This window comes from Acidovorax sp. ACV01 (assembly GCF_014851495.1).
Taxonomy (GTDB): domain Bacteria; phylum Pseudomonadota; class Gammaproteobacteria; order Burkholderiales; family Burkholderiaceae_C; genus Acidovorax; species Acidovorax radicis.
The window spans coordinates 115,344-227,187 of record NZ_JACUZT010000004.1; the positions used below are offsets into that span (position 1 = coordinate 115,344).

108 protein-coding genes, 4 tRNA genes and 1 pseudogene (2 of these 113 only partly in view) are annotated in these 111,844 nt (G+C 64.1%); 48 read left to right on the top strand and 65 right to left on the bottom strand.

Annotated elements, in window-relative coordinates:
- Both IB243_RS13075 and IB243_RS13080 read right to left on the bottom strand, forming a co-directional pair.
- Window positions 1-122, bottom strand: partial view of a cyclase family protein gene (locus IB243_RS13075; RefSeq protein ID WP_192427574.1) — the beginning only. The gene continues 703 nt to the left of window position 1, outside the view; the window shows 122 of its 825 coding nt (coding positions 1-122); it begins with the start codon at window positions 120-122; the stop codon falls past the left edge of the window.
- 37 nt (window positions 123-159) lie between these two features.
- On the bottom strand, window positions 160-1,149 hold the full coding sequence (locus tag IB243_RS13080) for a tripartite tricarboxylate transporter substrate-binding protein (protein WP_192427576.1): 990 nt from the start codon (window positions 1,147-1,149) through the stop codon (window positions 160-162).
- 170 nt (window positions 1,150-1,319) lie between these two features.
- Here IB243_RS13080 and IB243_RS13085 point away from each other — a divergent pair, with 170 nt between their 5' ends.
- The 3 genes from IB243_RS13085 (at window position 1,320) to IB243_RS13090 (ending at window position 3,544) form a co-directional block, all read left to right on the top strand.
- On the top strand, window positions 1,320-2,057 hold the full coding sequence (locus IB243_RS13085; RefSeq protein WP_010461769.1) for a TetR/AcrR family transcriptional regulator: 738 nt from the start codon (window positions 1,320-1,322) through the stop codon (window positions 2,055-2,057).
- A 39-nt stretch (window positions 2,058-2,096) separates the two neighbouring features.
- Window positions 2,097-2,222 (top strand): hypothetical protein, encoded by a 126-nt coding sequence (locus IB243_RS27300; protein ID WP_010461771.1) that lies wholly within the window; start codon window positions 2,097-2,099, stop codon window positions 2,220-2,222.
- 134 nt (window positions 2,223-2,356) lie between these two features.
- Entirely contained in the window at window positions 2,357-3,544 is a 1,188-nt protein-coding gene (locus tag IB243_RS13090) for a porin (protein ID WP_192427578.1), read from the top strand.
- 67 nt (window positions 3,545-3,611) lie between these two features.
- On the opposite strand, the gene IB243_RS13095 is transcribed toward IB243_RS13090, so the two are convergent.
- On the bottom strand, window positions 3,612-4,406 hold the full coding sequence (locus IB243_RS13095; protein ID WP_035197082.1) for a metallophosphoesterase: 795 nt from the start codon (window positions 4,404-4,406) through the stop codon (window positions 3,612-3,614).
- Window positions 4,407-4,438: 32 nt separating this feature from the next.
- Window positions 4,439-5,506, bottom strand: coding sequence for a diacylglycerol kinase family protein (locus tag IB243_RS13100; protein ID WP_192427580.1), 1,068 nt, complete (start codon window positions 5,504-5,506; stop codon window positions 4,439-4,441).
- Window positions 5,507-5,822: 316 nt separating this feature from the next.
- On the opposite strand from IB243_RS13100, the gene IB243_RS13105 reads away from it, so the two are divergent.
- Window positions 5,823-6,650, top strand: coding sequence for a phosphatase PAP2 family protein (locus IB243_RS13105; RefSeq protein ID WP_192427582.1), 828 nt, complete (start codon window positions 5,823-5,825; stop codon window positions 6,648-6,650).
- A 134-nt stretch (window positions 6,651-6,784) separates the two neighbouring features.
- Here IB243_RS13105 and IB243_RS13110 read toward each other — a convergent pair whose 3' ends face one another.
- Genes IB243_RS13110 through IB243_RS13120 form a run of 3 tightly spaced genes read right to left on the bottom strand, consistent with a single transcriptional unit; the run spans window position 6,785 to window position 10,712 of the window.
- Window positions 6,785-8,653, bottom strand: coding sequence for a CocE/NonD family hydrolase (locus IB243_RS13110; protein ID WP_192427584.1), 1,869 nt, complete (start codon window positions 8,651-8,653; stop codon window positions 6,785-6,787).
- A gap of 33 nt (window positions 8,654-8,686) precedes the next feature.
- On the bottom strand, window positions 8,687-9,709 hold the full coding sequence (locus IB243_RS13115; protein ID WP_192427586.1) for a tripartite tricarboxylate transporter substrate binding protein: 1,023 nt from the start codon (window positions 9,707-9,709) through the stop codon (window positions 8,687-8,689).
- Window positions 9,699-10,712, bottom strand: coding sequence for a porin (locus IB243_RS13120; RefSeq protein ID WP_192427588.1), 1,014 nt, complete (start codon window positions 10,710-10,712; stop codon window positions 9,699-9,701). The genes IB243_RS13115 and IB243_RS13120 overlap by 11 nt, the downstream gene beginning before the upstream one ends.
- Before the next feature lie 197 nt (window positions 10,713-10,909).
- Here IB243_RS13120 and IB243_RS13125 point away from each other — a divergent pair, with 197 nt between their 5' ends.
- Window positions 10,910-11,830: a LysR family transcriptional regulator gene (locus tag IB243_RS13125; protein ID WP_192427590.1), complete on the top strand. Its 921-nt coding sequence runs from the start codon at window positions 10,910-10,912 to the stop codon at window positions 11,828-11,830.
- 120 nt (window positions 11,831-11,950) lie between these two features.
- On the opposite strand, the gene urtE is transcribed toward IB243_RS13125, so the two are convergent.
- The 5 genes from urtE to urtA form a co-directional block, all read right to left on the bottom strand.
- Window positions 11,951-12,643, bottom strand: coding sequence for an urea ABC transporter ATP-binding subunit UrtE (gene urtE, locus IB243_RS13130; RefSeq protein WP_192427592.1), 693 nt, complete (start codon window positions 12,641-12,643; stop codon window positions 11,951-11,953).
- Window positions 12,644-12,811: 168 nt separating this feature from the next.
- Window positions 12,812-13,687 carry an urea ABC transporter ATP-binding protein UrtD gene (gene urtD, locus IB243_RS13135; RefSeq protein WP_192427594.1) on the bottom strand — a complete coding sequence of 292 codons (876 nt, stop codon included), beginning with the start codon at window positions 13,685-13,687 and terminating at the stop codon, window positions 12,812-12,814.
- On the bottom strand, window positions 13,684-14,823 hold the full coding sequence (gene urtC / locus IB243_RS13140; RefSeq protein WP_192427596.1) for an urea ABC transporter permease subunit UrtC: 1,140 nt from the start codon (window positions 14,821-14,823) through the stop codon (window positions 13,684-13,686). Before urtC ends, urtD begins: the two co-directional genes overlap by 4 nt.
- Window positions 14,824-14,840: 17 nt before the next feature.
- Window positions 14,841-16,421 (bottom strand): urea ABC transporter permease subunit UrtB, encoded by a 1,581-nt coding sequence (gene urtB / locus IB243_RS13145; RefSeq protein WP_192427598.1) that lies wholly within the window; start codon window positions 16,419-16,421, stop codon window positions 14,841-14,843.
- A 145-nt stretch (window positions 16,422-16,566) separates the two neighbouring features.
- A complete protein-coding gene (gene urtA, locus IB243_RS13150; protein ID WP_192427599.1) occupies window positions 16,567-17,838 on the bottom strand; it encodes an urea ABC transporter substrate-binding protein in 1,272 nt (423 codons plus the stop codon).
- Window positions 17,839-18,232: 394 nt separating this feature from the next.
- Between urtA and IB243_RS13155 the strand changes: the two genes are divergently transcribed.
- Both IB243_RS13155 and IB243_RS13160 read left to right on the top strand, forming a co-directional pair.
- Window positions 18,233-20,503 (top strand): xanthine dehydrogenase family protein molybdopterin-binding subunit, encoded by a 2,271-nt coding sequence (locus tag IB243_RS13155; protein WP_192427600.1) that lies wholly within the window; start codon window positions 18,233-18,235, stop codon window positions 20,501-20,503.
- A gap of 8 nt (window positions 20,504-20,511) precedes the next feature.
- Window positions 20,512-20,988, top strand: coding sequence for a (2Fe-2S)-binding protein (locus IB243_RS13160; protein WP_192427601.1), 477 nt, complete (start codon window positions 20,512-20,514; stop codon window positions 20,986-20,988).
- A 185-nt stretch (window positions 20,989-21,173) separates the two neighbouring features.
- Here IB243_RS13160 and IB243_RS13165 read toward each other — a convergent pair whose 3' ends face one another.
- The 3 genes from IB243_RS13165 to IB243_RS13175 form a co-directional block, all read right to left on the bottom strand.
- Entirely contained in the window at window positions 21,174-21,665 is a 492-nt protein-coding gene (locus IB243_RS13165) for a nuclear transport factor 2 family protein (RefSeq protein WP_192427602.1), read from the bottom strand.
- 346 nt (window positions 21,666-22,011) lie between these two features.
- Entirely contained in the window at window positions 22,012-23,070 is a 1,059-nt protein-coding gene (locus tag IB243_RS13170; protein WP_192427603.1) for a sensor domain-containing diguanylate cyclase, read from the bottom strand.
- 21 nt (window positions 23,071-23,091) lie between these two features.
- Window positions 23,092-24,276, bottom strand: a complete 1,185-nt coding sequence (locus IB243_RS13175) for a DUF917 family protein (protein ID WP_192427604.1) — start codon at window positions 24,274-24,276, stop codon at window positions 23,092-23,094.
- A 270-nt stretch (window positions 24,277-24,546) separates the two neighbouring features.
- On the opposite strand from IB243_RS13175, the gene IB243_RS13180 reads away from it, so the two are divergent.
- The 3 genes and pseudogenes from IB243_RS13180 (at window position 24,547) to IB243_RS13190 (ending at window position 26,408) form a co-directional block, all read left to right on the top strand.
- Window positions 24,547-25,233 carry a DUF3334 family protein gene (locus tag IB243_RS13180; protein ID WP_010461806.1) on the top strand — a complete coding sequence of 229 codons (687 nt, stop codon included), beginning with the start codon at window positions 24,547-24,549 and terminating at the stop codon, window positions 25,231-25,233.
- Between the two features lie 146 nt (window positions 25,234-25,379).
- A pseudogene (locus tag IB243_RS13185) lies at window positions 25,380-25,880 on the top strand (DUF4184 family protein); the annotation flags it as partial.
- A 201-nt stretch (window positions 25,881-26,081) separates the two neighbouring features.
- A complete protein-coding gene (locus tag IB243_RS13190; protein WP_192427606.1) occupies window positions 26,082-26,408 on the top strand; it encodes a plasmid stabilization protein in 327 nt (108 codons plus the stop codon).
- A 136-nt stretch (window positions 26,409-26,544) separates the two neighbouring features.
- Here the strand turns inward: IB243_RS13190 and IB243_RS13195 are convergent, their stop codons facing one another.
- Complete coding sequence (locus IB243_RS13195; RefSeq protein WP_192427608.1) at window positions 26,545-27,603, bottom strand: response regulator; 1,059 nt, start codon at window positions 27,601-27,603, stop codon at window positions 26,545-26,547.
- Window positions 27,603-31,244, bottom strand: a complete 3,642-nt coding sequence (locus IB243_RS13200; RefSeq protein ID WP_192427610.1) for an ATP-binding protein — start codon at window positions 31,242-31,244, stop codon at window positions 27,603-27,605. Before IB243_RS13200 ends, IB243_RS13195 begins: the two co-directional genes overlap by 1 nt.
- Before the next feature lie 210 nt (window positions 31,245-31,454).
- Here IB243_RS13200 and IB243_RS13205 point away from each other — a divergent pair, with 210 nt between their 5' ends.
- The 10 genes from IB243_RS13205 (at window position 31,455) to IB243_RS27440 (ending at window position 38,094) form a co-directional block, all read left to right on the top strand.
- Window positions 31,455-31,757, top strand: a complete 303-nt coding sequence (locus tag IB243_RS13205) for an urease subunit gamma (RefSeq protein WP_055399013.1) — start codon at window positions 31,455-31,457, stop codon at window positions 31,755-31,757.
- A gap of 40 nt (window positions 31,758-31,797) precedes the next feature.
- Entirely contained in the window at window positions 31,798-32,412 is a 615-nt protein-coding gene (locus IB243_RS13210; protein ID WP_192427612.1) for a HupE/UreJ family protein, read from the top strand.
- 15 nt (window positions 32,413-32,427) lie between these two features.
- The gene (locus IB243_RS13215) at window positions 32,428-32,733 is read left to right on the top strand and encodes an urease subunit beta (protein WP_192427614.1); all 306 of its coding nucleotides are present in this window, start codon (window positions 32,428-32,430) and stop codon (window positions 32,731-32,733) included.
- A 202-nt stretch (window positions 32,734-32,935) separates the two neighbouring features.
- Entirely contained in the window at window positions 32,936-34,654 is a 1,719-nt protein-coding gene (gene ureC / locus IB243_RS13220) for an urease subunit alpha (RefSeq protein WP_192427616.1), read from the top strand.
- Window positions 34,655-34,734: 80 nt separating this feature from the next.
- Window positions 34,735-35,154, top strand: coding sequence for a GNAT family N-acetyltransferase (locus tag IB243_RS13225; RefSeq protein ID WP_225584962.1), 420 nt, complete (start codon window positions 34,735-34,737; stop codon window positions 35,152-35,154).
- 65 nt (window positions 35,155-35,219) lie between these two features.
- Window positions 35,220-35,963 (top strand): urease accessory protein UreE, encoded by a 744-nt coding sequence (gene ureE / locus IB243_RS13230; protein WP_192427618.1) that lies wholly within the window; start codon window positions 35,220-35,222, stop codon window positions 35,961-35,963.
- Window positions 35,964-36,094: 131 nt separating this feature from the next.
- Window positions 36,095-36,814, top strand: a complete 720-nt coding sequence (locus tag IB243_RS13235; RefSeq protein ID WP_192428033.1) for an urease accessory UreF family protein — start codon at window positions 36,095-36,097, stop codon at window positions 36,812-36,814.
- Window positions 36,811-37,518: an urease accessory protein UreG gene (ureG, locus tag IB243_RS13240; protein ID WP_192427620.1), complete on the top strand. Its 708-nt coding sequence runs from the start codon at window positions 36,811-36,813 to the stop codon at window positions 37,516-37,518. The genes IB243_RS13235 and ureG overlap by 4 nt, the downstream gene beginning before the upstream one ends.
- Before the next feature lie 20 nt (window positions 37,519-37,538).
- Window positions 37,539-37,626, top strand: a tRNA-Ser gene (locus tag IB243_RS13245).
- A 297-nt stretch (window positions 37,627-37,923) separates the two neighbouring features.
- A complete protein-coding gene (locus tag IB243_RS27440; protein ID WP_192427622.1) occupies window positions 37,924-38,094 on the top strand; it encodes an IPTL-CTERM sorting domain-containing protein in 171 nt (56 codons plus the stop codon).
- A 166-nt stretch (window positions 38,095-38,260) separates the two neighbouring features.
- On the opposite strand, the gene IB243_RS13255 is transcribed toward IB243_RS27440, so the two are convergent.
- From IB243_RS13255 to IB243_RS13270, 4 genes are all read right to left on the bottom strand, one after another.
- The gene (locus IB243_RS13255; protein WP_159103189.1) at window positions 38,261-38,950 is read right to left on the bottom strand and encodes an IPTL-CTERM sorting domain-containing protein; all 690 of its coding nucleotides are present in this window, start codon (window positions 38,948-38,950) and stop codon (window positions 38,261-38,263) included.
- Window positions 38,951-38,973: 23 nt separating this feature from the next.
- Complete coding sequence (locus IB243_RS13260) at window positions 38,974-39,156, bottom strand: IPTL-CTERM sorting domain-containing protein (protein ID WP_192428035.1); 183 nt, start codon at window positions 39,154-39,156, stop codon at window positions 38,974-38,976.
- Window positions 39,157-39,293: 137 nt separating this feature from the next.
- Window positions 39,294-39,734, bottom strand: a complete 441-nt coding sequence (locus IB243_RS13265) for a hypothetical protein (RefSeq protein ID WP_225584949.1) — start codon at window positions 39,732-39,734, stop codon at window positions 39,294-39,296.
- Window positions 39,735-40,129: 395 nt separating this feature from the next.
- Window positions 40,130-41,860: a sensor domain-containing diguanylate cyclase gene (locus tag IB243_RS13270; RefSeq protein ID WP_192427625.1), complete on the bottom strand. Its 1,731-nt coding sequence runs from the start codon at window positions 41,858-41,860 to the stop codon at window positions 40,130-40,132.
- A 343-nt stretch (window positions 41,861-42,203) separates the two neighbouring features.
- On the opposite strand from IB243_RS13270, the gene IB243_RS13275 reads away from it, so the two are divergent.
- On the top strand, window positions 42,204-42,533 hold the full coding sequence (locus IB243_RS13275) for an I78 family peptidase inhibitor (RefSeq protein WP_192427627.1): 330 nt from the start codon (window positions 42,204-42,206) through the stop codon (window positions 42,531-42,533).
- 76 nt (window positions 42,534-42,609) lie between these two features.
- Here IB243_RS13275 and hemW read toward each other — a convergent pair whose 3' ends face one another.
- The 5 genes from hemW to IB243_RS13300 all read right to left on the bottom strand — a co-directional run bounded on the left by hemW (window position 42,610) and on the right by IB243_RS13300 (window position 47,562).
- Window positions 42,610-43,866, bottom strand: a complete 1,257-nt coding sequence (gene hemW / locus IB243_RS13280) for a radical SAM family heme chaperone HemW (protein ID WP_192427630.1) — start codon at window positions 43,864-43,866, stop codon at window positions 42,610-42,612.
- A 13-nt stretch (window positions 43,867-43,879) separates the two neighbouring features.
- Window positions 43,880-44,479, bottom strand: a complete 600-nt coding sequence (gene rdgB / locus IB243_RS13285; protein WP_010461841.1) for an RdgB/HAM1 family non-canonical purine NTP pyrophosphatase — start codon at window positions 44,477-44,479, stop codon at window positions 43,880-43,882.
- A 69-nt stretch (window positions 44,480-44,548) separates the two neighbouring features.
- Window positions 44,549-45,283: a ribonuclease PH gene (gene rph, locus IB243_RS13290; protein WP_010461843.1), complete on the bottom strand. Its 735-nt coding sequence runs from the start codon at window positions 45,281-45,283 to the stop codon at window positions 44,549-44,551.
- Window positions 45,284-45,560: 277 nt separating this feature from the next.
- Window positions 45,561-46,463 (bottom strand): PP2C family serine/threonine-protein phosphatase, encoded by a 903-nt coding sequence (locus tag IB243_RS13295; protein WP_010461845.1) that lies wholly within the window; start codon window positions 46,461-46,463, stop codon window positions 45,561-45,563.
- A gap of 82 nt (window positions 46,464-46,545) precedes the next feature.
- The gene (locus IB243_RS13300) at window positions 46,546-47,562 is read right to left on the bottom strand and encodes a serine/threonine-protein kinase (RefSeq protein WP_007855567.1); all 1,017 of its coding nucleotides are present in this window, start codon (window positions 47,560-47,562) and stop codon (window positions 46,546-46,548) included.
- Between the two features lie 90 nt (window positions 47,563-47,652).
- On the opposite strand from IB243_RS13300, the gene IB243_RS13305 reads away from it, so the two are divergent.
- The 4 genes from IB243_RS13305 to IB243_RS13320 all read left to right on the top strand — a co-directional run bounded on the left by IB243_RS13305 (window position 47,653) and on the right by IB243_RS13320 (window position 51,808).
- On the top strand, window positions 47,653-48,555 hold the full coding sequence (locus tag IB243_RS13305) for a YicC/YloC family endoribonuclease (protein ID WP_057272219.1): 903 nt from the start codon (window positions 47,653-47,655) through the stop codon (window positions 48,553-48,555).
- A gap of 36 nt (window positions 48,556-48,591) precedes the next feature.
- Window positions 48,592-49,212 carry a guanylate kinase gene (gene gmk, locus IB243_RS13310; RefSeq protein ID WP_010461851.1) on the top strand — a complete coding sequence of 207 codons (621 nt, stop codon included), beginning with the start codon at window positions 48,592-48,594 and terminating at the stop codon, window positions 49,210-49,212.
- A gap of 16 nt (window positions 49,213-49,228) precedes the next feature.
- A complete protein-coding gene (gene rpoZ / locus IB243_RS13315) occupies window positions 49,229-49,432 on the top strand; it encodes a DNA-directed RNA polymerase subunit omega (RefSeq protein WP_005794722.1) in 204 nt (67 codons plus the stop codon).
- A 96-nt stretch (window positions 49,433-49,528) separates the two neighbouring features.
- A complete protein-coding gene (locus tag IB243_RS13320) occupies window positions 49,529-51,808 on the top strand; it encodes a bifunctional (p)ppGpp synthetase/guanosine-3',5'-bis(diphosphate) 3'-pyrophosphohydrolase (RefSeq protein ID WP_029413878.1) in 2,280 nt (759 codons plus the stop codon).
- 66 nt (window positions 51,809-51,874) lie between these two features.
- On the opposite strand, the gene greB is transcribed toward IB243_RS13320, so the two are convergent.
- From greB to IB243_RS13335, 3 genes are all read right to left on the bottom strand, one after another.
- Window positions 51,875-52,435 (bottom strand): transcription elongation factor GreB, encoded by a 561-nt coding sequence (gene greB, locus IB243_RS13325; RefSeq protein ID WP_192427632.1) that lies wholly within the window; start codon window positions 52,433-52,435, stop codon window positions 51,875-51,877.
- Window positions 52,436-52,888: 453 nt separating this feature from the next.
- Window positions 52,889-53,365, bottom strand: a complete 477-nt coding sequence (locus IB243_RS13330) for a DUF5063 domain-containing protein (protein WP_192427634.1) — start codon at window positions 53,363-53,365, stop codon at window positions 52,889-52,891.
- Between the two features lie 231 nt (window positions 53,366-53,596).
- Window positions 53,597-54,013, bottom strand: a complete 417-nt coding sequence (locus tag IB243_RS13335; RefSeq protein WP_225584950.1) for a hypothetical protein — start codon at window positions 54,011-54,013, stop codon at window positions 53,597-53,599.
- A gap of 86 nt (window positions 54,014-54,099) precedes the next feature.
- Between IB243_RS13335 and IB243_RS13340 the strand changes: the two genes are divergently transcribed.
- Entirely contained in the window at window positions 54,100-55,257 is a 1,158-nt protein-coding gene (locus IB243_RS13340) for an IS30 family transposase (protein ID WP_192427638.1), read from the top strand.
- Between the two features lie 200 nt (window positions 55,258-55,457).
- Here IB243_RS13340 and IB243_RS13345 read toward each other — a convergent pair.
- The 3 genes from IB243_RS13345 to hrcA all read right to left on the bottom strand — a co-directional run bounded on the left by IB243_RS13345 (window position 55,458) and on the right by hrcA (window position 56,875).
- Window positions 55,458-55,534 (bottom strand) — tRNA-Arg (locus IB243_RS13345).
- A gap of 207 nt (window positions 55,535-55,741) precedes the next feature.
- A tRNA-Ile gene (locus IB243_RS13350) sits at window positions 55,742-55,818 on the bottom strand.
- A 52-nt stretch (window positions 55,819-55,870) separates the two neighbouring features.
- Window positions 55,871-56,875, bottom strand: a complete 1,005-nt coding sequence (hrcA, locus tag IB243_RS13355; protein ID WP_010461859.1) for a heat-inducible transcriptional repressor HrcA — start codon at window positions 56,873-56,875, stop codon at window positions 55,871-55,873.
- A 28-nt stretch (window positions 56,876-56,903) separates the two neighbouring features.
- On the opposite strand from hrcA, the gene IB243_RS13360 reads away from it, so the two are divergent.
- Genes IB243_RS13360 through rapZ form a run of 3 tightly spaced genes read left to right on the top strand, consistent with a single transcriptional unit; the run spans window position 56,904 to window position 60,336 of the window.
- Window positions 56,904-57,800 (top strand): NAD kinase, encoded by an 897-nt coding sequence (locus IB243_RS13360; protein WP_010461860.1) that lies wholly within the window; start codon window positions 56,904-56,906, stop codon window positions 57,798-57,800.
- A gap of 2 nt (window positions 57,801-57,802) precedes the next feature.
- On the top strand, window positions 57,803-59,473 hold the full coding sequence (recN, locus tag IB243_RS13365; RefSeq protein ID WP_192427640.1) for a DNA repair protein RecN: 1,671 nt from the start codon (window positions 57,803-57,805) through the stop codon (window positions 59,471-59,473).
- Window positions 59,473-60,336, top strand: a complete 864-nt coding sequence (rapZ, locus tag IB243_RS13370) for an RNase adapter RapZ (RefSeq protein WP_010461862.1) — start codon at window positions 59,473-59,475, stop codon at window positions 60,334-60,336. Before recN ends, rapZ begins: the two co-directional genes overlap by 1 nt.
- A gap of 21 nt (window positions 60,337-60,357) precedes the next feature.
- Here the strand turns inward: rapZ and mutY are convergent, their stop codons facing one another.
- From mutY to mutM, 3 genes are all read right to left on the bottom strand, one after another.
- Window positions 60,358-61,428, bottom strand: coding sequence for an A/G-specific adenine glycosylase (gene mutY, locus IB243_RS13375; RefSeq protein ID WP_192427642.1), 1,071 nt, complete (start codon window positions 61,426-61,428; stop codon window positions 60,358-60,360).
- Window positions 61,425-63,386 (bottom strand): dynamin family protein, encoded by a 1,962-nt coding sequence (locus tag IB243_RS13380; RefSeq protein WP_010461864.1) that lies wholly within the window; start codon window positions 63,384-63,386, stop codon window positions 61,425-61,427. Before IB243_RS13380 ends, mutY begins: the two co-directional genes overlap by 4 nt.
- Window positions 63,387-63,492: 106 nt before the next feature.
- Window positions 63,493-64,308 (bottom strand): bifunctional DNA-formamidopyrimidine glycosylase/DNA-(apurinic or apyrimidinic site) lyase, encoded by an 816-nt coding sequence (gene mutM, locus IB243_RS13385; RefSeq protein ID WP_192427644.1) that lies wholly within the window; start codon window positions 64,306-64,308, stop codon window positions 63,493-63,495.
- A 29-nt stretch (window positions 64,309-64,337) separates the two neighbouring features.
- Here mutM and IB243_RS13390 point away from each other — a divergent pair, with 29 nt between their 5' ends.
- From IB243_RS13390 to pth, 7 genes are all read left to right on the top strand, one after another.
- Entirely contained in the window at window positions 64,338-66,116 is a 1,779-nt protein-coding gene (locus IB243_RS13390; RefSeq protein WP_192427646.1) for a tetratricopeptide repeat protein, read from the top strand.
- A 17-nt stretch (window positions 66,117-66,133) separates the two neighbouring features.
- A complete protein-coding gene (locus IB243_RS13395) occupies window positions 66,134-66,652 on the top strand; it encodes an outer membrane lipoprotein LolB (RefSeq protein ID WP_192427648.1) in 519 nt (172 codons plus the stop codon).
- A 36-nt stretch (window positions 66,653-66,688) separates the two neighbouring features.
- A complete protein-coding gene (ispE, locus tag IB243_RS13400; RefSeq protein WP_192427650.1) occupies window positions 66,689-67,546 on the top strand; it encodes a 4-(cytidine 5'-diphospho)-2-C-methyl-D-erythritol kinase in 858 nt (285 codons plus the stop codon).
- 30 nt (window positions 67,547-67,576) lie between these two features.
- Window positions 67,577-67,653, top strand: a tRNA-Gln gene (locus IB243_RS13405).
- Window positions 67,654-67,709: 56 nt separating this feature from the next.
- Entirely contained in the window at window positions 67,710-68,684 is a 975-nt protein-coding gene (locus IB243_RS13410) for a ribose-phosphate pyrophosphokinase (RefSeq protein ID WP_010461875.1), read from the top strand.
- A gap of 164 nt (window positions 68,685-68,848) precedes the next feature.
- On the top strand, window positions 68,849-69,481 hold the full coding sequence (locus IB243_RS13415; RefSeq protein WP_010461878.1) for a 50S ribosomal protein L25/general stress protein Ctc: 633 nt from the start codon (window positions 68,849-68,851) through the stop codon (window positions 69,479-69,481).
- Between the two features lie 158 nt (window positions 69,482-69,639).
- Entirely contained in the window at window positions 69,640-70,248 is a 609-nt protein-coding gene (pth, locus tag IB243_RS13420; protein WP_057272224.1) for an aminoacyl-tRNA hydrolase, read from the top strand.
- 75 nt (window positions 70,249-70,323) lie between these two features.
- On the opposite strand, the gene IB243_RS13425 is transcribed toward pth, so the two are convergent.
- Entirely contained in the window at window positions 70,324-70,581 is a 258-nt protein-coding gene (locus IB243_RS13425; protein ID WP_057272225.1) for a YfhL family 4Fe-4S dicluster ferredoxin, read from the bottom strand.
- A gap of 208 nt (window positions 70,582-70,789) precedes the next feature.
- Between IB243_RS13425 and IB243_RS13430 the strand changes: the two genes are divergently transcribed.
- The 10 genes from IB243_RS13430 (at window position 70,790) to IB243_RS13475 (ending at window position 80,906) form a co-directional block, all read left to right on the top strand.
- A complete protein-coding gene (locus IB243_RS13430) occupies window positions 70,790-71,752 on the top strand; it encodes an ABC transporter permease (protein ID WP_192427652.1) in 963 nt (320 codons plus the stop codon).
- A 142-nt stretch (window positions 71,753-71,894) separates the two neighbouring features.
- On the top strand, window positions 71,895-72,767 hold the full coding sequence (locus tag IB243_RS13435; RefSeq protein ID WP_192427654.1) for an ABC transporter permease: 873 nt from the start codon (window positions 71,895-71,897) through the stop codon (window positions 72,765-72,767).
- 30 nt (window positions 72,768-72,797) lie between these two features.
- Entirely contained in the window at window positions 72,798-73,835 is a 1,038-nt protein-coding gene (locus tag IB243_RS13440) for an ABC transporter ATP-binding protein (RefSeq protein ID WP_192427656.1), read from the top strand.
- Window positions 73,832-74,713, top strand: coding sequence for an ATP-binding cassette domain-containing protein (locus IB243_RS13445; protein WP_192427659.1), 882 nt, complete (start codon window positions 73,832-73,834; stop codon window positions 74,711-74,713). The genes IB243_RS13440 and IB243_RS13445 overlap by 4 nt, the downstream gene beginning before the upstream one ends.
- 108 nt (window positions 74,714-74,821) lie before the next feature.
- Complete coding sequence (locus IB243_RS13450) at window positions 74,822-76,312, top strand: ABC transporter substrate-binding protein (protein ID WP_192427661.1); 1,491 nt, start codon at window positions 74,822-74,824, stop codon at window positions 76,310-76,312.
- Between the two features lie 258 nt (window positions 76,313-76,570).
- The gene (locus IB243_RS13455; RefSeq protein WP_192427663.1) at window positions 76,571-77,974 is read left to right on the top strand and encodes an amidase; all 1,404 of its coding nucleotides are present in this window, start codon (window positions 76,571-76,573) and stop codon (window positions 77,972-77,974) included.
- 125 nt (window positions 77,975-78,099) lie between these two features.
- The gene (locus IB243_RS13460) at window positions 78,100-78,708 is read left to right on the top strand and encodes a hypothetical protein (RefSeq protein WP_010461896.1); all 609 of its coding nucleotides are present in this window, start codon (window positions 78,100-78,102) and stop codon (window positions 78,706-78,708) included.
- A gap of 23 nt (window positions 78,709-78,731) precedes the next feature.
- On the top strand, window positions 78,732-80,093 hold the full coding sequence (locus IB243_RS13465; protein ID WP_192427665.1) for a tetratricopeptide repeat protein: 1,362 nt from the start codon (window positions 78,732-78,734) through the stop codon (window positions 80,091-80,093).
- Window positions 80,094-80,097: 4 nt separating this feature from the next.
- A complete protein-coding gene (locus tag IB243_RS13470) occupies window positions 80,098-80,619 on the top strand; it encodes a DUF2695 domain-containing protein (protein ID WP_010461899.1) in 522 nt (173 codons plus the stop codon).
- 41 nt (window positions 80,620-80,660) lie between these two features.
- Window positions 80,661-80,906, top strand: a complete 246-nt coding sequence (locus tag IB243_RS13475) for a hypothetical protein (RefSeq protein ID WP_192427667.1) — start codon at window positions 80,661-80,663, stop codon at window positions 80,904-80,906.
- A 169-nt stretch (window positions 80,907-81,075) separates the two neighbouring features.
- Here the strand turns inward: IB243_RS13475 and IB243_RS13480 are convergent, their stop codons facing one another.
- The 11 genes from IB243_RS13480 to IB243_RS13530 form a co-directional block, all read right to left on the bottom strand.
- Window positions 81,076-82,428 carry a nitrate/sulfonate/bicarbonate ABC transporter ATP-binding protein gene (locus tag IB243_RS13480; protein ID WP_192428037.1) on the bottom strand — a complete coding sequence of 451 codons (1,353 nt, stop codon included), beginning with the start codon at window positions 82,426-82,428 and terminating at the stop codon, window positions 81,076-81,078.
- A 5-nt stretch (window positions 82,429-82,433) separates the two neighbouring features.
- Entirely contained in the window at window positions 82,434-84,176 is a 1,743-nt protein-coding gene (locus IB243_RS13485) for an ABC transporter permease subunit (protein WP_192428039.1), read from the bottom strand.
- A gap of 20 nt (window positions 84,177-84,196) precedes the next feature.
- Window positions 84,197-84,970 carry a hypothetical protein gene (locus IB243_RS13490; RefSeq protein WP_192427668.1) on the bottom strand — a complete coding sequence of 258 codons (774 nt, stop codon included), beginning with the start codon at window positions 84,968-84,970 and terminating at the stop codon, window positions 84,197-84,199.
- 500 nt (window positions 84,971-85,470) lie between these two features.
- A complete protein-coding gene (locus IB243_RS13495) occupies window positions 85,471-86,142 on the bottom strand; it encodes a histidine phosphatase family protein (RefSeq protein WP_192427670.1) in 672 nt (223 codons plus the stop codon).
- Between the two features lie 136 nt (window positions 86,143-86,278).
- Window positions 86,279-86,503, bottom strand: a complete 225-nt coding sequence (locus tag IB243_RS13500; RefSeq protein WP_192427672.1) for a hypothetical protein — start codon at window positions 86,501-86,503, stop codon at window positions 86,279-86,281.
- A 36-nt stretch (window positions 86,504-86,539) separates the two neighbouring features.
- Window positions 86,540-87,424 carry a DUF429 domain-containing protein gene (locus IB243_RS13505; RefSeq protein WP_192427674.1) on the bottom strand — a complete coding sequence of 295 codons (885 nt, stop codon included), beginning with the start codon at window positions 87,422-87,424 and terminating at the stop codon, window positions 86,540-86,542.
- The gene (locus tag IB243_RS13510) at window positions 87,421-88,302 is read right to left on the bottom strand and encodes a DMT family transporter (protein WP_057228806.1); all 882 of its coding nucleotides are present in this window, start codon (window positions 88,300-88,302) and stop codon (window positions 87,421-87,423) included. The genes IB243_RS13505 and IB243_RS13510 overlap by 4 nt, the downstream gene beginning before the upstream one ends.
- Window positions 88,303-88,550: 248 nt before the next feature.
- A complete protein-coding gene (locus IB243_RS13515) occupies window positions 88,551-88,973 on the bottom strand; it encodes a BLUF domain-containing protein (protein ID WP_010461918.1) in 423 nt (140 codons plus the stop codon).
- Window positions 88,974-88,976: 3 nt separating this feature from the next.
- Window positions 88,977-89,705 (bottom strand): GTP cyclohydrolase I, encoded by a 729-nt coding sequence (folE, locus tag IB243_RS13520; RefSeq protein WP_057228809.1) that lies wholly within the window; start codon window positions 89,703-89,705, stop codon window positions 88,977-88,979.
- Window positions 89,706-89,943: 238 nt separating this feature from the next.
- The gene (clsB, locus tag IB243_RS13525) at window positions 89,944-91,182 is read right to left on the bottom strand and encodes a cardiolipin synthase ClsB (protein ID WP_192427676.1); all 1,239 of its coding nucleotides are present in this window, start codon (window positions 91,180-91,182) and stop codon (window positions 89,944-89,946) included.
- Between the two features lie 142 nt (window positions 91,183-91,324).
- On the bottom strand, window positions 91,325-92,062 hold the full coding sequence (locus IB243_RS13530) for an endonuclease/exonuclease/phosphatase family protein (RefSeq protein ID WP_010461924.1): 738 nt from the start codon (window positions 92,060-92,062) through the stop codon (window positions 91,325-91,327).
- Between the two features lie 120 nt (window positions 92,063-92,182).
- Between IB243_RS13530 and IB243_RS13535 the strand changes: the two genes are divergently transcribed.
- Window positions 92,183-93,934 (top strand): tetratricopeptide repeat-containing response regulator, encoded by a 1,752-nt coding sequence (locus tag IB243_RS13535; RefSeq protein WP_192427678.1) that lies wholly within the window; start codon window positions 92,183-92,185, stop codon window positions 93,932-93,934.
- Between the two features lie 34 nt (window positions 93,935-93,968).
- On the opposite strand, the gene IB243_RS13540 is transcribed toward IB243_RS13535, so the two are convergent.
- The 6 genes from IB243_RS13540 to IB243_RS13565 are packed head-to-tail and all read right to left on the bottom strand — an operon-like array spanning window position 93,969 to window position 100,012.
- The gene (locus tag IB243_RS13540; RefSeq protein WP_192427680.1) at window positions 93,969-94,817 is read right to left on the bottom strand and encodes an aldolase/citrate lyase family protein; all 849 of its coding nucleotides are present in this window, start codon (window positions 94,815-94,817) and stop codon (window positions 93,969-93,971) included.
- 10 nt (window positions 94,818-94,827) lie between these two features.
- Entirely contained in the window at window positions 94,828-95,643 is an 816-nt protein-coding gene (gene hpaH / locus IB243_RS13545; protein WP_192427681.1) for a 2-oxo-hept-4-ene-1,7-dioate hydratase, read from the bottom strand.
- 10 nt (window positions 95,644-95,653) lie between these two features.
- On the bottom strand, window positions 95,654-96,649 hold the full coding sequence (locus tag IB243_RS13550; RefSeq protein WP_192427683.1) for a Bug family tripartite tricarboxylate transporter substrate binding protein: 996 nt from the start codon (window positions 96,647-96,649) through the stop codon (window positions 95,654-95,656).
- Between the two features lie 27 nt (window positions 96,650-96,676).
- The gene (locus tag IB243_RS13555; protein ID WP_192427685.1) at window positions 96,677-97,621 is read right to left on the bottom strand and encodes a fumarylacetoacetate hydrolase family protein; all 945 of its coding nucleotides are present in this window, start codon (window positions 97,619-97,621) and stop codon (window positions 96,677-96,679) included.
- Entirely contained in the window at window positions 97,618-98,511 is an 894-nt protein-coding gene (locus IB243_RS13560) for an extradiol ring-cleavage dioxygenase (RefSeq protein WP_192427687.1), read from the bottom strand. Before IB243_RS13560 ends, IB243_RS13555 begins: the two co-directional genes overlap by 4 nt.
- A 25-nt stretch (window positions 98,512-98,536) precedes the next feature.
- Complete coding sequence (locus IB243_RS13565) at window positions 98,537-100,012, bottom strand: aldehyde dehydrogenase (protein WP_192427689.1); 1,476 nt, start codon at window positions 100,010-100,012, stop codon at window positions 98,537-98,539.
- A 155-nt stretch (window positions 100,013-100,167) separates the two neighbouring features.
- On the opposite strand from IB243_RS13565, the gene IB243_RS13570 reads away from it, so the two are divergent.
- Window positions 100,168-101,073 (top strand): LysR family transcriptional regulator, encoded by a 906-nt coding sequence (locus tag IB243_RS13570; RefSeq protein ID WP_192427691.1) that lies wholly within the window; start codon window positions 100,168-100,170, stop codon window positions 101,071-101,073.
- A 30-nt stretch (window positions 101,074-101,103) separates the two neighbouring features.
- On the opposite strand, the gene nudB is transcribed toward IB243_RS13570, so the two are convergent.
- The 12 genes from nudB to IB243_RS13630 form a co-directional block, all read right to left on the bottom strand.
- Window positions 101,104-101,583, bottom strand: a complete 480-nt coding sequence (nudB, locus tag IB243_RS13575; protein ID WP_192427693.1) for a dihydroneopterin triphosphate diphosphatase — start codon at window positions 101,581-101,583, stop codon at window positions 101,104-101,106.
- A gap of 7 nt (window positions 101,584-101,590) precedes the next feature.
- Complete coding sequence (locus tag IB243_RS13580) at window positions 101,591-102,406, bottom strand: CsgG/HfaB family protein (RefSeq protein WP_192428042.1); 816 nt, start codon at window positions 102,404-102,406, stop codon at window positions 101,591-101,593.
- A gap of 146 nt (window positions 102,407-102,552) precedes the next feature.
- On the bottom strand, window positions 102,553-104,355 hold the full coding sequence (gene aspS / locus IB243_RS13585) for an aspartate--tRNA ligase (RefSeq protein ID WP_192427695.1): 1,803 nt from the start codon (window positions 104,353-104,355) through the stop codon (window positions 102,553-102,555).
- A gap of 41 nt (window positions 104,356-104,396) precedes the next feature.
- Window positions 104,397-105,023 carry a DUF502 domain-containing protein gene (locus IB243_RS13590; RefSeq protein ID WP_192427698.1) on the bottom strand — a complete coding sequence of 209 codons (627 nt, stop codon included), beginning with the start codon at window positions 105,021-105,023 and terminating at the stop codon, window positions 104,397-104,399.
- 9 nt (window positions 105,024-105,032) lie between these two features.
- Entirely contained in the window at window positions 105,033-105,377 is a 345-nt protein-coding gene (locus IB243_RS13595) for an FmdB family zinc ribbon protein (RefSeq protein ID WP_010461946.1), read from the bottom strand.
- Window positions 105,378-105,440: 63 nt separating this feature from the next.
- Window positions 105,441-106,886: a sodium:solute symporter family protein gene (locus IB243_RS13600; RefSeq protein WP_010461947.1), complete on the bottom strand. Its 1,446-nt coding sequence runs from the start codon at window positions 106,884-106,886 to the stop codon at window positions 105,441-105,443.
- A 97-nt stretch (window positions 106,887-106,983) separates the two neighbouring features.
- Complete coding sequence (gene ubiB / locus IB243_RS13605) at window positions 106,984-108,549, bottom strand: ubiquinone biosynthesis regulatory protein kinase UbiB (protein ID WP_192427699.1); 1,566 nt, start codon at window positions 108,547-108,549, stop codon at window positions 106,984-106,986.
- The gene (locus tag IB243_RS13610) at window positions 108,546-109,157 is read right to left on the bottom strand and encodes a hypothetical protein (RefSeq protein WP_192427701.1); all 612 of its coding nucleotides are present in this window, start codon (window positions 109,155-109,157) and stop codon (window positions 108,546-108,548) included. The genes ubiB and IB243_RS13610 overlap by 4 nt, the downstream gene beginning before the upstream one ends.
- A 54-nt stretch (window positions 109,158-109,211) precedes the next feature.
- Window positions 109,212-110,237 carry a Tim44 domain-containing protein gene (locus IB243_RS13615; protein ID WP_192427703.1) on the bottom strand — a complete coding sequence of 342 codons (1,026 nt, stop codon included), beginning with the start codon at window positions 110,235-110,237 and terminating at the stop codon, window positions 109,212-109,214.
- Window positions 110,238-110,273: 36 nt separating this feature from the next.
- Complete coding sequence (ubiE, locus tag IB243_RS13620; protein ID WP_192427705.1) at window positions 110,274-111,005, bottom strand: bifunctional demethylmenaquinone methyltransferase/2-methoxy-6-polyprenyl-1,4-benzoquinol methylase UbiE; 732 nt, start codon at window positions 111,003-111,005, stop codon at window positions 110,274-110,276.
- Window positions 111,006-111,219: 214 nt separating this feature from the next.
- Window positions 111,220-111,642: a gamma-butyrobetaine hydroxylase-like domain-containing protein gene (locus IB243_RS13625; protein WP_192427707.1), complete on the bottom strand. Its 423-nt coding sequence runs from the start codon at window positions 111,640-111,642 to the stop codon at window positions 111,220-111,222.
- 114 nt (window positions 111,643-111,756) lie between these two features.
- Window positions 111,757-111,844, bottom strand: partial view of an HIT family protein gene (locus IB243_RS13630; protein WP_192427709.1) — the 3' end only. It continues 344 nt past the right edge of the window; the window shows 88 of its 432 coding nt (coding positions 345-432); the start codon falls outside the window, past its right edge; it ends in the stop codon at window positions 111,757-111,759.

The window sequence follows — 111,844 nt, forward strand, 5'->3', positions numbered from 1 at the left end:
TCAAAACTCATCTGGTGGTCGATGTAGCGAATGCGCGGACCCAGTCCCGGCGGGTCGGAAACGACATCGTTCTCCAGGTGCATGGAGATATCGACGATGCGGCGGGGGGAGGAAGAAGTCATGGTGTGCAACCGTGCAAGGGAGAAATGGGTCTACGCATCACGACTCGGCCGTGAAGCCCGTTTGCTTGATCAGGCCGCGCCACTGGTTGGCATCGGCCTTGAGCATGCTGGCCAACTCGGCGGCGGTGGACGACTTGACCTCCAGCCCGTATTGCTTGCCGTGCTCGATCACCTCGGGATGTGCCAGCGCCACCCTGAGCGCATCGGACGCACGCAGCACGGTCTCGGGCGTCGCCTTGCCAGGCAGGAAGAATCCATACCACTCGCTGACCTTGAGGGGGTAACCCAGCTCCTGCAGCGTGGGCACCTGGGGCAGGAAGGGCGACCGCCTGGCCCCGGCGATGGCCAGCACACGCAGCTTGCCGCCCTTGGAGTGCTGCAGGTAGTCGCCAATCGGCCCCCAGAACGCGGGGATCTGCCCGCCCAGCAGATCCTGCATGCCGGGCACGGTGCCCCGGTAAGCGATGTGCAGCATGTCTTGCTTGGCGAACTGGCTCAGCAGCACACCCACCATGTGGGGCATGGACCCCGCGCCGGGGCTGCCGTAGCTGGCGCTGTTCGGGTTGGCTTTGATCCACGCCAGGTAGTCCGCCAGCGTGCGCACGCTCTCGGGGGTGCCTGGGCCCACCGCCAGGCCGTGGTCCATCGTCGCGCCCAGCGACACGGGCGCCACGTCCTCCATCGTGTAGCGCAGCTTGGGGTAGGTATACGGGTAGATGGACAACATGGACGACGGCGTGACGAGCAGGCTGGAGCCATCGGCCGGGCTGTCGCGCAGCGTGAGGATGCCGATCTGGCCACCCGCGCCGGGTTTGTTGTCCACCAGCACCGCTGCGGCGTATTTGTCGCGCATGCGGTCGGCCACGCGGCGGGCCAAGGCATCCAGGGTGCCACCGGCCGGAAAACCGGTGATGATTTTTGCCACATCGGGCAGCGGGGCCTTGGGCGCTTGCGCCCAGGTGTTGCCGGCCCAGGCGGCGGACAACAGGGTGGCAGAAAACTGGGTGAACTGGCGGCGGGTGATCATGGTGTTGTCTCCTGATTGGCAAGATGGGCAAACTGCCCGGTGTCCGCGCCGGCCTTGTGCAGCAAGGCTTTCAACGCGTCCATGCAAAAAATTATACGAACGTACAAATCACCATCAACTGGGGTTTGTACGAGTGTTCAATAAATTTATACAAACGTATAAACAAGCCTATGCCACGACCAAAATCTGCCCCAAAAACCTCCGTCACGCCGTCCCCCGCCGACGCAGCCCCAGCCCGCAAGCGGGCCGCCAGCCGCAGCGCCGCCAGTGACGAGACGCTGGCGCCCAATCGCCAGGCCAACATCCTGCAGGCCGCCGAGCGGCTGTTTGCCACGCGCGGCTTCCACGGGGTGTCCATCCGCGACATTGCCGACGAAGCCGGTGTGCCGCTGGCCCTGGTGGGCTACTACTACGGGCCCAAGCTCTCGCTGTACCACGCCATCTTCCGCGCCCACGCCGGCTACATCGACGTGCGGCTGCAGTCACTGGCCCAAGCCCAGCAGGCGGCCCCACCCGGTCAGCTGCTGGAGGAAATCGTCAAGGCCTTCGTGCTGCCCGTGCTGGAGGTGGCCCGCCAGCCTGCGGGCCACCACTTTCTGCGCCTGCTGTCGCGTGGCATGAACGACCACCTGGAAGAAGACGAGCCCATCATCCGCGAGCTGTTCGACCCGCTGGCCCACGCCTTCATCGACGCCATTGCCGCCGCCCTCCCCCAGGCCACCCGCAGCCAGGCCGCCTGGTGCTACCAGTTCGCACTGGGGGCCTTGCTGCACCACGTGAACGACCAGCGCATCGAACGCCTGTCCTACGGCCAGAACCAGCCCGGCGACGAGGCCGCAGCCGGCCCGCTGCTGGTGCGCTTTGTGGCGCAGGGCATGCGTGGTGCCTGTGGCGGTGCGGTGCACTGACTCGGCTCCACGGCCGCCCGCCCCTCCCGCATTCGCCCCATGCGCCAGCCCCGCATGACCCACATCGCCCGTATCCACGCCCCAGCCACCCGCCCCCGGGTGCGCAAAGGCCAGCGCACCACCGCCACCCCAGCGGAATCGGCACGCCAGACCGGCGCACCCTAGCCGCCCCCTTGCAGCGTTCACAAGACGCTGAATAGCCCCGCCCTGCCGAACCCGCCCGTTTCGGAACAGCCGCCTGCGGCTGCGCCGTGGGCCCGTTCGCGCCCGCTTTCCCGACCTACGAACCGAAAGACACCATGACACCCCGCCATTTCTCCCTTCTTTCCCGACCTGTAGCCTGCCACCGCCTGTGGGCGCGCACCCTGGGCACTGCCACACTGTCCACCGCAGCCCTGGCCGCACACGCCCAGCCCGCCCCGCCCGCCCAGGGGCCCGGCCTGCAGCTCTATGGCCTGGTGGACGCTGCGGTGGGCCGCTTCGCCAGCCCCGCAGGCGGCGTGAATGCACAGGACCGCGCCGTGACCAAGCTGGACGGCGGCGGCATGTCCACCAGCCACTGGGGCGTGCGTGGCAATGAAGACCTGGGGGACGGACTGTCGGCCCAGTTCGAACTCTCCTCCTTTGTGCGCAATGACTCCGGCGCCACCGGGCGCAGTGATGCCCTGCCAGCGCCCGTGAGCGTGGCCGCAGACCCGGTGTTCTCCCGCGCCGCCTGGGTGGGTCTGGCCCACCCCCGCTGGGGACGCGTGCGCGCAGGCAACGTCACGTCGCTGCTGTTCCTCAACGCCATCACGTCCAACGCGTTTGGCGACTCCACCGTGTTCGGGCCGCTCAACCTCACCACGTTCATCGGTGGCCCTTTGACCGGTGGCACCGCCTGGGCCAACTCCCTGGTGTACGACAGCCCCCACTTCGCGGGCTTCAACGGGTCGGTGGCGCATTCCATCTCGGAAGGCCAGGGCGGCGGCAACAGCGCTGCGCGTCTGGCCTACGCCCAAGGGCCCATGGCAGCGTCACTGGCATGGCAGAGCGTTCAGAAAAATCCCACCACTTTTGCGGACGGCACCTCGGCCAACAACACGCGCGCGTGGCAACTGGCGGCGTCGTACGACTTCGAGGTGGTCAAGCTGTTCGCCCACGTGGGCCGCATCGAGAACCGGGGCACGGCCACCACGCCGCTCAACGTGTCGTACCGCGTGTGGGACGTCAGCGCCTCTATGCCCGTGGGCGCTGGCCGCGTGCTGGCGGGCTACGCCGCCCGCCGCACGGGAGACACCGTGGGCCCCGTACCCGCCACGCTGGCAGGTGGCAATGTGGAGCGCAGGGTGTTCACCGTGGGGTACGACTATTTCCTGTCCAAACGCACCGACCTGTATGCCATGGTGACGCGCGACAACACCCAAACCCGCACGCTGCCCGCGCCGCCCTCGGTGGTGAGCGCGCAGGGCACCAGCTTTGCCGTGGGGGTGCGCCACCGCTTCTGAGCTGTTTTTCGGAAATATCTGCTGAGAGTCCCAAGGTTGGGGCGCCTTCGGGCGCCCCTTTTTTGAGTCACAGTGCCCCCACCGCCTGCCGCAACACACACACAAACTCTCCCGCCGCTTGGTCGTAGTCCCAGCGCGCGGCATAGCGGGCCCAGCCTCCCACCGCAGTGCCCGATGCCTCCACGGTCAACACCACCAGGCTGTTGGGGCTGCCGTGGCGCAGTCGGTGCGATACCGCCGTGCCGGCGCGGCAGGCCCACAGGCCCGGCAACGGCTGCAGCACGCCCGGCTCATGCACGTGGCCCGACAGCAGCATCTGGGCGCCCGCCGTGCGCCAGCGCTGCACCGCTTCATCCGCCCGGTGGGGCCGGTGTGCGCGGTCGGTGGGGTCACGGGACACCAGGGGGTGGTGGCTGGCCACAATGCGCCAGGCGTCCGGCGGCGCACGCGCCAGCAGCATGGCCACATGATCGATCTGTGCCGACGAAAGGCTACCCCGCTCGTGCCGCCAGGCGCGGGTGGTGTTGACGCCCACCACATAAAAGGCACCCATTTGCCGCACGGGCTCCTGGTCGATGCCGAACTGCTGCGCATACCGCTCATAGGCCCTGCCCCAGCGCATCCACCAGGCAAACAAAGGCAGGTCGTGATTGCCCGCCAGCACCAGATTGGAGCGGGCATGCAGGCCCTGCACAAACCGCGCGGCCTGCTCAAATTGCAGGGCCGTGGCGCGCTGGGTAAGGTCCCCCGACACCACCACCATCGCCACCCCCAGCCGCTGCGCAAGCCGCTGTGCGGCCGCACACACCGCTGGATCGTGTGCACCGAAGTGCAGATCCGACAGGTGCATCAAAACGGTCATCGGTACTTTCTGCGAGGGTTGACAATGCTGCGTCAAGCGGGCAGCAGGCCTTCTGCCGGAGCGGGCACAAACGCATGGTCTCGTGCCCCATCGGACTGCGCCTGGGGCGCATCATCACGCATCAGCAACGTGGGTGCCACCAGCCACAGCGGCCGCTCGCTCAGGCGGAAATGCAGGGGTGGGGCCATCCATTCACGCTCCCCGTCAAACGCCAGCTTGACCTGGGGCGGGCGCCAGCTGGCTGGGGTCACGGTCAGCTCGGTACAGGCCATGCTGACCACGGCATTGTCTTTGTGCAGCTGCCCCGTGGCCGCATTCCACACCGTGCGCGCAATGGCCCATCGGCCTTGCGGCTTGAGCATCACCACAGCGAGCTTTCCACCGTCGGCCACCATTTGTGCCTGTGGCAAACCCATGCGGTCGAGCTGCAACGGGTTGTTGCCCACAAACAGTGTCGTGACCAAATGCTCTTCCTGCTGGGCCTGGGCACCACGGTGTGTCTTCATCACCACCCGCCAGCGGCGGCCTGCCGAGGGGCGGAACATGCTCCACACCGCAGCCGCCACGGCCACCCAGCGCGAACGACCAAAACGGCGCGACGCCATTTCGCGGTCGGCCAGCAGCTTGGGGTACAGGCCCACACTGGCATTGACGACAAACATGCGCCGGTTGACAAAGCCTACCTGCACCGGGCGCAGGTCTCCATCGCGCAGCGCCTGCAGCATGTCTTGCACAGCGGTTTCAGGGTCCAGGGCCAGGCCATGTTCACGGCTGAAGTAGTTGAACGTGCCCATCGGCACCACGCCCAGCGGCACGCCCGCCCACAGCGCCGCCGAGGCCACCGCATTGATCGTTCCGTCGCCCCCGGCCGCCACCACCAGGCCACCATCGGCCAGGGCCGCCTGCGCAGCGTCGCGCGCCAGCTGCACGATGTCGCCCCGCTGGTCGGGTACATGCCAGACCACGTTGTGCTCTTGCAGGGCGGGCACACCCTCCAATTTCGCGCGCAGCAGATCCAGATCGGCACCCGGGCGTTTGGGCACCACCAGATGGATGGGACCGTGGGGACGGACGGGATGGGGATGCTCGGAAGGGGTCATGGTTCGGTAGCGGTGTCAGGAAGCGGCGGGAAATTGCCGGGAACGGGTTGCACCCGGCAGACCCTCTCGCCGTCCTGATTTTTGTAATGCAATGGACTGAATGGTCGCCCAACTGACCTCATACCGCAGCCAGCAGCTGCGCCCTTGCCCTGTCAGAGGTTGCCGACAGACGTCCCCGTGGCGCCCCGTCGCACAGGGGCGCCATACACCTGTGCTTTGGCGGGATGTAGGGAACTCCGGTACAACGCCCGATTCCCTTAAGGGTCCAGACAATCTGGACGATGAAAGCCGCTGACAACCGATGCCAATGACAACAATGGAACTTCCCGAGCTGGGAGCGCTGCTGGCGAGCCACCCCCTGGAATGGTGGCTGGCAGGCATGGTGGCTGCGGCCCTGTGGGGTGCGCTGGCACTGAGCGGCTTGCGCACGGTGCGGCGCCACAGCCCGCCGCTGCGCCGTTTTTTGCCAGCGCGGGCGCACGGGGTGGTGGTGGCCGCCGTGGGCGCCAGCGCTGGCGCGCTGGTACTGGCGGGCGCCACGATGGCCGAGCTGGCCGAAAGCGGGCGCACGGGGGGCCACTGGGGTGCGCTGGACGACGCCATTGCCGCTGGCCTGCGCGCCCAGGCGGACACGGCCATGCTGAATTGGTTTGCAGCCCTGACCCACATGGGTGACTCATGGGTGCTCACAGGGGCTGCGGTGGTGGTGGCGGTGGCGCTATGGGTGCGCCAGCACCGGCTGCTGGCCACCGGCTGGCTGGTGGCCCTGGCAGGGAACGGTGCACTGACCAAGATCCTCAAAGCGCTGTTTGAACGCGTGCGACCCGAACATGTTCACGGCATCGCGCAGGAGGATGGATTCAGTTTTCCCAGCGGGCACAGCAGCGCGTCCATGACGGCCTACACCATGCTGGCCTATCTGGCCACGCGGCTGCTGCCGCGCGCCTGGCACCTGCCCGCCGCGATGGCCGCTGGCGCCCTGATCTTCACCACGGGATGGAGCCGCGTGGTGCTGCAGGTGCACTACGCCAGCGATGTGCTGGCAGGCTGGTTGCTCGCCGGTACATGGGTGCTGTGCACGGTGCTGATCATAGAGAGTGTGTCACGCTGGCGTGGTGCGGCGCCCTCGCTTGCCAGCAGGTGAGCAGCCCGGCCCACACACGACTCCGCAGGGCGTGTTGCGGGATCACGGAGCTACCTGCGCTGCCTGCGGGCTCGCCCCTGGGCGGCCAAAGCAAGCAATGCTCCGCTCAGGCCATCCCTGCCCCAAGACCCTCGTTACCAGGCTGGACACTCGGGCACCACCAGCACCGGCAACATCACGCGGGACGGACACCCTGGCCCCATGTGAACACTGTTGCGCGCAAGCTTTCGAGGCCCGGCACTGCCCTCGGGAGCCCCGGTATTGGGGTTGACATCAAACCGAGGGAAGTTGCTGCTGGAGACGTCAAGCCGGATACGGTGGCCTTTGCGGAAAAGGTTGGAGGTGGGCATGGGCTCGATCGTGATTTCCACCACCGTCCCTGGCTCCATCATCCGGGGCTGCTCCCAAGAATGCCGGTAGCGGCAGCGCAGGATTCCGTCGGTCAGGTTCATCGCGTACCCCAGCGGGTAGTCGTGGCTGGGCGGGTACTGGTCGATCAGCTTGGCTGTGAAATCGGTGTCTGGCGCAGTGGACGACACCCACAGTTCGATCATGATGGGACCTGTCACCTCCACATCCTGATCGAGTGGCGGCGTTTGAAACACCAGCACGTCGTCCCGGTCCGCCAGCGGCCCAAAGGGTTCCTGCGTGCCAAAAATGCCCTCGCCGGTGTGCTGGTCGTACGCGCCAGCCACCATCAAGGGTTCTCCCGACGTGATGGAACCGCCGATGGTGGGCACCGGGCGCTCCGGGTCGAACTCGAAGGTGGCCTTGCTTTCCTGCTCGGGCATCACCTCGGACAACACTCCCTGCGGGCACAGGTACCAGGGGGTGAAGCTGGTACCTGGCACCGGCCAACCGGTGGCACTGCGCCAGGCTCCACCATGGTCCAACCGGCCCTCGGGCGTGCGCAGCCCAGAGCCCCCGCCCATGCGAAAGTAACGCACGGCATCTTCCTGCCCCTTGGGCAACGGCTGTCCCCGGAGCCAATGGTTGAACCACGCCAGCCGCATTCCCACGTAGTCATCGGCCAGCGTGCCATCGAGCACCGCTGCGTTCCCAAAATCCACGTCGCCGGCGTAAGGGACGCTGCGCTCGCCATGCGTCCAGGGGCCCAGCACCATGCGTGCCTTGCAATCCGGGCGCTGTGAAAGGCCCAGATAGTTGTCGGTCGTGGTCTGCGCATAGGGGTCCCACCAGCCACACATCAGCATGACGGCCAGGCCGTCAAACGCTTCGTAGCGACCGGCCGCATACAGCTCGGGCTGGCGCCAGTAGTCGCTGAAGGTGCCACGCTCCCATTGCCCGAAGAGATAGTCCTCGTACTCGGGTGCCCATTGCAGCGGCGAATCTCCCCGGGACCAGGGCAGCCGCTGAAACCAGGCTCCAATGTCAGCCTCATCCAGCGCCCTTCGAGCGGACTCGCTGATGTGGTTGCTGCCACTGCGCGCATTGCGCAGCGCCCAAACCGCCTGCTTGAGCTCGAAAGCCCCGCCATGGCGGATGCCCCCTCGGTAGGCATTGGCAAAGCCGCCGCATTCAAGAAACATGGCTTTCAACCCAGCGGGCCGCTGGCTGGCCAGTGCGGTCTGTGTATGGGCGGCATACGAAAGGCCATAGGTGCCAACCTGGCCGTTGCACCAGGGCTGCGCCATGATCCATTCCATCGTATCGGCACCGTCGTGGGCCTCGCCCAGGTACTTGGTGAACTGGCCCTCCGAGTCAAAGCGCCCACGGCAGTCCTGCACCACCACGGCGTAGCCTTCCTGGGCAAAACGGGCGGCCACTTCGCCGCGCCGCATGGGAGCAGGGTTGGCCGCCGTGCGCTCGCGCCGGGTCTCGGCATCCTTGCCATAGGGCGTTCGTTCCAGCAGCACGGGCAGTGTGTGTGCAGTGGCCGTGGGCAGGTACACGTCGGTGGCAAGGCGAACCCCGTCGCGCATCGCCACCCAATGGGTGTGCCGGCTCACGCCGCTCTGTGTAGCCATTGACTGGGCAGCCATTGAAATCGTCATTGTGTTCATGGACTGGCCCACTCAATCGAGCTTGAGGTTGCGTTCCTTGACCAGCTTGGCCCAGCGCGCAGTGTCGTCCTGCATGAAGCGTGCAAGCTCCTGCGGTGTGGTGGGCGCAGGCTCCGCGCCTTGGGCCACGAGCAGGCTGGCCACCTCGGCATCGACCAACGCGCTTTTGAGCACTTTGCTGATCTTGTGGACCAGATCCGAGGGAGTGCCCGTGGGGGCGAACAGGGCGTACCAGATGTCGTACTCGAAATCCTTCAGGCCCGCCTCGGCCATCGTTGGCACCTGGGGGAATGCCCGCGAGCGCTTGGCGCTTGCCACCGCCAGGGGCACAAGCTTGGCAGACCGGATGTGCGCCGCCACACTGGGCACGGCATTGATGCCCAGCTGCACGTGGCCCCCCGCCAGTTCGTTCACGGCGGGGCCGCCTCCCTTGTAGGGGATCTGCACCATGCGCGTGCCCGTAGCAGCCTGGAACATCTCCATCGACAGGTGCCCGGGGCTGCCATTGCCACTGGTGCTGTAGTTCAACGTGCCCGGGCTCTTGCGGGCCAGGTCAATGAGTTCCTGGACCGTGCGGACCTGCAGACTCGGGTGTGTGGTCAGGATGGGCACGTTGATCACCACCCGTCCCACGGGCACAAAATCACGCGACGGGTTGTACGAGAGCTTGCTGGACAGCAGCGGCGCCGTCACCATGCCCGAACCAGCCCCCATCAGCAGCGTGTACCCGTCTGCGGGCGCCGAAGTGACCGCCTGAAAGCCGTGCGCACCGGGCCGGTTGTCGATGACGACAGGTTGCCGCCATAGGTCCGACATCTTGCGTGCCACCACACGCATGGCCGTATCCGCAGCTGCCCCTGCCGGAAACGGAATCACGATGCGCACGGGCTTCTCGGGGAACTCGGCGGCATGGGCGACTTGCGGCGCCGCCAGCATCAGTGCCAACCACGCCAGGCCGGCCACCAGCCGGTGGTGCGTGCACAGCACGAAGCGGCGGCGCGGGGCTGCGAGGTTGGTGGTCGTTCTAGAAATCATGGCGAACTCCTGCGCCGATGGCGCGCACGGACACATTGCTGCGGCTCGAATCAATGCCGTCGCGGTCGATGAAGGCCTGCAGCTCGGTGCGTTTGGACAGGGCATAGGTATAGGCTACCTGCTGGCGCTTGCGCAGGCCGCGCAGCGACGCCTGCACATCGCGCTGCATCACGTTGACCACGATGGCGTGCTGGCCGGCCGAAAAGCGCGTGCCCACCAGCCAGTAGTCCACATCGGCGCGCGTGGTCACCGACGTCCTGGCGTACTTATCGCGGCCCAGCAGCACATAGGGCTCGATCGCGCCGAAGTCGTAGCGCATGCCGGCCTGCCATTTGCTGGAGAACTCGTTGGCCAGCAGGCCACCCGGGCGCGTGTCCTTGCCGTAGCCGATGCCTGCCGACCAGGGCCCCTCGGCATAGTTAAGACCCAGGTCCAGCGACTTGGCGCCGTTTTCCTGCTCGGGCGTCTTGGCATCGCCGCGCAGGTAGTAGCGCGCCCGCAGGTTGACGCCGCCCCAGGTGGGGCTTTGGTAGCCGATGGCGTTGGACGTGCGGTTGCGCGCGTTCAGGATGGAGGTGCCGATGGCCGTCGCCCCGGCGTCGTTGGCGGCGAACGAGGTAATGCGCGTCACCTGCGAATACAGCGGCGAGCCGGTCGGGTTGGCGGAGTCGAGCCGCCCCAGCGCCACTGTGCCCAGGCCGCCGCGCAAGGCGGCATAGCTGTTGCGAAACGCTGGCGTGGTGGCGGCGCCGGAGTCGGCTTCGAGCCCCATCTCCAGGCCGAACAGGGCGGCCAGGCCATCGCCCAGATCCTCCTTGCCGCGAAAGCCCAGGCGGGATGCGTTGTCGCGCTCTTCCGTCACGGAGCCGGCGTTGCCGGTCTTCACGTTGTTGACGGTGAGCCGCACCTGGCCGTAGACCTGCAGGTCCTGCGCGGCGGCGGGTACCGCCGCGGAAACGGAAAGGCCGCAGGCGGCCAGCGCAAAGGGAAATGAGCGCCTCATGAAATCTTGCTCCTTGAAGGGGTGGTGCCAGGTTGGCTGATGACGCCGCCGATTCTGTGGAGCGAGGTGCTCGGCCACAACGCTATGACGAACGCTGATGACCCTATGCAATAGACCGCAGGTTTGCGCTGGCGTGGCGGCAGTGCAAAGATGCTGGCAGGCTGCTTGCACACCTGACCGTCCCTTTTTTCCATCCCATGAACTTCAAGCAACTCGAGGCCTTCCAGGCCATCATGCTCAGCGGCTCCACCACAGGCGCGGCCGAGCGCATGGGGCTGTCGCAGCCCGCCATCAGCCGCCTGCTGGCGCAGCTGGAGGAGGATCTGGCCCTGCGTCTGTTCGTGCGCGAAAAGGGCCGCCTGAGCCCCACGGCCGAAGCCCATGCGCTGCTGCACGACGCCCAGGTGCTGATGGATTCGGCGCAGTGCTTTCGCCGCCATGCCGAGCAGTTGCGCCTGGGCGGCTTCAAGCGGCGCCTGCTGAAGGTGGCGGTGCCCAGCACGCTGGCCACCACGCTCATGCCGCTGCTGGCCAAGCGCTTCATGCAGGCCCATCCGGACGTGGTACTGGAGGTGCTGTCAGGCTCGTACAACGATACGGAGCGCGCACTGCTGAGCCGCGATGCGGATATCGGCCTGGTGCGCTTGCCGACCGAGATGCAGGGGCTCAGCACCCGTGCCACGCTGGACTCCGAAGCCGTGTGCATCATGCCCAAAGGCCACGCGCTGGAGGACCTAGCAGAGGTCGGGCCCCTGGACCTGATCGACGCCAGCCTGATCCTGCTGGGCCGCCAGCGGCAGATCCGCCACGACATCGACATGGCGTTTCGCCAGCAGCGCGTGCAGCCACGCGTGGCGCTGGAGGTGCACTCCATCAGCGAGGCCTGCGCCCACGTCGCGCAGGGGCTGGGGGTGTCGATCGTGAACGCCTTGCTGGCGCAGCACTGCCCGCACGACGCGATCACGTCGCGCCCGTTCCGGCCCCGCATTGCTTACCAGCTGGGCATCGCAACGGTGGCCAACGCGACGACCTCGCCGCTGCAGGACACCTTCACCCGGCTGCTGGTGGAGGCGATGGAAGCACCTTCCCCCGCCGTGGCATTGCCTTCAGCTCTCTGAAACTGGCACGCCCCTCGCCAGGGCACCCGTGGAACTGGCTTCGCCAGCCCACCGGGTGCGTCCCCCTCCCGCGCGGCGAGAGAGGGGGAAGGCGCCGCAGGCGGCTCAGGGGGTATGGTTTTAAATCGCGACAAGGTTACGAATGCCCTTCGCCTCCATCTCGCTGCCAGGGCCGCGCGCGATGACTTCGCCGCGCTCCATCACCAGGTACTCATCGGCCAGTTCCTGCGCAAAGTCGTAGTACTGCTCGCACAGCAGGATGGCCATTTCTCCCTGGTCGGCCAGCATGCGGATCACGCGGCCGATGTCCTTGATGATGCTGGGCTGGATGCCTTCGGTGGGCTCGTCCAGGATCAACAGGCGCGGCCCTGGCGCCAACGCCCGGGCAATCGCCAGCTGCTGCTGCTGCCCACCGGAAAGATCGCCGCCACGGCGTTTGAGCATCTGCTTGAGCACGGGGAACAGCTCGTAGAGGTGCGGCGGCACGGGGGTGGAACCGCTTTTGTAGGCCAGGCCCATGCGCAGGTTTTCTTCCACCGTGAGGCGGCCAAAAATCTCGCGGCCCTGGGGGACAAAACCGATGCCTGCGCGGGCACGGTCGTACGGCGTGGTCTTGTCGATGGGCTTGCCGTCGAACGTGATGCCCCCGCTCTTGATAGGAACCAGGCCCATGAGACTTTTGAGCAGCGTGGTCTTGCCGACGCCGTTGCGCCCGAGCAGGACGGTGACCTTGCCGGCCTGCGCAGAGAGGCTCACATCACGCAGGATGTGGGAGCCGCCGTAATACTGGTTGATGTTTTGGACGGTGAGCATGGTATTTGGAGCTTTTTTTGCCTCTGGCGCTTATCCATCAAGCGCCAGAAGCTATTAATTTAGAAGCATTTGGTGCGCCTGTACTGAGTTCGGATTCCGAGAGTCGTCCCGGCCCCGCCCTTCGCAACAGCGCACCGCCCGCCAAGAAAAGAGGGCAGGCAGCATCCATCACCGCCCCAGATACACCTCAATCACCCGCTCATCCGCCTGCACCTGGTCCAGCGTGCCCTGCGCCAGCACGGCCCCATCGCACAACACCGTCACGATCTCCGAAATGGTGCGGATGAACGACATGTCGTGCTCCACCACCATCAGCGAGTGCTTGCCCTTGAGCGTCAGAAACAGCTCTGCCGTGCGCGCCGTTTCCTCATCCGTCATCCCCGCCACGGGCTCGTCCAGCAAGAGCAACTTGGGGTCCTGCATCAACAGCATCCCAATCTCGAGCCACTGCTTTTGCCCATGGCTCAGGTTACCTGCCATGCGCGCCACGCTGTCGGCCAGGTGAATGGTGTGCAGGATCTCCGCCAGCCGGTCCGACTGCGCGGAATCCAGCCGGAAGAACATGCTCGACGTCACGCCCTTGTGCGTCTTCAAGGCCAGCTCCAGGTTCTCGAACACGCTGAGCTGCTCGAACACCGTGGGCTTCTGGAACTTGCGGCCTATCCCTAAGCTCGCGATCTCCGGCTCGTTGTGGCGCAAGAGGTCGATGGTCGAGCCGAAGTACACCGTGCCGCTGTCCGGCCGCGTCTTGCCAGTGATGATGTCCATCATCGTCGTCTTGCCTGCACCGTTGGGGCCGATGATGCAGCGCAGCTCGCCGGGTGCGATGTCCAGGCTCAGGTTGTTGATGGCCTTGAAGCCGTCAAAGCTCACGTTCACATCTTCCAGGTACAGGATGCGGCCGTGGGTGATGTCCACCTCACCGGGCGTGGCGATGCGCGAGAAGCCCGCAGCACGGCCACCGGATTCGGTCTGGCCCAGCGCAGCAGGTGCCAGCTTGGCCTCTATGCGCCTTGCGCCTTCGTCCATCAGATCGGGCGTCATGGCGCGGCTCCTTCGGTCTTCTTGTTTTTCTTCATCTTCTTCACCAGACCCACCACGCCATCGGGCAGGAACAGCGTCACGGCGATGAACAGCGCGCCCAGAAAATACAGCCAGAACTCCGGCGCAGTCACGGTGAGCCAGCTCTTGGCACCGTTGACGATGAAGGCGCCGACGATGGGGCCGATCAGCGTGGCGCGGCCGCCCACCGCGGCCCACACCGCGATCTCGATGGAGTTGGCGGCGCTCATCTCGCCGGGGTTGATGATGCCGACCTGGGGCACATACAAAGCACCGGCCACGCCGCACATCATGGCGCTGATGGTCCAGATGGTGAGCTTGTAAGGCAGCGGCGAGTAGCCCGAGAACATGACGCGCGTCTCCGCATCGCGCACGGCCTGCAGCACGCGGCCGAACTTGCTGCGCACCAGCCAGCGCGCCAGCAGGAAGAAGCCGAGCAGTGCGACGCCCGTCATCACGAACAGCAGCATGCGCATGTTCTGCGTGGCAATGGGCTGGCCCAGGATGCGCTTGAAATCCGTGAAGCCGTTGTTGCCGCCAAAGCCCGTCTCGTTGCGGAAGAACAGCAGCATGGCCGCATACGTCATGGCCTGCGTGATGATCGAGAAATACACGCCCTTGATGCGCGAACGGAACGCGAAGTAACCGAACACGAACGCGATCACGCCAGGTACCGCCACGATGAGGATCAAGGTGGCAACGAAGCTGTCGGACAGCATCCAGTGCCAGGGCAGCTCCTTCCAGTCGAGGAAGACCATGAAGTCGGGCAAGTCGCTCTTGTAGTTGCCATCGCGGCCGATCTGGCGCATGAGGTACATGCCCATCACGTAGCCGCCCAAGGCGAAGAACAGGCCGTGGCCCAGGCTCAGGATGCCGGTGTAGCCCCAGATCAGGTCCATGGCCAGCGCGCAGATGGCGTAGCACATGATCTTGCCGAGCAGCGCCACGGCGTAGTCGGACAGGTGCAGCGCACTGCCGGCCGGCACCCACAGGTTGAGCACGGGTGCCACGGCGCACACCACGATGAGCGCCACGATGAAGGCCGACCAGCCGCCGCGCGTGAGCAGGGGTGCCGGTGCGGGCAGTTGGATGGTGAAGTGGGAGGAAGGCGTAGTCATGTTCTGTCTCGATCCGCTCAGTCGGCGGTACGCCCTTTGACCGCGAAGATGCCCTGCGGCCGCTTCTGGATGAAGATGATGATGAACACCAGCACGGCGATCTTGGCCAGCACGGCGCCCGTCCAGCCTTCCAGGAACTTGTTGAGCACGCCCAGGCCGAGCGCGGCATACACGGTGCCGGCCAGCTGGCCCACGCCGCCGAGCACCACCACCATGAACGAATCGACGATGTAGCCCTGGCCCAGGTCGGGGCCCACATTGCCCACCTGGCTGAGGGCACAGCCCGCCAGCCCGGCGATGCCCGAGCCCAGAGCGAAGGCATAGGTGTCCACGCGGGCGGTGTTCACGCCCATGCACGAGGCGATAGGGCGGTTCTGCGTGACGCCGCGCACGAACAAACCCAGGCGCGTCTTGCTGATGAGGAAGGCCACGCCGCCCAGCACCGCCAGCGCAAAGGCCACGATGATCACGCGGTTCCAGGGCAGCTGCAGGTTCTCCATGAGCTGCACGCCGCCGCTCATCCACGAGGGGTTTTCCACGCCCACGTTCTGCGCGCCGAACACCGTGCGCACCAGCTGCTGCAGCATCAGGCTGATGCCCCAGGTGGCCAGCAAGGTCTCGAGCGGCCGGCCGTACAGAAAGCGGATCACGCTGCGCTCCAGCACCGCGCCCATCAGGGCCGACGCCATGAAGGCGGCCGGCACGGCCGCCACCAGGTACCAGTCGAACGCGCCCGGAAAGTAGCGCTGGAACACGCCCTGCATGACGTAGGTGGCGTAGGCGCCGATCATCATCAGCTCGCCATGGGCCATGTTGATCACGCCCATGAGGCCATAGGTGATGGCCAGGCCCAGCGCCACCAGCAGCAGGATGGAGCCCAGGCTGATGCCCGTGAACATGGCCGCCAGACGCTCGCCCCATTGCAGGCTGCCTTCCACCGTCTTGAGTGCCGCCTGCAGCGCGGCCTTGACCTTGGGATCTTGTTCGTTGCGCAGTTGCTCCAGCAGCACCGTGCGCGTGGCGGGGTTGCCACTGGCGGCCAGGTGCTGGGCGGCTTCCAGGCGATTGGCGGCATCGCTGCTGCTCAGGAGGATGCGCGCGCGGATGCTGGCCAGGCGCCCCTTGAGAGCTGCGTCCTGCTCGGCGGCCAGGGCCTTCTCAACCAGCGGCAGGCGGGCCTCGTCGGTCTCTTCGCGCAGCGCTTCGATGGCGCTGCGGCGTTGTGCAATGTCGGTGGACATCAGCTGGATCGAAGCCAATGCAGTGTCGAACTCGCCGCGCATGCGGTTGTTGTTGACGATGTCTTCGGCGTCGTCGGGCACGGGCACCTCGGCGCCGGTCACGGGGTCCAGCCCCTTGTCGCCCTTGATCACAATGGCCTTGTCGCCTGCGATCTTCACAGCGTCGTCACCCATCGCGCGGATAAACGCCAACGTGGCCTCGTCGGGCGTGGCAATGGCTTTCTGCAGCGCGGCGATCCGGTCGTCGGTATCACCCGCCGCCATGGCCCGCGCAGCCTCGGCCGTGAGCGCGTGCGCCTGCACCGCTGTGCACAACAGCAGGCAGGCGATCAGGCGAGAAAAGATGGAAGCAAGCATGACGAGAGCTGTGTGAAAAGCAGTGGGCCGCAAAGCACGCGCGATCTAGAAGCGAGGGCCGCCGCGCTGGCGGCGTCCCCCCTCCCACGCGCAAGCGTGAGAGAGGGGGTGAAGGCGCGCAAGCGCCTCAGGGGGGTGTACCGAATCAGAGCTTCGACTTGCCGTCCGGCTCGTCCTTCTTCTTGTCGTTGCCTTCGATGTAAGGAGACCATGGCTTGGCCTTGACGGGGCCGGGCGTCTTCCACACCACGTTGAACTGGCCATCGGCCTTGATCTCGCCGATGAACACGCTCTTGTGCAGGTGGTGGTTCTTCTCGTCCATCTTGCTGACGATGCCCGACGGTGCCTTGAAGGTCTGGCCGGCCATGGCGGCGATCACCTTGTCCACATCGGTGCTCTTGGCTTTCTCTACAGCCTGCTTCCACATGTTGATGCCGATGTAGGTGGCTTCCATCGGGTCGTTGGTCAGTGGCTTGTCCTTGTGGCCGGCAATGCCCTTGGCCTTGGCGTAGTCGGCCCACTTCTTCATGAAAGCCGTGTTTTCAGGGCTCTTGATGGACTGGAAGTAGTTCCAGGCGGCCAGATGCCCCACCAATGGCTTGGTGTCCACGCCGCGCAGTTCTTCCTCGCCCACGGAGAAGGCGACCACAGGCACGTCCTTGGCCTTCAGGCCCGCGTTGCCCAGTTCCTTGTAGAAGGGCACGTTGGAGTCGCCGTTGATGGTGGAGACCACCGCCGTCTTGCCGCCCTGGCTGAACTTCTTGATGTCGGCGACGATGGTCTGATAGTCGCTGTGGCCGAACGGGGTGTACTTCTCGTCGATGTCGGAATCCTTCACGCCCTTGGACTTCAGGTAGGCGCGCAGAATTTTGTTGGTGGTACGGGGGTACACGTAGTCGGTGCCCAGCAGCACCCAGCGCTTGGCGCTGCCGCCGTCCTTGCTCATCAGGTAGTCCACCGCGGGGATGGCCTGCTGGTTGGGCGCGGCGCCGGTGTAGAACACGTTCTTGGAGAGTTCCTCACCCTCGTACTGCACGGGGTAGAACAGGAGGCCGTTCATTTCCTCGACCACGGGCAGCACGGACTTGCGGCTCACGCTGGTCCAGCAGCCGAAGATCACCGAGACCTTGTCCTGGCCGAGCAGCTGCTTGGTCTTTTCGGCGAACAGGGGCCAGTTGGAGGCCGGGTCCACCACCACGGGTTCGAGCTTCTTGCCCAGCACGCCGCCCTTGGCATTGATCTCGTCGATGGCCATGAGCACGGTGTCTTTCAACACGGTTTCAGAGATGGCCATGGTGCCCGACAGGCTGTGCAGGATGCCGACCTTGATGGTCTCCTGCGCGTGGGCTGGCAGCGCAGACAGGCCAGCGAGCGTAGCGACGGCCGCGAGGGCCTTGAGGGAATAACGACGTTGCATGTGTGCTTCTCCGGTGGTGGTTTCAATCAGTGGATCAATCAAACCGCTTCGCCCGGCGGGCCCCGTGGTGGAGCCGTGGCGGATCGGGCGATGGAATGGATTCTGGAGAGCGGGGCCGGCTTGGGAAATACGCCGGGTGGCGTACACCGCGGCCCGGCTGCAGACAGCCGGGGTCTGCACACCGAAGCTGTGTCGGGTAGGCGAAACGCTATGCATTTAATAGCTTTTAACGCTCTATGGATAAGCGCTGGCGGCCAAAAATACCCAAAATATCAAGTCCCTGGAGTGCCGGTGGAATCCCGGTCGTGGGTTTACGATGTTTGAACCATCGCCCTCTGCACCGGGCCCGCATGCCCTCCAACCAGCCAACCTACGCCACGAAGGAAATGACCCCATGGTGAAACGACGCACAGTGCTCCTCGGTGGCGCCGCAGCAGCGGGCGCGCTGGTCATTGGCTGGGGCGTGATGCCGCCGCGCCAGCGCCTGTACCCGGCCGCTCCCGTGCCCAGCGCCAGCGGGCAGGCAGCGCTGAACGGCTGGCTCAAGGTGGGCGCCGACAACACGGTGACGGTAATGATGGCCAAGTCCGAAATGGGCCAGGGCGCACACACGGGTCTGGCCGCCATCCTGGTGGAAGAGCTGGATGCCGACTGGGCGCAGGTGCGGCTGGAGATGGCACCCATCGACGACATCTACAACAACCTGGCCACCGTGGTGGACGGCCTGCCGTTCCACCCCGACAACGACGGATCGATCAAAGCCGTGGCGGGCTGGCTGACAGCCAAGACCATGCGCGAGGTGGGCGTGATGATGACGGGCGGATCGAGCAGCATCAAGGACCTGTGGCTGCCCATGCGTGAGGCCGGTGCCCACGCGCGCGCCCTGCTGATCCGTGCCGCCGCCGCGCAGTGGAACGTGCAAGCGGCAGAGTGCACGGCCAACGCGGGCGTGGTGGAACATGTGGCCGGCCAGCGCGCCACGTTTGGCGAGCTGGCCGCTCTGGCCGCGCAGCAGCCCATGCCGGGTAAGGTCACGCTGAAAGAACCCGCGCAGTTCAAGCTGATCGGCAAGCCACTGACGCGCATCGAGGCGCCGTCCAAACTGGATGGCACGGCCGTGTTCGGCATCGACGCCCACCCGCCCGGCCTGCTGCACGCCAGCGTGGTGATGTGCCCCACCCGTGGCGGCAAGGTGACCCGCTTTGATGCAGCCACCGCCCAGAAGCTGCCGGGCGTGAAACACGTGCTGGCCGTGGCGCCTTACCACGGGGGCACCGGTGGCGTGGCGGTCATTGCCGACACACCCTGGCATGCCAAAAAGGCCGCCGCCGCTGTCACCGTGGAATGGGACCACGGCCCCGCCGCCACGCTGTCGAGCGAGACCGTGGTGGCGCGCCTCGCCCAGGCGCTGGACGAAGCCAAGGGCTTTGGCTACCACAGCGCGGGCGATGTGGACGTGGCCATGCAGGGCGCGGCCACCACCCTCACCGCCGACTATCGCGCGCCCTACCTGGCACACGCTGCGCTGGAACCCATCAACTGCACGGTGCAATTCAAGGACGGGGCCGCCACCGTGTGGACATCCACCCAGGTGCCGGGCCTGGCCCGCATGGCAGCCGCCAAGGCACTGGGCATCGACGAAGAGAAAGTGACCGTGCACCAGCTGCTGCTGGGAGGCGGCTTTGGGCGGCGGCTGGAGGTGGACTACGTGGGCCAGGCCGCCGCCATTGCCAAGGTAGCCGGTGGTGCGCCCGTGCAGACCCTGTGGACCCGCGAGCAGGACACGCAGCACGACTTTTACCGCCCTGCCTGCATGGCCCGCTTCAAGGCCGGGTTTGATGCACAGGGACAACTGGTGGCGTGGCACAACATCTCCGTGGGCCAGGCCATCGTGCCGCAGGTGCTGGTGCGCACCTTTGGCCTGGCGGGCGCTGGCCCCGATAAGACCACGTCCGAAGGTGCCTTCGACCAGCCCTACGAATGGCCCCATGCGCGCATTGCGCACGAGATCATCGATTTGCCGCTGCCCGTGGGCTTCTGGCGCTCGGTAGGGCATTCGCACCAGGCGTTTTTCAAGGAAGGTTTTGTGGATGAGGCCGCCCATGCGGCCAAACAAGACCCCGTGGCCTTCCGCGCCGCGCTGCTGCAAAAACACCCACGCCACCTGACAGTGCTGCAAAAGGCGGCCGAACTGGCGGACTGGGGCAAACCAATGGCACCGGGCACGGCAGGCGAGAAGCGTGCGCGCGGTGTGGCGCTGCACCAGTCGTTCGGCTCCATCGTGGCGCAGGTGGCCGAGGTGTCGGTGGGTGCCGACAAGGCCATCCGCGTGCACCGCGTGGTGTGCGTGATCGACTGCGGCGCCGCCATCAACCCCAACCTGATCACGCAGCAGATGGAAAGCGCCGTGGTGTTTGGCCTGACGGCGGCGCTGTATGGCGAGATCACCCTGAAGGATGGACAGGTGCAGCAAAGCAATTTTCACGACCTGCCGCTGCTGCGCATGGCTGACTGCCCGCGTGTGGAGACCCACATCATCGACAGCGCCGAGCCGCCCGAGGGCGTGGGCGAGCCCGGCGTGCCGCCGATTGCGCCTGCGGTGGCGAATGCGCTGTTTGCCCTGACCGGGCAGCGCCTGCGCGCCCTGCCCCTGAAACTGGCCTAAGGAACCCCATGCCCACCACCCTGCGCATCAACGGCAAAGCCATCTCCATCAACTCCGAACCCGACACCCCGCTGCTGTGGGTGCTGCGCGGCGAGTTGCATCTGAACGGCACCAAGTTTGGCTGCGGCATGGCCCTGTGCGGCGCCTGCACCGTGCACCTGAACGGCGAGCCCGTGCGAGCCTGCATCACGCCCCTGTCGGCCGTGGGCGATGCCGACATCACCACCATCGAGGGCCTGCAAGGCCCCGAAGCCACGGCCCTGCGCACCGCGTGGACGGTGCTGGATGTGGCGCAGTGCGGCTACTGCCAGAGCGGGCAACTCATGTCGGCCTGCGCGCTGCTGAAGAAAACACCCAAGCCCAGCGATGCCGACATCGATGCCGCGATGGGCGGCAACGCGTGCCGGTGTGGCACCTACCCGCGAATCCGGGCGGCGATCCATCAGGCGGCGGGGACGGGCACGGGAAAAAGCCCAGCGAGCTGATCACCCATATGCTCTGTTTTCTATAGCAATCAGCACATACAAATAAAGCGCTGCAACCCGTTTTCACCTGAATTTCAGGGCGCTTGACAGCCGCAGGGCGGCCTCTGCCCCGGCCTGCAGCACTGCCTAACGCCTGACGCGCAGGGCCGCAGCTTGTCAGCGGCGATCCTGCCGGCTCGGTCCTGTCACTGCTTCAGCGCCGAATCCCAGTGCTCCACGATCTTGCCGTTTTCGATGCGGAACATGTCGAACCAGGTGGTGGTGTATTTGAGCGAGGGGTCCTTCGGGTCGGTGTATTCGCGCACAAAGCTCAACATCACCAGATCACGCTCTGCCGTGATGGAGACCAAGGGTGCCTTGACGCGGTCCTGCGCAGGCAGTGGGGCAGGAATCCTGCGGGAGACAAACCCCACCAGGGCACCCCGGCCATTGGGCACATTGGGGTTGTGCTGGATATACGACTCGGCCACATACCTTTCTGCCAAGGCCACATTGCCGGACTCAAACACCTCGCGCCAGAAGTCATACACCAGGCGCTTGTTAGCGGCCAACTGCGGGTCACTGCTGGCCAGCATGGGCGCGTGGTCCGGGTTGGCGCTGACGGGTGTCTGCGCGAATGCGGGCATGAAGCAGCTGAGGGCCAGTGCGGCACCGGCCAATACGCTGGAGGTGGACATCGGTAGAGCCTTTAAAAAGATGGGATTCAAAAAAGTGGCGGCATGAAAGTCGGGGGCGGGTTATTCACCATCCGGCCCGACCGGTCTCTCCAACCACGCGCCGGGTCTATTTCGGAGATCGGGTCTCGGGCCGAAGTTCCACCCCAGGTTAGTCGGCCTGCAGCGCCTCATGCACCATCGCACTGTCCACATACTGCTCCATGCTGAAGATCTTCCGTGCTGCCGCTGGTACAGGAGCCCTCCGCAACACCCATATGACACGCTGCAGCCGCCCAGAGTCGCGCAGCCACTGATGCGCTAGAGGAGCTGTTTCGCGACGAATGGACGAATCGCGAGGAAAGCGGAATCACGTCACCAGCACGCCGCCAGCGGTTTCATCAGGGTCGATCAGCACATGCACGGCCGCAGCGCCACCCTGCTGCACATCGGCGCAGTACACGGCATTGCGCCCTGTGTCCTTGGCGCGGTAAAGCGCCTTGTCAGCCCGGTTCACCAGCTCGTCAAAGCCGAGCCCCGAGCCCTTGTGCAGCGTGGCCACACCGATGCTCACCGTGACCGAAACGCTCGCCCCCTCGTCATTGACGGGCACGCTCAACGCGGCCACTTCGCGGCGCAGTGATTCGGCCACGCGCAAGGCGCTGACGCCATCGGTTTCGGGCAGGACGATGACAAACTCCTCACCCCCAAAGCGCGCCACGATGTCCACGCCGCTGCGCTTGCGCGCGGCGCATGCGTCGGCCACGGCGCAGATCACACGGTCGCCCGCAAGGTGCCCCCAGGCGTCGTTGACCGCCTTGAACAGGTCAATGTCCACCACCATCAGCGACAGCGGGTGGTCAAAGCGCTCGGTGCGTTTGCATTCGTTGGCGCCCAGCTCCATGAGCGTGCGCCGGTTGGCCAGGCCGGTCAGGGAGTCATTGGCGGCCAGCAGCTCCAGGGCGGTATTCAGTTCTTGCAGCAGCTTGTTCTGCTCCAGCAACTGCTGGTTTATCTGGGCGATCTCGTCTTCTTTTTGCTTGCGGTCATGGATGTTGAAGGTGACGCCAATCAGCCGCTTGCCAGGGGTAGCGCTGTTGCGATCCATGATGCGGCCGTAGTTGGCAAACCAGATCCATTCGCCAGCCTTGGAGCGCAGTCGGAACTCGGCGCGGTACTGCGGCGTGATACCTGCCACATGGTCGGCCACCGCCTGCTTGACCCTGTCGAAATCACCGGGGTGAAACAGGCCAAAGATATCCTGCACGCCCGACACAATTTCATCCTGGGTGAAGCCCAGCTCCAGGAACGTCTTTGTGGCCTTGTGGGTGACCTGGCCGCTCACGAGGTCGTTCTCCCACAGGTCCAGACCGGCGGCTTCCAGCACCAGCTCCAGCCGCTCCTTGTTCAGGTCTGCTTCATCACCCATGGCGGCGAAACCCTTGATTCTTCAGGCCGACGGCATGGCCCCGGCATAGCCCATATTGCGCAGCAACGCGGCAAACGACGCCACGACACCCGGGGTGTTGTAAAGCTGGGGCGCCGTTTGCACGGCGATCACGCTCACCATCTGGCCCGTGCTTTTGCCGGTGGCAGCATCAAAGTACAGGGCCAGGTCGTCGCTGGCGTTGGAAAATCCGCGCCCCGTGCTTTCCGAGTAGTAGCAGATGGAGTCGGGGGCGATGATGTCGGGGGTCATGCTCGCAGACGAGTACATGATGAGATTTTCGTTCAGGTTGTACAGATAGTGGGTCTCTGTGCTCAGGCTCGGGTCCTGCGCGTTGTCCAGGCGAATGATGCCCGAATCGAGCGACGCGCTGGACGTGGACTGCGTGACCGATGTGATGAAAAAATTGGTCACCACCGCGCGGGCAGTGCGGCCAGTGATGAGGGCAATGGCATCTGCCACGGCCACAGTGGCGGGCGGCGTGACGGCCTGCAGCAGAAACTGCCCCAGCCCCCGCGCCTGCTCCAGCGTGTCCGGAATGTAGCTGCCCGACAACGCAAAACCGTTGCCCGCGTTGGAGGGCCACATGGCAATGCCCGAATACCCGCCAAACCCGGCCACCACCCCACCCGCCAGGGTTTCCACGCGCGCTGCGGTGGAGGCGCCCAGCACGGCGGATTCCAGATCCACCAGGGTGGAGGCATCACTGGCCAGTGCGGCGGGGCACGGCGCCAGTTGTGCACCGCCGGTGTAGGTGGTCTGGGGCAGTTCGGGCACGGCACGGCCAGCGCCATCGCCGTTCACCACCCAGACCGCGCCCTGCGACATGGCCGCGCCAATGAGCGGCACCAGGGAGTTGATGGGCCCGATCTCCACGGGGATCAAGGCGCCCAGCAGGGCACCCGTGCTGGCCTCCATCACGGCCACGGTGTTGCTGACCGAGTTCTGCACCGCCGACAGCGTGAGGCTGTCGGCCGCATCGGGCGAGCCCATGATGGCCAGCACACAGGCATTGGTGGCGCCGTCATAGTCCTGCACCGTGACGGTGCCGCTCCAGCCCTGGCCGGCCAACTCCTGAAGAATCGAACAGGCGTCGCGGTAGCTACCGCCCCCTCCGCTGGCCAGCACGGCAGCACCCGCCGCAATCGATTGGAAATCGGCCAGCCCATAGTTATAGACAACACCCATCTGACGCCCCTCTCTTTTGGTATGGAAGGCACGATACGCCTGCCCGGTGGGTTGTCAATCCGCTGCATCCCATGCGGTGCCAAGGCGCAAACGTGGTACGCACTTGGCCAATCGGCTCGCAAGTTCTGCGCCCACAAACCACCCTTCCAACACCCGTTGCTGGGGTGCCCCAGGGCGGAAAGCACTCTGGTCTCGCGGTGCGCCATCGCCTATGCTCTGCCTACGTTGCAGTTTTGTTGTTGTTTTTCCTGGCAGATGCCTACACACACCATGAGCCTCCCCGATAAATCCACCGTCTACGGCACCGAAGACCTGCTGATCAGCCTGTGCAACTCCGTTACCCGGGTGCTGAACGTGGCCACCCACAGCCAGATCCATTACTCCGGCATGGTGCAGCGCATCAGCAAGACCTGCCTGAAGCCCGACATCGGCTGTTTTGTGCTGTTCGATGGCGGCTTCTCGGGCTTGGTCATCATCAACTTCTCGGCCCAGGCCGCGATGGAGCTGTATGCCAACTACCTGCTGAACATGGGCATGTCCAAGGACGACCTGGTCAGCTCCTACACGTCGGACGAAGTGAGCAACGTGATGGGCGAGCTCATGAACCAGGTGGTGGGCGACTTCACCGGCAAGGTGCGCCGCGAGCTGCAGACCCACATCACGCAGAACCAGCCCAAGATGCTGGTGCTGAACAAGCAGGTGATGCTGAGCGTGGACGCCAACCTGGACAAGCCCGAAGCCCGGCGCGTGACCTTCTACACCAGCAACAACAACATCTTCTACCTGGAACTGGCGATCGACCGCACCGAGTTCATCAAGCTTTACGACTTCGAGGCACAGGAAGTGCCGGACGCCGACGCGCTGATGGCCCAGTCGCAAGAAGCGCCACCCGTGCCCGCGCCGCCACCTGCGGGGCAGGATGACACGGATGCGCTGCTGAAGTCGCTGGGGATGTGAGCGGCAGGGGCAGCTGCGCGATTTGTCAAAAAAGATAGCTGACTGCGCTTGACTATCAAGCGCCAAAGCTGTTTTTGACTAAAAGTCTTTAGCCCCCTGGGCATAAACTCAACGCGCTGCACCAGCGCCATCGCCATCGACGCCTCATGCCCTTCACCCCGTTTCACATGGGCGCAGGCCTGGCAGCCAAGGCACTGGCCGGGCGCCATTTCAGCGTGCTGACTTTCGGCATCGCCCAGTTGGCCATGGACATCGAACCCCTGGTCGGCATGCCGCGCGACGCCCCCGTGCTGCATGGCCCCACCCACACTTATCTCGGCGCCGTGCCCATAGCATGCATGACCGCAGCGCTGGCCCCCTGGCTGTGCCGCCCGCTGCTGCGGCGCTGGAACCAGGAAGTGCGGCACTATCGGATGCCCTGGCTGCAGGAGAGCGAACGCTGGAGCCCACAGGTTGTCCTCGCCAGCGCGCTGGCCGGAACCTTCTCGCACGTGTTGCTTGACAGCGTGATGCACGCCGACATCCGGCCTTGGGCGCCGTGGTCGGACACCAACGGCCTGTACGCGGCCATCTCGCTGTCTGCACTGCACCTGCTGTGTATGGCAGGCACGGCGGGCGGCGCTCTGGGCTGGGTGGCATTGCAGTGGCTCCGTAGCCGCCGCGCTGCGCACCGGCAACGCCACAACACCTGATACGGCAGGCACCGCGCCGTTGTTCCCCTGCCTGGCGTCCTACAGCAGCGCACCGATGCTGCCTACGCACAGGGAGCGCGCACTGGGTAGATTGGCTACCAGCGCCCTGTGCAGGCGCGCCCACCCTCCTCTCCAGCCCCCACCAAGGAGCCCGCCATGCCCCAAGCCCTATGGAGCGCCAAACGCGAACGTCAGTACCAACACATCAAGGACAGTCTGCTCGAACGCGGCAAAGACGAAGGCACGGCCGAGGAAATCGCGGCCCGCACGGTCAACAAGGAACGGGCACAGCACGGCGAAAGCAAAACCGCCAACCCCCAGACCTTGCGCGCCACGCCCGCGCCCGTTCGCGGGGGAAGGAACTCGCACCGGGGCCCGCAGGGCCGCACCCGGGATCAGCTCTACGAGGACGCAAAGCGCCAGGGGATCAAGGGGCGGTCCCGCATGAACAAGCAGCAGTTGGAGGAAGCCGTCGGGCGCTGAAGGCGTGCATGGATGCCAATAGCTGCGTGACGGGGGGCGCAGAAGGCGGCGAAAAGAACCTGCTGCAGAGCATTCCTAAATTGATAGCTTTCAGCGCTTTATCCTCCAGCGCTAGCGGCCAAAAACACTTGAAGATTTACCCCTCAAACTGCGGATGCAATTGCCGGATGCGGTTCATCGCCATGCCGGCCGCTGCGGTGCGCGTCTCCACGCCGAGCTTGGCGAACACGCGCTCCAGGTGCTTCTTCACCGTGGCGGGGCTGGCGCCCAGGATGTCGCCGATGTCGCGGTTGATCTTGCCCTTGACCACCCAGTACAGCACCTCGGCCTCGCGCGCAGTGAGCTTGAACGACAGGCTCATGGATTCGATGATCTTCGCATCCGACACCTCGCGCATCACGATGAGCCAGTCGCCGCCGCCCGCGCTGTCGCCGGCCTGCTGGTGCAGGCGGAAGGTGAGCCTGCGGGCGCCCTGCTCCACGGCCAGGCGCGGGGGCTCGGCCAGCGATGCGGCCAGCAGTTCTGCGGCGTTGTCGGCCAGCACGTGGCGGCGCAGCCAGGCCTGCACCGGCTCGGGCGCCCATTGACCGAAGGCGGTGGGCGTGCCGTCCGGGCCCACCTCGCCGAAGTAGCTTTGCAGCAGCTCGCGCGCCAGCGGGGTCTGCCACACGATGCGGCCGTCCACCGCGCGCACGGTGATGCTGGCGTAGCCAAACGCATCCAGCGCGTTGCGCGCCTCGCGGGCCTGGCGCGCGTCCTGCCGGGCCTTGCGCGCCGCGCCCAGGTGCACGCCCATGCGGGCCATCACCTCGCGCGGCTTGATGGGCTTGGTGACGTAGTCCACGCCACCCGCCTCCAGCGCGGCGACCAGGTGTTCGGTCTCGGTCAGGCCGGTCATGAAGATGATGGGGATGTGCGCGGTGGCGGGCGATGCCTTCAAGCGCCGCGCCACCTCGAAGCCGTCCATGCCGGGCATCATCGCGTCCAGCAGCACGATGTCGGGCAGGGCCTGGGCGGCGCGCTGCAGTGCCGCTTCGCCGTGCATGGCCACCAGCACCGTATAGCCTGATTCATCGAGCGCATCGTGCAGCACGGCCAGGTTGTCGGGCACGTCGTCCACGATCAGCACCACATCGCTGTCGGCGCGGTCCAGCGCTGCGGAGGACGGGGAAGAGGATAGGTTTGCGGTGGTCATCACGAGGGCGCCTGCTCCAGGATCTGGCCCATGGCATCGAACTGGAACTGCCTGGCCAGTTGCCGCATGGTGCCGATAAAAGCGCTGTGGGCGGGCTGGCTGCGTTCAATGTCGTCCAGGGTGTTGAGAATGCCCCGGTAGTAGCCCAAAGCCACCACTTGCGCCAAGGCCGACAGCGCGATGGCATCAGGATAGGTGAGGGGCGCAGGCGCGGTGGACGAAGCCGTTGGTTCAGTTCCGGCGGGTGCCTCTTTGGCCTCGTCGTGTTGCCACTGCAGGCCCAGGCGGCGCTCCAGCCAGTCCAGCAGTTCGCTGTGGCGCACGGGCTTGACGATGAAGTCCTCGGGGTGGATGTCCACGTCGTTGTCCAGCGCCTTGTCGAACGCGTTGGCGGAGACGATCGCGCACCGCACCCCCACCAAGTGCATCTGGCGTACTCGCCGCAACGTCTCCCAGCCGTCAATCCCGGGCATGGCCAGGTCCATGAAGATGGCATGGGGCCGGTAGCCGGTGGCCAGCAGGTCGAGTGCGTCGTGGCCGCTGGCGGCTTGGCGCAGCTCAAAGCCTAGAGGTTCGAGCAGTTGCACCAGCAGCTCGCGGTCGGGCTCTTCGTTGTCCACGACCAGGATGCGGCGGCGCTCACCCGCATACCCTCTGCGGGCGCGCTGGGCTTGCACAGCCACGGGCACCACGGTCTTGCCCAGGGCATCCCCATGCACCTCGGGCAGGAACAGCTTGACATGGAACACCGAGCCCACGCCCGGCGTGCTGCTCACCGTCAGCTCACCACCCATGAGCGCGGTAAGCATCTTGGCAATGGTCAGGCCCAGGCCTGCGCCCGGTGCGGCCGCGGTGCTGCCACCGCCCGAGCCGCCGCGCGCAAAGGGTTCGAAGATGCGCTCGATTTCCTCGGTCGCGAGGCCCGGCCCCGTGTCCTGCACCTCGATGCGTGCCATCTCGCGCGCATGGCGCACGCGCAGCGTGACGGTGCCGTGCGCCGTGAACTTGACGGCGTTGCCCAGCAGGTTGATGAGGATCTGGCGCAGGCGCTTGTCGTCGGCGCGCACCACTTCCGGAATCACGCCTTGCACATCGAAAGTGAACGCCAGGCCCTTGGCGGCAGCTTGCAGTTCGAACAGGCTGGCCATCTCGTGCAGCCCATCCGCAAAGCGCATGGGCGCCACGTCGAGCGTGAGCTTGCCCGACTCGATGCGCGCGATGTCGAGCGTGCCTTCGATGAGCGACAACAAATGCTCGCCGCCGCGCCGGATCACATGCACCGCCTGCTTGCGGTGCGGGGGCACACCCGCGTCTTCGCCCATGAGCTGGGCATAGCCCAGGATGCTGTTGAGCGGCGTGCGGATCTCGTGGCTGATGGCGCTGATGTAGCGGCTCTTGGCCTGGTTGGCCTGGTCGGCCTGGATGCGGGCTTCCTCGGCCTGCTGCTGCGCCGCCTCGGCCACCTGGCGCGCCTGCTCGGCCACGCTGCGAGCGGTCTGCAGGGCCTCGTCGGTCTGGCGGTGCAATTCGATCTCGCGCACCAACAGGCCCGTCTGGCGGTTGGATTCCTCTTGCGCCACCTGGCGGCTCTTGTGCGCCAGCACCAGCCACCAGGCCACGATGCCGGAGATGACCAAGAGCGCCAAATACGCCTTGAGCAGCCCCGAGCGCAACGCCACCTCGGGCGCGGCCAGCACCTCGGTCGCGGTTAAAGCCTGCGCGATGGTATTGAGCTCCTGGTGGTACAGCAGCCCCATCACCGACGCCAGCAGCGGCGCGATCACCAGCATCAGCAGCAGAAAATGGCCCAGGCCCGTGTCCAGGTAGCGCCACATGGCGCGCGGCAGCACCCAGCGCAGCGCGGCCGACCACTGCACTGCCATGCTCGCGTGCGGCTTGCACAGGTCGCCGCAGCGCGCATCCAGCGTACAGCACAGCGAGCAGATGGCGCCGCGGTACGCGGGGCACTGGGCCATGTCGGGCCCCTCGTACTCGCGTTCGCACACCACGCAGCGCTGCACGGCCAGCCGCTGGTACTGCACCAGGTCTGCCGCGGTGGCGCCGGGCACCGGGCCCACCATGGGCACGGCCACGGGCTCACTCTGGCGTGCGATGTAGTACTTGCCCCGCGTGGCCCACGCAATGAGCGGCGCGGCCACAAAGGCCACGGCCATGGCGATCACCGCAGAGAACGCCTGCGGCAGCGGGCCGAAGAACCCCAGGTGCGCGCTGATGGACACGACGGACGCCAGCGCCATCGATCCCACGCCCACCGGGTTGATGTCGTACAGGTGCGCGCGCTTGAACTCGATGCCCTTGGGCGACAGGCCCAGCGGCTTGTTGATGACGAGGTCCGCCACCACCGACATGATCCAGGCAATGGCGATGTTGGAATACAGCCCCAGCACCTCGCCCATGGCGCGGAACACGTTCATCTCCATCAGCATGAAGGCGATCAGTGTGTTGAACACCACCCACACCACTCGCCCCGGGTGGCTGTGCGTGAGGCGCGAGAAGAAGTTGGACCAAGCGAGCGAGCCCGCATAGGCATTCGTCACGTTGATCTTGAGCTGCGAGATCACCACAAACAGCGCCGTGGCCGCCACCGCCCAGCCATAGTTGGGGAACACATATTCATACGCGGCCAGGTACATCTGGTTCGGGTCCACCGCGCGCTCGGCCGGCACCATGTGGGTGAGCGCCAGATAGGCGAGCAGCGCGCCGCCCAGCATCTTGAGCACCCCCAGCACCACCCAGCCCGGCCCGCCCACCAGCACCCCCAGCCACCAGCGTCCACGTGTGGCAGGCGTGCTGGCGGGCATGAAGCGCAGGTAGTCGGCCTGCTCCCCCATCTGGGTGATGAGTGCAATGCCCACCGTGAGCGCCGCACCAAACAAGGGCAATTGGAACGTGGCGCCGCGCATCAATTCACCACCGTAGTGCACAACGCCAGAAAACGCACCAGGATCGCGCACCAACACATAGGCAAACGGCACCACCAGCATCACCAGCCACAGCGGCTGCGTCCACACCTGCAGGCGGCTGATGGCCGACACGCCATGCGTGACCAGCGGAATCACCACAATGGCGCAGATCAGGTAGCCCCAGGTGGGCGGGATGTCCAGCGCCAGCTCCAGCGCGTAGGCCATCACGGCGGCCTCCAGCGCGAAGAAGATGAAGGTGAAGCTCGCGTAGATCAGCGAGGTGAGCGTGGAGCCGATGTAGCCAAAACCCGCGCCGCGCGTGAGCAGGTCCATATCCACCCCATAGCGGGCGGCGTACACGCTGATGGGCAGCCCCGCCAGAAAGATGATCAGCCCCGTGGCCACGATGGCCCAGAAGGCGTTGATGAAGCCGTACTGCACCAGCAGCGTGGCGCCCACCGCCTCCAGGATCAGGAACGACGCGGCCCCGAATGCCGTGTTGGCCACCCGCCATTCGGACCACTTGCGAAAGCGCTGCGGGGTGTAGCGCAGCGCGTAGTCCTCCATCGTCTCGGTGGCCACCCAGCTGTTGTAGTCGCGCCGGACTTTGACGACCTGCTGCGGGGCTTGCTGGGGCTCGTGTGCAGCCATGCCGGGCTCTGTCGGCTGCAGCGGGGTGGCGTCAGCAGGGGCGATGGAGGCGGTGTGGGAAGGCATGGGCAATGGCGGCGGTCACCCCTTCAGGTGCAGTTTCCATGCCATTGCACTTGGGGACGTGCGCCAGATGACGTATGGCGGGCACGGGGCTTGCTGCCTATGATGGAACGGCTCTCGCCAGATCACCCCCGTGCGCCATAGCACGCTCCTCGTGGTCACCCCGCATCGGCTGACGCGCGAGCCAACAACACCAGCATTGAGTACAACGACATGGAACTGACTCCTCGCGAAAAAGACAAGCTGCTGATCTTCACCGCCGCCCTGCTGGCCGAGCGCCGCAAGGCCCGGGGCCTGAAGCTCAACTACCCCGAGGCCATGGCCCTGATCAGCGCCGCCGTGATGGAAGGTGCCCGCGACGGCAAGACCGTGGCGCAGCTCATGAGCGAAGGCCGCACCGTGCTGACCCGCGCTGATGTGATGGACGGCATCGCCGAGATGATCCCGGACATCCAGGTCGAAGCCACCTTCCCCGACGGCACCAAGCTCGTCACCGTCCATCAGCCGATCGTCTGACCCCCTTCCCTCTTTGCCTCTTTCTCTCTGTGGAGCCCTCATGCGCATCGCACTCTCACACCGCCACACAGCCGGTCTCTTTTTCATAGCTGCCAGCGCAATCAGCACGGGCGCCAGCGCCCATACCGGTGCTGAACCGCATATGCACAACAGCTTTCTGAACGGCTTTGCCCATCCCTTTTTCGGCATGGACCATCTGGCCGCCATGGTGGCCGTGGGCCTGTGGAGCGCCCTTGCCGCGCGCAGTGCAGGACGCGAACTGCTGTGGGGCCCCGTCGGTTTTGCAGCCATGCTGCTGGCGGGCGCGGTGATGGGCCTGCAAGGTGTGGCACTGCCTGCGGTGGAGTCCATGATCGCCGCGTCGCTGCTGGCCACCGGCCTTCTCGTGGTGTCGCGCCTGCGGGTGCCGGGCATCGTGGCGGCGCTGGGCGTGGGAGTGTTCGCCGTGTTCCATGGCGTGGCCCATGGCGTTGAGCTGGCGGGCAGCGACAGCGTCTGGCAGACCTTGGCAGGCATGCTGGCCGCCACCGTGCTGCTGCATGGCGCTGGGCTTGCGGCGGGCTTGGTGCTGCGCCACCGCCAGGTGTGGCTGGCGCGCGCAGCGGGCGCTGGCGTGGCCGCGTTCGGTGGCGTGCTGCTGACGCAAATGGCCTAAGCCACAGGAGGCTCCATGATCCCCGGCGAACTCTTTACCGACGCGGGTGAACACCCGCTCAACACCGGCCGCCGCACGCTGACCGTCGTCGTGCGCAACACCGGCGACCGCCCCATCCAGGTGGGCTCGCACTACCACTTTGCCGAGACCAACAACGCCCTGGGCTTCGACCGCGACGCCGCACGCGGCATGCGGCTGAACATCGCGTCGGGCACGGCTGTGCGCTTCGAGCCCGGCCAGGAGCGCACGGTGGAGCTGGTGGACTACGCGGGCGAGCGGCGCGTGTTCGGCTTTCAGGGCCGGGTGCAGGGCGCGCTGTAGCCAGAGCCAGCCCATGCGCACCTGCATGCCTGCCCCGCCCGTTCGGGCTGAGCCTGTCGAAGCCAGGGCATGCGGCCCGATGGCACACCCCAGGGCATGCCGGCAGCAAGAATATTGACTAAAAACAGCCGCTACCGCTTTATCCATAATCGCGAGCAGCTATCAAAAGCATAGTAATCCAGTTTTCGCGGAGCACCCCACCATGGCAACCATTGGACGACGCGCCTACGCCGAAATGTTTGGCCCCACCGTGGGCGACCGCGTGCGCCTGGCCGACACCGAACTCATTCTCGAAGTCGAAGCCGATCACACGCTGCGCGCAGGCAGCTACGGCGAAGAGGTGAAGTTTGGCGGCGGCAAGACCATTCGCGACGGCATGGCACAAAGCCAGCGCAGCAACGCCCAGGGGGCGGTGGACACGGTGCTGACCAATGCCCTCGTTGTGGACCACACCGGCATCTTCAAGGCCGACATCGGCTTGCGCGCAGGCCGCATCGCATCCATCGGCAAAGCCGGCAACCCCGACACCCAGCCGGGCGTGGACATCATCATCGGACCCGGCACCGAGGTCATCAGCTGCGAGGGCAACATCGTCACTCCAGGCGGCATCGACAGCCACATCCACTTCATCTGCCCGCAGCAGATCGAAGAGGCCCTGGCCAGCGGCGTGACCACCATGCTGGGCGGCGGCACCGGCCCCGCCACGGGCACGCTGGCCACCACTTGCACCTCCGGCCCCTTCAACCTGGAACGCATGCTGCAGGCGGCCGACGCCTTCCCCATGAACCTGGGCTTCCTCGGCAAGGGCAACGCCAGCCTGCCTGATGCGCTGCACGAGCAGATCAGCGCGGGCGCCATCGGCCTGAAGCTGCACGAAGACTGGGGCACCACACCGGCTGCCATCAGCAACTGCCTGGACGTGGCCGAGGCCACCGACACGCAGGTCGCCATCCACAGCGACACGCTCAACGAATCGGGCTTTGTGGAGAACACCATCGCCGCCGTGGGCGGGCGCGGCATCTGCGCCTTCCACACCGAAGGCGCGGGCGGCGGCCATGCGCCCGACATCCTGCGCGTGGTGGGCGAGGACAACTTCTTGCCATCGTCCACCAACCCCACCATGCCCTACACCCAGAACACGCTGGACGAGCATGTGGACATGCTCATGGTGTGCCACCACCTGGACGCGAGCATCGCCGAGGACCTGGCCTTCGCCGAAAGCCGCATCCGCAAGGAAACCATCGCGGCCGAAGACATCCTGCACGACCTGGGCGCCATCAGCATGATGTCCAGCGACAGCCAGGCCATGGGCCGCGTGGGCGAAGTCATCCTGCGCACCTGGCAGACCGCGCACAAGATGAAGGTGCAGCGCGGCAGCCTGCAGGGCGACACGGCCCGCAACGACAACACACGCATCAAGCGCTACGTGGCCAAGTACACCATCAACCCCGCCATTGCCCACGGCATCAGCCACGAGGTGGGCTCGCTCGAAGTGGGCAAATGGGCCGACATCGTGATCTGGAAGCCCGCCTTCTTCGGCGTGAAGCCCGCGCTCATCCTCAAGGGCGGCATGATCGCCATGGCTGCGATGGGCGACCCGAACGCGTCCATCCCCACGCCGCAGCCCGTGCACTACCGGCCGATGTTCGGCGCGTTCGGCGGGGCCATTGCCAAGACGTCGCTCACCTTCGTATCGCAGGCAGGCTTGCATGCCGGCATCGGCGAGCGCTTCGGCCTGCGCAAGACGCTGTCCGCCGTGCACAACATCCGCGGCATCCGCAAGCGCAACATGGTGCACAACAGCTACACCCCGAAGATGGAAGTGGACGCCCAGACCTACACCGTGCGCGCCGACGGCCAACTGCTCACCTGCGAGCCCGCCACCGTGCTGCCGATGGCGCAGCGCTACTTCCTGTTCTGAGGCCACGCCCCGTGAATGCTGTGCTGCAAGACCTGCACATCCGCCTGGACGACCTGAGCGACCCACGCATCGAAGCCTTCATGCAGGAGCACCTCCAGGACATGTATGCGGTGTCGCCGCCCGAAAGCGTGCACGCGCTGGACATGGACCAGCTGCGCCAGCCCGACATCGCCTTCTGGTCCGCCTGGCTGCCGGGGGCGGATGGCGACATGCTGGTGGGCACAGGCGCGCTCAAGCGGCTGGATGCAGGCCATGCCGAACTCAAGTCCATGCGCACCAGCGCCCGCCACCGGGGGCAAGGCATCGCACGCCAGGTGCTGGACCACCTGCTCCAGGAAGCCCGCGCACGCGGCTTCACCCGCGTGAGCCTGGAGACGGGGCCCCAACCTTTCTTTGAACCCGCGCGCCAGCTGTACTTTCAGCATGACTTTGTCGAATGCGGGCCCTTTGCCGACTACGGCCCGGACCCTTACAGCTTCTTCATGACCCGCCCGGTGTGAGCAGCCCTCCCGCGCATCGCCCCACCAGGGCCACAATGCGCGTTTTGCCGACCGAGAAGACCTCCATGCTCCAAGCCTCCAAACTCCTCCCCCAGGGCCAAGGCCTGGCCCCCGTGCTGCTCAAGCGCGCCACCACCATCGAGCTGGACTGGGACGTGCGCCAGAAAAGCCGCTTTGCCGCCACCGACTCCGCCGGGCGCGAACTGGGCATCTTCCTGCCGCGCGGCACCCTGGTGCGCGGCGGCGATGTGCTGGTGGCCGAAGACGGCTCGATGGTCCGCGTCATCGCCGCGCCGCAGCCCGTGCTGGTCATCACGCACTGCACGCAGCACGGCACCCCGTTCGATCTGACCCGCGCCGCCTACCACCTGGGCAACCGGCACGTGCCCATCGAGCTGCAACCTGACCACCTCAAGATCGAACCCGACCACGTGCTGGCCGACATGCTGCGTGCCATGCACCTCATCGTGAAGGCGCAGGACCTGCCCTTCGAGCCCGAGGGCGGCGCCTACGCTGCGGGCCACAGCGGCGGACACCATCACCATGGCGAGCATGGACATGAAGGCCATGGTCACGATCACGACCATGCACATGGGCACGACCACGACCACGACCACGGACACAGCCACGCACAGGCAGCGTCGCCATCCCCGGCACACGATCACGGCCACAGTCATGACCACAACCATCAGGCCGATCCATCGCAGCCCGCAGCACCCGCCCGCGGCCGCACCGTGGCCATCCCGGTGGTGGCCCAGGCCCAGGGCCATGTGCACGGCCCGCACTGTAACCACGGCCACGACCACTGACCATGGCCACCGTTTGCATCTGCACCTGCACCTTCCCCACCGTTCGGGCTGAGCCCGCCGAAGCCAGGGCACCGCACGCCGCGTGCCCTGCGCCCACACCTGCCCGAACGGACTTCTGAGCCCGCTTGCCCGTGCGCCCCGACCGCCCCGTCCCCCTGCCCGCCGCCAGCCTGCTGCAGCTCATCTGGCTTGCCTCGCCCGCCCTTCCGGTGGGCGGCTTCTCGTATTCCGAGGGCCTGGAAAGCGCCATTGAAAACGCCGGTATCGACAGCGAAGCCGCCGTCGGCGAATGGCTGCTGGACCAGCTGCACATCACCCAGGCCCGCGGTGACATGGCCCTGATCGCCAAGGCGGTGGGCGCCTGGCGGCGTGGCGATGGCGGCGACCTGGCGCACGTGCGCGAGCTCAACGACTGGGTGCTGCACACCCGCGAGACGAGCGAGCTGCGCCTGCAGACCGAGCAGATGGGCCGCTCCATGGCCGACTGGTTGCGCAACCAGCACCAGGGCGATGACCAGGTCATGCCCGCCGTGCAATACTTGGCGGCTCTGCCCCCCACCTACCCCGTGGCCTTTGCACTGGCTGCATCGTTCACCCAAGCGCCCGTGCGCGACGTGCTGCTGGCCTATGCCTTCGGCTGGGCCGAGAACATGGTGCAGGCCGCGCTCAAATCCATGCAGCTGGGCCAAAGCGCCGGCCAGCGCATCCTGGCCCGCCTGGCCGACGCCATCCCTGCCGCCGCAGACCACGCCATCGGCCTGATGGACAGCGAACGCCAGGCCTTTTCACCCATGCTCGCCATCCTGTCGGCCCAGCACGAAACCCAGTACTCACGCCTCTTCCGATCATGACCACCAGCACCAGTACCTCCAGCACTTCCGCCACCGCCCTGCATCACATCGCGAACCGCACCAAGCAGTTGCCGCCCCTGCGCGTGGGCATCGGCGGCCCGGTGGGCTCGGGCAAGACCACCCTGCTGGAAATGCTCTGCAAGGCCATGCGCGACGACTACGACCTGATCGCCATCACCAACGACATCTACACCAAGGAAGACCAGCGCCTGCTCACAGTGAGCGGCGCCCTGCCCCCTGAACGCATCCTGGGCGTGGAAACCGGCGGCTGCCCCCACACCGCCATCCGCGAAGACTGCTCCATCAACCTCGAAGCCATCGACCGCATGCTGGGCGAGCACCCCAATGCCGACATCGTCTTCGTGGAAAGCGGCGGCGACAACCTGGCCGCCACCTTCAGTCCCGAACTCAGCGACCTGACCATCTACGTCATCGACGTCGCCGCCGGCGAGAAAATCCCCCGCAAGGGCGGCCCCGGCATCACCAAAAGCGACCTGTTCATCATCAACAAGACCGACCTGGCCCCCCACGTGGGCGCCAACCTGGATGTGATGCACGCCGACACCACCCGCATGCGCACCAACGCCCAGGGCCTCAAGCCGTTCGTCATGACCAACCTCAAGACCCTGGCAGGCGTGGCCGACGTGGTCAAGTTCATCGAGACGCGGGGCATGCTGCAAAAATCAGCACCCGCCGTGGGCTAGAATCCGCAGCTTCCGTGCCCGGAGACGTGGGTGAGCGGTTTAAACCAGCAGTCTTGAAAACTGCCGACGGGCAACCGTCCGTGAGTTCGAATCTCACCGTCTCCGCCAAAACGCGAAACGGCACCCCAATACAGGGTGTGCTTTTTTACCCGCCATAGGGTCTGCGCACCGGGCCAATTTCGCTCCGCAAAGGACCGCTGGGAGCACGTCCTGGCAATCCTCTTGCACAACCCAAGCGACTGCGGAGAACGGCCGGAGAGCGCCCTTCTCGTACTACCTGAATTTCTACGACACGCTGCATGAATGCGCGATATGGCTTGCCGCCCGCGCACGCGAGCAACTACACAGTGTTCACAAACTTCACGCTGTGTGGCACACCACCGTGCCAAAGGGCGCAGCAGATTCATGCTTTTTTCAGGCTCTGACACCAACATCTCCTCAGCCAACCCGATCTCGTTGCTTTGGTCTTCTGCGTTGGCAGCCTCATCCGTTCCAACACTTTCCGAATGGGCGTTGATGGCCATAGCGGCCTTGCTTGCGATGTGGGCCGCAGGGCAACTGCACCGACGGGTGTGACAAGGAGCAATTGCGCTGCCCCTGCCCAGACCCTACGCAGCGTGCAAGTTCCGCGTTGCGTGGCACAGGCGTCTCCTCGGCGGCCAAGGGCTTCACCGCGCACCTCGCTGGACCAAGCCACACACAAAACCACAGTCTTTAAGCTGCGGCTTTCTGGTGGAGGTCTTTAGAAGCCCTGACGGCGAAGCGCCGTGAAACTCGCCAGGACCAGCAAGCCCGCCATGAGGATCAGGCCCCACTCTGACAAGGTCGGAATGGACGCGGGGCTTGGTGCAGGGGCTGCAGCCCACGCCACAGCAGCCAACCCAGCCCCTGATGCGGACGTGTCTGGAAAACTGGCGGTACAGGCATCGGGCACGCCACTGGGCGCCACTGCCACCGCCCCGCAGCGAATATTGTGCAGGGCCGAACCGATCCCCCCTGCAATCTGTATCCGGGATACGCGGTCATTGACCACATGCGGGGAAGTCCCGGTCAGCCAGCGCGCAATGAAGATATTGGTGTTCACGACAGCGCCACTCGGATCTGTGGTGACCAGCACCTGCACTACACGGACTGCAGGGTCGGCGCTGGAATAGGTGTTGATACCGTCGCTGAGGCTGAAGGCGGTGATCAACGGAAAAATGTTTGCGCTGATCAATCCCCCAGGCAACGGGCTGGATGTGGTGAATGACCCTGACGGTCCCATCGTCAATGTGAAGTTTTGGCAGGGGCCCGCGCCGCACAGCGAGAAATCCGATTTGGATGTGTAGGGGCTCGTCGATGTCGCGGAATAGATGGTGGCCTGAGCGTGGGCCCATCCTGCGGCGAGCAGCAGCGCCAAGGCAGCCATCCAGTGTCTGAAGTGGATTGTCATAGAGCAATAAGTTGTTGGTTGTCTTAGACCCGTCGGCGACGGATAACGGTCAAGCCCATGCATCCAGCGAGGACGATGAGGCTCCACTCCGACAAGGTCGGGATGGAAGTTGGGCCTGGCGCAGCGGCTGCAAACCATACTGCGGCGGGGCCGTTGGCTTCCGACCGGGAGGCATCGGAGGGAGTCGCAAGGCACGTATCGGCCATACCCACCAGGGAAATACCGACACTCGAACAGCCTGTGTTGTGGGCAGCAAAGGTTGCGCCGCCTCCAAACTGCAGAACGGAAAGCCGATCACCCGCGGTATGCGGCGAAGTCCCGGTCTGCCAACGCTCCACCGCGATCAGCACCGAGGTGATGGCCCCCCCGCGTCGGTTGACACGTTGAACCTGACCACGCGCACGACGGCATCTGCGCTGGAGTAAGTATTGAGACCGTCACTGAAACTGAAGGCCGTGACCAAAGGGAAAATATTCGCGGCGACCAGGCTGCCCGCCAGCGGGCTGGACGTCGTGAAAGAACCCGATGCTGCCATTGCCAGGGTGAAGTTCTGACAGGTGCCCGCACCACACGGTGCGGTGAAGTTATTCACGCCTGCGTAGGCACTCGGTGGGGTGACCGTATAGACGGTGGCCTGCGCATGGGCCCAGCTTGCGGTGAACAAAACCGCGATAGCTGCAAGCCAATTTCTCGCATTGGACGGCATGAATCCCCCCTCTTTTGTAACGCCGAATAATAAAGGGACATCGGCACAACACAATGCCTCTGTCTGCGACGCGTGCATGGGATGGGTCGAATCGATACCATCTCGCGCACCTTATTCACCTGGGCTGCGGCGGTTTCCGGTGGGTAGCCGTGGGTACGACAAGGCCAGTTTCTGCGGCCTACACACCTCACCACTGTGGGCCAATGTGCATTCCACATGTTTTTGCCTAACAGGGTAGGCATCGCCCAAAAAAAAGCCCGCAGAGTGCGGGCTGAACACTTGCTTGTGCAAGCGGGAGGGATGTCGAAGGGGTATCGACAGCCAGATATTAGGTCGCTCTTTTGCCCCGGTGTGTAGGACATCGCCGATTTTCTGCGGGACACCCTCAAGGCCGGGATATTCACCAGAAGGCACGCTCACACGCTGCGCGTGCCCGATGGGGAGAATGGCCACAGCGGAAGTGCATGGGATCGTCACGTGCCGTAAATTCGCACACAGCCGCGCCCGGAGGCTTTTGCAAGGTACATCGCGGAGTCGGCCTTGCGCAGAAGCTCTTCGGCGTCCAGCGCGTCTGGGGACGACATCACGACGCCCACCGAGGCCCCGATCTGGATGAAATGCGATTCAATCTCCGTCGGCTGGCCGATGGCCTGCACCAGGCGTTCGCCCAGGCGGTACGCGCTGTCGCGGTCCGAGACGCCGCGCTGCAGCAAGGCAAACTCATCGCCACCCAGCCGCGCCACCACATCATCTTCGCGCGCAGCCTGCGCAAGCTGGCTGGCAACCCAGGCCAGCAATTGGTCGCCCACGGCATGCCCAAACCGGTCATTGATGGGTTTGAAACCGTCGAGGTCCACATACAACACAGCAAAACCGCGGCCCTGGCGCCGCACGTCGGCCACGGCTATCTGGAGTGCCTGCAGGAACGCAGAGCGATTCAACAGCGCGGTGAGCCCGTCATGTTCAGCGACATGCCGGATTCTTTGCTCGGCCTCCTTGCGTTGTGTCACGTCGGTGAAAGTGCGCAGCGCACCCCCACCTTTGATGGGCACGGTCTGGACTTCCACAATGCGACCGTCGGGCCGGGGTCGGTCATACACATTCAGTTGATCGAGCCCGCCGTTGTGGAGCAGCATCGATTGAACCTCCTGCGAAGCGAGGTCAAATTCGCCGCGTGCACGCAGAAATGCCAGCACATGCGCCAGGGAGGGTTTGGAGGCCATCAACTCCTCGGGCAGCTCCAGCAGTTCCAGCGCCCGGCGATTGCACAGCTCCACAATGCCCGTGGCGCTGATTCTGGCAACGCCCTGGTCCATGCTCTCCAGCGTGGCCTCCAGCAGGATGGACTTCTCTCGCAATTGCGCCTCCTTGTCGCGGGCGCTGCGTTCGGCCTGCGCAAGCCGGTGTTGCTGGCGCTTGAACTCGGTGATGTCCACATGCGCATAAAACACGGTACCGTCCGAACCCTGCTTGGCAATCACGCGGCTCCAGCGGTTGTGGGGCAAGGGCACCTCAAACGGCGCTCCGGCAAACCGCATGTGTTCCTGCAGGATGGATAGCCCCCCGTAGAAAGGCGCCATGTCGCCCGGCCCATCGGCAGCCCAGGCTCCACGATAGATGTCATCAAAGCTGAGCCCGGTCGCAGCAGCGCGGTCGGTGAGGCGGTACATCTGCATGAATGGCTCGTTGACCCACTGAATGCGGTGGTCCTCGCCACAGATCATCAAACCGTCGGGGATGCGGTCAAAAAGCTCGGTACTTTCGATAAAGGGGCTGCGCAGATAGCCAGGTTCATGGATGTTGGCGTCGCCGGGCTCTTCCGGCTGTGGCAACGCCTCTGCGCGCCAGACTCGCACCCGCCCTACCCCCGCGATGGGCAAAGACGATACGTGGACCCGCAAGCCCCGGTGTTCAAAGTTGTAGGGGCGCGTCTGCGCGCGGTGCCGCTCCACGCCAGCCGCAATGTAGCGGTCGATATTGGGCAACTCTTGCGCGTCCAGCCGTTCGGTGTAGAACCGCCGCAGATTGGCATGGTAGGGCTCGCCTGCGTAAACATGCCCCTCGTGCTCCGGGAAGAATTTGAAGAATGTACGGTTCCAGGCGAGGGCGTGGTCGCCTTCGTCAAACGCACACAGGGCGACGTCCAGCCCATCCAGGGTGTCACCGAGAGAGCGGATGAGGCTGAGAATAGGATCGTCGGACATGGCGTATCGGGGCTGCACAAAAACGGCTGCCAAAAAGCCCGTGTGCCACACCGGCCTCCTGTGTTCTGGCCGCTCCCGTGCGGGCAGACCATCGCTGCCCCATTGTGCAGAGCAGGCCTTACGGCAAACCATCGCCATGCGTCTGCCACGCAAGGCGTGTGGCTAGCTGTTGCGGACGGCCAACATTGCCTTGACCGCAATCAAGCCAGGGACAGCCAAAGGAAGGGCCCCCAACCACCAACCACCAACCACCAACCACCAACCACCAACCATGTTACGGGTGGACACCCGTGCTCTCGGGCCTTCCGGTATGGTGAGGGTCTAGTTTTCAGGAGCCTTGACCATGACGAATATCCCTTTTGCCGCCGCTGGCGGCCTGGTGGTTGCGGCGTTGCTGACTGGTTGCGCAAACCAGGGGCAGCCCCCTGCACCCTCTGGTGGCCTGGCGGCTGCGCCCTCCGCGCCTGGCGGGCTGTGCAACGCCCAGCCGGCCCAGTCTGCGGTGGGGCAAAACAGCACGGCGTCGGTGGTGGAATCCGCCCGTGTGCGATCGGGCGCGCAGATGGCCCGCATCCTGCGCCCCGGCCAGATCATCACCAAGGAGTTCGACGCGCAGCGGCTCAACCTGGAAGTGGATGGCAACGGCCGAATCCTGGCAGTGCGCTGCGGCTGATCCTTCCAGGCGCCGTGCGGTGTGCGCGGTGCCAATGGGAGCGGCTAGGGCGCTGCCAGCTCCTGCGCCGCCACATTCAATCCGCCAGGAACAGCTCCTGCAGGTCATTCAGAAAGTCAAAACCCCGCTCCGTGGGTCGCACGCGCGCCATGTCGCGCTCGATCAGGCCCTTGCGTTCGGCGGCCTCCAGGCCCCTGACGATGGCGGTGAGGGGCAGGCCCGTGCGGGCCATGAAGTCCTGCAGCGCAAAACCGTCACGCAGGCGCAGGGCATTGAGCATGAACTCAAATGGCAGGTCGGCCCGGCGCACGTCGTCGTCCTGCGCCACGGCGCGGCCGACCAGGGCGTTGTCCATGTAGCGGCCAGGGTCACGAAAGCGCACCTGGCGCACCACCCGGTGCGCAAAACTCAGCTTGCTGTGCGCACCCGCGCCAATGCCCAAGTAGTCGCCAAATTGCCAATAGTTGGTGTTGTGAAAACACTGGTGGCCCGGCTGCGCATAGGCCGAGATCTCGTAGCGCGCCATCCCGGCCTGCCCCGTCAGGGCAGTGATGCGGTCGAGCATGGCATAGGCCTGGTCGTCCTCGGGGATGGCGGGGGGAAATTTGGCGAAGTAGGTGTTGGGCTCGATGGTGAGGTGGTAGATGGAGATGTGTGGTGGTTTGAAGGCCAACGCGGTCACCATGTCCTGCTCCAACTGCTGGGGCGTCTGGCCCGGCAGGGCGTACATGATGTCGAGGTTATACGTGTCAAACGACGCGGCGGCCTCCTCCACGGCCGCCAAGGCCTGGCTGCGGTCATGCACGCGGCCCAGGGCCTTGAGGTGCTGGTCGTTGAAGCTTTGCACCCCCACCGACAACCGTGTGACGCCCGCCGCCCGGAATGCGCGAAAGCGATCTTTTTCGAACGTGCCGGGGTTGGCCTCCAAGGTGATCTCGCAATCAGGCTCCAGACGCAGGCGAGCGCGGATGTCGCCAAGCAGCCGGTCAATCGCCGCCGGTGAGAACAGGCTGGGGGTGCCCCCACCGATAAAGATGCTGTGCACTGTGCGGCCCCAAATGAGCGGCAGCGCGGCCTCCAGGTCGGCCATCAGTGCATCGATGTAGCGCTGTTCGGGAACGCCGTTGCCGCCTGCATCGCCAACGCCCTCGCGATACTCATGCGAGTTGAAGTCGCAGTACGGGCATTTTTTGAGGCACCAGGGCAGGTGCACATACAGCGACAGCGGCGGCAGGCTGGGCAACTGCAGCAGCCCTGGGCGCATGTAGTGCTGGATGTCGTGTGCTGGCGCGGGCTCGATGTCGCTCTGCGGCGTGATCGGAATGTGGGCCACCTTCTGTGTCCCTTTACAGCCAGCGCTCGCGCATCAGCGCCAGCATCTGTGCGGCAGAGCGCCCCCGATGGCTGTGGGCGTTCTTCACTTCCACAGGCAGCTCGGCAAAGGTCTTGCCAAATTCCGGGATGAACATCACGGGGTCAAAGCCAAAGCCGTTGCTACCCCGGGGCGCCGTGGTGATCTCGCCCACCACGCGGCCCACGGCAATCAGCGGCTCGGGGTCTTGCGGGCTGCGCACCGCGACCAGGGTGCTGACCATGGCGGCGCGGCGGTTGGCCACGCCCTGCAATTGCTCCAGCAGGGCACGCACGTTGTTGTCGTCGCTTTTCTCGTAGCCGAACTGGGTGCAGTAGTAGGCGGTATCGACACCGGGCAGGCCACCAAAGGCGTCCACACACATTCCGGCGTCGTCGGCCAGTGCGGGAAGCCCGGTGTGTGCCGAGGCGAACCGGGCCTTGGCGAGGGCGTTCTCCACAAAGGTGCGAAAAGGCTCCTCGGCCTCGCCTACGCCAAGGTCCGCCTGGCGCACCAGTTCGACGCCCAACGGCGCGAACATGGCCTGTAGCTCGGCCAGCTTGCCGCGGTTGTTGGATGCAAGAACAATTTTCATGGGTCTAAATGGCATCTAGCGCTTATCCATAAAGCGCAAATAGCTATCAATTTATGAGCATTCTCACATTTATTCAGTATCAAGAAGGGCCCGCTGCTGCAACTGCACCAACTCTGCGATGCCTTTTTCAGCCAGCGCCAGCAATTGGTCCATCTCTGCCCGGGTAAACGCCACGCCTTCGGCCGTGCCCTGCACTTCCACAAAATGGCCCGCTCCGGTCATCACGACGTTCATGTCAGTATCGCAACCCACGTCTTCCACGTATTCCAGGTCCAGCAGCGGCGTACCCTGAACCATGCCCACGGAAATGGCAGCCACTGGCTGCACCAACGGCGACTGTGTGATCTTGCCGCTGGCCAGCAACTGGTTGACCGCATCCTGCGCAGCCACCCAGGCGCCGGTGATGGCAGCGGTGCGGGTGCCACCATCGGCCTGGATCACGTCGCAGTCGAGCTGGATGGTGCGTTCGCCCAGGAGTTTGAGGTCAAACACGGCACGCAGTGATCGGCCAATGAGGCGCTGAATCTCCTGCGTGCGGCCGGTTTGTTTGCCACGCGCGGCCTCGCGGTCGCTGCGGCTGTGGGTGGCGCGCGGCAACATGCCGTATTCGGCCGTGACCCAGCCTTCGCCACTGCCGCGCTTGTGGGGTGGCACACGTTCTTCCACCGATGCCGTGCAAAGCACCTTGGTGTTGCCGAACTCGATCAGCACCGAACCCTCGGCGTGCATGGTGTAGTGGCGGGTGATGCGCACGGGGCGCAGCTGGTGGGCGGCACGAGCGCCGGTACGGGTAAAAGTGGTCATGTGGTTTCCGGTGTCAAAAATACGCGGGCCTCCCGCACGGCCCAGGGCGCATGCCAACAAGCCAGTCCGTCAGTTCGATACATCTGCAATGGGCCGCGGCACTGGTGGCCCATCTCGCAGGCTCTCTGCCCGAGGCCCGTACAACATGCGTTGCCCAAACCAGGACCGCCACCCAAGGACCGCCCATATCAGCCGTACGAGCGCTGGCTGTGTCTCTATCCCGAATTGCACCGCAATTCGGACGAAGGCGGAAGACGCGAAGCAGCTCAGGGGGTTGTCATGCCTTTCGGGCTGCTGAGCGTCGAATCGCTTCGTTGATCTCGGCGATGGACCGCTCGATGGCGGCGTCGTCCAGGTCGTCCACGAGGCCATCGAGTGGCCCGGCCTGGATGGTGGACGCAAACACGTCGTCGCTGATGCTGTCGGTCGAGACGCCTTGCGTGGACTCGAACGCATCGGGCGTCTCCCACTCCATGGCAATCACCGTGACGTTGTCGCTGCTGTCACCCGCCTTGCGCAGGGCATCTTCCACCAGTTCAGGCACCGCGTGCGAGACCGTGTTGCGGGCCAGTTGCTTGGCGATGTCTTCATCGCTAAGCGTACCCCACAGGCCATCCGAACACAGCAGGATGCGGTCACCCTGCTCCAGGTACACGGGGCCGGTGATGTCGTAAATAGGTTTGGTGGGCGAGCCCAGGCAGGTGAACAGCACATTGCGGTTGATGCGCTCCAGGCCCGGCGGCGGGGAGTTACGCAGCTCCATATAGGAGTGGTCGCGTGTGCGGGTCAGCAAATCACCATCGCGCACCATGTACAGGCGCGAATCGCCGCAATGAATCCAGGTGGCGGTGCCAGCCTGCAGCACCGCTGCCACCAGCGTGGTACGGGGGGTGTCGAGCATGCCCTTGTCAGTGGCATAGCGCAGGATCTGGTGGTGCGCCGCCAGCAGCGCGCCCGACAGAAATTCCTGCACATCCTTGAGCTGGGGCTTGGCCTGGCGCTGGAACAGCGCCGAGATGGTCTGCAGCGCAATCTGCGCAGCCACCTCACCTTCGGGGTGCCCCCCCATGCCGTCGGCCAGCACAAACAGGCACGATTCGCGCGTGTAGCAATAGCCCATGCGGTCTTCGTTCTTCTCGCGGCCACCGCGGCGGCTGATCTGGAATACCGAGAACTTCATAGGGACCCACGCAGGCAAGGATGCACCAAGGCATCGTCAATGAACATGTGCCTTGCCCGAACCCGCTTTGCGTGAGCCGTGTTCATTTGGGCTTGGCCCCGATACCGGTGGCTTCACCCACCTTTTGCACATTTTTCTTGGTGTCGGACACCAAGGTGTCAAGCTGCAGGCGCATCTTCTCGGCCACCGTGAGCTTGGTGTAGCGGCGCTCGCCCTCGCGGCTCAGCTCCTTTTGCAGGGCGAACACGGATTGGGGGCGCGACAGCGGATCAAGTGCCATGCACCACTCCACCACCTCGATGAGGTTGTCGGAGTAAACGCCGCGCAGCTTGGTCAGCGCCAGCGACAAGCGGTCTTTCTCGATGCGCTGGGGCGCCTCGTTGGGCGGAAAGCCCTGCATGCAGGCATAGATGCAGGCACCAATGGCGTAGATGTCGGTCCAGGGGCCCATGGACGAATCGCGGCGGTACATCTCGGGCGCGGCAAAGCCGGGGGTGTACATGGGGCGGATGAAGTTGCCTTCCTTGGAAAGAACCTCGCGCGCCGCGCCAAAGTCGATCATCACGGCCTTGTTGTCGTCGGTGATGAAGATGTTGGCCGGCTTGATGTCGAGGTGCAGCATCTTGTGCTGGTGCACGATGCGCAGGCCGCGCAGCACTTCGTCAAAAAGCGAGCGAATGGTGGATTCGCGGAACACCTTCTGCGTCTTGAGATCACGTGCGGTGATGATGAAGTCCTGCAGGGTGGCGCCCTCCAGATAGTTCATCACCATGTAGACGGTTTCGTTCTCACGGAAGAAGTTGAGCACGCTCACCACGGAGGCGTGCGAAATCTGCGCAAGCGCGCGACCTTCTTCAAAGAAGCTCTTGAGGCCCAGCCGATAAAGCGACAGCTTTTCAGACTGCACCTTGGGCAACAACTCGCCGGGCGCACGCGTGGCAAGCGAAGAGGGAAGGTATTCCTTGATGGCGACCTGCTGCCCCTCGGTATCGAGGGCCAGATAGACCACACCAAAGCCGCCAGAAGACAACCGGCGCACCACGCGGTAGCCGCCTATTGCGGTATCGGGCGGCAGAGGAGCCGGCTTGATTTTTGACATATTTTGCGAAGATGACTCGGGGGTGGAGCGGAACCCGGATAATCGCCGGATCGCAAGCAACCATCAAAAAGTCCAATGCCAGTTTACAGCATGACCGGATACGCCAGCGCACAGCATGGCGCATCTGCCACTGGCGCTGAAACCGACGCCCGCGCGCCCCAGTCGCGCCGGCTGGGGCTGGAAATCCGCTCGGTCAACAGCCGCTTCCTGGACCTTTCGTTCCGCCTCCCCGATGAACTGCGTGCCATGGAGCCCGCACTGCGCAGCCTGCTGACGGCCCGCCTCAAGCGCGGCAAAGTCGAAGTCCGCGCTGCCCTGGAGAACGAGGACAGCAACACCTTGCAAGACCCGCCAGCGCGGCTGCTGCAGCGGCTCAACTCTTTGCAGGATTCCGTCAAGGCTTGGCTGCCGACGGCGGCGCCCCTCACGGTGGCCGACGCCCTGCGCCTTTGCGCCAATGCGCCATCGGGCTCTGAAGACTGGAGCGAAGCCGTGCCTGCTTTAGCGGAAGAAGCCCTGACAGCCCTGATGGCCTCCCGTGAAAGAGAGGGGAAGCGCCTGGCTGCCATGCTGCTGGACAGGGTCAAGCAATTGCGCGCCCTGGCAGAGCAGGCTGTCCCCATGGTTCCCCTGCTGGTCGAGCAGCAGCGGCTGCGCTTCATGGAGCGCTGGAAGGAAGCCATGGCGCTGACCGACGGTGCCACCCTGCCCGAGGCCGCCCGCGACCGCGCGCTGACCGAAGCCACGGCGTTTGCCATCCGCATTGATGTGGCCGAGGAGATCACCCGGCTGGACTCCCACCTGGATGAGATCGAACGCCTGCTCAAGAAGGGCGGCGAAGTGGGCAAGCGCCTGGATTTCCTGATCCAGGAACTGCACCGCGAAGCCAATACGCTGGGCTCCAAATCTGCCGCACTCGACCTGACCCGCATCAGCGTGGACATGAAAGTGCTGATCGAACAGATGCGCGAGCAAGTGCAAAATATCGAGTAATACTCATTTTTTGATAGCGCCTAGCGCACATCAACTATGGACTATCCCGGAAATCTCATCGTAGTTGCGGCCCCCAGTGGTGCCGGAAAATCCAGCTTGGTCAAAGCCTTGCTGGAGTTGGACTCCCATGTCCACCTGTCGATCTCCCACACCACCCGCGCGCCACGTGGTCAGGAAAAGCATGGCCGCGACTACTACTTTGCATCGCAGTCCGAATTTGACGCCATGGTGGAGGGCAATGCCTTCGTGGAGTGGGCACACGTCCACGGGAACCGCTACGGAACCTCCAAAAAAGCCATTGAGGAGCGCATCGCCCAGGGCTCGGATGTGATCCTGGAAATCGACTTCCAGGGCGCATTGCAGATCAAGGAGGCCTTTGCGAATGCCCTTCTGGTCTTCATTCTCCCGCCGAGCTGGGAAGAGCTACGCTCGCGCCTGGAACGCCGGGGCGAAGACTCCCCGGAAGTGATCGAAGTCCGCCTCAAGAACGCGGCTACAGAGATGGCGCAGGTGAGCAAATTCGACTTCGTTATAATCAATGAGTTGTTTGAGCGCGCGCTTTTCGACCTGAAAGCCGTAGTTCACGCCCAGCGACTCAAGTACGCCGCCCAGCGCCGCGCCCGTGCTGACACCTTCCAGTCGCTCAATATCACCTGAATCCCGGAGTAAAACGATGGCACGCATCACTGTAGAAGACTGTCTGGAAAAGATCCCCAACCGCTTCCAGCTCGTGTTGGCCGCCACGTACCGTGCCCGCATGCTGAGCCAGGGCCATGCCCCCCGCATCGAAAGCCGCAACAAGCCCGCCGTGACCGCCCTGCGCGAGATCGCCGAAGGCAAGGTCGGCCTGGAAATGCTCAAGAAGGTTCCTGGTTGAATTTTTTCCTGGGCGAAGCCCGCAAAGAGCACCGCGACAGCGGTGCTTTTTTTTGCCCCGAAGTCGTCTGATGCGCTCCCGCGCTACATTTAAGGCATGAACGCGGTGCTCAACTCACCTTCTGCAACGCAAGCCCGACCCGGTGAAGTGCCGACGGCGGGAACCTTGTCAGCAGCCGCAGCGGCCGCCAATGCGGCGGCGGCCAGCTTTGCTGCGCTGACAGATAGTCTCGACTACCTGGACGCGATCAGCATAGAACAGGTGCGCCAAGCCTACCGTTTCGCTGATGAGGCCCATCTGGGCCAGTTGCGCAACAGCGGCGAGCCCTACATCACGCACCCCATTGCCGTAGCAGCGCAATGCGCCACCTGGAAGCTCGACGCCCAGGCGCTCATGGCAGCACTGCTGCACGATGCCATGGAAGACTGTGGCGTCACCAAGGCCGACCTGATCGACCGCTTTGGGGCCCCCGTAGCCGAACTGGTGGACGGGCTGACCAAGCTGGACAAGCTGCAGTTCAACACCCGCGAAGAGAACCAGGCCGAGTCTTTCCGCAAGATGCTGCTGGCCATGGCACGCGATGTGCGCGTGATTCTCATCAAGCTGGCGGACCGCACACACAACATGCGCACGCTGTCGGACATGCCACGTAGCAAGTGGGGCCGCATCTCCTCGGAGACGCTGGAAATCTACGCGCCCATCGCCCACCGCCTGGGCCTCAACCAGACTTACCGGGAATTGCAGGACCTGGCCTTCCGTCACCTGCACCCCTGGCGCTATGCCACCCTCTCCAAGGCTGTCAACAAGTCTCGCAACCGCAGGCGCGACCTGGTGCAGAAGGTGCAAACCGAAGTGGATGCCGCCTTCTCAAAGATTGGCATGAAGGTGCGCCTCGCAGGCCGCGAAAAGACTTTGTACGCCATCTACCAAAAGATGGATCTCAAGCACCTGAGTTTTGCCCAGGTCACGGACATCTACGGTTTTCGGGTGATCGTGCCAACGGTCACGGACTGCTACACCGCCATGGGCGTGCTCCATCAGATGTACAAACCGGTTCCTGGCAAGTTCAAGGACCACATCGCCATCGCCAAGCTCAATGGCTACCAATCCTTGCACACCACCTTGGTGGGGCCCTCCGGTGTGAACATTGAATTCCAGATGCGCACGGACGAGATGCACGTCATTGCCGAGGCCGGTGTGGCAGCACACTGGTTGTACAAAGCACAGGACGGCGATGGCACTTCGGCCGAACGGCTGGGGACCAAGTGGCTGCAGTCCCTGCTCGACATCCAGAACGAGACCCGCGATGCTGCAGAGTTTTGGGACCATGTGAAGGTGGACCTTTTCCCGGATGCGGTCTATGTCTTCACCCCCAAGAGCCAGATCATGGCGCTCCCTCGCGGGGCTACTGTGGTGGACTTTGCTTACGCCATCCACAGCAACGTCGGCGACCGCACCACGGCGGCCAAGATCAACAACGAGCAGGTGCCCCTGCGCACTGAACTCAAGAATGGCGACGTCGTGGAAATCATCACGGCCCCCGTGTCCACCCCCAACCCGGCCTGGTTGGGTTTTGTGCGCACAGGCCGCGCGCGCTCCAAGATCCGGCACTACCTGAAGACCTTGGCGCAGACTGAATCTGAAGGACTGGGTGAAAAACTGCTGACCCAGGCCATCCGAGCGGAAGGCCTGGAGCAGTTGCCCCCCCTGGATGCAGAGACCCAACCCATGTGGGACAAGCTGCTGCGTTTTACAGGGAACCGCACCCGCAGCGAGCTGATGACGGACCTGGGCCTGGGCAAGCGGATCGCCAGCATCGTGGCCAAGCGGCTCATGGTGCTGATGTCCGAACATGGCCATCGCCCTGATGCACTGCTCATGACGCGGGAGCGCTATACGTCCCATGAAACGCTGTCCCAAGGAGCAGTCACCCTGGACGGCAGCGAGAACGCATCGGTACAGTACGCATCATGCTGCCGCCCGGTGCCCGGCGACAGTATTGTGGGCTACCTCGGACGGGGAGAGGGGCTGGTGGTGCACAACGTGCACTGCACAGTGGCAAAGCGCCTCCAGCACAAGGACAGCGAGCGTTTCATCGCCGTGGACTGGTCTGACGAGCCCACGCGCATGTTCGAGACCGGTGTTGTTGTCACCGTGACCAATGGCAAGGGGGTGTTGGCCCGAGTGGCTGCGGAGCTGGCCAATTCAGAGGCTGACATCACCCACGTTGACATGGATGACGAAGCCGCACTGGACACCACCGATCTGCGCTTTATCGTGGCCGTGCGTGATCAGGCCCACCTTGAACTGGCACTAAAAAATCTGCGCCGCACTCAGGCAGTCATCCGCGTCGCCAGAATCACGCCACAGGCCTGACAGGCGCTTACCGCAAGGAAAGCAGCGCCTGTTTCATAGCGCATCGCCCCCGCCCGAGGGTGGCTGCTACGCTATGCGCGGCTGCGGGTACCGCACTTCCATCACTTCCAGATTGCGAGCGCCGCCCGGGGTTGGCAGTTGCACCTCATCACCCACACGAGCTTTCAACAGTGCGCGGGCGACCGGTGAAATCCAACTCACCTGCGATTCTCGGCTGTCTGCCTCATCAATTCCCATGATGGTGATCGTGCGCTCCACATCCTCATCATCCCGATAAGTCACGGTAGCCCCAAAAAACACCTGATCACTTCCCGCATGCAGACTGGGGTCTACGACTTCGGCAATCTCCAGCCGTTTGGTCAAGAACCGTATGCGGCGGTCGATCTCGCGCAGGCGCTTCTTGCCATACAGGTAATCGCCATTTTCAGACCGATCACCGTTGCTGGCAGCCCAATGCACAACATCCACCATCTTGGGCCGCTCGTTGTCAATCAAATCAAACAGCTCATCCCGCAGGCGCGCATAGCCCGCAGGGGTGATGTAGTTTTTGCCGCCCGCAGGCAATGGGGGTAGTGCCAACTCGTCGTCGTCACCGCCATCTGCCTCTTTGGTAAAAGCCTTGCTCATCGCCAGATCTCCCCGACAAGCGCAAAGCGCTTGGACAAATGAAAAAGCCTGCAATCTTGCGATTGCAGGCTTTAAACATTGGTGCGGCTGGCAGGAATCGAACCCACGACCCCTTGGTTCGTAGTTCGCTTGCCGCCTGCAAGTCATTGATTCTACACAACCGATTGCCGTCCGTTCCGACTCAATCCGTACTGTTGTGTACAGCACTGACCAACAAATCCCCCAAAATTACCCACCAAAGCAGGCACAAGAACCAGATGAAAGGTGGAGGTATCCTCACCCTTATCTGCCGCCGGCAGCAATCGGCCAGGAGCGGCCGGTCACCTCAAATGAAAGCGGACGCTCAGCAGCGACGTTAGCCGCACCCGGTTGTGTAGCCCGTACTGCACTCGCAAGCGAAGCTTGTCGCGTCGGCTTGACTAATCACCCTGGCCTTGGGCAAACCGGAAATGGTCACGGAATGGCTGCGCCTTCTTGCCGACTGTGCCAGCTATGCAAGGCATAAAGTGCCCCACTTGCATGTTCACCCCAATGGCTCCAGAAGCTTCCTCGCCATTTCCGGCAGGCTGCTTCAGCATACCCGGATTGGAACAACAAGAGCCCACTCTTCAAATCACGCCATATGTCAGCAAGATCATCCGCTAGATCGGCGAGCGACGATTCCCCAGGCACTTCCTGTGGAACAGATTGAGAATAGTAGTTGAATGGCAACGAGCCGAAGCGGACAAAGACCTGCTTCCATTCCTCATGCGAAATATCGCGCGGGTCCTGCTCGCCGAACAATTCTGGTAAGGCTAGTGCGAGTCGATAGAGATTCGACAGATGCTGTAAAGCAGTAAGGACCTGGTTCCTTTGGTCCTCCGGGTTTGCTTCCGCCCAAGAGCAGAATTCCTCTGCAGCGTCCGCGAACTGTCGCACCTGATTTGACATGTGAAGGCCTCACGTTACGCATCTACCGGCGGCTGCGAAAAGTACCGCCCGATTCGGGGAAATTTGTACAAAGTTTGCCCGAAAAGAAGCTGCGCTTAGGCGGGTTTTGAATCAACGACGGCTTTGGGATGCGATGCCCACAGTCGCCTTTGGGCCCAACTCGGTCGTTCGCTCTTCTCCAAAGCGGTCATCAAGCAATCTTGCGAATTAGCGATAGCAAACTTTGTGCAGCTAAGGAACGGTGCCCCATGCTGCCCGAGCTTCCAGCAGTGGCGCCAAAACAGTGAGCACGTTGGCAGCGCTTTGTCGAGGAACCTCCCACGAGGGGTGCTGCATGTCCTTGAGCGACGCCGCAGCATTTGGTCCACCGCTTCGAGCCTCCAAAGGCACCGATCGGACACTTTGCCGTAGCACTTCGATAGCGGTTTTTTGCTCCGCCGAAAGAGGCATGGAAGGATCTGTCAGCAGAGATGTTGGCTGGAGCAGGAAGTGGAACAGCTCGCCTGCGACAAAATAGTTGCCCTGATCGGCGCAACACTCTTCCGGCGTCATAGCGAGAGATCGCACGTGGCCGATGTACCACGACACTTCGGTATCGAATCTCTGAATCACATCCTGTGATAGCGGCGGCAATGACGAGTGGTCCATTCGATCTAGATTGTCCGGTTATGGCGGCGGATTCAACCGGTCGATGCAACACACTGATAACTGCGTAAGCAGACGGAGTGTTGCAAATGTACCGGACACGAAACTACTACACCGACAGCCATAAGGCGCTGATGTGGGACCGCTGGAAGGAAGGCTGGACGCTGCACCAGATAGGCCAGCTGTTTGACCGGCCACACACCTCGATCCAAAACATCTTGGTGAAGACAGGTGGCATTAGGCCTCCAGAAAGACGTCGTTCTGCGACGTCATTGACGTTGATCGAGAGAGAAGAAATATCACGCGCCGTCGTGGCTGGCGCGTCGATCCGCTCAATCGCTGCGCGGCTGGGCAGAGCACCATCGACCGTCAGTCGCGAGTTGAAGCGCAATGGCGGTCAAGAGTGCTATCGCGCCACCCAGGCCGACAGCGACGCATGGAATCGAGCCCTTCGGCCAAAGATCTGCAAGCTCAAGGAGAATCGCGAGCTGGCCCGAATCGTCGCGGGTAAGCTGCGAATATTCTGGTCACCGGAGCAAATCGCGGGCTGGCTAAAGCGGGCCTATCCGCACGACGGGCGCCTTCACGTGTCACACGAGACCATCTACCGCAGCCTATTCATTCAAGCACGCGGCGCCTTGAAGAAGGAGCTGTTGGAGCATCTGAGACGAACGCGCGGTATGCGGCGCTCGCGTCACTACACGCAGAAAACCCCGGGCCATGGGCAGATCGTCGACGCGGTCTCTATAAGCGAGCGCCCGGCTTCTGTCGAAGATCGAGCGGTGCCTGGTCACTGGGAAGGAGACTTGGTATTTGGCAGCGGCAACAGCCAGATTGCGACGTTGGTCGAACGCCAGACGCGTTACGTGATGTTGGTGAAGGTTGGCGGCAAGGACACTGAGACGGTCGTCAATGCGCTCATCAAGAACGCGCGCAAGCTGCCCCAGGAGCTCTACAAGTCATTGACCTGGGATCGAGGCAAGGAGATGGCCGCACACAAGAGATTCACGATGGCCACGGACATCCAGGTCTTCTTCTGCGACCCGCAGAGTCCTTGGCAACGCGGAAGCAACGAGAACACGAACGGCCTGCTCAGACAGTACATGCCAAAGGGCGTCGACATCTCCGGCTATTCACAGCTACAGCTCAACGCGATCGCGAGACAATTGAACGAGAGGCCACGTAAGACACTTGGCTTCAAGACGCCCGCTGAGATGTTCAGCGAATCTGTTGCATCGACCGGTTGAATCCGCCGCCGATTGCTGCCCGGGATGGCCTCACGACCGAAGCAACCGCAACTGCCCTACTGGGGAAGGCAAGACCACTTGGCATTTTCTACCCAAAAGTCCCCGCAAAGTCCCCAAAAATAGGATAGGGGCAAGACTACTTATCAGTGAGCAGAAAAGGAAAAAGCCCTGCAAATCAAAGACTTGCAGGGCTTACCTATTGGTGCGGCTGGCAGGAATCGAACCCACGACCCCTTGGTTCGTAGCCAAGTACTCTATCCAGCTGAGCTACAGCCGCTAAGCTTTGAATTATAGCATGATTTCTTGGCGACCCTTGAAATCAACTTTTTTTACCAGCTCCATGCCGCATGGGCCTGTTCAGTAAAAGCTCAACTCAATACAAGCCAAGATTGTAATGCACTCCAGAGACTCCAAAAGAGGAATGGCGCACATTGCGACAAGAAAACTGGCTGTGACCGTGATGATCGCCCACTCGAATGATGGGTGGTAGGGCGTGTTGGACTTGAACCAACGACCAAAGGATTATGAGTCCTCTGCTCTAACCAACTGAGCTAACGCCCCAAGCCATGCTCCAGCGCTATACAACGGGGCAAGCGCCGTATTGTAGGGGGCTTTACTTGCGATAGCTGAGTGCGTTGGACACCAGTTTTGATGTGATGTCCACGATCTGAATCATCCGGTCATAAGGCATGCGCGTAGGACCGATCACGCCCAAAGTACCGACTACCTTGCCATCGACCTCATACGGCGCACTCACGATCGAAAGCTCCTCAAACGGCACCACGTGGCTTTCCCCGCCAATGTAGATGCGCACTCCCTCTGCCTGGCTAGAGATATCGAGCAGCCGCAGAATCTGCGTTTTCTGCTCGAACAGATCGAAGGCACGCCGAAGGTTTCCCATGTCACTGGAAAAATCGCTCACAGCCAGAAGGTTGCGCTCACCAGAAATCACTACCTCGTCCTGCGCTTGTGACAGAGCCTCAGAACCCACGTTCACCGCAGCCTGCATGAGCGAAGCGATCTCGCCCCGCAGCACATCCACCTCCGATTTCAGGCGCTCACGCACCTGCTCCATCTCGAGCCCTGCATAGTGCGCGTTCAGAAAGTTGGAAGCTTCAATGAGTTGTGACTGGGTGTAGTCCACATCCGTGAAGATCACCCTGTTTTGAACGTCGCCCTCCGGCGAGACGATGATCACCAGAAATCGTCGCTCGGACAATCTCAGGAACTCGATGTGGCGAAACACAGAGGTCCTCCTGGGCGCCATGACAACACCAACGAACTGCGATAGATTGGACAACAACTGTGCTGCGTTCGCGATCACCTTCTGCGGCTGTTCGGGCGCAAGCTGCGGAGGGGTCAATGGGTCCCGCTGCACTGTCAGCATGGTGTCTACAAATAGCCGATAGCCCCGAGCAGTAGGGATGCGCCCTGCAGAAGTATGGGGACTCGCGATCAGCCCCAACTCCTCCAGATCTGCCATGACGTTGCGAATGGTGGCGGGAGATAGATCCAGCCCCGACGCGCGCGACAGAGTCCGCGACCCAATGGGCTGTCCATCGGCGATGTAGCGCTCGACCAGCGCTTTAAGCAACAACTTGGCACGGTCATCGAGCATGGAATGATTTTAATGATGTAATTTCGCGATGACGTCCAATTTCCGCCGTGTCGCACTAATAGGCAAATACCAAGCTTCGTCGGCAGGCGCCCTCAGTGACAGTTCCCGCCACGCCCTGGAAGACATCGCCCATTTTCTTGAACGCGAAGGTTGCGAAGTGATGCTGGAAGCGGAAACCGCAAGCAACACCGGAATCACACAATACCCAGTCCTGAATGTAGACGAGATAGGCCGCCGGTGCGACCTGGGCCTTGTGGTAGGTGGTGACGGCACCATGCTGGGCATAGGCCGACGGCTGGCGCGGTTTGGCACGCCCCTGATTGGGATCAATCAGGGGCGTTTAGGCTTCATCACCGACATTCCTTTTGACACGTACCAAGCCACACTGCCACCCATGCTTCAAGGCGAATACGAAGAAGACCTGAGGCCGCTCATGCACGCGACAGTTGTGCGCGACGAGCGCATCGTCTTTGAAGCCCTTGCGATGAACGACGTTGTTGTGAACCGTGGCGCGACTTCGGGCATGGTGGAGTTGCGAGTTGAGGTTGATGGACGCTTTGTGGCCAACCAGCGTGCAGACGGGCTCATCATTGCATCACCAACGGGGTCAACGGCGTACTCCTTGTCTGCAGGGGGACCTATGCTTCACCCCTCCATTCCTGGATGGGTGCTGGTGCCCATCGCCCCCCACACGCTCTCCAACCGCCCCATTGTGCTATCGGATGCCGCCGAAGTGGCTGTCGAGGTTGTGAGCGGTCGGGATGTCAGTGCTAATTTTGATATGCAGTCGCTGGCCTCTCTGCTGCATGGCGACCGCATTCTGGTCAAAAGGTCGGAGCACTGCGTACGGTTCCTTCACCCGCAAGGGTGGAACTACTTTGCCACTCTGCGCAAAAAATTGCGCTGGAATGAAGGAGGCTCCTGACCATGGCGCTCAGGCGGATTACCCTGCGTGATTTTGTGATTGTTCAGGCACTGGAGCTTGAACTAACTTCTGGTTTCACCGTGCTGACCGGAGAAACTGGCGCTGGAAAATCCATCCTGATTGATGCGCTTCAGCTTGTGCTGGGGGCCCGCTCGGATGCGGGCGTTGTTCGCGAGGGTGCTGATAAAGCAGACCTTTGCGCAGAATTCGACTGCCCTGCCCATCTGCACCCATGGCTTGACGAGGCGGGTTTCGACATTGACGAGCTGTTGCTTCTACGCCGTACGGTGGACTCCCAGGGCAAAAGCCGGGCGTGGATCAACGGGACGCCAGCCACTGCAACTCAGCTTCGAACCGTCGGGGACAGCCTGCTGGACATCCATGGCCAACATGCATGGCAAAGCCTCACAAAACCAGAATCGGTGCGAGGTCTGCTGGACGCATTTGCAGGTGTGCGCACCGCAGAAACTGCAGTGCGCTGGACCCAATGGCGCTCGGACCAAAAGGCGTTAGAGCAAGCGCGCCTGGCCCAAGCTACTTTGCAACAGGAGCGTGAGCGCCTGCAGTGGCAAATCAATGAGGTGGACAAGCTGGCGCCTGCGGAGGGCCAATGGGAAGACCTCGATGCACAGCACAGACGCCTCTCGCATGCGCAAGCGCTGCTGGATGGAGCCGAGGGGGCCATCCAAGCCCTTCAAGATGAAGAGACAGGGTCACTTACAGGGCTCACGCGCGCGCACGATCTCCTGCAAAGCCATGAGCACATTGAGCCCGAGTTCGCCAATCTCGCAGACGTCCTTGCCTCTAGCCTCGCACAAGCCGGCGATGTCCTCCACTCGCTGCAGCTGTACCTGAGGCATGCCGAAATCGATCCACAGCGCCTGGCTGAACTCGACACCCGCATCTCGCTCTGGATGACACTGGCGCGCAGGTACAAACGCACGCCCGCAGAGCTGCCCGCACTGCACCAGAATTGGAAAGAAGAGATGCGTCGGCTGGACGCTGCTACAGACCTGGAACAACTGGAGGCTGCAGAGGCCTTCAGTGCCACGGCTTACCACGTATCGGCACGGGCACTCTCCCTGAGACGTGCAAAAGCAGCGCCGAAACTGTCCAATGCCATTACGCAAGCCATGCAGGGCATGGGCATGGAAGGTGGCAAGTTCGAGGTATCTATTGCGAAGGCACAGGAGCCTTCGTCCCATGGTATCGATGACGTGGTATTTCTCGTGGCGGGTCACCCTGGCATGACGCCCAAGCCCATTGGCAAAGTCGCCTCGGGCGGTGAGTTATCTCGCATTTCGCTGGCCATCTCGGTGACAACCAGTGAATTGGGCATGGCCCCCACCCTCATATTTGACGAAGTGGACTCTGGCGTAGGAGGCGCGGTGGCAGAAACGGTGGGGCGCCTGATGCAGCAACTCGGCAGAGATCGCCAAGTGCTCGCGGTGACCCACCTGCCACAAGTGGCAGCCTGCGCACATCACCATCTGAAGGTCTCCAAACACAAGAGCCCTAAAGGTACCACCAGCACGGTATCGATGGTGCAAGGCGAGCACCGCGTCACAGAAATTGCGCGCATGCTAGGCGGCGAGCGGTCCACCGGCGCTACGCTTGCGCACGCACGGGAGATGCTGGATCTCGCCGTCGCGGCACCGGAAGGACATGGCTGATGGCGCTTGAAATTGTCCTGATCACGGGTATGTCAGGCTCAGGGAAGTCCGTTGCGCTGCACGCCCTGGAAGATGCCGGGTACTACTGCGTGGACAACCTCCCCCCGGAACTGCTGCCAGCTTTTGTGGCGCTGGAGCACCGCCACCACGCGAACCGCGTGGCCATCGCGATGGACGTTCGCAGCGCTACCTCGCTGCATCAGGTTCCGCAGGAATTGAGCCGACTAAGAAACCAGGGGGTGTCGGTGCAATCGGTTTTCCTGGATGCAACCATTGATACGCTGGTTCGACGCTTTTCAGAAACGCGCAGACGCCACCCCCTGTCGCACGATGACCTTCAGCAGGGGCGTAGGGCGCTAGTCCAGATTATTGAGCTGGAGCGGGAACTCTTGGCCGAACTGCGTGAGCAGTCGCATGTCATCGACACAAGCACAATACGGGCGTCGCAACTCCAAAGCTATGTGAAGAGTTTGCTTGTCACCACGCGGGGACAGATGACCTTGGTATTCCAGTCTTTTGCATTCAAGCGTGGCATACCGATGGATGCGGACTACGTCTTTGACGTACGGATGCTACCCAATCCACACTATGAGCCTGCGCTGCGCGATTTGACCGGGCTGGACGAACCTGTTGCGCACTTCCTCAGCCAGCAACCGGACGTATCACTTATGCAAGCGCACATTGAGCAATTCCTGGCGCACTGGCTGGAAATGCTTGATCGGAACCACCGCAGCTACGTGACGGTAGCCGTTGGTTGCACCGGCGGCCAGCATCGCTCCGTCTATTTGGTAGAGCAACTCGCCGAGGTTTTGAGCAATCGCTGGACCACTCTAAAAAGGCACCGCGAGTTGGATGGGCGTTAGTGCACACGACCCCTGCTCCGTTTACCACAACTGCGCCTGCATCGAATCAAGCAGCTTGCGGATGGGCGCAGGCAGGCCAATAGAGGCCCATTCGTCAACACCAAACCACGCACCCTCTTCCGTGGGTTGGTTTGGAATGCTGCCAGTTACCACGACGGGGTGAAGATGTAAGTCTCTGTGCGTCAGCACGTGGAGGAAAGGCTGAAGTTCGTTGCAGGAAATGCGGGATGCATCTCCCAAAGATGCAACATATCCGCGCAATGAGGTGCTATCGGCAAAGACCGGGACGCAGTGCATGCCAGCCCATATGCCCACCGAAGGGCGACGCTGCAACCACACCCGCCCTCCGGAACTCCGGAGAACGAGGAGTTGCCAAGATTCTGATCGGCGTGCCAACCGGCGGGTCTTGACGGGGTAGCGCTCGGGGTCTCCGCCTTTGGCTGCCACGCAACGGTTTGTCAACGGACACTGTCCGCAACGTGGCGCTCGTGGCGTGCAAATCGACGCGCCAAGATCCATGAGCCCCTGGGTGTACCGGGGCATGGCCGTGAGCAAATTTCTCTGCGGGAGCAGGGACTCCGCTTCGTTCCAGAGCAGACGTTCATTTCCCGACGATGCAAGGTCTTTCTCAAAACCGAGAAAGCGCGTCAACACCCTGCGCACGTTGGCATCCAGAATAGGAACACGCTCAGAAAAACAGAAAGCGGCAATCGCCCCAGCTGTAGAACGGCCAATGCCCGGCAACGTAGCCAGCATCTCGGCAGTACGGGGAAAAGAGCCTCCGTGTTCCGCAACGACCTGCTGGGCGCAGCGGTGCAGATTGCGGGCTCGGGTGTAGTAGCCCAGCCCGCTCCAGAGGCCCATCACCTCGTCCTGGTCTGCTCGAGCCAAGGCAGCCACGTCAGGAAAGCGAACAAGAAAACGCGCGTAGTAGTCGAGCACCGTGGTCACCTGCGTTTGCTGCAGCATGATCTCGGACAGCCAAACCCTGTATGGATCACGCGTCTGCTGCCAGGGCAGATGGTTGCGACCGTGTGACCCCTGCCAGGCAACTACAAGCTCAGCTACGCCGTCCCGATCCAGGGCACTCATGCAGATACCAGATGGCTATCCGGGTTCATGGCGTCAAGGCCGGGCAAAGCGACGAGCTGGGATGTCAGTTCCTGCAACCTGTGCTCCAGTTGGACCAACTCATCCTCACTCGCCTCGATTTCCGCAATACGCTCCACCAAGCCACTGGCAGCCTGCTGAATGCGATCTACGGCTTCGATGCGACGTGCGAAACTGCGGCGACGCTCCCTCAGCTGCGCATCCAGTTGGGCCGTAGCAGATTTGCTCCACAGTTCCAGATCGTTTGCAGCCGACTCATACACTGTCCGCAAGCGCATGGCCAAAGCCCGGACCAGACGCTCCGCAAACTCGGGCTGAGCGAGCTTTAATGCGTTCCCCATGCCAAGGTACTGGAGATGGCTTTGTTCGATCTGATTCAGATCGTGCGTGAAGTGTTCCAGTTGCGGCGGCGACGGCACTTGCAAAGAAAATCCAAACTCGGCATTGAGTTGCCTGAATGTCCCGCCCAGCATGGCCTGGATCTCTGTTCCCGACGCTTGTGCCTTGTCCAGCGTGCCGCGCAGTTTGTCGAAAGTCTGGAGATAGATTTTCTTCACCCCCAGCTTGAGTCCCTTTTGTTGCAGCGTCTGAGCCAACTCTGCAAGCTCGGCCTTGAGCGCCTTGGCACCCAACTGCTGAAACACATCTCGAAGAAGTTTCAGATGAACCGCGCGCACTGCCTGGATTTTGGAAGTGCTCAGATCGAACTCCCGCTGCTCCTGTTCGATGCGGTGGCGCATAGATTCGATCACCGACGCGTTCTTGCCCCGCAAGCTTCGCAACTCGGCCATCTGGTCATCGAGATCCCTGCGCCGGATATTGATGACCCGTGATGTCTCGGTGCGCAAACTGGCGACTCCATTGGCCACGGCTGCCCGCAAAATAGACTGCCGCCGGCCCATGATGCCTTTGGCCAATGCCTCTTCCAGCACAGGGAGTCCGCTGGTCTCCAGCAAAAGGTCATCGGCCGTGATCTTGGCGACCAGGCCTTTCTGCGCAGACACGGGCACAACCCTGTCCAACGGAACCCCGAGCATCTCTGCAGACGTACGGCATTGGCGCTCCATCTGCGCCTGCACCTGCTCAGCGGAGTTGAGCGTGTCCCACAGCGTGTCGATCTTGTTGAGCACCACCAATCGGGCATCCATGCTGTCCGCGGAAATGGCCAAGTGCTCTCGCCAGATGGACAGATCGGAACGGGTAACCCCGGTGTCGGCACTCAGAATGAAAACAACCGCATGCGCTTGCGGAATGAGATTGACCGTGAGCTCCGGTTCCGCCCCAACCGCATTCAACCCTGGCGTATCCAGAATCACCAGCCCCTGCTTGAGCAACGGATGGGGAATATTGATAAGGGCGTGGCGCCACATGGGCACCTCCACCAGGCCCTGAGCATCAGGCACAGGGTTTTCATCTGTCAGGTCATCGTGCCAGAAGCCCAACGCACGCGCGTTTTCCAGGCTGACCTTTCGCACTTCGGCCACCTTTTCGAGCGCCTTGGCAATCTGGTCCGCGTTTCCAACATCCAGGGGAATCTCCTGCCACCGTTCGGTTTTGACCCGCCACTCGGCCAAGCTCTGCATCTGCAGTCGGGTTTCAATTGGCAGCAATCGAAGGCTGGGGGCCAAACTCGCGTCGTAGCCAAGTTCGGTAGGGCACATGGTGGTGCGCCCTGCACTCGCAGGCATGATGCGGCGACCATAGTCCGCAAAAAAGATTGCGTTGATCAACTCGGACTTGCCGCGCGAGAATTCGGCAACAAAAGCCACCATGACCTTGTCACTGCGAACCTGTTCCTCCAGACGGTGCAACCGCTCATGGACAGCAGCGTCCATGAGCTCGTGCGAGGACATCCACTCGGCCAGCCGCTTGAGTTGCTGGGCGAACTCACGCCGCCACGCACCATGCTGGTCGAACTGTTCGTTGAATGAAGGTCCCACTTTGCTCCCAGAGATCTAAGAATGGCCTACAAGGCAGGCATACACAAAATATAGCATCGACCGCCCGCGGGCCGTAATAGACCCAGGAATTTGCAGTCGGTCTGGTTCAGGGTCGCTGGCACACAGGGCAAAAATAGGTACTCCGCTGCCCCTGGCGAAGCACCCGTATCGGAGTGCCACAGACATGGCATGGTGCTCCATCGCGCCCGTAAACATTGGTTTGGGTCTGGAAGTGGCCGGCCATTCCGTCTGCATTCGAAAAATCGCGCAACGTGCTGCCCCCCATCTCCACGGCCCGTGTCAGCACAGTGCGAATGGCGGAGTGCAGCTTGTGCACCCGCTCCACCCCGATGCGTGCAGCGCGGGTCGTCGGGCGGATTCCAGCCAAAAAAAGCACTTCCGATGCATAGATATTGCCGACCCCCACCACCAGCTGGCCAGCCAGAAGCAATTGCTTGATGGGCATCTGGCTCTTTTTCAGTCCGATCCGAAAAGCTGCGAGTGAAAACGCATCTGACAGTGGCTCCATTCCCAACCCACCCAGCAGCTTGACTGCAACAGGGTCGTGTTCTCCTTGAACGTAAACCACAGCACCAAACCGACGCGGATCATGCAGTCTCAGGGTCCCCTCGCTGGTCAGCATGTCAAAGTGGTCGTGAACTCCCGCCGCAGGCAAACCCTGGCTGAAGCGCAGGCTTCCAGACATTCCCAGGTGCAAAAGCAGGACCCCGTTGCTGATGTCAGCCAGCAGGTATTTACCGCGCCGACGCAAACCAACCACGTGCTGCCCCACCAAAGCCTGCGGAACACAACCCAAAGGCCAGCGCAAAGGTTTTCCGAGGTTGACCGCCTCAATGCGCGCGCCCGTGATGGCCGAGACCAAACTGCGGCGTGTCACTTCCACTTCGGGCAACTCAGGCATACAAAGACCCCGGCAACGGGTTAACAGGCATGGATTATTATGACCCGATGGTGCTATTTCACAGCTTTCGGATTGCCGCATTGACTACCGTTTTTGCAGTATCCGCCCACTCAGCATGGGCACAACCAACGGGCGGTGACAGCCCCCCCGCCACAAACGACTCTGCAGTGACATCCAATCCGGCGCTGGATGCGGAATTGTTCTATGAGATTTTTCTGGGCGAAATCAGCGCCCGGACAGGTGACCCGGGGGCTGGCTATGCCTTCATGCTGGAGGCGGCACGCCGCAGCGTTGACGGTCAGCTCTACCAAAGGGCCGCTGATATCGCTTTGCAGTCGCGGTCGGGCGAATATGCATTGGCAGCAGCCAAGGCATGGAAGGAAGCGCTACCCCAATCGCGCGAAGCAAACCGCTATGTACTGCAAATTCTGGTTGCACTGAACAGGATCGGTGAAACGCCCGATCTATTGCGCCAGGAACTCGCCCAGTCCCCTCCGCGTGCGAAGGCCTCGACACTTTCCGCACTCCCTCAAATGTACGGACGTGCGAGCGACAAGGCCCTGGCGGCCAAAGTGGTGGAGGCAGCGCTAGTGGACGAGCTCGCACACCCCGCAACTGGACCTGTGGCCTGGGTCTCCCTGGGGCGCCTTCGTCTGGCGGCAGGTGACAAATCGGGCGCATTGAATGCAGCGCAGCGAGCACAGGTACTGGACAGCGCCAATGAAGACGCAGCCAGGCTAGCGCTTGAACTGATGGAGGAGAACACGCCAGAGGCTGAAACCCTGGTGGCGCAAGCACTGGCCAAACAGCCGGTGCCGGAATTGCGCATGGCCTATGCGCGGGTCCTTCTGGGCTTGCAACGCTATCCAGACGCCAGCCGCCAATTGGAATATGTCACCAAGGAGAAACCGGAACTGGTGGAGGCCTGGCTGGTGCTGGCCACTCTGCAATTGCAGGACAACCAGCTGCCAGCTGCGGAAAACGCGTTGCGGCGCTTCATGGAACTAGTTTCTGCCTCTACCGATGCAGAAGTGCGCCAAAAAGGTCTGACGCAGGCCTATTTACTGTACGCACAGATCGCGGAGAAGAAGCAGGATTTTGCAGCCGCAGAGGCCTGGCTCGGTCGCATCGACAACGTGGACGAAGTATTCGGCGCGCAAAGCCGCCGCGCATCCCTGTTGGCACGGCAGGGCAAAGTCGCCCAGGCAAGGGCGCTCTTGCGCAATCTGCCGGGGACTTCGCCCGACGAAATCCGCATGAAGCTGCTGGCCGAAGTGCAGCTGCTGCGCGACCTGCGGCTCTACCAGGATGCCTACAAAGTCCAGAGCGAACTTGTTGCGTTCGCGCCGGATGACGCGGAATTGGTCTACGACCAAGCCATGCTGGCCGAAAAGGCCGGCCAGCCCGAAAAAATGGAGCAACTTCTGAGGCAGGTGATTGCCCAGAAGCCCCAGTACTACCATGCCTACAACGCCCTCGGCTATTCGCTGGCAGACCGAGGCGTGCGGTTGGAAGAAGCCAAACAGCTGATTCTCAAAGCGCTGGAATTCGTACCCGCAGATCCGTTCATTACGGACAGCCTGGGCTGGGTGGAATTTCGCATGGGCAACAAGGCAGAAGCTCGGCGACACCTTGAAACCGCCTATAAAGCCCGCCCGGACGTAGAAATCGCAGCACATCTCGGCGAGGTACTCTGGAGCCTCGGGGACAAGGACGCTGCGGTCAAAGTCTGGAAAGAAGGTCGGCGCGCGAGTCCTGACAACGAAACCCTGAAAGAAACGCTGACGCGCCTCGGGGTGAACTTTTGATGGAGGAAGGGCAAAGAATGCCCTTCCACCGGCTGGCCCGCCAGTTGCTCGCTCAACGCCTCATGGGGCTGTTTTTGTGGGCCGTATGCGCGCTGTGGCTGGCTGGCTGCGCGCAGCCACCACCGAGCCCGACAGGCGAAGAAGACGCATGGAGCGGACGAATCGCCCTGCAAATGGAAGGACAGGCATCCCAGTCGTTCTCGGCGATGTTTGAACTCCGAGGCAATGCCCAGAGAGGCGGACTCGCACTGATCAGCCCGCTGGGCAACCGTCTTGCGCAGCTGGAATGGAAAGATGGCCACGCACAACTGATCAGTGCTCAAGAGACGCGCTCTTCTGATTCACTCGATGCACTGCTGCAAGAAGTGACCGGTACGAGCATCCCCGTCGCCGCGTTGTTCGACTGGCTCAAGGGCCTACAAACTACCGCGCCAGGCTGGAGGGCCGACCTTTCAGCCCTCGAACAGGGACGGCTGGTGGCGCATCGCGACGACCCCGCGCCACAGGCCACGTTGCGCCTCGCCCTGACCCGCTGACCTTCCTGACACCTTCATCGCGCACTGTTCGTTGCCATGCAATCCCTGTATGACGTGCCGGCTCCGGCAAAGCTCAATCTTTTCCTGCACATCACGGGGCAACGTGCCGACGGGTACCACCTGCTTCAGTCGGTGTTTATGCTGGTCGACTGGTGCGACACCCTCCATTTCGAGCGCCGCGCAGGAAGCGGGATCACCCGCGAAGACCTGGGCACTCCACTGCCGGAGGTAGACCTCTCCATCAAAGCGGCGCTTGCATTGCAGCAAGCCACAGGTTGCGCGCTTGGCGCGCACATTGGCGTCCTGAAAAGCATCCCCTCGCAAGCCGGCATGGGAGGCGGCTCTTCAGATGCGGCCACGACCTTGCTCGCCCTCAACCGGCTGTGGGGCCTGAACCTGTCGCGATCAGCACTGGAAACCATTGGGCTGAAGCTCGGAGCCGACATTCCATTTTTTTTACGTGGCCACAACGCCTGGGTCGAAGGAATTGGTGAGACAATCACGCCGCTTGAGAAAGCCCAGCAACTACCGCAAGCGCGCTTCGCCATCGTGAAGCCCGCAGCAGGTTTGGAGACAAAAGCAATTTTTTCGTCGCCAAGTTTGAAACGTGATTCAGATAGTGCTACAATCTTAGGCTTTGCTGCAACACACTTTGACTTCGGTCGAAACGACCTGCAGCCAGTTGCCCAGGCACTTTGCCCCGAGGTCACCGAAGCCATTGATTGGCTCAGGGTCCGAGGATTGCAAGGCCGGATGACAGGCTCAGGCAGTGCAGTGTTTGCGCAGATGTCACATGCGGTTGATTTGAGTGGAGCCCCACAGGGCTGGCAAGTCAAGGAATGTGAAAATCTGATGGTTCATCCTCTGGCAGGCTGGGCATCAGACAAGAATTAAGGTTAGCTGCCCTCGGCAGTTGACCTGTGTAGGGGAGTCGCCAAGCTGGTTAAGGCACCGGATTTTGATTCCGGCATGCGAAGGTTCGAATCCTTCTTCCCCTGCCAAATTTCTTCTCGCTCACGCGCAGTACGGGCTTTTTTTTCAGACCGCTGGGACGCTCATGCAAGGCAATCAACCCGACTTCATGGTTTTCACCGGCAATGCCAATCCTGGCATGGCAGCTGAAATTGCCCAACACCTCGGAACCACCCTCGGCGCTGCCGATGTCGGTCGCTTCTCGGACGGCGAAGTCACCGTCGAGATCAAGCAAAACGTTCGTGCGCGGGATGTGTTCGTGGTGCAGTCCACCTGCGCTCCGACGAACGAAAACCTCATGGAACTGCTGATCATGGTCGATGCGCTCAAGCGTGCATCGGCAGAGCGCATCAGCGCCGTGATCCCCTACTTCGGCTATGCCCGCCAGGACCGCCGTCCCCGCTCTTCGCGCGTGCCCATCACCGCCAAGGTAGTTGCCAACATGCTGCAGGCCGTGGGTGTGGCCCGCGTGTTGACCATGGACCTGCATGCCGACCAGATCCAGGGCTTCTTCGACATTCCCGTGGACAACATCTACGCATCGCCCGTGCTGCTCGGTGACCTGCGCCAGAAGAATTACGAAGACCTGATCGTGGTCTCTCCTGACGTGGGTGGCGTGGTGCGCGCACGAGCGCTGGCCAAGCAGCTCAATTGTGATCTGGCCATCATCGACAAGCGCCGCCCCAAGGCCAATGTGTCGGAAGTAATGCATGTGATCGGCGAGATCGAAGGTCGCAACTGCGTGATCATGGACGACATGATCGACACTGCCGGCACGCTGGTGAAGGCGGCAGAAGTGCTCAAGGAGCGCGGCGCCAAGAAGGTGTACGCCTATTGCACGCATCCCATTTTTTCGGGTCCTGCCATCGAACGCATCGCCCAGGGCTCGGCCCTCGACGAAGTGGTGGTGACCAATACCATCCCATTGAGCGACAACGCCCGGGGATGTACCAAGATTCGCCAACTCTCCGTGGCCCCGCTGATCGCAGAGACGATCCAGCGCATTGCCAAGGGTGAGTCGGTGATGAGTCTGTTCTCGGACCAAGACAACCTGTTCTGACGCGCTTCCCTTCGGGAGCGTTGCAGACTGGATTGCACGCAGGCCTCCTTCGGGAGGCTTGTCTGTTCGAGGACATTGCGTGGGCCTGCTGCCAAACAATGGCACAACAGGCCTTTTTACAACAGGGCAAGACTGGTCGCGGTCTGTCCTTTCAGGAGCTAACTATGAACTTCGTCGCTTTTGAGCGCGCCAAGCAAGGTACGGGTGCGAGCCGCCGTCTGCGCAATTCGGGCAAGACGCCTGGCATCGTCTACGGTGGCACCACCGAACCCCAACTCATCGAGGTGGACCACAACGCCCTGTGGCACGCTCTCAAGAAGGAAGCTTTCCACTCCAGCGTGCTGGACATGGAAGTTGCCGGCACGACCGCCAAGGTTCTGCTGCGCGACGTGCAATACCACCCTTACAAGCAACTCGTGCTGCACATCGACTTCCAGCGCGTGGACGAAAAGACCAAGCTGCACATGAAGGTGCCACTGCACTTCTCCGGCGCTGAAGAATCGCCTGCCGTCAAGGTCGACAAGTGCATGGTCAACCCGATCGTGAACGAACTCGATGTGACCTGCATGCCTTCGGACCTGCCAGAGTTCATCGCTGTGGACCTGTCCACCCTCGAAAAGGGCTCGTCGCTGCACCTCAAGAGCATCAAGCTGCCAAAGGGCGTGACCGCCAAGATCCGTGGTGGTCAGAACAACAACCCCGTGCTGGTGTCTGTGGTTCCTCCTGTGGTCGTGGTCGAAACCCCCGTCGAAGCCGCTCCTGCCGCCGATGCCAAGAAGGGCAAGGGCAAGAAGTAATCTTCAAGCCGCAGGTTTTTTCCTGCGTGCCGGTCAGCCCGCCTTGGCGGTGCTGGCCAATGAAAACGGCCCACCTGTGTGGGCCGTTTTCATTGGCAACGGCGCCCGGCATGGACAGGCCCCACGTCCATCCACAACCCCCACGGATAATCGCGCAGATGATCAAGCTGTTTGTAGGCCTTGGAAACCCGGGGCCAGACTACGAGTCCACCCGCCACAACGCTGGTTTCTGGTGGATTGATGCGCTGGCGCGTGAACTCAAGGCCACATTGGTGCCCGAGCGCAGCTACCACGGACTGGTCGCGCGCACCACGGTGCATGGACAGAGCGTGTGGCTGCTGGAGCCCCAGACCTTCATGAACCTCTCGGGCAAGTCCGTCGCTTCGCTGGCGCGCTTCTTCAAGATCCAGCCCGAAGAAATCCTGGTTGTGCATGACGAACTGGACATTCCACCGGGCCAGGTCAAGCTCAAGCGCGGTGGCAGCCACGCAGGCCACAACGGCTTGCGAGACATTCACGGCCAGCTGGGTTCACCCGACTATTGGCGCCTGCGCGTAGGCATCGGCCACCCTGGCGTGAAAAGCGAAGTCGCCAACTGGGTGCTCAAGAAGCCCTCCCCTGACCAGCGCATACTGATCGAAGACAGCATCGTCCATTCGCTGAAAGCCTACCCGGCCATGCTGGCGGGCGAGATGGATAAGGCCACCTTGCTCATCCACACCACCAAACCACCCCGCCCCAAGCCACCCCGCCCGGTGGAAGACTGAGCACGGGAATACTATTATTTTGATAGCTATCAGCGCTTTATAGATAAGCGCTAGGGCCCAAAAAATACCAGAAGATCAGCTGGCCGCAGGCACCTGCAGCCGCTGGAACTTCTGCCACAGGGTTTCGCGGTTCTCGACATGCTGCGGGTTCACAGGGATGCAGGCGACGGGGCAGACCTGCACGCACTGGGGTTCGTCAAAATGCCCCACACATTCCGTGCACTTGCTGGGGTCGATCTCGTAGATCTCCTGCCCCAGGTAGATCGCCTGGTTGGGGCACTCGGGCTCGCACACATCGCAGTTGATGCACTCGTCGGTGATCATCAGCGCCATACGGCCTCCTTGGGCACGGGGCCAAAAACAATGGCAAGGGGGTACGCAGCGCAGTTCATGCTCCGTATTATCCCGCGCTGGTGGCATGTGCCTTGCATGCCACACTGCAACCCACCACCGCTGACGGGGATGTTTTTACCGTTATGCTGTGTATACACATTAATTTTGACGCCCGCGCGCCCTACCCCTCTCCTCACCCACCTCACCCATGGGCCTGTTTTTTCTCAAGCGGTTTACCACCCTCCTGGCCACGCTGATTGGCGCGTCCATCGTCGTGTTCCTGGTGCTCGAGATCCTGCCGGGCAATGCCGCCCAGATCCTGATGGGCCCCGATGCCTCGCCAGAGGCCGTTGCCGCATTGGCCAGCAAACTGGGGCTGGACCAACCTGCGGGCCTGCGCTACTGGCAATGGGTCAGTGGGCTGGTGGTGGGCAACATGGGCGACAGCTATGCCTACAGCTCACCCGTCCTCGACCTGGTGCTGGAGCGCCTGGCCCTCACGGTGCCACTGGCCCTCATGGCCATGGTCATCACCACCGTGCTGGCGCTGGCGGCAGGCGTGTATGCGGCATCCCGCCACAACAAGCTGGGTGATGTCGGTGTGATGGGGCTGGCACAGATCGGTATTGCCATTCCCAATTTCTGGTTCGCGATCCTGCTGATCCTGCTGTTTTCGGTGAAGCTGCAGTGGTTCTCGGCCGGTGGTTTTCCGGGCTGGACGGAAGACGCCGGTGGCAGCCCGTTCGAAGCCCTCAAGGCCCTGCTCCTGCCTGCCATCGCACTGGCCGTGGTACAAGCCGCCATCCTGGCGCGCATCACGCGCTCGGCCGTGCTCGAAGTGCTGCGCGAGGACTTCGTGCGCACGGCCCGCGCCAAGGGGCTGACGCAACGCGCCGCGCTCTGGGGCCACGTGCTGCGCAACGCCATGATCCCGGTGATCACCGTGATGGGGCTGCAGTTCGCCAACCTGCTGGCAGGCACCATCGTGGTGGAAAACGTGTTTTACCTGCCGGGCCTCGGCCGCCTGATCTTCCAGTCGATTTCCAATCGCGATCTGATCGTGGTGCGCAACTGCGTGATGCTGCTCGCCGCCATGGTGGTCATCGTCAACTTCGTCGTGGACATCCTCTACGCCGTGATCGACCCCCGCGTCAAAGCCAGCGATATATGAAGTACCCCCCTGAGTCGCTCCGCGCCTTCCCCCCAGGGGGACGCCACCAGTGGCCTGGCAAAGGCAGTTCCACGGTGGCACTGGCCTTTGGCCGAGCCGGTTGCAACCGCTGTGGGCTCCACGCGCAACTTCGAACCCTTCCATGAGTACCGCGATTTCACCGCCCATTCCTTTGTCGCCCCCCAGCTGGCTGCACCGCGCGCTGCGCCATCGCAGTTTCGTCATTGGTGCCGTTCTTTCGCTGCTGCTGATCCTGGCCGCAGCCTTGTCGCTGGCCTGGACGCCCTGGTCCCCCTACGAGATGGACCTGGCTGCGAAACTGCAGCCACCCACCGGCAAACACTGGCTGGGCACCGACGCCTTCGGCCGCGATGTGGCCTCGCTGCTGCTGGTGGGCGCGCGCAACTCCATCCTGGTGGGCGTGATCGCGGTCGGTATCGGCCTGTCCATCGGCACGGCGCTGGGCCTGCTGGCCGCGGCCAAGCGCGGCTGGGTGGAGGAGCTCATCATGCGGCTGGCGGACTTCACCTTCGCCTTCCCCGCCATTCTCTCGGCCATCATGATGACGGCGGTGTTCGGCGCGGGCATCGTCAACTCCATCATCGCTATCGGCATCTTCAACATCCCGACGTTTGCGCGCGTCACCCGCGCCTCGGCCAATGCGGTCTGGTCGCGCGAATACATCATGGCCTCGCGCGCCTGCGGCAAGGGCGCCTGGCGCATCACCATCGAGCACGTGCTCCCCAACATCCTGTCGGTGCTCATCGTGCAGGCCACCATCCAATTCGCCATCGCCATCCTGGCCGAGGCCGCCCTGTCGTACCTGGGCCTGGGCACGCAACCGCCCCAACCCTCGTGGGGCCGCATGCTCAGCGAGGCCCAGACGCTGATGTTCCAGGCCCCGCTGCTGGCCGTGTGGCCCGGTGTGGCGATTGCACTGGCTGTGCTGGGCCTGAACCTGCTGGGCGACGGACTGCGTGATTTGCTCGACCCCCGGCTCTCGCGCAAGCGTTGATCCCGCCAAGAAGACCACCAGAACCCCACGATGTCTCTGTTAGAAGTCTCCAACCTCCGCATCCGCCTGCAGACCCACCGGGGCCCGGCCGACGCCGTGCGCGGCGTGAGCTTTTCGCTGGCACGGGGCGAAACCCTGGGCCTGATCGGTGAATCAGGCTGCGGGAAATCCATCACCGCCATGTCGCTCATGGGCCTGCTGCCCGACAGTGCACAGGTCACCGGCAGCATTCGCTTCGACGGCGAAGAGCTGGTAGGCCGCACCGACGCGCAGATGTGCAAGATGCGCGGCAACCGCATTGGCATGGTGTTCCAGGAGCCGATGACGGCCCTGAACCCCGTGCACACCATCGGCCGCCAGGTGGCCGAGCCCTTGCGCCTGCACCGTGGCATGAATGCCTCCGCCGCACGCACGGAAGCGCTGGCCCTGCTGGACCGCGTGGGCATCCCCAACGCCGCGCAGCGCTTCGATGCCTACCCCCACCAGTTCTCGGGCGGGCAGCGCCAGCGCATCACCATCGCGATGGCCCTGGCCTGCGGACCCGATTTGCTGATTGCCGATGAGCCCACCACCGCGCTCGATGTGACCATCCAGCAGCAGATCCTGGACCTCATCAGCGACCTGGTGGCCGAACGCAACATGGCGCTGATCCTGATCTCGCACGACCTCGGGGTGATCTCGCAGAACGTGGACCGCATGATGGTGATGTACGGCGGCAGCGTGGTCGAGAGCGGCTCCACGGCCTCCGTCTTCTCGGCCATGGCACACCCCTACACGCGCGGGCTGTTCGCCGCACGCCCCCATCTGGGCGCGGTGCACACGCCCGGCCAGCGCCCTCGCCTGTCCACCATCCCCGGCACGGTACCCGAGCTGGTGGACCTGCCCGCCGGCTGCCCCTTTGCCGGGCGCTGCAGCTACACCGTGGATGCCTGCCACCACGATCAGCCCCAAGCCACGCTGGTGGCCACGGATGCCGATGGCGACCACCACGTGCGCTGCCTGCGCCGCGAGGCCATTGCCGAAGCCCAGAGTGCCGAGGTGGTGAACATCGTCGAGGTGTCCGCATGAACCAGGCAACCCATGCCACCACATCGGTCCACGCTCCCCTGCTCCAGGTGAAAGATCTGGTGCGCGAATACACGCTGCCGCGAGAACACCTGTTTCAGCCCCCAGGCAAGGTGCATGCGCTCAACGGCGTGAGCTTTTCGGTGGCCTCAGGCCGCAGCCTGGGCATCGTCGGGGAATCGGGGTCGGGCAAGTCCACACTGGCCCGCCTGGTGATGGCGCTGGACGCGCCCACCTCCGGCTCCGTCGAGCTGCTGGGCCGCAACCTGCACCAGTTGCCCGCAGAGCAGCTGCGCCACGCAAGGCGCGACTTCCAGATGGTCTTCCAGGACCCCTATGGCTCACTCGATCCACGCCAGACCGTGGAGCGCATCGTCACCGAGCCACTGCAGGCCCAGGGTGAGACCAGCCGCGCCGCCCAGCGCAAGCAGGCCGGCCAGGTGCTGTCGCAGGTGGGCCTGCGCGCCAACGACCTGGGAAAGTACCCGCACGAGTTTTCCGGCGGCCAGCGCCAGCGCATTGCGATTGCACGCGCCCTCATCACACGCCCCCGCCTCATCGTTGCCGACGAGCCCGTGAGCGCGCTGGATGTGTCGGTGCAGGCCCAAGTGCTGAACCTGATGCAGGACCTGCAGCAGGAGTTCGGCATCACCTACATGCTCATCAGCCACGACTTGGCAGTGGTGAACCACCTGTGCGACGAAGTGGTGGTGCTGTACCAGGGCCGTATCGTGGAGCGTGGCTCGCCCACCGAGCTGTTTCGCAACGCACAGCACCCCTACACACAGTCGCTGGTGGGTGCCGTGCCGCAGGTGCTGCCAGGCCGCGCGCGGGCGCGCCGTGCAGCAGCCGCCGCTGCTGCAGCGGCAAAAATCGCATAACCAAATGCACACGTGATGGTGTACAAAGCTTTCGTGCGCCCTCGGTAACAAATTGCACCGGGGCCTTCCTCTGGTTTTTGTCTGGTTTTTTGTCTGGAGAGTCCGAACATGCTGAACCGCCGTACCGTCCTTGCCACTGGCGCCATTGCCGCAGTGCCCTTGTCCACCCCGCTTGGCGCCCTGGCGCAAGGCCGCAAAGATGCGGTGACGCTCGCGATGACGCTGGAGCCACCAGGCCTGGACCCCACGGCCGGTGCCGCCTCGGCCATTGCCGAGATCGTGCAGTACAACATCTTCGAGACACTCACCAAGATCAACGCCGATGGCAGCGTCTCGCCCCTGTTGGCCGAGAGCTGGGAGGTCTCACCCGACCTCAAGACCTACACCTTCAAGCTGCGCCGGGGCGTGAGGTTCCAGAATGGTGAGCCCTTCAATGCCGCCGCCGTGAAGTTCTCCTACGACCGCGCTGGCGGCGAAAAGAGCACCAACAAAGACAAGCGCACCTTTGCGGGCCTGACCACCCAGGTGGTGGACGACTACACCGTCGTGCTGCTCAACAAGGACATCGACCCCGACCTGCTGTTCATCCTGGGCCAGGCCACGTCGATCATTGTCGAGCCCAAGAGCGCCGACACCAACGCCAACAAGCCCGTGGGCACCGGCCCCTACCAGCTCCAGGCCTGGAACAAGGGCTCCTCGGTGGTGCTGACGGCGTGGGACGGTTTCCGCGATGCCAAGGCGCTCAAGATCAAGCGCGCCACGTTCCGCTTCATCTCCGACCCCGCCGCCCAGGTGGCCGCCCTGCTGGCCGGCGACGTGGATGCGTTCCCCCGCGTCACGCCCCGCAGCGTGCCGCAGTTCAAGGGCAACCCCAAGTTCCAGGTGGTGGTCAGCGGCTCGCGCGCCAAGACCATCCTGGCGATCAACAACGGCAAGAAGCCGCTGGACGACGTGCGCGTGCGCCGCGCCATCGCCGCCGCCGTGGACCGCAAGGCCGTGATCGAAGGCGCGGGCGATGGCTACGGCGCGCCCATCGGCAGCCACTACGTGCCCGGCGCGTTCGGCTATGTGGACACCACGGGCGTGAACCCCTACGACCCCGAGAAAGCCAAGAAGCTGCTGGCCGAAGCTGGTGTCAAGACACCGCTGGAACTGACCCTGACGTTGCCGCCCACTCCCTACGCCCGCCAGGGCGGCGAGGTGGTCGCAGCACAACTGGCCAAGGTCGGCATCATCGCCAAGATCCAGAACGTGGAATGGGCGCAGTGGCTCAGCGGCACCTATGGCAGCAAAAACTACGACCTGACCATCATCAGCCACGTGGAGCCGTTCGATCTGGGCAACTTCGCCAAGCCCGACTACTACTGGGCCTACAACTCGCCCAAGTTCAACGAGCTGTTCAACCAGATCAAGAACGCTGCCCGCCCCGCCGACCGTGCCCGCCTGCTGGGTGACGCACAACGCCTGCTGGCCAACGATGCAGTGCACGCGTTCCTGTACTCCAACCAGTGGATCACGGTGGCCAACAAGAACCTCAAGGGCCTGTGGAAAGACATGCCCGTGTTCGTGAACGACATCTCATCGCTGTCCTGGTCTTGAGATTCGGACACCCCCCTGAGACGCTTCGCGTCTTCCCCCCGCTCTCGCGCTGCGCGCGGGCAGGGGGACGCAGCCCTCGCTGCGGGGCGGCCCTTGCTCGGCTGCCCGCGCTTGGGCCGCGCCAGTTTCAGGGGCTGCGGGTAGCGCGCGGCGCCATGAATCACTAAAACCTGCGGGAGCAGATTGCTCCTAAAACAATAGCTGTTAGCGCTTTACCAATAGGCGGTAGCAGCCTTTTTTACTTGTAAAACTCCCGACATGACTGCCTTGCACGACCTGCCCGCCCACGACCTGATTGCCGCCTACCGCCAGCGCACGCTGTCACCCGTCGAGGTTACGCAGGCCGTGCTGGCCCACATCGAGCGCTGGGAACCACACATCCGCGCCACCTACCTGCTGCGTCCCGAAGCAGCCCTGGCGCAAGCCCGTGCGTCCGAAGCGCGCTGGCTGCGGGGCGAGCCCATGGGCGCGCTGGACGGCGTGCCCAGCACCATCAAGGAAAACATCGCCACGCAAGGCGACCCGACACCTCTGGGCACTGCAGCCGTGGAGCTGGTGCCTGCCGCTGCCGATGCGCCGCCCGCCGCCCGCATGCGCGAGGCCGGTGCCGTCATCGTGGCCAAGACCACCATGCCCGACTACGGCATGTTGTCCTCAGGCCTGTCCACCTTCCACCCGCTCTCGCGCAACCCGTGGGACACCCGCAAAGGGCCCGGCGGCTCCAGCGCCGGCGGTGGTGCGGCAGCCGCCGCAGGCTACGGCCCGCTGCACATCGGCACGGACATCGGCGGCTCGCTGCGCCTGCCAGCCAGCTGGTGCGGCATCTTCAGCCTCAAGCCCAGCCTGGGCCGCATCCCCATCGACCCGCCCTACACCGGCCGTGCCGCAGGCCCCATGACGCGCACCGTGGCAGACGCCGCGCTGATGATGCAGGTGCTCAGCCAGCCCGACGCGCGCGACAGCATGAGCCTGCCCGCGCAGGACATTGCCTGGAGCCAGTTCAACAAGGGGGCCGAGCGCCTGCGCGGCCTGCGCATCGGCTTGCTGCTGGACGCCGGCTGTGGACTGCCGGTGGAGCCCGAGGTGAAGGCCGCCGTGGAACGTGCAGCCAAACTCATGGAGGCAGCGGGCGCCACCATCGTGCCCATGGTGCCCTTCATGACCCAGGCCATGCTCGACGGCATGGACCATTTCTGGCGCATGCGTTCGCACACCGACCTGAAGGCCCTTCCAGCGCGGCAGCGCGACAAGGTGCTGCCCTACATTCGCACCTGGGCAGACAGCGCCGCAGGCATGAGCGGCACCGAAGTCTTCAACGCCAGCCACCAGTTCCACCTGACCCGCGTGAACACCGTCAAAGCCTGCAGCGCCTTTGACTATGTGATCTCGCCCGTGGCACCCATGCCCGCCTTCCAGGCCGAGCTGCCCTCGCCCACCAACGACCCGCTGCGCCCGCTGGAGCACATCGGGTTTACCGTGCCCTTCAACATGTCTGAGCAGCCTGCGGCTTCGGTCAACTGCGGCTACACCCGCAATGGTCTGCCCATCGGCCTGCAGATTGCAGGCGCCCGTTTTGACGACCTTGGGGTGCTGCAGGTGGCGCACGCATTCGAGCTGATCCGCGAGCCACAGCGGGCCTGGCCCCAGCCGCCTGCGGCTTAACCCTTGGCAGGCCGATGCGCTGTTGTTGGTAACCTTGAGGGCATGCTCTGGGTGTGCTGCCCCGCCATTCGATAGCGGGCAAATGCCCTGGACCCCACCCCTACAACACCTTACGCAACCACCGCATGGACATCCTTATCCTGGCGATTCTCATCGCCACCGGCACCTACATGCTCAACGCCAAGGAGCAGCGCAAGCGCATCGCGCTCCTGGGCAGCCACCTGGCCAACTACCAGATCGAGAAGCTCATGGAGGCACTTACCGACGGCTACCTGCGTGCCCTGGGCGAGAGCACGGACGAGCGCCGCAACCAGATCTGGAGCCTGCTGAGCACCACCGAATCACAGCTGACCGAGCAGTTCAACCGCTTTGCCGCCGACTTCGCCAAGGTGAACGAGGCGGACGCGCGGGTCAGCCGCCTTTCCATGGCCATCCCGTTTGCTGAAAAGCTGCTGCCCGCCATGACCTTCGACATGCGCAAGGCGTTGGCGATCCACGCGCGGGGCATTGCCCATGTGGTGCAAAACACCAGCCACCTCTCACCCAAGGACCGGGCCTTCATGATGACTGCCGAACTGTTCCTCATGCAGCACACCTGCCATTGGTTCTGCAAGTCCAAGACCATTGCCACGGCCCGCATGCTGGCGCGCCACCAGACGCCGCACGAACAGCTCGTGGCTTCGGTGTCCGCCGAGACTCGCAACGCGTATCTGACCCTTATCAAAGGCGGTTGACCCACCGCCTCCAACAATGCCCCATGCCATCCTCCACGCACACCCGCATGACCGATAGCCTGGGTAACTCCGTCACGTTGCACGACCCGGCCAGCGCGGCTGCCCTGAACGACTTTGTGGAAGGCTTCATTGCGTGCGAAGCCCGCGCGGTGAATGTGCTGAACGCGGCAGCAGACACCAGCCCCATCGTGCAAGCCAGCTGCGCGGCGCTGCACATGTTTGCCGAATCGGCCGACGCCCCCCGCAACGCCCGCCCCTTCATCGACCAGGCGCTGGCCCACGCCCACCAGGCCAGCGAGCGCGAACAGCGTTTTGTGGCCGCCGTGGCCGCCTGGGTGGATGGCGACCTGCCCGGCGCCATCGCCCTGCACGAAGAACAGGCCCGCCTGCACCCCCGCGACCTGGCATCACTCAAGCTCGGCCAGTACCACCTGTTCAACCGGGGTGACTCACCCGGCATGCTGCGGCTGGCCCTGCAGGCCGTGCCCGCCGCTGCCGACGTGCCCTACCTGCACGGCATGCTCGCCTTTGGCTGGGAACAATGCCACCTGCTGGACCAGGCGGAAGCCGCCGCGCGCCACGCCGTGCACCTGCGCCGCAAGGAGCCCTGGGCCCACCACGCGCTGGCGCATGTGATGCTGACCCAGGGGCGCATCCGCGAAGGCACAGACTTCATGGCCAGCGTGAGCGACACCTGGACGGGGCTCAACTCCTTCATGGTCACGCACAACTGGTGGCACCAGGCGCTCTTCCTGCTGGAGCAAGACCGGCACGCCGAGGTACTTGCGCTCTACGACGCGCAGGTGTGGGGCGTGGTCAAGGAGTACACGCAGGACCAGATCAACGCCGTCTCGCTGCTGGCCCGGCTGGAACTGGCCGGTGTGAATGTGGGAAATCGCTGGGCCGATGTGGCCGACCACTTGGCACTGCGCTTGTCCGACCACGTGCTGCCCTTTCTGGACCTGCAATACCTCTACGGCCTGGCCCGTGCAGGCCGCACAGAGGCCGCACGCACGCTGCAACACAACATCGAAGCCCACGCCGCCACCCGCACTGAGGCGCAGGAGCGCACCGTGTGGCAGCAGGTGTGCGTGCCGGCCGCGCATGGCCTGCTCGCGCACGCGCAGGGCGACTGGGCCACGGCAGTACAGCAGGTGGGCATTGCATTGCCAAGGCTCATCGAGATCGGCGGCAGCCATGCGCAGCGCGACCTGTTCCACCAGATCTGGATGGATGCTCTGCAGCGCAACGGGCAGTGGGCGGCGGTGCAGAATGTGCTGCAGCCGATGGCGAATGCGCAGCTGGAGTCGATGCGGTTGGCGAGGCAGGTGGGAGTGGTTAATGGGGTGTTGGGGTTGCCGGTGGAACAGCGAAGCCCACTTTAAAACGATGACAACCATTGCTGAACTGCGCTCTCAATTGATCGCCGCCCAAAAGCTCACCGGGCAGTCTTCGTATGAGCGAAGGGCCCCGTCGCCCAAGGCTATTCCCGCGCTTTTGAAGGCGAAAACTGACATCCAGGCATTTATCCTGCTCCATGAAAGCGAGGCGCAAGCCCACCGGCTCCTGAGTACGGTGCAAGAGTGCCTGTTGAACTATCCGGGAGCACGAGCAAGTCTCGAACTAGCGATCCGGCTTTCTTCCCAACGAGAGGCCAAGGATCTGAAACGCTTGGCATTGCTGAGGGAGTATGAGAAAAAATGGACCGAGCTTCTCATCAGCCCAGTAGAGCTTGCAGGCCTTGGAAGCTTTCTTGAGCACGCGCTTTCCAAACAGTTGTGCAACCACTCTCTCGAACAGACCCGTTGTTGGTTGGCTACGCATTCGCCCACCAAGATCGATTCAAAGCTAAAAGCACTTCGCCACTGGGGCGGATACTGCGATTGCGAGGTCCTGCACAACGTAATATGAATAGCCACCATTTGCCTTGATGTCCATTCCGGGAGCTTTCCTTGGTCTTCTTCGCTCTGAATCGCTGCGGATACGAAAGTTTTTCCAAACTCAACATCTGGGACTTTCCGCTTTGGGTCGTTGATGGTGTTTTGTCGGCAGAAGAGCTCACAGCTCTCCGCATGCAAGGTATGGACGTTTCCGGGTTCAACTATGCTTTAGAGCATGATGACATAGCAGGCATTCAAGACGCATTGGAAACCATCCGCGAGCACCATCCGGCACAAACCGTCTGGGTTAGCAACTAGAGCGTCGCCAGCCCGCATACGGGGCATTTCAGGGGCGCGGCCCTGACCGCAAAAGCAGCTTCATCTGCACACACACCGGCTGCGCCTGCAAATCCGCCAGGTGCCGCACATCCCCCAGTCCAGCACCTCTACCGCATCGCCCACCACCCGCACACGGTGGCGCCCCGCGTCAACGGCCCGCGTCCTCCGCACGCTCCTCATCCTTCGGCACAAACACCTTCTGCGTATTCGGATTGCAGTCCATCAGCCCCGCGTAGCGTCCCCAGGCGATCATGGTCTGGAAGGTTTTCTCCGGGTTGTCGTAAGGCAGCGCGCTGCCGATGTCCTTGATCACCCGGGATGCATCCACTTCCTCGTACTCCTTGAGCAGGGCGATGATGATGTGGAAGATGCGCAGCTTGAACACCTGCTCGGCGAAGATGGCGCGCCGTCCCTGGCGGTCGGCGGCCACAAAACGTCGGCCCAGCTCCGTGAAGCGGACCTCGTCCTTGGGCGTGTCGATCAGCTCCAGAATTTCTGCGGCTTTGACCAGCGCGATGGTCTCTCCGAACTCTTTGCCGATTTCGTCCGAGATGTCGTAGATGTTCGACAGCTCCGGCGTGTCGTGAAGAATGCTCAAGAGGCCCAGGATCTGCGCCACTGGCACCAGCGGGATGGACTCCATGCGGCCGCGTGCGCGTGAGATGGGGTGGCCCGCCACAGGGGTTTCGGCTGGCAGGTCGGGCAGCGTCATGGTGGTGATGGTTTCGTGGATGACCTTCACCAAGCGCTGGAACTCCGGATCCCGGCTGTCGCGCGGGTAAGGCAGCGGGTTCTCCAGCACCAGGCCCAGCCTGCCAGGGTGTGGGAACAGCACCACGATGCGCGTGGCCATCTCCACCGCTTCCTCGATGTTGTGGGTGACCATGAAGACCGAACTCGGGCCCGTTCCCCGGCCCCGCCACAGTGTTATCAGCTCCTGGCGCAGGTTCTCTGCGGTGAGCACATCCAGGGCGCTGAACGCCTCGTCCAGGCACAGCAGCCGGGGCTGAGACACCAGCGCACGGGCAATGCCCACACGCTGGCGCATGCCGCCCGAAAGTTCACGCGGATAGGCCGCATGGTGGTTGCCCAGGCCAATCAACTCGATGGCCCGCCCCACCGCCGCATCGCGCTCGGCCCGGCTTGTGCGGTGCGCCATCAGGCCCACCGCCACGTTCTGCGCCACCGTGAGCCAGGGGTAGAGCGCAAAGGTCTGGAACACCACTGAGGCATCGGGGTTGACGCCGTGCAGGGGCCGACCATCGGCCAGCACACGGCCAGAGCTGGGCTCTATCAGGCCTGTGAGGCAGCGCAGGATGGTTGACTTGCCCGAACCCGATTGCCCCAGCAGGGCCAGCATTTCGCCCTCGTGGATGTCGAGGTCGATGTTGTCGAGCACCTTGAGCTCGTGGCCCCCCGCGATGGTGAAGGACTTGTTGACCGCACACAGCTGGGCGATGGGTGCTGCGGCGTTGTGGGTGGGCACGGAGTTCGTCATCATCATGTTCAGTCCAGGCGAAAGCGGCGTTCTGCAAACGCATACAGGCGCCGCCAGATCAGTTTGTTCATCAGCAAAACGAAGACCGACATCACCGCGATGCTGGCGATGATGAGCGGCGTGTTGCCCGACTTCGTGGCCTGCGCAATGAAGGCACCCAGGCCATCGGCCTGCAAGGTCGTATCGCCCCAGGTGGCGAGTTCGGCGACGATGCTGGCGTTCCACGCACCGCCTGCGGCCGTGCACGCCCCGGTGACCCAGAAAGGAAAGATCGCGGGCAGGATCAGGGTGCGCCACAGCGCCCAGTTGCGCAGGCCATACACGCGCGCGGCCTCCTTCAGGTCGTTGGGGATGGCCATTGCGCCCGCGATCACGTTGAACAGGATGTACCACTGCGTGCCCATCGCAATCAGCAGGATGCTGCCCCAGTTCATCGGGGTCTGCGTGGCGACAAAGAAGCCCACCACGATGGGAAACGTCATGTTCACGGGGAACGACGCGCCAATCTGCGCGAGGGGCTGCATCCACTTCGCCACCCGTGGGTGAAACCCGATCCACACGCCCACCGGCGTCCAGACGAGCGTGGCGAGCACGGTCATGGCCACCACGCGCAGCAGCGTCAAAAAGCCCAGCCCCACGATGTGGGCGACCATGCCCAGCGTGACCGCACCGTGCAGCGCAGAGATGGCAGCGATCAGGCCCCGCAATACCTCGAAGCCCAGCCACGCTGCGGCAGCCAGGCCCAGGGCGCGCAGGGGCCATGGGTTGCCTTTTCGGAAAGAGCTGCCCCTGCCAGGCCGCTGGCGCAGGAACAGGCCCTGCAACACGTCTGTGAGTGGCCGCCACACCGCCCGGCCGAGCCAGCTGAACACATAGGCCCGGCGCAGCAGGCCGTACACCCATGAGGTGGCTGGCGCAGCAGATTCCGTCAACTCCACCTTGAACTTGTCGGCCCAGGCCAGCAGGGGGCGCCACACCAGCTGGTCGCTGACCAGGATCAACAACAGCATGGCCAGCACCGCCCAGAGCGCGGCCTGGCGGTCGCCCAGCGCGATGGCCTGCGCCATGTACGAGCCCAGGCCTGGCAGCTGGATGTCCTTGTTCATCACGCTGATGGCTTCGCTCTGCGCCACAAAGAACCACCCGCCACCGAAGGACATCATCGAGTTCCAGATCAGGCTGTGCGTGGAGGCCGGCAGTTCCAGGGTGCGAAATCGCTGCCAGCGGCTCAGGCCGTAGTTCGACGCGGCCTCCTGCATGTCGCCCGGGATCGTGACCATCGAGTGGTAGAAACCAAAGGCCATGTTCCACACCTGCCCCGTGAAGATCGCGAAGATGGCCGCGCACTCCACCCCCAGCAGACTGCCGGGAAACAGCGCCATGAACCCCGCCACGGTGGCCGACAAAAAGCCCAGCACGGGCACCGACTGCAGCACGTCCAGCGCCGGCAGGATGACGGCGCGGGCCGCGCGGCTCTTGGCCGCCAGGTAACCGACGGCAATCGCGAAGAACAGCGAAAAGCCGAAGGCGACCCACATGCGCAGCAGCGTGCGCCCGGCGTAGTAGGGAATCTGGCCGGGCGACATGTCGAGCGGGGGCGTGCTCGCCGCATCGAAGTGCACGAGCATGCCCTTGCCAAAGTGCAAGGCGCTCCATAGCAGCCCCATCAAGGCCAGCAGGACCAGGCCATCCACCCAGCCAAAACCACGGGGGCTTTCGTTGACGGCGAGTTGGGGCGCGGTGCTTTTCAGGTTGCAGTGCATGGCCGACATCACCGCTGGAAGGACCAGTTGAGCCCCACCGTCCACCAGGCGGGTGCACCGCCTGCAACAGCCCGCGCCTGGCTCAGGTCCACGCTGAGCGCGTCGGTCACCGCGTAGCGCGCGCCCAGGCGCCAGAAGCTGGCGTCGCTCTCACGGAAGCGTTCTGCCACCAGCGACCAATGCGGCGTGGTGGTCCACTCCAGGGCTGCGCTGCTGCGCGGGAGATCGGGCCCTTGGCGGCGGAAATCACGGCCCAGGTTCATATGGACTGCCAGGCGCTCGGCCGGTTGCCAGGTCACGGGGAACACCACCGCGCTGCCAGCAAACCGTGGCCGGGCGTCCTGCCAGGCGGCCGAGACCACGACACCCACACTGAGCGATTCGGTCAGCGGCGCGGCCCATTTGACCTGCGGGCCTCCGCTCACTGCTGCATCACTGCCAGACCAGCGCGTGCGGTCCAGGTTCAGGCCCAGCTCCAGCGGGCCGATCCGGCAGGCCGAGCCCAGGTGCACCAGCGTGCGGCCGCCCCCGCGCTCCCGGTCTGCCCAGGTTTCAACCTGGCACTGGCCGGGCTCCAGGATGGCAGCGTCGTCCACCGCGTGGTGGCCGCCCGCTGCATGGGCTTCCTGCAGGGCAAAACCCAGCACGGCAGCTGCAGCGCCCAGGTGCCGGCGCGTTGGCAGGCCGGGGCGCATGGATCGCACTGCGCGCATTGTGGGGAGGAACGGGCCGCGCGTGCAGCCTGCTGCGGGCACACGGCGTGTGGGTTCTTTTCGGCTCATGGGACTCTTTCTGGCTTCCTTGGCCTTGTGGCTTTCGGGGGGCTTTGAAAACAGCCGGGCGTGGCGCAGCAACGCGCCGCTGTTGCGGCCCGCAAGCTTCTGCATTGGAAAGATGGGGTGTGACGAGCACGCGGCAATGCGGCCCGGTTTGTGGTGAAACGTTAAGAAATGGCTTGCCACAAAGGGGCAAACACATCGCTGCGGCCATGCGGCACACAGCGCGGACTCAGGGCGCTACGCAGCCGAATGTGCCGCACCCGCAAGGGCGCTCTTCACACCTGATCTACAACTGGCACTGTCCACGCGCGCGGCTCCGAAGTGACGACGGGGCGAATATTGCACCGCACAAAACCGAGCGTCAAGCCAGCCTCTGCAATCTTTACGAAATCTATATACGGAGCGAGGCGGTTCCCATTTTTTTGATGCGCGGGGCACGGCAGCGACGGAACCTGCCAAGCAAAAGCGCCGTCAAGCCACGCTGCCCCGGCCACGCCCCGGTTTCACCGCACCAGCAGCTTCGTCTGGTCGTACACCGGCTGCGCCGGCAGATCGGCCAGGTGCCGCACATCGGCCCAGTCCAGCACCTCCACGGCATCGCCATCCACCCGCACGCGGTTGAGGCCGGCGTTGGGGATGTCGCTCTGGCGGGGGCCATCCAGGCCCGTGCCACGGGCTGTGCGCCAGATCATGTCGAGCACGCCGCCATGGGTCACGACCATGACCTTCTGGCCCTGGTACTGCTGCGCGATGCGGCGCACGGCGTCCATCACGCGGGTGTGGAACTGGCGGGTGGTCTCGCCCCCAGGCATGCCGTAGTCGGCTTCAAAGCGCAGCCATCGCTCCCACGCATCGGCGTGGTCCGCCTTGACGTCGTCCACCCGCTTGCCGTCCACGATGCCGAAGTTTTGCTCGCGCAGGCTGCTGTCGGTGAGGGTGTCGATATGCAGTTGCGGGAGCAGCACCTGCAGGCTGGGGCTGGCGGTCTGCTGCGTGCGGATGAGGTCGCTGCAGACCAGGTGGTCCACCACCAGCTGGTCGGCGGCCAGGCGTTCGGCCAGGCGGCGGGCCTGTTCGTGGCCTGTGGCGTTGAGGGGCACGTCCACATGGCCTTGAAAGCGCAGTTCGCGGTTCCAGTCGGTCTCTCCGTGGCGGATCAGGATCAGTTCGGTCATACGCTCCATTATCGAATGCATACACACTATTGCAAGAATTTTTGCTTGCTAGCGCTTATGTACAAAGCGCTTATAGCTATGATTTTTATAACAACCGAACGCAGGCAGACAGGCACGTGGTGCCGGGCGCTCTCTGCTACCGCATGGGCACGATGAGCACTTTGCGGCGCGGCCGGCAGCCGGGGCCTTCGTGCGCGGCGCTGTCGCGCTGCCAGCCCTGGCCGGGGGAGGTTTGTGCACAGACCCGCGCACCGTCCACCGTGCTGCGCCAGTAGTACCAGAGCGCGGGGGCGGCCTGCACCAGCGGCGTTAGCGGGGTCAGCAGGGCCAGGGCGAACAGGAAACGGGAAACAACGGGCATGGCGGTGGGGGAAACATCTAGCGTGTCCCGGCCATGCTACGCACCGTGTGCCGGGCCGATGCCTTGAAAAGCGGGGGCATTGGCCGTCACGATCCAGCCCTCCAGCGGGTCCAGCCCCGGTGGCAGGCCATACAGCGCGTCGCCGCCCTCGGCATGGCGCCGCTCGGCCCAGGCAGCTTGCAGCAGGCACAACACGGCATCCAGGCTGTCGCCGCTGGCGTCGTCCACGAGGGCATCGCGCTGGGCGTGGCTGAGCGCCAGGCGCAGGCCCAGCCGGGTCTGGCCGACCTCCAGCGCAGTGAGAAGGTCCTTGCGGGCGATAAGTCGCTCGGGGGTCTGCTTGGCACGGTCATCGCTCTTGTAGCTGCGCCGCTGCAGCACCTCACGCGCCAAAAGACCGGGGTAGGCCTCCAGCCCCACGCGGCGGGGGTCGCCATCGTGCAGGCCCGGCACATGCACACCGGCGTCCAGCAGCAATGGCACACCCGCGTGCAGCATGTACGCCACGGGCGGGTTCACCCATTTCATCGAGGGGCTGGAGCCTGCGGGGCCGTCGGTGCCGCGGTGGGCAAATTTTCCACCCACCGGGCGGGCATCGCAGAACGCTGCGAACTGGTCGCGGATCTGCGCGCGGCTGAGGCTGCGGTAGTGTTGCATGCACGCCAGCCAGTCTGTGGGCCAACCCAACGCCTGCACCAGCTCGCGCGGCAGGCCAAAAGGCAGGTCAAAGCCGCCCACCCAGTCGCCGGGCTGAGACAGCCATCGGCCGAACGCGGCCAGGGTATCGAACCGCTCCAGCGCAGCGAGCTGTACGCGTGCGCCCCGGCGTTGGCCCAGAGCCAGCACGATGGGTTTGCGCCGCGTGGGGCTGCTGGAGAAGTCGCAGCCCAGCAGCAGGGTTTGTGGTGCGGCGGCCGTCATCCCAAGGCCAACGCCGTGACGCCTGCCGCAATGCACAGCGCGCCAAAAATGCGCGCCATGCGGTCACCCTCGCCCAGCAGGTGCCCGCCGATGAGGGCGGCAAACAGCATGGACACCTCGCGCGCCGGGGCCACGTGCGACAGGGGTGCCTGCTGCATGGCATACAGCACCAGCACATAGGCCACGGGGCTGACCACCGCCACGGCCAGGGCAAAACGCCACTGCGCCAGCCACAGCGTGCGGGCCGTGGGCAGGTCGCGCAGCACCACCGGCGCCAGCAGGCCCACACGCACAAAGTTGCCCATGTAGTCCACCAGAATGGGCGACATCAGCAGAAACTTGACCGCATAGCCGTCGACCACCGTGTAGCTGGCAATGAAGGCCCCCGTGAGCAGGCCGTACAACATGCCTTTGTGCACCCGCGCCCGTGCGGCAGGGTCGTGCGCGGCGCGCAGCAGGCCCGGGCCGCCCGCAATCAGGAACACGCCCCCCACCACGCCCACGATGCCCAAGGCACCCAGCGCCGAGATCTGCTCTCCCAGCAGCGTGATGGCCACCAGCGACGACAACAGCGGCCCCGAGCCGCGCGCCAGCGGGTACACCACCGTGAGGTCCGCCACGCGGTAGCCGCGCAGCAAGATGACGAAATACGCCACATGCAACAGCCCGCTGGCGGCCACAAAGCCCCACTCCACAGCGCCCCACTGCGGCACCGCGTCACGCCCCAGCCACCAGCCCAGCGGCGCCCAGACAACCATCATGATCACCGAGGTGAAGAACGCAAACCGCGAGTCCCCCCCGGCCTTCTTGGCCACGATGTTCCAGCACGCGTGGATAAGGCCGGCGAGGATGATGAGGGCGAAGGCGGTGAAGGTCACGGGTCAGAAAGAGAAAGGGCTTGAATGCAAAAAGCCGCAGCGCCATGGCGACTGCGGCTTGATGTGGCCAAGAGAGTTTATCGATTCAAGGGCTGCGCACCGCCCACAACGCCCGCAACTGGCGCGGCCCAGACAAGCGGCCACCGTGCAAGGGCCGCCCCGCCGCACCGGTGGCGTCCCCCCGCTCTCGCACCGCGCAGCGGTGCGAGAGCGGGGGGAAGGCGCGCAGCGCCTCAGGGGGGTGATCTCTAAGCTCTTCCGATGATGGAGGCGGTTGCCATCAACTCTTCCAGCAACGCAAACGACACCTTGCCCGAGACCGCATACGGGTCCAGCTCGGGCTTTTCGGAATACTTGAGCAGGATCGAATGGTTGATCTTGGACAGGTTGACCTGCCCCATCGTCCAGCCGCCAAAGCGGCGCTCGGCGATTTCCTCGTAGTGCAGCAATTCCACGTTCTTGTGGCGCGGATCCTTCTGGATGTGGCCATACAGGTCGCTCACGGCGGAGCGGCCACCCTCGATGGCTTGCAGGAAGACCCCGCCGCCGTAACAAAGCACGCCCGTGATGCCGCAGCCCGGATTGTGCTGGCGCGACTGGGTCAGGATGGCCTCAATGGCGGCGGGCGAGGTATCGACAGCGCGGCTGGCGTAAAGCAGGCGTACCAACATGGGTTAGTTCCTTCCCGGGATGAGTGACAAAAATTCGCGACGCAGGGCGCTGTCCTTGAGGAACACGCCGCGCATCACCGAGTTGATCATCTTGCTGTCCATCTCGCGCACACCGCGCCAGGACATGCAGAAGTGGCTCGCCTCCATCACGATGGCCAAGCCGTCGGGCTGGGTCTTTTCCATGATCAGGTCGGCCAGCTGCACCACGGCTTCTTCCTGGATCTGGGGGCGGCCCATGACCCAGTCGACCAGGCGCGCGTACTTGGACAGTCCAATCACGTTGGTGTGTTCGTTGGGCATCACGCCGATCCAGATCTTGCCGATGACCGGGCAGAAATGGTGGCTGCAGGCACTGCGCACGGTGATGGGGCCGACGATCATCAGCTCGTTGAGGTGCTCGGCGTTGGGGAATTCCGTGATGGCCGGCTGCGCCACGTAGCGGCCCTTGAACACCTCGTTGAGGTACATCTTGGCCACGCGGCGCGCGGTGTTGTTGGTGTTGTGGTCGCCCTCGGTGTTGATCACCATGCTGTCGAGCACACCCTGCATCTTGACCTCGACCTCATCGAGCAGCTTCTCCAGCTCACCGGGCTCGATGAACTCTGCAATGTTGTCGTTGGCATGAAAGCGCTTGCGGGCAGCGGCAAGGCGCTCGCGAATCTTCACGGAGACGGGCGTGCCTTCATCATCCGGCGGGGTGGGCGTCATATCGGCGGCGGGTTGGCTGGACATGGCCAGAATCGTAACAGCGAATGCCAGGGCATGGATTCCAAGGGTTTTAGGCCCCTAGCGCTTGTTGGACAAGCGCAAATAGCTACCAAAATAATAGCAAACAATCCTGCAGGATTCCGTCGTCCCTGGCGCGAATCAGCCCCCGGGGCGCAGGCAAGCGGCGCACCCTCAGCAAGTGCCGCCGTGGAACCGGCTTCGCCCGGTGGCGTCCCCTGCGGGCTGCGGGTCAGAGGGGTCTTCAATACCGGTTTCCAGTGACCCACAGCGCCAGCCGCATGAGGCCGAAGGCGATGCGATCCAGGACGCGCTGGCGCAGGGGGCGGTTCGCGTAACGCGCCGGGTCCATGCGCCGGCCAGCGTGTTGCATGGCGTGCACCAGGCGCTGGCGCAGGTCGGTGGCAAAGGCGGCGTCTTCCACCACCACGTTGGCCTCGCGCGCCAGCAGCAGGCTCAGGGGATCCAGGTTGGACGAGCCCACGGTGGCCCAGGGGTTTTCGCCCAGCGCGTCGATGACCGCCACCTTGGCGTGCAGGAAGCTGGGCGCGTATTCGTGGATCTCCACTCCGGCCTCCAGCAGCGCGCCATACACCGGCCGCGCCGCGTGGTACTGCATGAAGTACTCGTAGCGCCCCTGTAGCAGCAAGCGCACGCGCACGCCCCGGCGCGCGGCCATCACCAAAGCGCGGCGCAGCTTGCCGCCGGGCATGAAGTAGGCGTTGGCGATGATGACTTCGTGCCGTGCCACGCCGATGGCCCGGCGGTAGGCTTTCTCGATGCGGCTGCGGTTGCGCACGTTGTCGCGCAGCACCAGCGCGGCCCGCATGGGCGGGCCTGCCTCCGCAGTCCGCACGGCATGCCGGGCCGCGCTGGCGGCGCGCAGGGCCTGCAGGGCTTCGGGCAGGCGGCGCTGGCGCGCGTCGCGCACCGCCTGCATGCGCCACCACAGCTGGTCCATGGTTTCGCTGGCTGGCGCGACCAGGCTGCCGGTGGCCTGCACGGCAAAGTCAAAGCGCGGCGCATCCAGCGTGCCGTAGTTGGGGTCGTGAAAGTCGTCCAGCACATTGATGCCGCCGCAGAACAGCATGCATCCATCCACCACGCACAGCTTGCGGTGCAGCCGGCGCCACCGGTGGGGCAACAGCAGGCCCAACGGCCCCAAGGGGGAATACACGCGGTACTGCACGCCCGAGGCCTGCAAGCGTTCTGCCCAGCTGTGCGGCAAGGTGCCAGTGCCCACCCCATCCACCACCAACTGGGTGCGCACGCCGCGCTCGGCGGCCCGCATCAGCGCCTCGGCCACCGCCGCGCCGGCACCGGTGAAATCAAAAATGTAGGTTTCAAACTGGATGTCCGACAGCGCCGCATCCATGGCCTCGATCAGGGCGGGAAACAGCTCCTCGGCCCCTTGCAGCAGTCGCACCCGGTGGTCGTCCGAAAACTCAGCCCTGTGAGCCCGGAACAGCGACTTCTTGCTCATCGCGCCCATCCACCGTGCAGCGCACCGCCAGCGAATGTGGAAACGGGCGCGCCCAAGGCCAGTGCCACCGTGGAACTGGATTTGCCAGGCCACGGGTGGCGCCCCCCCGCGGGGGAAGGCGCGAAGCGACTCAGGGGGGCGTTCAAAGCCTGAACTCCGCAATCAGCGGCAAATGGTCCGACATGCGCCACCAGATGCGGCCGCGCGGCACGTGCAGCGACAAGGGTGTGAGGCCACGCACATACACATGGTCCAACTGGGCCAGCGGCAGCCGCGCGGGGTACGTGAAGGCACGGGGCGCATCAAACTCATGCAGCGCAAAACCGGCCAGCATGCGCTTGATCTGCAAGCCCCAGTCGTTGAAGTCGCCGGCCACCACCAGGGGCGCGCCGGGCGGCACCTCGCGTTCGATGAAGCGCTGCAGGCGCTCGATCTGGCGGATGCGGCTGCCCGGGATCAGCCCCAGGTGCACCACGATCACATGGATGCGGCGGCCATGGGCGTCCACCTCCACATGCAGCAGCCCGCGCTGCTCGAAGCGGTGGTCCGAGATGTCCTCGTGCTGGTGGCCGATCACGGGCCAACGCGACAGCAGCGCATTGCCGTGCTCACCGTGTTTGGTGATGGCGTTGGTGCGGTACACGGCCTCATAGCCCTCGGGGGCCAGGAACTCGGCCTGGGGCAGCTCGGGCCAGCGCTGAAAATACGCCTGCTCCCGCCGATGGAGCTTGCGCACTTCCTGCAGGCAGACGATGTCGGCGTCGAGTTGCTCTACCGCCAGCCCCAGGTTGTGGATCTCCAGCCTGCGCGCCGGGCCGATGCCTTGTACGCCTTTGTGGATGTTGTAGGTGGCCACCCGCAGAATGTCGTCGTGTTGCATGGTCTGATTGTGTCGCAAGCCGCACTGGCTGCGGGTTTGTACGACGCTGCCAGGGGCACCAGCGCCTTACACTGGGTTACATCCACTCCCCCGCTCCAGCGGGACCGGTATACACCCTGAATGGCTACCGAGACCGTTCCATCTGCCGCCCCTGCGGTGCTGGCGCTCATTGTCGACAGCAACGCCACCTCACGCAGCATCCTCGTGGGCCAGCTGCGCGAGTACGGCGTGACCCGCATCGTGCAATGCAGCCGTGTGCAGGACGCACGCAACCGGCTGGAGCACACCGTGTTCGACTATGTGTTGTGCGAACAATACTTTGGCGAAGGCGGCTACTCAGGCCAGACCTTGCTGGACGACCTGCGGCGCGCACAGCTCCTGCCGTTTTCCACCGTGTTTTTCATGGTCACGTCCGAGGCTTCGTATGCCGCCGTGGCCGAAGCCGCCGAATCCGCACTCGATGGTTACCTGCTCAAGCCGTTCACGCCCAGCGCGCTGTTCGAGCGCCTGAGCCTGGCACGCCTGCGCAAGATCCATCTGCGCCCAATTTTTGACGCTATCGAGGCCGAAGATTTCGAGCGTGCTGCCCGCCTGTGCGTGGCCCGCTTCGAGTCGCGCCAACCCTATTGGCTGTACGCCGCGCGCATTGGCTCCGAGTTGCTGCTGCGCCTGGGCCGCCACGACGAGGCCCGCACGCTGTTCGAGGCCGTGATCGCCGCCCGCGCCCTGCCCTGGGCGAAACTGGGTGTGGCGCGCGCGCAGATCGAATCGGGCCAGGCGGCACGCGCCGTGACAACCTTGCAGGAGCTGATTGGCGAAGATGCCTCGTTTGCCGATGCCTACGACGTGCTGGGCCGGGCGCAGGTGGAGCTGGGCAATTTCTCGCAGGCCATCGAAACCTACCGGACGGCCAGCGGCCTGACGCCGGATTCGGTGGTGCGCCTGCAGAAGCTGGGAATGATGTCGTACTACATGGGCGACCGCGAAACCGCCACCAAGGTGCTGGCACGGGCCGCCATCCTGGGCATCGACTCCAAGCTGTTTGACTTCCAGTCGCTGGTGCTGCTCACGTTCTCGTACTTTGCCGAGAGCGATCGCAAGGGCATCGAGCGCTGCATGGCCGACTTTGGCCGCATTCTGGAGCGGCACCAGGGTAGCGCCCGCGTGCAGCGCTTTGCCGAGGTGGCACGCACGCTGCAGCTCATCCAGCAGCGGCAGTTCTCGCAGGCGGTGGAGTCGGTGCGCAGCATGGCACGCGAGATCACGTCCAGCAGCTTTGATTTCGAGGCCGCGTGCAACCTGGGCAGTCTGCTGGCGGTGCTGGCCGTCACGTCGATCGATCTGTCGGACAGCGAGGGTTGGGTGCGTGCGCTCGGCATGCGCTATGCCAACACGCGCGGCCTGACCGAACTGCTGGCCAATGCCTGCAACCTGCACACGCCCTACGGCGACCTGGTGCGCGAATGCCTGCTCCACATCAACAAAACCGCCGAGGCCGCGATGGCGCAAAGCCTGCACGGAGACCCGGCAGGCGCAGTCCATCATCTGCTGGCCCAGGCCGAGAAAACACTCAATTCCAAATTGGTAGACATGTCCCAGCAGGTACTGCTGCGCCACCGGGCGCGCATGGCGTCGCCGGAACCGCTGCAGGAAGCCATCGACGCCTTGCGCGCCCGCGTGGGCAGCACCCCGGTGCGCGCCATCCTGGGGCAAGACAGCGAACGGAGGCCCGGCGGCGTGGTCATCCGTTCACGCAACGCGGCCGAGACGGGCCCCGCCACCAGGGCGTTGAGCGATGACGACCCCAGTGAGACTGACAGCTCGGAGTCTGACGATCCGCTGGACAGGCTCAGGCTGCGGCCATTGGGATAGGCACTCCGCCTTCATCGCTTGCCCACTGCCGCTTTCAGTACACGGCTGGCGGCGATGGCGCGGCAACGGACGGACCCAGGCACACCGGCCTGCCATAGCGCGCCGCCAGGTCACGCGTGGCGGCCACCAGCACGCTCGTGTCCACCCCTACGGCCACGAAGACGGCGCCCAGCTCCAGGTAACGACGTGCGAGCTTTTCATCGGCCATCAGGATGCCGGGCGCCTTGCCTGCGGCCAGCACGCGGCGGATGCCGTCCTCGATGGCCGCCTGCACCGCCGGATGGCCCGGGTTGCCCACATGGCCCATGCTGGCCGAGAGGTCAGCGGGGCCGAAGAACACACCATCCACGCCCGGCGTGTGTGCAATGGCGTCCAGATTCTCGATCGCCAGGGTGCTTTCGGCCTGCACCAGCAGGCACACCTGGGCATTGGCCTCCTTCAGGTAGCCGGGGTAGCGCATCCACTGCGAGGCGCGCGCCAGGCCCGCGCCCATGCCGCGGATACCCCCCTGCCCGTCGTCCTGCGGGTAGCGCATGGCGCGCACCAGCTGCGCGGCCTGCTCGGGCTTATCCACCATGGGCACCAACAGGGTCTGCGCGCCGATGTCCAGGTACTGCTTGATCAGCGCCGTGTCACCCACCGGCACCCGGGCCACCGGGTGCGGGCCGGAGCCCAGCATGGCGCGCGCGCTGGCAATGCCCTGCAACTGCTCCAGCATGCGCGGCACATCGTTGGGCGCATGCTCGCCGTCCAGCAGCAGCCAGTCGAAGCCCGCGCCCGCGACCAGCTCGGCCGCATAAGCGCTGGCCAGACCGAACCACAGGCCGATCTGCGGCGTGCGCGCGGCCAGGGCCTGCTTGAAGGTGTTCACGGGTGTATGCAAGGCAGTCCTCTCAAACGAAGCGGAAGGCGATATTGCCCAGCGGCCCATAGTCCGCATGGAAGGTGTCGCCCGCAGCCGCCGCCACGGGCCGCGTGAACGAGCCGCCCAGCACCACCTCGCCGGCTGCCAGCCCCTCGCCATACGGTGCGAGCTTGTTGGCCAGCCAGGCCACGCCGGTGGCCGGGTGGTTGAGCACGGCGGCCGCCAGGCCCGACTCCTCGATCACCCCGTTCTTGTAGAGCAGCGCACCGCACCAGCGCAGGTCCACCGCATCGGGCCGCACGGGGCGCCCGCCGGTGACGATGCCGGCGTTGGCCGCGTTGTCCGAGATGGTGTCGAACACCTTGCGCATCACGCCCGTGTGGCGGTCGTGCTGCTCGATGCGCGCGTCGATGATCTCGATGGCCGGCACCACGTACTCGGTGGCGGCCAGCACGTCGAAGATGTTCACCGGCGGACGCCCCGGCTCGCCGCGCAGCGGCTTGTGGAGCACGAAGGCCAGCTCCACCTCCACCCGTGGCAGGATGAAGCGCTGCATCGGGATGTCGCCGCCCTCGGCGAAGAACATGTCGTCCAGCAGCGTGCCGAAGTCGGGCTCGGTGATCTGGCTGGCGACCTGCATGGCGCGAGAGGTCAGGCCGATCTTGTGGCCGCGCACCGTGCGCCCTTCGGCGATCTTCATCGCCACCCAGGCGCGCGAGATTGCATAGCCGTCCTGCACCGTCATGCCGGGGTGGCGCCTGGAGAAATGCTCCACCTGCACGCGGGTCTTCTCGGCCTGGTGCAGTTCACGGGCCAGTTGCTGGATCAATGCGTCGTCGAGCATCGTGCGGGCCTCAGGATTCAGCGGTGAAGCCGATGGCCTTCACGATGGGACCCCACTTGTCGCCATCGGCCTTGAGCAGCGCCGCCAGTTCTGCCGGGCTCGACGAGCGCGCCTCCAGCCCCATGGCCGCCAGCCCGGCGATCACGTCCTTGTCGGCCAGCGCGGTGCGGATGGCGGCATTGGCCTTTTGCACCACATCTGCTGGTGCCTTGCCGGGCAGGAAGAAGCCGAACCATTCGTTGTAGGCCATGTCCTTGTAGCCCTGCTCGATCAGCGTGCTGACACCCGGCATGAACTTGTTGCGCGTGGCGCCCGAGGTGGCCAGCACGCGCAGCTTGCCGCCCTGGAGGTGCGGCAGAAATTCGCCCACCGGCGCCGAGACGGCTGCGATCTGCCCGCCCAGCAGGTCCAGGATGGCGGGCTGCGAGCCGCGAAAGCCCACGTGGCGCATGTCCACCTTCCCCGCGCGGCTGATGAGTTCGCCCACGAAGTGCGGCACTGAGCCCGGTGCGGGCGAGCCGAAGTTGGCGCCCGTGGGGTTGGCCTTGCACCACTCCAGGAACTCGGGCACCGTCTTCACCGAGGCCGGCACCTGCGGGCCCACCGCAAACCCCATGTCGAACACCACGCCCAGCGAGACGGGGGTCACGTCGGCCACGGGGTCGTAGGGCAGCTTCTTGTAGGTGTGGGGGTAGATACCCAGCATGGACATGGGCGTGGCCAGCAGCGTGGCGCCGTCCGCCGGGGCAGCCTTGAGCGTGGTGATGGCGATCTGCCCGCCCGCGCCGGTCTTGTTCTCCACCACGGCCGACTTGGCATAGCCGCCCGTGATCTGGGTGGCCACGCGGCGCGCCAGGGTGTCCACCGTGCCGCCGGCAGCAAAGCCGGCCAGGATCTTCACGGTGTCGAGTGCCTGGGCATGGGCCAGGAAGGGCATGCCGCCCGCCGCACTGGCAAGGGCCCATTGCAAAGCGTCGCGGCGCGACAGGGATGGGGAAAGGGTCATGGTTTGTCTCCTGTGTGTGGTTGTGGGTTACTTCTTCGCAGCCTGCCGGTAGTTGGCCTTGAGGTGCTCGGGCACCCGCTCGTCAAAGCCGAAGGCCACGCGCCGCACCTCGGGACTGTCGGTGGGCTGGTGGCCCACGCCCAGGGCCGAGGCGCGCGGTGCGTCGATGGCGACCACCGTGCCGGCCAGGCGGCCCAGGCCGGTGATCTCGCACTCCACCAGGTCGCCCGGATCCACCGAGCGCGAGTGGCAGGGCGTGCCCATCAGGATCACGTCGCCCGGCACCAGGGTGATGTGGCGCGCGATGTCGGCCACCACGTAGTGCGGGCCCCAGATGGTCTCGTCGCCGATGTGCGCCTCCTGCACCACCAGGCCGTTGCGGTAGGTGCGCAGCGTCTGTTCGAACAGGTTCACGCCGCGCACGATGCCCGGGCCGATGGGCAGCAAGGTGTCCGCCCCCTTCACGCGCAGCATGCTGCCCTGGTCGGTGTCGCGGTAGTTCTGCAGGCCCATGTCGAGCGCGGGGCAAAAGCCTTCGATGTAGTCCCAGGCCTCGTCGGGCAGCACGTTGCGGCAGGTCTTGCCGATGACCACGGCGTACTCGCCCTCGTAGTTCAGGTACAGGCTGTCGGCGGGCTTGTGGATCTCGCAGCCATGGCCGTTGACCGAGGTCGGCGGCTTGGTGAAATAGGTCGGCGTTTCGGTCGGCTTGGGCTGGTTGCGCGTCTCGAAACTGCGCGAGCTGTACGAGATGTGCACGGCGATGACCTTGCTGGGCGCGACCGGCGGCAGGTGCTGCACGCTGGCCGGGTCGAGCGCGCGGCCATCGTCCAGGCGCAGCTGCCCTTGCTGCGCGCCCTCTTCCACGATGGTGCCCCAACAGGCGCTGCCGCCCACCAGCACACGGCGGCGCTCCACGCGCGGGCCGCGCATCACGGCGGGCAATTCGGTGACCGGGAATTCGAAGTTCATGCTGCCACCTCCGCCGCTTGCGTTTCGCCATCGAACCACATGTGCACGTTGCCCGTGCCGCGTGCGTTCTCGTAGGCCGACAGGGCCACGCCGCGCGCGCGGCAGTCGGCCCCGCCCATGGAGCCCAGCATCTGCAGGTAGTGCGCGCCAAAGGCCTCCCAGGGCATCTTGCGGTACTCGTCCTGCCAGCGATCGAGCACCATGTCGTGCCGGCCCTGCTCCATGAGCGCGATGGCGCCCTTGTCGCTCACGATGTTCTCGGGGCGCGAGACATTGCTCTCGTGGAAGATACGCGGGTGGTTCGGCTTCCAGTCGATGGGGTTGAACTTGTGGCTCAGCGCGCCCGATGCCAGCAGCAGCACGCGCAGGCCGCTGCGGCGCACGGTCTCGGCAATCGCTTCACCCGATTTCAGGAAGTGGCGCCAGTCGCAGTTCTGGCACGAGCTGACGGTGACCACCGGCGTGTCGCTGCGCTCCAGGCGCAGGTGCTTGACCAGGTTGATGGTGGCGTACTGCTTGCCCAGGTCAGGGTGGTTGATGACACGGTTGTAGCCCTTGTGCTCGCGCGACACGGCCTCGATCTCGAGCGCCAGGTCTGGATGGCCGCGGTAGTCGTAAGGAACGCCGTGCAGGTACCAGGGCATCTCGTCCGAGATGTAGGTGCCCTGGTAGCGCGCGGCACCGTCCACCAGGTGGTAGCCGGTGGTGAACCAGTGCGAGTCGAAGATGATGGCCACATCGGGCCGGGCCTCGGCGATGCGCTCGCGCAGGCGCGCGTAGCCGGGGATCAGGTCCGAGTCGGCCCCCGCGCCCTGCAACACGCGAAACTCTTCGCACTGCATCAGGCCGGGGTGGTGCGAGACGATGGCAGCGCCAACGATGCTTCCCATGGTGTAGGTCTCCGGTGGATAGGGTTTAGCGGTGGCTGAAGCTGGCGCGGAAGGGCTTCTTCGGGACGACGACATCCTTGACGTCGCAGAAGAACTCAAAACTCCAGTCCCCGCCCTCGCGGCCCACGCCGCTGCGCTTGATGCCGCCGAAGGGCGCGGCCAGGTCGCGGATGCCGAAGCTGTTGACCCAGATGAAGCCGGTGCGCACCTGCTGCGCCACGGCGCTGGCGTGTTCCGCTTGGCCGTAGCAGACGCCACCCAGGCCGTAGTCGGTGCCGTTGGCCAGGGCAATGGCCTCCTCGTCGCTGTCGAAGGTTTGCAGCGTGAGCACCGGGCCGAAGACCTCGTTCTGCACGATCTCGCTGTCCTGGCGCACATCGGTGAGCAGCGTGGGCTGGTAATACTGCGCGCCGAAGGGGTGGTGCGCCCCGCCCCAGAGCAGCGTGGCGCCATCGGCCACGGCGCGCTGCACAAAACCGTGCACGCGCTCGACCTGGCGCGGGTGGATGATGGGCCCTACCTCGGTGGCATCCTCGCGCGGATCGCCCACGGTGAGCTTTTCCACGTAGCCGCGCAGGGCCGCCACGAAGGCGTCGTGCACCTTGCGGTGCACCAGGAAGCGCGTGCCCGCCAGGCACACCTGGCCGGCGTTGCGGTACATCAACGCGCCGGTGGCGGCAGCGTTGTCGATGTCGGCGTCTTCCAGCACGATGAAGGCCGACTTGCCGCCCAGCTCCAGGCTGCAGGGCACGAGGTTGGCGCCGGCCGACTGCGCGATCCACTTGGCCGTGGGCACCGAGCCGGTGAACGAGATGCGCGCCAGGCGCGGGTCGCTGACCAGACGCGCACCGGTGCTGGCGCCCGCGCCCTGCACGATGTTGAACACACCGGGCGGCAGGCCGGCGGCATGCGCGCAATCGGCCAGCAGGCTGCTGGTGAGCGGCGCCCATTCCGGCGGCTTGACGATGACACAGTTGCCCGCGGCCAGGGCCGGGCCGAGCTTCCAGGTGGCCAGCATCAGCGGCGCATTCCAGGGCGTGATGATGGCCACCACGCCGGCCGGGTCGTGGCGCACGATGTGGGTGGCCTGCTCGGTTTCGATGGGGCGGTCCTGCAGCGTGAGCGCATGCTCGGCGAACCAGGTGATGTTGAGCATGGCGCGCGGCACCACGCCGTGCTTCATGCGCGAGAGCAGCACACCCGCGTCGTTGGATTCGAGCGTGCAGAAGGCATCGGCACGCTGGCCGATCTCGGCCGCGAAGCGGTCGAGGTAGGGCTTGCGCTCGGCCGCCGTGAGCGCACTCCATGCCGGGAAGGCACGCGTCGCCGCAGTGACGGCTGCGTCCACATGGGTCGGCGAGCCCTCGCTGATGCGGCCCAGCAGCGCCTGGTCGATGGGCGAGTGCAGGTCGAAGCGCATGTCGGACGCCACGCGCTGGCCGTCGATGTAGTGGTGGGGCGATACGGCAATGCCGGCGACGTTCAGGGTGTCGGTGCTCAAGGGGATTCTCCAATCAGACAACAGGGCGAGGCAGCCTTGCCCGTTCCGTCGCGAAGTATCTGCAGCGCTTTCCTTGACCACAATCAATGCTTTCTTCCGGATTGTGAAGATGGTCTAATGAATGGAACCACCCCAGCGACCCCACCGCGCCAGCCATGTCTCTGCCCCACTTCACGCCACGCCAACTCGAAGCCTTTGTCACCGTGGCCGAACTGCGCAGCTTCGCGGCCACCGCAGACCGTGTGGCGCTCACCCCCTCGGCGGTAAGCCAGCTCGTGAGTGAGCTGGAAGACGCGCTCGGCTTCAAGCTGTTCGAGCGCAGCACACGCCGGGTGGACATCACCAGCGCCGGACGGGAGTTTCTCGCTTCGGCTGAGTCCGTGCTCAAGCACCTGCGCATGGCGCAGACGGCCGCCAGCGATGTGCGCAACCGCGCAGCAGGCATCGTGCGGATTGCCGCACCGCTGGTCGTGGCCAGCGTGATCCTGCCCATGGCCATCAAGGCCTATGTGCAAAAACGACCCAAGGTGCGCATCCATATCCGCGACGTACCCGTGGAAAAACTCGTCGATGCGGTCGCCAGCGGCGACGCCGATTTGGCCCTGGGCCCGGATCGCGCTTGTGGTGACGATGTCACGCGCATCCAGCTGTTCGAGAGCCCCTGGGTGCTGTGGTGCGCACCCACCCATCCCCTGGCCCACAAGCGCAGCGTGACCTGGGACCAGCTGCACGCCTACCCGCTGGTGGCCGCCGGCCGGGACCACGAACGCAGCGTGGCGCAGATGCACACCGGCCTGCCCAGCGGGCAGCGGGTGACGCCGGTGGAGATCGTGGACAACATCTCCACCGCCATGGGCCTGGCTGCCGCCGATGTGGCTGCGACGCTGGCGCCCGACTATGTGGGCGCACTGGCCAAGCCACTGGGACTGGTGCGCCGCCGCATCTTGTCACCGGAGGTGATGCGCTACGTGTGCCTTTACAGCCCCGCGCGGCGCGCCACCTCGCCAGCGGCAGAGGGCTTTTCAGACCACCTGATCCAGACCCTCGCCAAAAGCAAATGAGCGAAGGCTCCAGGTGGCGCTCGGTTCACGCTACTTCGCCTGTTGCGTAGTGAACCGTGGAAGAAGCAGGCAGGCCTCGGCATTGGAGGCCGAGAAACAGCGCTCGGCCGCACGCTGCCAAGGCAGCCATTCGAAATCATCGTGTTCGCGCGGACTCAGCACCACGGGCGTGCCTGCAGGCACACACAAGCCAAAAACCCGCTCGCGGTTGCGCACAACCCCCGGTGCATAACGGTGCAGCCATTGCGGCCAGATGTCGTAGACATTCTCCAGCGCCCAGTCGGCCAGCACGCAGCCGGTAGCCTGCGCGTCAATGCCGGTTTCCTCAGCCACTTCGCGGCACGCGGTTTCCTCAAAAGCTTCATCCAGTCGATCCTTGCTGCCGGTGACGGACTGCCAATGCCCGTCCCCGCCTGTGCGGCGGATCAGCAGCACCTCCAGGGCCGGAGTGTGGATGACCACCAGCACCGACTCCGGAAGCTTGTAGGGCCGCTGCTGGGCTGCCGTCATGGCGCCGCTACCCGCCCTTGGAACGCGGAGCAGCCGTGGTGGTGGCAGGAACCGGCGGTGGCAACTCCTTGGCCTGCAGTGCCCTGACCTGCGCCACCAGCTGGTTGTGCGCATCCAGGAATGCTGCGGCGATGACCTTGCCTTCGTTGGTATTGCTCCACCCGGCCCCCGCGGCGCCCCCCAGCTTGCCGAACACAAGCCCACCCACGCCCAGGTCGGTGGTGCGCGCCGCCCCAGTGGCTGCCGCAACCTGCTCAGTCGTTTCGTTGTCGGACAGCAGCAAGGCCGTCTGCGCTTCCTTGAACTTGACCTGCTCCACCAGCCCCGCCAGACCGGCAACGTCTCGCAGTACCGGGATCATGGCGATCACCCCGGCCAGGCCGCGCCCGGCATCTTGCTCACTGAAAGTGAGGCTGGGTGTCAGCGTGTACTGCGCCTCATAGCCCTTGCCCTTGGACACGGTGGAGTTCTTGCGCAGCACGCCAGATTCCTTCAGGTCTTGTTCCTGAATGGTTCCGCGCAGCCCGGCCGAACGGTCCACCACCCGAAAACACCCACTTTGCTGGGCCAGCAGCTTGACCAGGGGCACCGGCGACGCCGGCAACTGGTAGCCCGAGCCCATGGTGTAGCCATTGGGATTCTCGGCCAGCGCCAGCGTGGCCACCGGGGCCTCGCAGCGCAGCAGTTCGCGCGCTGCGTTGTGTGCGCCTGCCGGTCCCGCCGAGCCTGTCACCACGGAGCCGCCCTGACCCAGTTCGGTTCTTTTCTCGCCGCAACCCATAAGGGCCAGCACCACACCCATCAGAAAGACAGGGGTTTTCATTGAAAGCATGGAGAGTTTCCTTTCAGCGCTTGCACCCTGGAGTCCAGAGCTCGCCAAGAAAAAAGCGGCGCGGGCCGCCAGGCCCTTGCCGCTTTGTAGTGCGATGCCGCAGGAGTGCATCTGCTGGGTTCGGGGAAAGCCCCGGATCAAGCTGCCTTGACAGCGTCGATGTTGCGCAGGCGGATGTGCAGTTCGCGCAGCTGCTTTTCGTCCACGGGCGAAGGCGCCTGCGTGAGCAGATCCTGGGCGCGCTGGGTCTTGGGGAACGCGATCACGTCACGGATCGACTCTGCGCCGGTCATCAGCGTGATCAGGCGGTCCAGGCCGAAGGCCAGGCCACCGTGTGGAGGCGCACCGTACTGCAGGGCATCGAGCAGGTAGCCGAACTTGGCCTGTGCGTCTTCGGGCGTGATCTTGAGTGCATCGAACACCTTCTTTTGCACATCGGCGCGGTGGATACGCACCGAACCGCCACCCAGCTCCCAGCCGTTGAGCACCATGTCGTAGGCCTTGGCGATGCATTTGCCAGGGTCTGTGTCCATCAGGTCCTCGTGGCCATCCTTTGGCGACGTGAAGGGGTGGTGCACGGCGGCCCAGCGATCGTTTTCTTCGTCATGCTCGAACATCGGGAAGTCCACCACCCACAGCGGCGCCCAGCGGCTTTCGAACAGGCCGTTTTTCTTGCCGAATTCGCTGTGGCCGACCTTCAGGCGCAGCGCGCCGATGGAATCGTTGACGACCTTTTCCTTGTCGGCACCGAAGAACAGCAGGTCACCGTCTTGCGCGCCGGTGCGCTTCAGGATCTCGGCGATGGCCGCGTCGTGCAGATTCTTCACGATGGGCGACTGCAGGCCCTCGCGGCCATTGGCCACTTCGTTGACCTTGATCCAGGCCAGACCCTTGGCGCCGTAGATCTTCACGAACTCGGTGTACGCATCGATCTCGCCGCGCGAGATCTGCGAGCCACCGGGCACGCGCAGGGCCACCACACGGCCACCCTTGGTGGTGGCGGGGGCGGAGAAGACCTTGAAGTCCACGTCCTTCATCACTTCGGTCAGCTCGGTGAATTCGAGCTTCACGCGCAGGTCAGGCTTGTCGGAGCCGAAGCGGAAAGCCGCTTCCTGGTACGTCATGATGGGGAATTCGCCCAGGTCGACACCCAACTGCTGCTGGAACACCTCAGCGATCATGCGCTGGAAGATCGCGCGGATTTCTTCCTCGCCCAGGAACGAGGTCTCGCAGTCGATCTGCGTGAACTCGGGCTGGCGGTCAGCGCGCAGGTCTTCGTCGCGGAAGCACTTGGTGATCTGGTAGTAGCGGTCGTAGCCGGCCACCATCAGCATCTGCTTGTACAGCTGGGGCGACTGGGGCAGCGCGAAGAACTGGCCGTCGTGCACGCGGCTGGGCACAAGGTAGTCGCGCGCGCCTTCGGGCGTGCTCTTGCCCAGCATGGGCGTCTCGATGTCGATGAAGCCTTCCTTGTCCAGGAAGTTGCGCACCTGGATCGAGGTCTTGTAGCGCAGCATCATGTTGCGCTGCATGTGCGGGCGGCGCAGGTCCATCACGCGGTGCGTGAGGCGCGTGGTTTCCGACAGGTTTTCGTCGTCCATCTGGAACGGAGGCGTGACCGATGGGTTGAGCACGTTCAGCTCGTGGCACAGCACTTCAATCTGGCCGCTCTTGAGCTTGTCGTTGGTGGTGCCGTCGGGGCGGGGGCGCACCAGGCCCACCACCTGCACGCAGAACTCGTTGCGCACGCCTTCGGCGGTCTTGAACATCTCGGCGCGGTCAGGGTCGCACACCACCTGCACATAGCCTTCGCGGTCGCGCAGGTCGATGAAGATCACGCCGCCATGGTCGCGGCGGCGGTTCACCCAGCCCGACAGGGTGACGGTTTGGCCCATCAGGGCTTCGGTCACAAGACCGCAATAGTGGGAACGCATGGCCATGGGAAAGACTTCCGGCGCCGCAGTGGCGCGTTAAAGGGGATTCACAACTTACTGGGGGAAACAAGCGTGGGGTCAGCCGGAGCGACCACGCCCATCGAAACGATGTATTTAAGGGCCGAGTCCACGCTCATGTCGAGCTCGACGCAGTCGCTCTTGCGCAGCATCACAAAATAGCCGCCTGTGGGGTTGGGCGTGGTGGGCACATACACACTCACGAACTCGTCACGCAGGTAGGCGGCCACTTCGCCGTTGGGCGCGCCAGTCACAAAGGCCACTGTCCAGACGCCTTCTCGCGGCCACTGCACCAGCACCGCCTTGCGAAAGGCGTTGCCGCTTTCGGAGAACAGCGTGTCGGAGACCTGCTTGACGCTGGAATAGATGGAGCGCACCACCGGGATGCGGTGCACCACCGCATCGCCCCACTGCACCAGCTTGCGGCCGGCGAAGTTGCTGGCGATGGCGCCCACCACCAGCAGGATCAGCAGGGTGAGCACCACACCAAAGCCGGGCACGTGAACGCCCAGCAGTTTGTCGGGATGCCATGCGCCCGGCAGGATCTGCAGGGTCTGGTCCAGTGTGCTCACAATCCAGTTGAGCACCCATGCCGTGATGACTCCCGGCACGATCACCAGAAGACCTGTCAACAGCCATTTGCGCAGGGCAGCCATGAGGGTGACTCAGCTCGCGGAGGGGGTTGAAGAGGCAGAACTGCCGCCAGCGCTTGATGCACCGGCGCTAGGCGCTTCTTTTTTAGGAGCATCACCAGAACTGGCAGGTGCCGCAGCGTCGGCTTTCGGCTCTGCCTTGCTGTCGGTCGCGGGGGCAGAATTGCCGCTGCTGCCACCGCGAAAATCGGTCACGTACCAGCCCGAGCCCTTGAGCTGGAAGCCCGCCGCAGTGACTTGCTTGGAAAATGCCTCCGCACCGCAGGCGGGGCACACCGTCAGGGGCGCGTCGGAGATTTTTTGCAGCACATCCTTGGCATGGCCGCAGGAGCCGCATTTGTAGGCGTAGATAGGCATGTCAGAGTGTTGAGGGAAAGTGCAAAACCCTCAATTATAGGCGGCACGCCCATCTCCACAGCGTTACTCCGTCCCGACCAGCTTGTGATGGGATGCGTGGCTGTTGCGGATGGCCTGCGGGCCCAACGAGCCGATCAGCATGCCCGCCAGCGCCGCGAGCAGGCCTGCCAGTTGCGCGGGGAAGACAACACCGGCGGGCGTTGCCAGGAACAGCAACCAGGTCACCAGCCCCAGCACGATGGCAAATATGGCCCCTTGGGTGGTGGCACGTTTCCAGTAGAGACCAAAAACCAGGGGCACAAAGGCACCCACCAGCGGCACCTGGTAGGCGCCCGACACCAGTTCGTAGATCGACGTGCCCTGCATGTAGATGGCATACGCCAACACGCAGGCGCTGAACACCAGGGTGGTGATGCGCATGGTCCGCAGATGCTGCTTGTCAGAGCTGTGCGGGCGAAACTGCCGCCAGATGTTCTCCGTGAAGGTCACGCTGGGCGCCAGCAGCGTGGCCGAGGCCGTGGACTTGAGCGCCGACAGCAGTGCACCAAAAAACAGCACCTGCATCACGAAGGGCATCTTCTCCAGCACCAGCGTGGGCAGCACCTTTTGCGGATCGTCCTTGAGCAGCGCGGCTGTCTCGGTGGGCATGATGATGAGCGCACTGGCCACCAGGAACATGGGCACGAAGGCGAACAGGATGTAGCAGATGCCGCCAATCACCGGGCCGCGCGTGGCCGCCTGGATGTTGTTGGCCGACATGACACGCTGGAACACGTCCTGCTGCGGGATGGAGCCAAACATCATGGTCACGCCCGCTGCAATGAAGAAAACCACGTCATGGAACTTGGGCTCTGGCAGGAAGCGGAACAACTCGCGGCTGGATGCGAATTCGATGACCTTGCCAGCGCCGCCGGCCATGTTGCCCGCGAACACGGCAATCACAGCCAGCCCCACCACCAGAATGATCATCTGGATGAAGTCCGTCACCGCCACCGACCACATGCCGCCAAACAACGTGTACGCCAGGATGGACACCACACCGATGGTCATGCCCATGGGAATACTGATGGAGCCGCCCGAAAGCAGGTTGAACACCAGGCCCAGCGCAGTGACCTGGGCCGAGACCCAGCCCAGATAGCTGAGCATGATGATGAGCGAGCAGACGACCTCCACCGTGCGGCCGTAGCGCTCCCGGTAGTAATCGCTGATGGTCAGCAGCGTCATGCGGTAAAGCTTGCCCGCAAAGAACAGGCCCACCAGGATCAGGCAGAAGCCGGCGCCGAACGGATCTTCCACGACATTGCCAAGGCCGCCCTCGATGAACTTGGCCGGAATGCCCAGCACCGTTTCCGAACCGAACCACGTGGCAAACGTGGTGGTGATGATCATGTACAGCGGCAGATGCCGCCCGGCGATGGCGAAGTCCGCCGCGTTCTTCACGCGCCGGGCTGCCAGCAGACCGATACCAATCGTGATCAGGAGGTAAACGATAACCAGGGTCAACAGCACGGCGCGCTCCTCTCTCTTTGTCTCAATTTATCTGGTGTGAAGAAATGAAATCTGTCAGTTTGGCGTTCCTGCTCAAGAACGCAGGGTCGGCAGACTTCTAAAACAGCCGGATTCTGACCAGCAGTTGCATGACCAGCAATCCCAGCACAAACCCGACCCCAGCAAAAATGATGCCTTGCAACAGGCGATTGGTGCGTTTTTGCGCATCCAGCAGTTCGCGCAGAGCGTGCTGGTGGTCGGCCGGGCGCTGCCGCAGCGCGTCATACAGCAGGCGTGGCAGCTCCGGGATCAGCTTGGCATAGTGGGGTGCCTCCGCCCGCAGCTCACGCCACAGGCGCTGCGGCCCCATCTGCTCCAGCATCCACTTCTCCAGAAACGGCTTGGCCGTGCTCCACAGGTCGAGCTCAGGGTCCAGCTCGCGGCCCAGGCCTTCGATGTTGAGCAGTGTCTTTTGCAGCAGTACCAGCTGCGGCTGGATCTCCACATGGAAGCGCCGCGAGGTCTGGAACAGGCGCATCAGCACCATGCCGAGCGAAATTTCCTTCAACGGCCGGTCGAAGTACGGTTCGCACACGGCGCGGATGGCCGACTCGAGGTCGTTCACCCGCGTTTCGGGCGGCACCCAGCCGCTTTCGATGTGCAGCTCGGCCACGCGCTTGTAGTCGCGCCGGAAGAACGCCACGAAGTTCTGTGCCAGATACTCTTTGTCAGACTCTGTGAGCGTGCCCACGATGCCGAAGTCCAGCGAGATATAGCGCCCGAAGGTGGCGGGGTCCAGGCTCACCTGGATGTTGCCGGGGTGCATGTCGGCATGAAAGAAGCCGTCGCGGAACACCTGGGTGAAGAAGATGGTGACACCGTCGCGCGCCAGCTTGGGGATGTCCACGCCCGCGTCGCGCAAGCGGTCCATCTGGCTGATGGGCACACCGTTCATGCGCTGCATCACCATGACCTCCGGGTGGCAGAAGTCCCACAGGATCTCCGGGATCAGCACCAGGTCCAGCCCCTGCATGTTGCGGCGCAGTTGGGCCGCGTTGGCGGCCTCGCGCACCAGGTCCAGCTCGTCGTGCAGGTAGTTGTCAAACTCGGCGACCACTTCGCGGGGCTTGAGGCGCTTGCCATCGGCTGACAGGTTCTCCACCCACCCGGCCATCATGCGCATGAGGCCCAGGTCTTTCTCGATCACGGGCAGCATGCCCGGGCGCAGCACCTTGACCGCCACCTCGCACTCGATGCCATTGCGGTCGCGCAGCGTGGCGAAATGCACCTGTGCAATCGACGCGCTGGCCACTGGCACGCGTTCAAAGGAAGTGAAGACTTCATCCACCGGACGGCGGAATGCCCGCTCGATGGTGGCCATCGCAATTTCCGGGTCGAACGGAGGCACGCGGTCCTGCAGCCGGGCCAGCTCGTCGGCCACGTCCGGTGGAAGGAGGTCGCGGCGCGTCGAAAGCACCTGGCCGAACTTGACGAAGATGGGCCCCAGGCGCTCCAGCGCCAGGCGCAGCCGCTGGCCGCGTGGTGCATCCAGGTTGCGCCCGAACGACAGGACCCGTGATGCCGAGCGCAGCCAGGGTTTCTGGAAGCTGTCCAGCACCATGGCATCCAGGCCGTACCGGAACACCACCCAAAGGATGGCGCCCCCCCGGAGGAACTGCTTCATGCCCCCGCCCGCTCGGATCCGCCGTTCGGCGCAGCTGGCGTGGCAGGCTCGGGGGGCACGGGCACCAAGGCAGACGACGATGGTGCCACGCGTGCGCCCACAAACTGGCGCAGCGCCTGCGCGGCGCGGCGCGCAACCTGCGCCACGGTATGGGCAGGGGCGTCGCCCATCACACGTGCGAGGTCTTCCTCGACATCCCAACGCACATGGTCGACCAGCCAGTTGATCTCGGCGGCCAACTGCACATCGCCTTCGATGCGGATGGAGGGCTTGTCACCCCGCAGCGCGGTCTGGGCCAGTGCAAAGGGAGAGGTCTCGGTCACTTCCAGCCGCAGATCGGCCACGGCGGCCTCCGGCGCGAGATTGAACAGCCCGGCCGGTGTGATGGCCAGAGCCATCGAATAGGCACGCCACTGTACGCGGGCGATGCGCCCCTTCTGGCGCACCAGACGGTCCATAGCTTCTTTTTCCTGCATCAGCACGTGGTTGAGGAACAGCACGATCCGCTGCTGCATCTCGTGCACGAGCCATTGGGGGGGTTGGGGGCCGGCGGCCACGCGCTCAAAGAGGCCGTCCAGAAACGAAAAAGGGGACTGTGGTGTTGCCATAGTCCCCGATTATTCCCTGAACTGGGATAGCCCCACTGCGGGGCATTTCCTTTATTACTGCAGGGCCTGCACACCCGCCACCAGCCAGCCGCTGCTGCCAGCCTTGGGTTTGGTCATGTTCCAGACCTCACGGAAGGGGCTCGGGCCCGCCGAAGGCTCTTCGCGGATCATGCCGGAGAACTCGACGCTGGCCATGTAGCCATCACCCAGGTCTTCAATGCCCAGCAACTGGGCTTCGATCATGACCACATCGGTGTGGTTGGGCTGCACCCCACGGTGGTCTTCGCGCTCTGTCAGCTGGGTGCGGATCTCGCCCAACATGCTGTCGGTCATCATGGACCGCAGCGTGTTGATGTCCGAACGGTCCCAGGCGGCTTGCAAAGTGACGAAATTGCGCTTAGCAGCAGACAGGAAGCCCTCGGTATCAAAGCCTTCCGGAATGCCCCAGTTCTGGGAACCCGACAGGCCCGAGCCAATGACCACACCCGTGCCCACCCCGCCCTGCGCAGTTCGCGAGGCGTCGAACGCCATGCTGCTGCGCTCCCAGGGGCGCGCCGAGGCGTCGTTGCCCACGTTGTTCGGGCTGTACTGTGGAGGCACCTGCGCGGCGGCAGGCGTTGCAGCACCCGCCCCCTGGAAAGCGAACGGAGCACCGCCTGCAGCACCGCCATTGCCGCCACCACCACTGCGTGCACGCATCACCATCTTGAAGATGGCAAACGCGGCCAGCGCCAGCAGCGCGATCATCAGAATATTGCCGAACCCTGCGCCCAGCCCCAGGGAGTGGGCCAGCCACGCCAGGCCCAGACCGGCGGCCAGGCCACCCAGCATCGCACCCCAAGGCTTCTTGGCGGCTGCGGCCGCAGGAGCTGCTGCACCCGCAGCGGCGGGCTTGGCAGCCGCATTGGTAGCGCTCTGGGCCGGAGCACCTGGCGTCGCGGGCGGCGTTGCCGACTCGCGTTGCGTTACGTTGTTCGACTGCTGACCCGTCGATTTTCCACCACCCAGTCGCCGGGCGTCGGCATCGGCGTGCGCAAACGCCAGCATAGCGACCAACACCACAGACCACAGTTTCATCATGACTTCTCCGTCTCCGTTAATGACCAAGCGAAACGCTCAGCACTTGATTCCAACATGCAAGGCCACAATGCCCCCTGTCATGTTGTGATAGTCCACATGCCCAAAGCCATTTTTTTGCATGAGGCTTTTGAGTTCTTCCTGGCCCGGATGCATGCGGATCGATTCAGCCAGATACCGGTAACTCGCGTCGTCACCGGCCACCAGCTTGCCCAGTTGGGGCAGCACCTTGAAGGAATACCAGTCGTACGCTTTCTCCAGCGGCTTGGCCACCTTGGAAAACTCGAGCACCAGCAGCTTGCCACCGGGCTTGAGCACGCGGCACATCTCGGCAATCGCCTGGTCCTTGTGCGTCATGTTGCGCAGGCCGAAGGCCACGCTCACCACATCGAAATGCCCGTCCGGGAACGGCAGCTTCTCGGCATCGCAAACCGTCGTCGGCAACACCACACCCGCATCGATCAGGCGGTCACGCCCCACGCGCAGCATGGCTTCGTTGATGTCGGTATGCACCACGCGGCCGGTGGTGCCGACCTTCTTCGAAAACGCCAGGGCCAGGTCGCCCGTGCCACCCGCGATGTCCAGCACCTGGCTGCCTTCGCGCAGGTTGGCCACCATCACGGTGTAGGCCTTCCAGGCGCGGTGCAGGCCCGCCGACATGAGGTCGTTCATCACGTCGTACTTGGAGGCCACGGAGTCGAACACACCCCGCACGCGGCGTGCCTTTTCCTGCTCGTCCACCGACTGAAAACCAAAATGCGTGGTACTCATAAGAATCATGCTAGGCGCGTGAACGCCAGAGGTACAGCGACAACCCCGCACTGAAATGGGGCATCTGTCGCAATTTGGACAACACCATTGAAGAAAAATCAGCCGCCAGCGCTTATCTATATTGCGCCAACAGCTACTACTTCAATAGCACCTTGACGGACAAGGGCTTCCGCCGCGTTCTGTGCTCCGCCAGAAAACCACCCGGCTTTGCGCCTCAATGGCTGCCACAGGCATGCCCCCCGGCACCACCTTTGGGCGCCATGGGCGCATCGCGGTCGGCCCCTGCGGCGGCCAGCCGCTCGGTGTACTGGGTCCACAGCACGTCTTGCTGCTGGCCCAATTCGTAGAGGTAATCCCAGCTAAAGATTCCACTCTCGTGCCCGTCGGAAAACGTGGGCTTGACCGCGTAGTTGCCCACGGGCTCCAGGTGGACCAGCGTGACCTCCCGCTTGCCCGTCTGCAGCACTTCCTGGCCCGGGCCATGGCCCTGTACTTCGGCCGACGGTGAATACACGCGCATCAGCTCAAACGGAATGCGGAACGTGGCGCCATCGGAGAACCCCACTTCGAGCACCCGCGAGGCCTCGTGCACCGTGATTGCCTGCGGCGTGGGCGCGCCCACTTTCAAACCTGCCATGGATTCACCTGTGAGAAAACTGTTGTCAGAAACGACGGCCATGATTGTCCCACCCGCCGCAGACCCCACCACCCAGAGGGCCGGGAGACGCTCCACCAGTTGGCAGAGCGCCAGTCACGCAGCAGCCAGGGGCGCCAGCTGTAGACGCAAGGCGGTTTCCAGCGCTGGCAGCAGCGCCTGCACTGCTGCCTCTTGCGCCGCA

What these genes read in the sequence shown, in the direction of transcription:
- IB243_RS13080 (WP_192427576.1), bottom strand. Translation starts at nt 1,149, where the DNA reads ATGATCACCCGCCGCCAGTTCACCCAGTTTTCTGCCACCCTGTTGTCC.
- IB243_RS13085 (WP_010461769.1), top strand. Translation starts at nt 1,320, where the DNA reads ATGCCACGACCAAAATCTGCCCCAAAAACCTCCGTCACGCCGTCCCCC.
- IB243_RS27300 (WP_010461771.1), top strand. Translation starts at nt 2,097, where the DNA reads ATGCGCCAGCCCCGCATGACCCACATCGCCCGTATCCACGCCCCAGCC.
- IB243_RS13090 (WP_192427578.1), top strand. Translation starts at nt 2,357, where the DNA reads ATGACACCCCGCCATTTCTCCCTTCTTTCCCGACCTGTAGCCTGCCAC.
- IB243_RS13095 (WP_035197082.1), bottom strand. Translation starts at nt 4,406, where the DNA reads ATGACCGTTTTGATGCACCTGTCGGATCTGCACTTCGGTGCACACGAT.
- IB243_RS13100 (WP_192427580.1), bottom strand. Translation starts at nt 5,506, where the DNA reads ATGACCCCTTCCGAGCATCCCCATCCCGTCCGTCCCCACGGTCCCATC.
- IB243_RS13105 (WP_192427582.1), top strand. Translation starts at nt 5,823, where the DNA reads ATGGAACTTCCCGAGCTGGGAGCGCTGCTGGCGAGCCACCCCCTGGAA.
- IB243_RS13110 (WP_192427584.1), bottom strand. Translation starts at nt 8,653, where the DNA reads ATGGCTGCCCAGTCAATGGCTACACAGAGCGGCGTGAGCCGGCACACC.
- IB243_RS13115 (WP_192427586.1), bottom strand. Translation starts at nt 9,709, where the DNA reads ATGATTTCTAGAACGACCACCAACCTCGCAGCCCCGCGCCGCCGCTTC.
- IB243_RS13120 (WP_192427588.1), bottom strand. Translation starts at nt 10,712, where the DNA reads ATGAGGCGCTCATTTCCCTTTGCGCTGGCCGCCTGCGGCCTTTCCGTT.
- IB243_RS13125 (WP_192427590.1), top strand. Translation starts at nt 10,910, where the DNA reads ATGAACTTCAAGCAACTCGAGGCCTTCCAGGCCATCATGCTCAGCGGC.
- urtE (WP_192427592.1), bottom strand. Translation starts at nt 12,643, where the DNA reads ATGCTCACCGTCCAAAACATCAACCAGTATTACGGCGGCTCCCACATC.
- urtD (WP_192427594.1), bottom strand. Translation starts at nt 13,687, where the DNA reads ATGACGCCCGATCTGATGGACGAAGGCGCAAGGCGCATAGAGGCCAAG.
- urtC (WP_192427596.1), bottom strand. Translation starts at nt 14,823, where the DNA reads ATGACTACGCCTTCCTCCCACTTCACCATCCAACTGCCCGCACCGGCA.
- urtB (WP_192427598.1), bottom strand. Translation starts at nt 16,421, where the DNA reads ATGCTTGCTTCCATCTTTTCTCGCCTGATCGCCTGCCTGCTGTTGTGC.
- urtA (WP_192427599.1), bottom strand. Translation starts at nt 17,838, where the DNA reads ATGCAACGTCGTTATTCCCTCAAGGCCCTCGCGGCCGTCGCTACGCTC.
- IB243_RS13155 (WP_192427600.1), top strand. Translation starts at nt 18,233, where the DNA reads ATGGTGAAACGACGCACAGTGCTCCTCGGTGGCGCCGCAGCAGCGGGC.
- IB243_RS13160 (WP_192427601.1), top strand. Translation starts at nt 20,512, where the DNA reads ATGCCCACCACCCTGCGCATCAACGGCAAAGCCATCTCCATCAACTCC.
- IB243_RS13165 (WP_192427602.1), bottom strand. Translation starts at nt 21,665, where the DNA reads ATGTCCACCTCCAGCGTATTGGCCGGTGCCGCACTGGCCCTCAGCTGC.
- IB243_RS13170 (WP_192427603.1), bottom strand. Translation starts at nt 23,070, where the DNA reads ATGGGTGATGAAGCAGACCTGAACAAGGAGCGGCTGGAGCTGGTGCTG.
- IB243_RS13175 (WP_192427604.1), bottom strand. Translation starts at nt 24,276, where the DNA reads ATGGGTGTTGTCTATAACTATGGGCTGGCCGATTTCCAATCGATTGCG.
- IB243_RS13180 (WP_010461806.1), top strand. Translation starts at nt 24,547, where the DNA reads ATGAGCCTCCCCGATAAATCCACCGTCTACGGCACCGAAGACCTGCTG.
- IB243_RS13190 (WP_192427606.1), top strand. Translation starts at nt 26,082, where the DNA reads ATGCCCCAAGCCCTATGGAGCGCCAAACGCGAACGTCAGTACCAACAC.
- IB243_RS13195 (WP_192427608.1), bottom strand. Translation starts at nt 27,603, where the DNA reads ATGACCACCGCAAACCTATCCTCTTCCCCGTCCTCCGCAGCGCTGGAC.
- IB243_RS13200 (WP_192427610.1), bottom strand. Translation starts at nt 31,244, where the DNA reads ATGCCTTCCCACACCGCCTCCATCGCCCCTGCTGACGCCACCCCGCTG.
- IB243_RS13205 (WP_055399013.1), top strand. Translation starts at nt 31,455, where the DNA reads ATGGAACTGACTCCTCGCGAAAAAGACAAGCTGCTGATCTTCACCGCC.
- IB243_RS13210 (WP_192427612.1), top strand. Translation starts at nt 31,798, where the DNA reads ATGCGCATCGCACTCTCACACCGCCACACAGCCGGTCTCTTTTTCATA.
- IB243_RS13215 (WP_192427614.1), top strand. Translation starts at nt 32,428, where the DNA reads ATGATCCCCGGCGAACTCTTTACCGACGCGGGTGAACACCCGCTCAAC.
- ureC (WP_192427616.1), top strand. Translation starts at nt 32,936, where the DNA reads ATGGCAACCATTGGACGACGCGCCTACGCCGAAATGTTTGGCCCCACC.
- IB243_RS13225 (WP_225584962.1), top strand. Translation starts at nt 34,735, where the DNA reads ATGCAGGAGCACCTCCAGGACATGTATGCGGTGTCGCCGCCCGAAAGC.
- ureE (WP_192427618.1), top strand. Translation starts at nt 35,220, where the DNA reads ATGCTCCAAGCCTCCAAACTCCTCCCCCAGGGCCAAGGCCTGGCCCCC.
- ureG (WP_192427620.1), top strand. Translation starts at nt 36,811, where the DNA reads ATGACCACCAGCACCAGTACCTCCAGCACTTCCGCCACCGCCCTGCAT.
- IB243_RS27440 (WP_192427622.1), top strand. Translation starts at nt 37,924, where the DNA reads ATGCTTTTTTCAGGCTCTGACACCAACATCTCCTCAGCCAACCCGATC.
- IB243_RS13255 (WP_159103189.1), bottom strand. Translation starts at nt 38,950, where the DNA reads ATGACAATCCACTTCAGACACTGGATGGCTGCCTTGGCGCTGCTGCTC.
- IB243_RS13260 (WP_192428035.1), bottom strand. Translation starts at nt 39,156, where the DNA reads ATGGCCGATACGTGCCTTGCGACTCCCTCCGATGCCTCCCGGTCGGAA.
- IB243_RS13265 (WP_225584949.1), bottom strand. Translation starts at nt 39,734, where the DNA reads ATGCACGCGTCGCAGACAGAGGCATTGTGTTGTGCCGATGTCCCTTTA.
- IB243_RS13270 (WP_192427625.1), bottom strand. Translation starts at nt 41,860, where the DNA reads ATGTCCGACGATCCTATTCTCAGCCTCATCCGCTCTCTCGGTGACACC.
- IB243_RS13275 (WP_192427627.1), top strand. Translation starts at nt 42,204, where the DNA reads ATGACGAATATCCCTTTTGCCGCCGCTGGCGGCCTGGTGGTTGCGGCG.
- rdgB (WP_010461841.1), bottom strand. Translation starts at nt 44,479, where the DNA reads ATGAAAATTGTTCTTGCATCCAACAACCGCGGCAAGCTGGCCGAGCTA.
- rph (WP_010461843.1), bottom strand. Translation starts at nt 45,283, where the DNA reads ATGACCACTTTTACCCGTACCGGCGCTCGTGCCGCCCACCAGCTGCGC.
- IB243_RS13295 (WP_010461845.1), bottom strand. Translation starts at nt 46,463, where the DNA reads ATGAAGTTCTCGGTATTCCAGATCAGCCGCCGCGGTGGCCGCGAGAAG.
- IB243_RS13300 (WP_007855567.1), bottom strand. Translation starts at nt 47,562, where the DNA reads ATGTCAAAAATCAAGCCGGCTCCTCTGCCGCCCGATACCGCAATAGGC.
- IB243_RS13305 (WP_057272219.1), top strand. Translation starts at nt 47,653, where the DNA reads ATGACCGGATACGCCAGCGCACAGCATGGCGCATCTGCCACTGGCGCT.
- gmk (WP_010461851.1), top strand. Translation starts at nt 48,592, where the DNA reads ATGGACTATCCCGGAAATCTCATCGTAGTTGCGGCCCCCAGTGGTGCC.
- rpoZ (WP_005794722.1), top strand. Translation starts at nt 49,229, where the DNA reads ATGGCACGCATCACTGTAGAAGACTGTCTGGAAAAGATCCCCAACCGC.
- IB243_RS13320 (WP_029413878.1), top strand. Translation starts at nt 49,529, where the DNA reads ATGAACGCGGTGCTCAACTCACCTTCTGCAACGCAAGCCCGACCCGGT.
- greB (WP_192427632.1), bottom strand. Translation starts at nt 52,435, where the DNA reads ATGAGCAAGGCTTTTACCAAAGAGGCAGATGGCGGTGACGACGACGAG.
- IB243_RS13330 (WP_192427634.1), bottom strand. Translation starts at nt 53,365, where the DNA reads ATGTCAAATCAGGTGCGACAGTTCGCGGACGCTGCAGAGGAATTCTGC.
- IB243_RS13335 (WP_225584950.1), bottom strand. Translation starts at nt 54,013, where the DNA reads ATGGACCACTCGTCATTGCCGCCGCTATCACAGGATGTGATTCAGAGA.
- IB243_RS13340 (WP_192427638.1), top strand. Translation starts at nt 54,100, where the DNA reads ATGTACCGGACACGAAACTACTACACCGACAGCCATAAGGCGCTGATG.
- hrcA (WP_010461859.1), bottom strand. Translation starts at nt 56,875, where the DNA reads ATGCTCGATGACCGTGCCAAGTTGTTGCTTAAAGCGCTGGTCGAGCGC.
- IB243_RS13360 (WP_010461860.1), top strand. Translation starts at nt 56,904, where the DNA reads ATGACGTCCAATTTCCGCCGTGTCGCACTAATAGGCAAATACCAAGCT.
- recN (WP_192427640.1), top strand. Translation starts at nt 57,803, where the DNA reads ATGGCGCTCAGGCGGATTACCCTGCGTGATTTTGTGATTGTTCAGGCA.
- rapZ (WP_010461862.1), top strand. Translation starts at nt 59,473, where the DNA reads ATGGCGCTTGAAATTGTCCTGATCACGGGTATGTCAGGCTCAGGGAAG.
- mutY (WP_192427642.1), bottom strand. Translation starts at nt 61,428, where the DNA reads ATGAGTGCCCTGGATCGGGACGGCGTAGCTGAGCTTGTAGTTGCCTGG.
- mutM (WP_192427644.1), bottom strand. Translation starts at nt 64,308, where the DNA reads ATGCCTGAGTTGCCCGAAGTGGAAGTGACACGCCGCAGTTTGGTCTCG.
- IB243_RS13390 (WP_192427646.1), top strand. Translation starts at nt 64,338, where the DNA reads ATGGATTATTATGACCCGATGGTGCTATTTCACAGCTTTCGGATTGCC.
- IB243_RS13395 (WP_192427648.1), top strand. Translation starts at nt 66,134, where the DNA reads ATGCCCTTCCACCGGCTGGCCCGCCAGTTGCTCGCTCAACGCCTCATG.
- ispE (WP_192427650.1), top strand. Translation starts at nt 66,689, where the DNA reads ATGCAATCCCTGTATGACGTGCCGGCTCCGGCAAAGCTCAATCTTTTC.
- IB243_RS13410 (WP_010461875.1), top strand. Translation starts at nt 67,710, where the DNA reads ATGCAAGGCAATCAACCCGACTTCATGGTTTTCACCGGCAATGCCAAT.
- IB243_RS13415 (WP_010461878.1), top strand. Translation starts at nt 68,849, where the DNA reads ATGAACTTCGTCGCTTTTGAGCGCGCCAAGCAAGGTACGGGTGCGAGC.
- pth (WP_057272224.1), top strand. Translation starts at nt 69,640, where the DNA reads ATGATCAAGCTGTTTGTAGGCCTTGGAAACCCGGGGCCAGACTACGAG.
- IB243_RS13425 (WP_057272225.1), bottom strand. Translation starts at nt 70,581, where the DNA reads ATGGCGCTGATGATCACCGACGAGTGCATCAACTGCGATGTGTGCGAG.
- IB243_RS13430 (WP_192427652.1), top strand. Translation starts at nt 70,790, where the DNA reads ATGGGCCTGTTTTTTCTCAAGCGGTTTACCACCCTCCTGGCCACGCTG.
- IB243_RS13435 (WP_192427654.1), top strand. Translation starts at nt 71,895, where the DNA reads ATGAGTACCGCGATTTCACCGCCCATTCCTTTGTCGCCCCCCAGCTGG.
- IB243_RS13440 (WP_192427656.1), top strand. Translation starts at nt 72,798, where the DNA reads ATGTCTCTGTTAGAAGTCTCCAACCTCCGCATCCGCCTGCAGACCCAC.
- IB243_RS13445 (WP_192427659.1), top strand. Translation starts at nt 73,832, where the DNA reads ATGAACCAGGCAACCCATGCCACCACATCGGTCCACGCTCCCCTGCTC.
- IB243_RS13450 (WP_192427661.1), top strand. Translation starts at nt 74,822, where the DNA reads ATGCTGAACCGCCGTACCGTCCTTGCCACTGGCGCCATTGCCGCAGTG.
- IB243_RS13455 (WP_192427663.1), top strand. Translation starts at nt 76,571, where the DNA reads ATGACTGCCTTGCACGACCTGCCCGCCCACGACCTGATTGCCGCCTAC.
- IB243_RS13460 (WP_010461896.1), top strand. Translation starts at nt 78,100, where the DNA reads ATGGACATCCTTATCCTGGCGATTCTCATCGCCACCGGCACCTACATG.
- IB243_RS13465 (WP_192427665.1), top strand. Translation starts at nt 78,732, where the DNA reads ATGCCATCCTCCACGCACACCCGCATGACCGATAGCCTGGGTAACTCC.
- IB243_RS13470 (WP_010461899.1), top strand. Translation starts at nt 80,098, where the DNA reads ATGACAACCATTGCTGAACTGCGCTCTCAATTGATCGCCGCCCAAAAG.
- IB243_RS13480 (WP_192428037.1), bottom strand. Translation starts at nt 82,428, where the DNA reads ATGATGACGAACTCCGTGCCCACCCACAACGCCGCAGCACCCATCGCC.
- IB243_RS13490 (WP_192427668.1), bottom strand. Translation starts at nt 84,970, where the DNA reads ATGAGCCGAAAAGAACCCACACGCCGTGTGCCCGCAGCAGGCTGCACG.
- IB243_RS13495 (WP_192427670.1), bottom strand. Translation starts at nt 86,142, where the DNA reads ATGACCGAACTGATCCTGATCCGCCACGGAGAGACCGACTGGAACCGC.
- IB243_RS13500 (WP_192427672.1), bottom strand. Translation starts at nt 86,503, where the DNA reads ATGCCCGTTGTTTCCCGTTTCCTGTTCGCCCTGGCCCTGCTGACCCCG.
- IB243_RS13505 (WP_192427674.1), bottom strand. Translation starts at nt 87,424, where the DNA reads ATGACGGCCGCCGCACCACAAACCCTGCTGCTGGGCTGCGACTTCTCC.
- IB243_RS13515 (WP_010461918.1), bottom strand. Translation starts at nt 88,973, where the DNA reads ATGTTGGTACGCCTGCTTTACGCCAGCCGCGCTGTCGATACCTCGCCC.
- folE (WP_057228809.1), bottom strand. Translation starts at nt 89,705, where the DNA reads ATGTCCAGCCAACCCGCCGCCGATATGACGCCCACCCCGCCGGATGAT.
- clsB (WP_192427676.1), bottom strand. Translation starts at nt 91,182, where the DNA reads ATGAGCAAGAAGTCGCTGTTCCGGGCTCACAGGGCTGAGTTTTCGGAC.
- IB243_RS13530 (WP_010461924.1), bottom strand. Translation starts at nt 92,062, where the DNA reads ATGCAACACGACGACATTCTGCGGGTGGCCACCTACAACATCCACAAA.
- IB243_RS13535 (WP_192427678.1), top strand. Translation starts at nt 92,183, where the DNA reads ATGGCTACCGAGACCGTTCCATCTGCCGCCCCTGCGGTGCTGGCGCTC.
- hpaH (WP_192427681.1), bottom strand. Translation starts at nt 95,643, where the DNA reads ATGCTCGACGACGCATTGATCCAGCAACTGGCCCGTGAACTGCACCAG.
- IB243_RS13550 (WP_192427683.1), bottom strand. Translation starts at nt 96,649, where the DNA reads ATGACCCTTTCCCCATCCCTGTCGCGCCGCGACGCTTTGCAATGGGCC.
- IB243_RS13555 (WP_192427685.1), bottom strand. Translation starts at nt 97,621, where the DNA reads ATGAACTTCGAATTCCCGGTCACCGAATTGCCCGCCGTGATGCGCGGC.
- IB243_RS13560 (WP_192427687.1), bottom strand. Translation starts at nt 98,511, where the DNA reads ATGGGAAGCATCGTTGGCGCTGCCATCGTCTCGCACCACCCCGGCCTG.
- IB243_RS13570 (WP_192427691.1), top strand. Translation starts at nt 100,168, where the DNA reads ATGTCTCTGCCCCACTTCACGCCACGCCAACTCGAAGCCTTTGTCACC.
- nudB (WP_192427693.1), bottom strand. Translation starts at nt 101,583, where the DNA reads ATGACGGCAGCCCAGCAGCGGCCCTACAAGCTTCCGGAGTCGGTGCTG.
- IB243_RS13580 (WP_192428042.1), bottom strand. Translation starts at nt 102,406, where the DNA reads ATGAAAACCCCTGTCTTTCTGATGGGTGTGGTGCTGGCCCTTATGGGT.
- aspS (WP_192427695.1), bottom strand. Translation starts at nt 104,355, where the DNA reads ATGGCCATGCGTTCCCACTATTGCGGTCTTGTGACCGAAGCCCTGATG.
- IB243_RS13590 (WP_192427698.1), bottom strand. Translation starts at nt 105,023, where the DNA reads ATGGCTGCCCTGCGCAAATGGCTGTTGACAGGTCTTCTGGTGATCGTG.
- IB243_RS13595 (WP_010461946.1), bottom strand. Translation starts at nt 105,377, where the DNA reads ATGCCTATCTACGCCTACAAATGCGGCTCCTGCGGCCATGCCAAGGAT.
- ubiB (WP_192427699.1), bottom strand. Translation starts at nt 108,549, where the DNA reads ATGAAGCAGTTCCTCCGGGGGGGCGCCATCCTTTGGGTGGTGTTCCGG.
- IB243_RS13610 (WP_192427701.1), bottom strand. Translation starts at nt 109,157, where the DNA reads ATGGCAACACCACAGTCCCCTTTTTCGTTTCTGGACGGCCTCTTTGAG.
- IB243_RS13615 (WP_192427703.1), bottom strand. Translation starts at nt 110,237, where the DNA reads ATGATGAAACTGTGGTCTGTGGTGTTGGTCGCTATGCTGGCGTTTGCG.
- ubiE (WP_192427705.1), bottom strand. Translation starts at nt 111,005, where the DNA reads ATGAGTACCACGCATTTTGGTTTTCAGTCGGTGGACGAGCAGGAAAAG.
- IB243_RS13625 (WP_192427707.1), bottom strand. Translation starts at nt 111,642, where the DNA reads ATGGCAGGTTTGAAAGTGGGCGCGCCCACGCCGCAGGCAATCACGGTG.